This is a genomic window from Pseudomaricurvus sp. ABR4_320 (assembly GCF_056159445.1).
The window spans coordinates 1-93,665 of record NZ_JBSWVF010000017.1 but is presented as its reverse complement, the minus strand read 5'-3'; the positions used below and the strand labels follow the sequence as shown (position 1 = coordinate 93,665).

Below are 93,665 nucleotides of genomic sequence, written 5' to 3'. Positions count from 1 at the left end.
CATAGCAGCCTGCAACGTGGTATACTCTTCGGGCTCTCGAGTGCAAACAACATTTGTATATGAGGCATGCGCGTTTTGCTTTTTAAACCGAAAACACCCAATACCATTGATTTTCCTAGCATTTTCGCTGATGCAGAGATTTGCTGCGGAGGTAAAACGCGCATGCGCGAATATCTATAACTATAAGGCACTATATCCAATCAGCCAAATCGACAAATGACTGATTTTCCTAAGGATTTACTGCGCTTGCATGCTATGGTTACGCCGGTTTCTTCATCCTGATATATAGTGAAAAAACGCTGTTTTCCAATATACTGTACATAATTCCAAGTGTAGAAAATAACCAAGTCGCCGTCACCAAAGGGTTATCGACTTTCTTATCGGCGAAAAACGGTTTCGATAGTCACCGACGGATAAGTACTTGCCCGAACTTGTAAAAGTCTGATTTTTTTCAGTTCCATACCCTATGCACCGGCAAAGTCATCTGTGTTAGCACAAGCTGCCCATTTTTTTGTTGAACATCCAGATGTTTAAGGAAAGACATCCCCAGTAGTATTTCATCCCCCTCCATACCGGTAACAACGGAAGCGTCTACATTAGCCACGGAAATTCCACCGATGGCCAGCTGCTTTATAAACGATCCATAAGAAAGTGATTTTCCATTAGCGGTTTGTGAGTAGTAACTTTCACCGAAAGGCAGTTCGAGATAGTTGGCTACGCCTCGGGGAATGGCAACATGAGTTGCGCCCGTGTCGAGAAGAAATTTAACGGGCTTGCCGTTGATATAACCCAGAAATCGATAGTGGCCATAAGCCCCCTGCTGTGCCGTAACCTGCACCGCACCGTTAGTATCCTGCTGGGTTACTGGTTGCTGGGCATTCAACGCGGGCGTCGTTACCTGAGGACTATATTGATAGATCACTAATGCGAAGAGGCTTAAAAGTACAGTGACCGATAAGGCTTTTTTGCCTTTCTCCCACGACCGACCGCGCTCATCGGCTTGCAGCCGCATTCGAGCTACCGCCAAGTCGACAACCTTTTTTGAAGCCTCATCCATTTTTAACCAAACCTCTACCGTAAATCCAGTGTGCGGACAGCCGCTACCGGCTGCCCATTTGACATACACACTTTGACGGACACGATCGGTCTTAAACCACGAACCTCCTTTGACTCTTTTCAATACATTTGCTGAACATAAACGTCGTAGTACTCGATAGAAATTTATGCGCGATAAACGCCAGAAAGCTGATCAATGAGCGCCGCCTGAATCGGAGCTGTTGCACGATTGATTGCGGTCACCCCCATGTCATCGCCTACCTGAGTCCGCAACGGCCTGGGCACGGGTGACTCAATTAATGCAGCCACACAATCGGCAACGTTTTGTGCATTGTTCCCAGCCTGTTGCTGAGCGAACAGCTCCGTAAACATGCCGAGCAGCTTTTCACGTCCGTCAGCCATATCGCCATATTGCTGCACCACCTCCTGCCGATCGGGTGCCGGTGCCGTGGTAACCAAATCTGTGGCGTGACCACTGGGCTCAACCAAGATAGATTCAATATTGAACAGTTGCAGCTCGTAATGAAGGCTTTCAGCATAGGCTTCTAATGCCCACTTTGATGCGCAATACACCCCAAAATAGGGAATCGCCAAACGCCCCGCAGATGAACTCAAATGAATCAATAAGCCTTTGCGCCGCTGTCGCATTCCAGGCAGGACCGCCTGATTGAGCAATATCGGGCCGTGTAAATTCACTTCAAGACAAGCATTCAATGCCTCCATAGAATAGGCTTCTGTTAAACCAACCGGCATGACCCCTGCGTTATTGATGACCACATCGATGGCCGATTCCGCTTCAATTGTCGCCACAGCACGCTGGCAGTCCTCCGCAGAGGTGATGTCTAGCTCCAAGACTGAGAGATCAAGATGCTTGGCATCTGCCAACTCGGTGAGTTCGGCAGCAATAGCCGCGTTACCGGTATCAACATTGCGCATGGTTGCAAAGACCTTGTGTCCTTTCGCGGCCAAGGTTTTCGCCGTCAATAAGCCAATGCCACGACTTGCTCCGGTCATTAAGATCGTTTTGGGTACTGAGGTTTTCATTCGTACAACGCCTCGCGTCTGAATTGTTTATTCAGAAACAAGACCGCAATAACGCAGCAAAACTGCCAATCGTGCAGAATTAAAAAGTTGCTTCGCAAAGCCGGGAAAAAGAGAAGTGTTGAAGAGAGCTAGTCAGCCAGCCTGGGGGAACCCCACGAGCTGAGACGTACCGATGTAGGCATGAGGAAGGTTAGGGTCTTTTTGTAACAGTAAAAGACACGACAAAGACCACTTAGGCCCGAAACTTGAGCAACTACCTTTGAGCGACTACAAGGGGCGACCTAGAACAGACCGCCCCTCGCAGTGATCAACAAAAGGAATCAGATAGCAACGATGTTCTCTGCCTGAGGACCTTTTTGACCTTGGGTAATGGTAAATTCAACTTTCTGACCCTCAGCAAGAGTCTTGAAACCAGAACCTTGGATGGCACTGAAGTGAGCAAACACGTCTGGACCAGATTCTTGTTGAATAAATCCGAAACCTTTGGATTCGTTGAACCACTTGACGGTTCCTGTAGTTTTGTCTGACATAATAAAACCTGTTATAGAATGAAAGAGCTGCCTATTAATTGAGCAACGTAAGCCTGAAAACAGTCAAAATTTTAAAACTACAGGACGATGACTGAAGACGTGCAACGAAATGGAGAATGTAAAATGCGGCATATTTTCCAGCTCGCCAAACTGTATAACCCCTACCCCGTTAAGTCAAAACAATTCTCCCTATTTTTGGCCAATTTGACGTAAATAATTCGCGGTCAATTCGGCTACTCTATAAAGTAATGTTTTATATGCCAAACGAGGGGTTAAACCGTCCATTCAGGGCTACTGCGACGTAAATATTACCGCCTTTCCACGCGTTATCACACGGGTAGCCCCGAACATTTTTCCGTCTTTAAGCCGCATTGACCACAAACTTTGTGAAGGGGGAATCGACCGGGGTTTTGCCCAGATGATTGGCATAATTACTGATTACCTTCTGAGCTATTCCAAGCACAATCTCCATCAATTGTTGATCTTGATAGCCCGCGGCCCGAAAGGCGGCATCTTGCTCTTCCGATAACACCCCACGCTGATCGACCAGGGCTCTGGTTGTCGCCTGCAACGTATTTAATTTGGGGTCCGCGAGAGCCTCTCCTCTCTGTAATGCTTCAATGATGGTCGGATCAACTTTCAACATATGGGCGATACCGGTATGGGCTGGCAGGCAGTAGTGACACTGATGATAGAAATTGATCGTCTGCCAAACGACGGTCTGTTCGGTCGCGTCAAAGCTGGTGTTCTGAAACGCTTCGTGCAGATGCTTATAGGCCACCAGGGTCTCTGGGGACACGGCCAGCACTTTGTGCAAATTTGGAACAAATCCAAATGCATTTTTCGAGCGCTGGAATTCAGCAGCAACGTCTTCTGGGGCGTTTTCTGGATTAACGGGAACGATGGTCATGGTGTTTTCCTCTCTAGGTGATGTGAGGCTCCACTGTAATCGTTGCTCGCCGTACGATGAATGCTTTAAAATCCGCTTTTATTGACTCATCGTACACACATCCGATAAGGCACCCAAAGCATGGCTTCGCTTCTGGATCTCCTGGAATTGGTACGCCTGAAGGTACGCATCTACCACACCGCACGTGTCTGCGGAAACTGGCAAATCACCGAGCATGAGGTTGGCTCTACCTGCTTTCATATGCCGATACAGGGTCGCTGCCTAATGCGCGTTCCCGACCACGGCGAGTGGCGACTCAACGCCGGCGATGTGGTGATCTTTCCTCGTGAGCTGCCCCATACGCTGTATCCAGAAAACGCTCTCACGGGCCCACAAGAACACCTGCCCATCGCCAGCAGCCAAGAGATCGAGGGCACCAGCTTACTGTGCGGAGAAATTGCGTTTCAACATCGCGGCAGTTCAAACCTGCTTGGCACTTTACCTCCGGTGCTGGTCATTAGCGCCAGTGATGCCAAACCCTGGCTGGCGCCACTGGTCGACCTTATTGTCGCTGAAAGTTTACGGCCAGATTGCGACAGCCAGAGCCCGCTTTTAAACCGCCTATGTGAGCTCCTGGTAAGTTACACAATCCGTTGCTTCGCGGAAAACAGCCCGTTGAGCCATGGCATTCTCAAACTTTACAGCGACAGCCGACTGACAGCCGCCATCGATGCGATTCATGCCCAACCCGCACATACGTGGACGTTAGCAGAGCTCGCTCAAACCTCCGCCATGTCACGAACCCAATTTGCGAACTACTTTAAGGAGGTCTGTGGTTGGACGCCGATGCAATATCTAACCTGGTGGCGCCTGCAGCTCGCTTATGCCTATTTGCAGCAGGGCTGGTTGATCATCGATGCCGCAGAAGCCGTCGGCTACGGCAGCGAAGCCGCCTTTAGTCGCGCATTCAAACACCTGTTTAACGAGACGCCCGGCCAAGTTCGCAATAAGCATCGGTGATTAACCGTTGTCGTCCTCGAAAACCATGTCCTCCAGGGACCTATGCTCTGTCCCCTCTCCAGGCGTAATAAAGAGCAGTTTCGAAGATTCCCGTATCTTTGCGGTGTGCCAACAACCTTTGGGAACGACCACACACTGGCCGGTTTGATCGAGGCGAGTGAGCGTCTCTTCACCGTCAAAGCAAACAACTATGGTCGCCTCTCCTGAGAGCAAGACAACCGTTTCATCTCCTTTTGGATGCCTTTCCCAGCTCGACCAGTCCGCCCGGAATTCATAGTAGGAAATCATCGTATGGCCGGCGAACTGATTGTATGAGTCGTTTAGGCGCTGATAGAGATTGGCGTCATTCGCCTCGACATGGATATTTTGTTGATGATCTAATACTAAAAACTCACGGTCCAATTCGAATCGCTTCATCACCGACTCCACTTTTTAGAAAAGGATATGTTCGTTTTCGAGCGCGAAAGCTTCACTCTTTCAAAACCTCTTCTCGCTCTCGCTGATACTCCTGATAGGACTGCTCATATTCATTCATACATTCGTCATAGAGGGGCATGTCCAGCTTCTGGCATTCCTGCTGACGATTCTGCTGCACCGACTGATAAATCTGTTCGTTGGTGCAACCAGATATAACGATAATCAACAACCCGCAACAACATTTGAACATAGCGATTCCCCTTCTCAGAGTGCTCGGGCGCGATTGCTCGCAACCCGAGAATCTTCGTATTGTTCTGTTTCAGCTTGACTTCATTAAGGAACCTCTGATTAATGTCGGCGAGGCCGCCAGCGCAAGGCGAAAATGATCGAAAAAGCACAGTTTACGTGGTGTAAATGAGCATTTTGAGATCATTTTTAACGCAGCGATGGCAACGCAGGTAATTAATCAGAGGCTCCTTAAGCTGAGATAGCGTTCTCCATTCTGTGCTTTAAGGATTTTGCCCGATCAACGACGTGAAACTCTGGGTACAGCGTTGATACAAATGGGTGCATTTTCCCACCTGCCTTCGTGATAAATTAGCCGTTTTTCACCATTTAAACACTACCTGCTCTTGCACCCATCCGCCTAAGGATTTATTGATGGCCTCTACCGCATTCCACAGTTCTTTCCGTAAATACCATCGCTGGCTGGGATTTTTCCTGGCAGGTGTCATGGCGCTTTACGCCAGTAGTGGTGTTCTACTGATTTTTCGCACAACCGATGTTCTCAAATTCGAAGAGACCACCCAGCAGCAACTCCAGCCCGCGCTGAACGCCAAACAGCTGGAAGAGGAATTGCACATCCGCAACTTTAAAGTGACCGGAGAATCTGCAACGCAGATCAATTTTCCCCAGGGCAACTACGACAAAGCATCCGGAGTCGCAACCGTCACCAAAAAAGACTACCCCGCGCCCATCGCCAGCGTTGTTGGCATGCATAAGGCGACAGTTAACAGCCCCATCTTTTTTCTGAACATCTTTTTTGGGCTCGGCTTACTGTTCTTCGCGATTTCATCATTCCTGATGTTTATTCCCAAATTACCTCAGTTTCGCAACGGTCTGAAAATCGCCGGAGCCGGCTTTGTTCTAGCGCTTCTGGTGGTGGTATTTGGATAAGCAGACAGCTTATTTGTCCAACCCTATCATCCGCTGCATACACTCAATAAACACCGGCCGCAGGTCTTCAGGAATGGGCTTGAGAATGTCGTCCTGAACTTGCTCTGCCAGGGGAATCATCTGTTTGACCAGGTGCTTCCCCGGCTCGGTCAGCGCTACAGAATACGCGCGGGCATCCTGTTCTGATTTTTGTCGCACAACCAACTCACGAGTCACCAGGCGCTCGATCATTTCAGCCAGAGTATTGCGGTCAAAACCGCTCATTTCTGCCAGCACCACGTAGGTGAGACCTGGATTCTGAAAAATCGTCACCAAAACTGACAGCAATTGTCGGGAAATACCGAATTCCCCTAGGCGCTCATTAAAGACTTCTCTGGAGCGTTGATGACAGCGGCGCAACAAATGCCCAGGGGTTTCAGCCAGATTAAACGCCAGCACTTCGTGCTCTTCAGCCAGCTTTTGGTGAGACATATTCTGTATTCTCTTTGTGTCTTATGATTGTTGAAGCTAAGAGCGAAACCATGGCACATCATTCACCTTAGGCGTTGAAGTCTACTACGCCTGCGCGAGACTTGCATTTATCGAGCAGCTTTGTTGTCTCTCGTAGATAACATGGGGACAGCGGGTGAAAAAAACCCATCCCCCCCTATAATCTTCCATTCCAAAACCGAATCAAATTCGACCAGAGGTACACATGAAAACGGTGAAGTTAGGACGCAGTGGCTTAGACATCACGGACGTCTGCCTGGGCACCATGACCTGGGGCAATCAGAACGACCAGGCCGACGCCAACGAACAGATCGAATTCGCGTTGGATCAAGGGGTTAACTTTTTTGATACTGCGGAACTCTATGCAGTCCCGCCTACCCCCGACACTTACGGCAAGACTGAGGCGTTGATCGGCAATTGGCTGGCAGCAAACAGTGGTCGCCGCAAAGAGATGATCCTGGCCAGCAAAATCGTCGGGACAGGCATTCCCTGGGTGAGAGATGCCAGTGACATCAGCGGCGCAACGGTAGAACAGGCTGTCGACGCCTCGCTCGAACGCTTGCAGACAGATTACATCGATCTGTATCAATTGCATTGGCCAAACCGCACGTCACCGCATTTTGGTAAGCATTGGCCCAACCACTATCGCTTTAGCGATATTGATCGCGATGAACACACAGCGCAGATGCTGGATATCCTGCAAGGTATTGATCGTTGCATTAAAGCGGGAAAAATTCGTCATTTTGGACTGTCTGATGATACCACTTGGGGTATTAACACCTACCTGCGCCTTAGCGAACAACACGCTCTGCCGCGCCCCGTCTCAATTCAGAATGAGTTCAATCTGCTGCACACGAAAGATTGGCCCTACCTGATCGAAAATTGCCTGCATGAAGATGTGGCCTTTCTCCCCTGGTCACCCCTCGCAGCAGGCGCTCTCACCGGCAAGTATCTCGACGGCGCCAGACCCGAGGGCAGCCGCTGGAGTTTCGCGCAGCGCAACGGCTTGTTCCGAGATACCGAAAGCTCTAACGCCGCCGTGGGCGCCTATATCGATCTCGCCAAAAAAGTCGGCATTCCGCCCGCGCAATTAGCGCTGGCATGGGTTCGACAGGTTGATGGCGTGACATCAACCATCATTGGCGCAACTTCTCTGGCGCAGCTGAAGGAAAACCTCGGCGCTTTCGCGCTGAGTTTGGACGAAGAGGTCTTTCAGGATATCGCCACCATTTTGCGCCACTACCCGCAACCTTTTTAACCGACAGGGCGCCAAGGATGGCAATCCCACAGTCCGAACTAAACGCGCCCCTGAAGAATACTGGCTACCCACTGCCCCACCGTACTGTTGTCTACGCGACCGCCCCGCTCTTGAACCTTTTTTAAACCAAGATCAGCCACGTCTGCGGCCATGGCGTCTCCGCGGCAGGCATCTAACAATTCAATTTCAAAAGCAGAGCTAAACTCGGGATGCGCTTGAATCCCAAGGATTTTCCCCTCGCAAAAATCAACGACAGCATGAGCGCAAAATGCGGAATGCCCCAACACCTCAGCTCCAGCAGGAATGGCCACCACTTGATCCTGATGGATGGCATTAAGAATCAACGGTTGGTCACTTGAACGATGCAACGTCTCTGCCAGAGCGGGCGTTAATTGGTAGGTTTCGGTTCCTACCCCCCAACCGCCAGCATACTTTTCAACTCGACCACCCAATGCATGAGCCAGCATTTGGTGACCAAAACAGATACCGACCAACGGAGAACCACTCGCGGCAATGGCAACGACCCAGTTTTTCAACTGCGTTATCCAGGGCAAATCGTCGTACACACTGTGCTTACTGCCAGAAATAATCCAGGCATCGTGATCCTGAACAGATTCAGGAAAATGTCCCCGAAACACGTCATAGCTGACAAACGTCAGATCCTTCCCGTGAGGCGTCAAAAAGTCCACCAGCATGGTGCCATAACTGGGATATCGATCCACCAGAGAATCGGGCGGTAGACCAGCGGTCAACACACCGATAGATAGTGCCATACTCAAACTCTCTCTGTGACGCAGCGCCAATCAACCTGACTGCGACATTTATAGGTATCTGCTATTGGTATCTGCGAGCCACGCGCTCTTGTTAACGACCCGCAAAGTATACATCGCCACTTGAGAAGCCGTCATAAACCTCTCCCCAAAAAGCACCAGAATTGTACTGTTTGGTACGACCAACCTGTTTGCACAATTCTTAACTTCACGATAAAGTCCCTAAAAAGCAATAGTAAATGATAAACAGCCGCACTTTGGTCGGACCAATTGATCGAAAAATCGTCGAGCACGAACATTTTCTGCGGGGCAAAGTCCCGCAACCGTCGGGAATAATTCAAACAATGACCTTCGAGAACATGGCACATGCCCACTCTGCCTGAGCAAATCGAAAATCTGATTGCCGTCGGCAAACTCAAATCCGGTGATCGCCTTCCAGCGGAGCGGCAGCTCGCCATGGAACTGGGTGTATCACGCTCCCGCCTGAGAGAGGCCATTAAACAGCTCGTCAGTCGCGGCATTCTCATCAGTCACCGGGGAGGCGGCACCTACGTTACCTCCCCGGAAGAAGTCGAACCTGTACGCAGCGCGCTCTTGTCGCTCGCCCCGCTTGCTCAGAGTGAATCCGGTTATTGGCGAGACGTCCTGGAAATTCGCCGGTCATTGGAAGGCGATGCGGCCGCCCTCGCCGCCGAGAGAGCAGACGACACCGATAAAGCGCAGATTCAAACCTCCTATGACAACCTGGCAGAGGCAATGACATCAGGGCTTGCAGGGGTTGCCAAGCTGGATGCGAAATTTCACATTACCATCGGTCGCGCTGCCCACAATGTGGTGCTCTATCAAATATTGAGTGGACTGGAGGGGCTGTTGGAAGCCAGCATTTCTGACAGCCTTAACAAACTCTATCGCTTGAGCGGCGTACCGCTCGAACTCGATCAGCAACATCGCCGAATTCTAGATGCAGTCCTTGGGGGCGATGCGAACACCGCTCGCCGCGCCGCCATCGAACACATCGACTATGTCGAACGCCGACTGGAATCCATCGAACAGGAAAACGCGCGCCGCAAGCGTTCTGCGCTTGGGCTAAAACACATTACAACACAACAAGAACTCTCATCATGATCATTTCATCTACGACCGACTATCGCGAAGCGGCTCGCCGCCGCCTGCCTCCCTTTCTCTACCACTACATTGATGGCGGCGCCTACGCCGAGGAAACCCTGCGCCGCAATTGCGACGACCTCAATCAACTGGCACTGCGTCAGAGAATCTTAAAGGGGGTCGGTAAAATTGATCTCAGCGCTAAGGTGTTCGACGAATCCCTCGACTTGCCTGTCGTGCTTGCCCCCGTCGGCCTGACGGGCATGTACGCCCGGCGCGGTGAAGTTCAGGCAGCCAAAGCGGCCGATTCCCGAGGTGTGCCTTTCACCATGTCGTCCGTCTCAGTGTGTCCTATCGAAGAAGTGGCGCCGAAACTCAACCGCCCCATGTGGTTTCAACTCTACGTATTGAGAGATCGGGGCTTTATGGAAAATGTTCTCGAACGTGCCTGGGAAGCCGGTGTGCGAACGCTGGTCTTCACTGTGGATATGCCGGTGCCTGGCGCCCGCTATCGCGACGCTCACTCGGGGATGTCCGGACCCAACGCCGCTTTCCGCCGCGTACTGCAGGCAATCACTCACCCGCGCTGGGCTCTTGACGTAGGCTTATTGGGTAAGCCTCACGACCTGGGCAATGTCTCGACCTATCTCAACAAAAAAATTGCGCTGGAAGATTACGTCGGCTGGCTGGGCAACAATTTTGATCCGTCGATTGCCTGGCAGGATTTGCAGTGGATACGGGACTACTGGAAGGGCTCGATGATTTTAAAAGGCATTCTCGACCCTGACGATGCCCGCGATGCCGTGCGCTTTGGCGCCGACGGCATTGTGGTCTCCAACCACGGTGGGCGCCAGCTTGATGGCGTGTTATCCACCGCTCGTGCCATGCCTGCAATTGCCGATGCCGTGAAAGGCGATTTAACCCTGTTTGTCGATTCCGGCATTCGCTCAGGTCTTGATGTCGTACGTATGCTGGCGTTGGGTGCCGATGCGGTAATGCTGGGGCGCGCCTGGGTTTACGCCCTGGCCACCGCAGGGGAAAAAGGCGTTGCCAATCTGCTCGATCTGATGGCCAGTGAAATGCGCGTTGCGATGACGCTGACCGGCGCAAAGTCGATCAGCGAAATCTCAATCGACAGCCTGGTGTCCGCTGAGCTAGCCAGCAACAAAGAAGCCCCGTAATTGGGGCTTGTTTGAGGGCTCGTTTGCCGCAATCAGCGAGCAAACAAGGCCTCAATCCCATCCTTCATATTCCAGTCCACTCGCAGACCAATCGCAAAACCGTCTTCAAGATCCTGAGTTCTGCCCGGCTCACCAAGCTGGTCAGGATGGGCAATATACTGCAGATTCGGCTGTACGCGCAGACCCGGCGTCACCTGAATTCCATAGCTCAACTCCACCATGGTCTGAAAATCTTCAGGAGTCCCTGTGCCACCCGCCTGAGCTCTCGCATAGGTGAGGTCATCCATCGTCTCATCGCTGTAAAACTGGGTGGCGGCCACAAAACCTATGGTATCGCGCGGGCGCGATGCGAAGGTTCCGTACTTCACCAACCCCAATTGCAGGAAATTGTCTTCCACCAATTCGCCTTTAAGCCCGGTCAGCCAGGCACCAAACACCGTAAGCCCGCGTCCGGCAGCATCGGTTTCATAAACACCCTGTTCAAAGCGCGCAAAGAATCCGGCGCGACCATTATCTTCAGCATAATCATTGCCCGAGATAACTGCTGGGTCGCCATTCTCATCCCGTAGAGGATCATTGTAATCTGACGTGTCGTACCAGCCCCCCACTTCGTAAAACGCAGATCGAGCAGCTCCAGGTGCCGACTGATAACCAATCGCTACCGGCGTAATCACACCCGTCGCATCGGCAGTGCTCCAATCAAAACCGTGACGACCCTCTTCTGCCTGCGTGGGATTAACTTCATAAACACCAGCGTGGACGTAGACTTCGGGTGTTACCCAAACCTGAGTGTGCATGGCCCAACTGGACACAGGCCACCAGGTAAAATTGCTGGTCCGAAACACAAAGGTCGGATTGCCACAGGCGGCATTGACCTGAAAATAGGCACAGAGATCCGAGCCCAGAAAATGAATGTTGGCAACACTGCGCCCCCCCTCCCAAAGAATGCGCCCATCCTGCCATTCCTTTTGCAACGTCAGGTTTGCCAAACGCTGCCCCTGACCACCGTAGATTTCCTGAATCGACGTGGTGTTGCCAATTTCATCAACCGCCAGATTGTCGCCGTGGCGGCTGGCAACATCAATTTTGATGGTGGCATCCTGCCAACCCAACAGCTGCTCCAAATCAATACGGGCACCGCCGTAAAACTGACCGGCATAGGCGCTACCGGCATCTTTACCACCACTGACCAAAAACGCGGATTCGCCAGTGTACGAGGCATCAAAAGTCACAGGTGAGGATGCTTCGTCGGCGACCGCAGAAGCTGTCGCAGCCAGCAACATCGAACACGCCAGTGAACAGCGAACGTAGTGAGAAACATGAGTAACGGAGGAAAGTGACGTTTTCATGGACATAAGACTCCCGTCGGCAGGCCATAGCCTGCCAAATTATTGTTAGAAATTACGTATTTAAGCGATGAAGAAATCTATCGGCGGATTTGCCTCAGGCAGGTTTCGCCAGTTCACTGGCGACCGGCTTTTTTAACACCCGCAACATGACCGCCGTTACCAATGTGCCAGCGACCAGCGCCACCAAATAACCGCCCAAGTGGGTGACCGCGTTGGGGATAGGAAGAACAAACACACCGCCATGTGGCACTTTCAGTTCCGCCGCCACGGCCATAGAAATGGCTCCGGCCAAGGCAGACCCCACAACCAGCGAAGGGATAACTCGCAGAGGGTCGCGCGCGGCAAAAGGAATCGCGCCTTCTGTGACAAACGCCAATCCCAATACTGCTGCGGCACCACTGGCTTCCCGCTCTTCATGGGTAAAGCGATCACTAAACAGTCGCGTTGCTAAAGCCACGCCAAGAGGTGCTGTCATACCGCCGACCATAGCCGCCGCCATCGGGCTGTAAACCTGGCTGGCAATCAAGCCAGTCGAAAACGCATAGGCGGCCTTGTTGACCGGGCCACCCATATCAAAAGCCATCATCCCGCCAAGCAAAAGTCCCAACAAAACGGCGCTGGAACCCTGCATACTGCGCAACCACTGAGTGATTGCCGCGAGCGCTTCCGCAACAGGCACGCCGACAACAAATTCCATCGCCAGTCCAACCCAAAGGGTTCCCAACAGAGGCAGGATGAGCACCGGCTTTAAGCCTTCAAGATTGCGTGGCAGACGAATGACTTTATTCATCCAGGCAACGCCGTAACCGGCGAGGAAACCCGCCACAATTCCACCGAGAAATCCCGCGGCCAAATTCGCCGCCAGCATGCCGCCAATCATCCCTGGCGCAATGCCCGGACGGTCAGCAATGGAATAGGCAATATATCCGGCCAGCGCCGGGACGATTAATGCAAAGCCGCCATTGGCGCCAATCTGAAACAACGCATAGCCCAGAGTACCTGCATTGGCTTCGTCATTGACGTAGATGCCACCCAATGCAAACGCCAGAGCAATCAGCAAACCGCCCGCCGTAATAAACGGGAGCATAAAAGAGACACCGGTCATCAGGTGCTTGTAAGGTCCTGTGCGCTGAGCGCCCCCTCCTGCTTTTGGCTTGTTAGCGTCGTCTGCCTTGCCGAATACTTCAGCATCAGCAAGTGCTCGACGTATCAGGTTTTGACCATCATTAATGGCGGGTTTGGTGCTGGATTTTAATAAGCGCTTGCCGGCAAAACGACTGAGATCCACTTCTCGATCGGCTGCAATAATGACAACTTCTGCCGTCGCAATTTCTTCATCGGTCAGAGGTGTCTGGGCACCTACAGACCCTTGAGTTTCTACGCGAATGGTATACCCCAGAGTCGCGGCTGCCTGTTGCAAGCCTTCGGCGGCCATAAAGGTATGGGCAATACCTGTTGGGCATGACGTAATAGCGACGATCAACCCAGTGCTTGCCGTGCTGCAGCTATCAGTAGCGGTCGAAGTCTGACCCACAGCGTTTAAAAGCACGGCTTCCGCATCGCGTAAAACTTCGTCAAGGGCGACAGATTGCGGCTTGTCTCCCTGCCATCCAGCAGGAACCTCCGCGTCACCCACCAATAGCAACCTACGGCTCTTGTCAGACGAGTCCAGCGCACCCAGAGAACCATGCTCTGTTTTAATTTCGGCAAACACCGCCAAATTGTGATTTTGGGCAGCCTGACGCAAGGCTTCGGCGGCGAGGATTGCCTGGGTATCTGCGCCAGGCGCGGCAATGATCACATTGATAGGATTCATCACAATCTCCTTGTTTTTATAATGTTTCAATTCGAGTGGTCGCAATCAGCGTCTCAACGTGGGCACGCTCTGGTAAATGAGGCCCCAACTGGTTGAGCTTGGCTACCGCAAACCCCGTTGCCCTGTGCGCTAACGCCGCAAGCGGCAGATCATCCATAAGTCCACTGACCAAACCCGCCACCATCGCATCGCCGGCGCCAACACTGCTACCGCCTTCAAATTTGGGAGGCAAAGCCAACAACGCATCGCCATCGCGAACCAGCAAGGCGCCTTCACTTCCCATCGACACCACCACTAACTGTATACCTTGCGACAAAAGTCCCCGTGCGGCTTGCAAGACATCTTCACGAGTCGTGAGCGCACGCCCAGCCCATTCTGATAGCTCTTCACGATTCGGCTTGATCGCATAGGGCTGAGATTCAGCGCCCGACTTAAGAACATGAGCAAGTGGCACGCCACTGGTATCCAGCAATGCATTGGCGCCAAGGCGACGCACCAGCGCACACAGCTCCAACCAACTGTCATTAGCCATGCCCTGCGGCAAACTGCCAGCCAGAACCACCCAATCGCCAGGCTGACAGTGAGCTGTCAGTACTTCGCAAACCTGATCCAGATCTTGCCGCTCGGCAGAAAACCCTGGCAGGTTGATATCCGTCGTCGTCGAATTGTCCCGAGCCAAAAGCTTAATGTTCGTTCGTGTTTTACCCGCAACCCGGCGCATTTCATCGATGATTAAGGGATGTTCAAACAGTGCATCAAACACTGAAGCGTTTTCCCGCCCCAGTAACCCCGTGACCAAGGCTGAGGTTCCCCAATCGGCCAAAACCGATGCCACATTGATGCCCTTACCACCCGCGTTAAAAGCGGTACTCAGAGCCCGGTTGACCGCACCAGCAGACAAAGCAGTCAATTCAACGGTCTGATCAATCGCCGGATTCAGGGTAACGGCCAGTACCTGACTCATGCGGCCACCTCTTTTTCGACCGGCTCCAACGCCTTGACCTCATCAGCGGACTCACAGGCGAGCGCTCTTTCTGCCAGCGCTTGCAGATCGGCAAACTGAGACTTGCGCAATTGCGCCTTAACCGCAGGAATATCTCGTGGTGTCATCGATAATTCCTGCACACCCAATCCCGCCAGCAGACTGGCACCGAAAGGATCCCCCGCCAAACCACCACACACCCCAACCCAACGCTTGTGTTTACGGGCACCATCAATGGTGTGCTTGATCATGCGTAATACCGCCGGATGCAGACTGTCGGCCTCGGGCGCGAGATCCGGGTTTTGCCGATCCATTGCCAGGACATATTGGGTTAAGTCGTTGGTACCTATGCTGAAAAAATCTGCGTGCAGAGCGAGTAAGTCCGCCTGCACGGCTGCCGCTGGCACTTCGATCATAATCCCGAGAGGCACCGCCGGTGCCTGTAGTTCACGGCGAATGCCTTCGGCAATCTTGCGCAGTTCTTGCAATTCAGCAACGGAGGTAATCATCGGAAACATGATGGACAACTTGGCGCCATCACGGGCAGACCGATAGAGCGCTCGCAATTGAGGCTCTAACAAATCTGGACGACGCAACAGCAAGCGAGCGCCACGTACGCCCAAAAAGGGATTTTCCTCGTGGGGCAGCTCAAGGTGAGCCACTTGTTTGTCGCCGCCGATATCCAATGCCCGAACAATCAGCTCCCGCCCTTCCAGCGCCTTCGCCATGTTGGTGTAGGTTTCATATTGCTCGTCCTCAGACGGTGTCGAACCGCGCTCCAAGAACAGAAATTCGGTACGCATCAAGCCCACACCTTCAGCACCCAGATCAAGAGCGCCGGGCACCTGATCGGGCAGATTGATATTGGCTGCGATGTCGATTTCGACACCATCGAGGGTACGCGCTGGCTGCTGCCTTTCGGAAGCCTCCTGCTGGCGCCGCTGCTCCTCCGCGAGAATCCAGCGGTTGGCGCTATCGAGATCCACCTGAGTGGGATTGAGATACAGCGCCCCAGACAAACCATCGATGATGGCGGGCGTGCCATTGTCAAAGGTTGCCAACAAGTCGCCTCCGGCGACGAGCGCTGGTAGGCCCAGTGTTCGCGCGAGGATCGCAGTATGTGACGTTGGCCCACCAACGCAGGTCGCGAGCCCCGCCACTTTATCGGTATCGAGATTCGCGGTATCTGATGGTGCCAAATCATGGGCCAGGACAATGGCGTTTTGGGGAACGTCTTTCAAGCCCTCGCGCCGCAAGACGGGGTCGATGTTCCCAAGCACTCGCTGACCGGCGTCTCGCAGATCCGCGGCGCGCCCAGCCATTACGGGATTACCGGATTTCTCCAGCCGTGCAGCTGTGTGCTCAACGGCCTGGTGCCAGGACCATGCCACGCCATGGCCGGCCACCAAGTGCTGACACGCCAGAGTAATTAAATCGGTGTCGCCCAGCAGCTCCGACTGAGCTTCGAAAATGGCCGCATCGTCCGCGCCCAACTTACGACGTGTGGCATCGGTCAATGAGCGCAATTGAGCGCGAGTGGTCTCCAGCGCGACGTGTAACCGTTCGCCCCCTTCGGCCAATTCGATCGGCTCATCAAATATTTCGACAGCATCCTGCTGAAGCTGCCAAAGAGTACCAATGGCAAGGCCGGGGCTGGCGCCTATACCAATGACCGCCGCCTCCGCATCGGCAGACTGCCAACAGTTTTTCGGGCGGCGCGGTGGTTGCGCCTGCTTTCTGGCTGCCGCTTGCTCGGCGGCTGTCAGGGAATTCATGGTTCGCAGCAATTTTTGTAAGGCGTCGCGGGCTCCGGTTCCGGAAGCAGAAACGACCAGTTCATCGCCCTGACTTAACCCCAGCTCCAACAGAGCCACTAAATTTTTCGCATCGGCGCTGCGATCTCCCTGTCGCACCCTCACCGCGCCGGAATGAGATCGCGCCGTCTCAACCCAGCGCTTTGCCGGGCGAGCATGTAAACCTGCAGGATAGGTAATTTTCCAGGGCGCCGCCTCTTCCAGGTCAGTCGCGGGTTGTTCTGCCAGGGGTTCCTGGGCATCTTCCAACAGAGCCGTAACAATATCTTGAGGCACTTGCGTAGACCGCAGTGCAGACATTTGGGCGTCGTTTTGGATCAGTCGGGTCAGGCGACGTAATACGTCGATGTGCGCATCAGATTGTGCCGCAATGGCCACCACCAGATAGACCTGCTGGCCGTCGTTCCAAGAGAGGCCATCGGGAATCTGCAGCACGGCAATGCCATTGCGCCTTACTCGCAGCCGGTCTTCAACGAGACCATGGGGAATGGCGACGCCATAGCCGAGAAACGTATCGGCAACTTCTTCACGACGGAGCATGCTCTGCTCGTAATCGGCATCAATACAACCTGCAGCAATGAGAAGTTGCGCGGCCTGCGCGATGGCGTCGGCTTTGTCAGTAACGGTGGCACCGGTGCGAACCAGTTCCACAGAAGTCAATAACCCCGAACTTTGTGCCGTCATGAGCACCTCCAGTCTTATAGTTAGGGCTATAGTTGAAATCGTTTTCAGTCGAGAGTCAAGAGCCACACCCACAATTTTTCATTGAGCGGCCAGAACTCTTTGAATATACTGCAAAAATAACGAGAGAAAATTTACGAGAATCGCAAAAATTATGAAATCGATTCCAACTGACAGCCAGAAAAGCGAAAAAGCCAGCGGCAAAGATAAGGCCATCGGCATAAAAGACGTTGCCCGTCTTGCCGGGGTTTCACCCGCCACCGTCTCTCGGGCACTGGGCGGCGGCCCGGTGAGCGAAGCCCTGAAACAAAAGGTCGAAGATGCCGTTCGCGCCAGCGGTTACCGCCCCAACCTTGCCGCACGCCGCCTGCGCTCCCAACACAGCGGCACCATTGGTCTGATTGTCGCGGATATCTGCAATCCTTTTTTCACCGCCGTCAGCCGCGCCGTTGAAGAGACCGCTTATCGCTCTGGCCTGAGGGTCATTTTCTGCAACTCCGACGAAGATCCGGAGCGAGAAGCCATGTACCTAAAGTTTATGGTAGAGGAGCGAATTTCCGGTCTGATCCTCGCGCCCACCCGCAGTACCAATCCAGGCGCTAGTGCCGCCAATCTGGACTGCCCCGTAACACTGATCGATCGCGTTGGTCGAGCAGCGACCTTCGACTCAGTAGCCCTGGATAATCAAGCCGCGACTCATCAACTGGTTGACCATTTGGTCAGCAGAGGCTTTCGCCGTATCGGCGGCCTCTTCGGTAACACCAGCAGTACCGGTATTGCCAGACGCGATGGGTTTATAGACGCCATGGCAAGACATGGGCTGACCGCCGAGATCAGAGAACTGAGCCCTTCCGCCGCCGCCGGAGAAGCCGCAGCTCATGAATGGCTGGCACAAGAGCAGCACCCCCAAGCGCTGATTGCCTCCAACAGCTTACTGCTGATGGGTATTGTGAAAGCAGCCCGTCAATTAGGCAAAGCCATTCCTGAAGACCTGGCCGTCGCTGGCTTTGATAATGAAGCCTGGACCGACCTCGTCGAACCCGGCATCACCGTCATTGCACAACCCACTGACGAAATTGGCCGCAATGCTATGGCGCTCCTCAATAGCCGTATGGAAAGCCCACAACAAGCCGTTCGCAAAGTGGTGCTGAGCGGTGAACTTATCGCCAGAGGCTCTACAGAAAAACCGCGCTAGCACTCAAGGCAATCCATGAAGCTCACAAATCCGACGGAATAATGGAGTAGCAATTACCGAACCTGGGCTCGCCTTTGTGGTACAGCTTATTGCGAAAAGAGCCTTCGAAGGTCGCGACTTTCAACGCCACCGCATTGCTGGCTTTGTTGTCGGGTAAGACATGAATTTCCAGACGCTGTAGCGCCAATTCTTTAAATCCGAAATTTGCAGCGAGTAGCGCGCCACGCGTGCAAACGCCCTGACCAAGGGCAGACTTTCTAACCCAATACCCCAGGTTGCCACCCCTGTGCGGCCAGCAAATTTGATTGATTCCCACCGCGCCCAGAATACGATTCGTTTGCGGCTTGATGATTAAAAACCGATACTCACCGCCAGCCTCCCACAATCGAATGGATTCCGAAATCCACGCTTGAGTATCTGTTTTTGTGTACGCCTCAGTACACCAGGGTAACCAGGGAGAAACATGTTCAATTGATTCCGAGATTGCCTCGTAAAGCGGATCCACGTCCTCAGGACAGTAGGGCCTAATCGCAACATTCATACAAACAACTTCCGACAACAACGCTAACAATAAAGACCACGCAGCCTGGCGCTGCAGAAGCCTTATGAACTAGAAAAAAACCGGGAGATAGACAGCAACCAACGTTAGAATAACCCCCACCCCAGACAACCAAAAATTAATGCCCGCCACGGTGGTTAAAGCAGCTCTCGCAGAGAGCGACAACCACAGAAACACAATGCCAATACTGATAAGCGCTAAAACCAAATAACTATCGGCGAACGCAATCACTGACCGCGTCAACCATGGCAAGCGATCGCCATAGACTGAGTAGACCTCTGCAAAGCTTGCCACCGTTCGATACGACATCAGGTGTGCGATCGTGGCGACCAAACAGAGCAGCATTGTCGTTATGCAAGCGGTGAGAGAGGAAGCCTTAGGGCTTTTATCAACCTGCTGTTTCATAACGCCTCCGAAGGCATTATTCCTACACCAGACTGGTGGATGCCGCAGGCCTAGACATTCAAATCATCACCGACGATAAACGAATATCGATAGATATCCTGCCTTTTCTGCCAGCCTAATGACTCCCAGAATAATTGGGCGTTTTGATTATCGGACAACACCTCAATGTGTGACTTTAAAATACCGAGCGACGCCAGCTTGTTGACACAGCAACCGACCAACTCCCGTGCCACGCCCTGCCGACGACAACTCTCGCGCACCAGCAAATGCTGCAGATAACCACGACGACCGTCATGCCCACAAATAATGCAACCAGCCAGTTCGTCATTGATAAACGCGACAAAGCTCAACCCAGGATTACGCGCCAGATAACGGGCTGTCGCCTCTCTGGAGTCCGCGGCCCGCAGGCAAATACCCGGGGTATCCTGAAAGAGTGCGTACAGCAGATCATAGTCTTCGATGGCCATGCGTCGAATTTCAATCATAGGACGTCATTATCCTGCGGTGCTTTCCGACCGCTTTCTGCTGGAGCGAACACTGCGAAACAGGTTCTGCCAAAAAAACGCTTCAAACAGAAAACCAGCCAGGATAAAAATCACGCCACCTATCGGTGGGCCAAAAACGAAACAGCCAATCGCGGAAAAAAAACATACGAAGGCTAACAACACTCTTAAAAAACGATTTAACATTGAGACTCCGCTTCAATCGTTATTGAATATATTTCGCGCGTCAGACTACAAGTACACTTCGATAACCTTATATCCAACTCCAAAAACGCACCTTTTGAATTCTGGCCGAGCCAGACTTTTACTCGTCCAGCTCTTCATCTTCAGATCCCCAACATCAATGTTTTAGTTCTGCCTTCGCGATTTTTTTGGAGAATGGTTCAAGAGCCTATCACGTCATGAGACTGATAATATTCAAGAATATTGTAAATATTCGTCGAGCGCCTTATAGGGCATCAATTTCATCTATACTGTCACCCTAACCAACATAAATTTCGCAAACCGTGCACTTAATATTTAATTCATTAAAAGCGGAGCCTTCGATACCCTGCGACGATACCCGTAAAAGATAAGAACAACCCTCCAAAAGAAAAACCAATAACCAATATATCCCACAGTGGGCGCCGCTCCCACAGCCATAATATGTCCCAGGAATGTAGCCCATTGTAAAGCCAGCGATACAGGCGATTAACTCTTGTATTTTTTTCAAGAAGCTCACCGGTGCGCATGTCAATATGAAACCAAGTCTTGTCGTCATCGTTAAATTGAACTCTCGCAACAGGAAGCGGTTTCCCTCCCCGCTCTGGATGACGGCTGTAATAGTAATCGTCGTACTCTTTAAGAATGGTGAATTTCTCAGTACGAGACCCAGGGAGCAAACGGCTAGCCAAGGCTTCAATACGTTCGTCAGAGGGCCCTTCACGATGCGCTCCGTCTACACTAAGCAAGTGAAGCTTACCTTCTCGATCAAGCAACCGATAAAATGACTCACCATCGAAATGAGCGAGTTCAGCTTCGACAACATTATTCCCAAATGCAATCGACGTCATAGGAAATGCATCGACCAAAACGGATTCATTAACACCCGAGAACAACCGTTTCTGAATGTCGGATGGCGCTCGCGACGGATTTAACTTCCCAGGATTCATAGAGAGCAAGCCGCTGAAGATCCACAGACATGTCATAACGCCAAAGGCGACGCCGAGAAAATAATGCCAGCGTATCAGCCCCCTGTAAGGAACTGCCGATTTACCCGGCTTTGGGTTTTTCTTCCAACGTAGCCAACCGATCCACAAGCCAGTAATCGTTAGAACAACACCAATACCCGAAAGAATATCAACAACCCAAGCCCACAAGTCTGGAAACTTTCGTAGTATCGTTGGGTAAAGCCAATGGGTGACCGCTGAAAAGTAATTCAAAAACCGTTCTTTTCTGTTAGTATCGCGCACCACCTCACCGGTAGTAGAAGAGACATAAAGCTCCGTACCCAAACTATCGTTTATGGAAAAATGGAATAACGGCCGATGATCATTTAATGAGGATGATAGAGTCCATTGATCGGTTTGAATTGTCTCTAGATAACGAGCTTCAAATCGACGCCCTCCCCCAGAGAACCGATTATAAAAATCTTCAGCAATTTCTCTTGCAGCATTACTTTCTATCTTTAATATTTCCCCACTGTCGGCAAACACAGCTTTAGGTTGGACCGATTTTTCAGAGGTTATGAAATAGACGGGCCGCCCCAGAATCATACCCAACGTTACTGATGCTGCCGCAACGGTGGAACCTGGGACAACTTCGCTTGCGCATCGATTTTCCGAGGGAGCTCCAACACACATAAAATCATCGGGAGACAGCCTAGCAATCGCAGCTGATGGACTTAAGTTAGCAGCGCTGAAATCAAGTTTTGGCTTGCCGATCAAGCGTTCGGACTGTGTAAGCTGAGGATATTCTACATACATCATGAAGACGCCACTGATAAACCACGCGGCGAAAAACAAAGATAGAATAATGCCCATCCATCGATGCCATAAAAAGAGCTGGCGCTTCCACCATTTCCAAGAAATAATCTTGAACGCCATAATTATTCCCCGAAGGCGTAATGGGCACCGAATTCTACACTACGAGGATCGTCGAGGCGTAAAGCAAGCCCTCCCATTGACGCCCAACTGGAATAGGTCTCATCGGTGAGGTTACGACCTCTAAGCGTAAATGTGTAGTTCTGCCATTGGTATTTTATACTGGCGTCTAACGTCGTATAAGCATCCAGTTGAATTCCATTGTTAGTGTTCGCTTCTCGCTCATCAACATACCTAACACCCGCGCCGATTTGCCAATTACCAAACAGCTTGTTGATATTTATCGACGAAACGATTTCTGGAACATTAGCTGGTGTATTTCCTGATCTGGAAATGGTGCCGTCGCCAAGATTTTCATTAAAATCTTCATATTCTGCTTTCCAGTTCCAGGCAAAATTGACAGCCAGACTCCAGTAATCCGGCAACTGCAGCGTAGTGGCCAATTCAGCCCCTTGGGAAACTTGTGAACCAATTTGAGAACTCACCCTCTCGCCATCAATAATATCGAACGTCAAAATATCATTTTTCTCAATATCATAGAGAGCGAAAGTAACGCCTAAAACCTCATCAAATAAACTGGCTTTGGCTCCGACCTCAACCTGCTCCCCTTTTTGTAGGCTGAATTCATCGCGACTCGCATTAAGGCTGACAAGTTGAGATACTGGCTGCGCAGCCTTACTGTAACTTCCGTATACATTCCAACTTGGTGAAACGCGATATACAGCACCAAATCGACCAGTAAGCGGATAATAGGTTTTAGTATACTTCTCGATGCCAACATAAGACTTGCGCTCAACGTCTATCGCGTCATAGCGAAGCCCTAAAATAACGCTTAATTCGTCCGTAACCGTTAAATTGTTTTCGAAATAAAATGCTGTCGTTTGCGTAATGATTTTCGCCGTTCTCTGAGCGTGCTCATCCGGGCCGTAACCTCTCTCTGGGTCTTGTAGTGAGACACTCTCAGGAATCGGGGTATTTGAATAGTCCTGGCCACTATTGCGATTCTGGTTATTGCGATCAAATAAAGTACCAACAACAAGCTGATTAGGACGCCCCAATAACTCACCCTGCCAGTTCAAATCAAGACGGTTACCGACCTGAGTGTCATCCCGATAGATAAGATAGAAACTACCACGGTCAACTTGTTCTGTAACCGGATTCCAAACATTTCTCTCCGTATTTCGCCAATCCAGTTTTTGCGTGGCAACATAAAGTTCATTGCGAAGCTCCCAATTGTCGCTCAAGCGAATGTCACTGACCCATCTGCCAAAGCCGTTTTCTGCCCTGGCATAATTATCGAGAACATTATAATTGTTGCGCCGAGTACCAGACGCAATTCGAGCGCCAATAAGCTTATCGGTACTGGTGTCAGCAGGCCTGACTTCCACCTGCCCACCTATCCCAGAGACCGCGTCATAAACAACCGGTGTACCATAGTAACTTTTAACATCGTCTTCATAAAAACTGCCGCTTACCAAAAATCTGACATTCTCATTCGGCTCCCAACGTATACTGCCACCGTATGCGTCGTATGTTTCCTCACTGCCTTCAACATAGCCCCCCGTGTCATAATGAGAGATGTCCAAACGATAAGACAGACTTTCTATGCCAGTAGGGCCACCCACACCAACGGCAGCCCTGTAACTATCCCAAGAACCTGCCGTCAGTAACGTCTCACCTTTGAACGTATCGCTAGGCATTTTTGTTACGTAATTGACCGCACCTCCCACAGCACCTTCACCATGCAGCAGAGACGCTGGGCCTTTTAAAACCTCAACCCGTTCAAACATAAAACTGTCTAACGGGCGGGCTGATTGAGAATTTGTGTTCTGCCGCACCCCGTCGCGCATAATCGTAATATCATTACTACTAAAGCCTCGGGTCGAATAAGCCGGGATGGAGCCAACACCCGTTCCACCTGTCATCCCAACAGCCGACTCAACAGCCTCTAATGCGGTACGAGCACCTAACTGTTGAATCATGTCTTGATCAAGGACAGAGACACTGGCAGGGAGGTCACGCAATGATAGGTCTAGTAGCGAGCCAGTCTTCGCCGAATCATCGAGAAGAAGCTGTCCCGTCTGCTTAGATCCTGTCACCAAGACATGCTCTGTTATTTTCGAATCATTGGCTTCAGCTAAATCATCCGCAGTCGCGAACGTTAATTGCCCTGAAAGACAAACGGTAAGAGTAGTCAGAAAAGAATGTTTCAAGTGCGCTCCCTTTTTTATCCACTTCCTTAAAGACGACAAGCTATCGCCAGAAGGTAATCCATTGAGGTAGTTGAGAACCTAATCGTTCTCAAGGAGAGCAGACAGAAGGAAACCGCGACGTTCTTGTTGCACAACAGAACGAGTACAGAAACGAATCCCACGCAGCCACCTCCCGTAGTGCGAGTTATCAACGAAAGGCAGGTCTCCGGACTCATGATACTGACGCAAATCTGCCTTCCCATACCTGAGTACAGTGGCCTATTAGAGTTGCGTAAGGCTATTAAAAATAGCCCGATCATTTACCGTTGCGGGGGCAGTGTTGGGATTAGCTCAGACTCAGAAAAGATGCACCAACTTCCCTATTAATCTCAAACTCACGGAGTGTTGAGAGCCTATCATCAGGATGATGACGGTAGCATTAGCACAGATCACTGTCAAAGCTTCTCGGAGCAAGCTACTGCGACATATCGTCGCGCAATAATGAACGAACTGCCAAATGGGAAATTTAATCGCAAGACATGGCGATTATCTTATTGACGATGAAGACCAATGTTTGAAGGTGGCAAATGACGTTTGCTAAGCACGATACTATTAGATTGATAAGTTCAATCCTGGTGCCACGCGAAAGTCAATCAGCAACATCCAACTCAATCCTTTCCATCAAAAAATTCGTGAGATTGACTCCACAGATTGCCACTGCATTTTCTGCGACCAAATGAAAACCAGACCTCTCAAAAAAAGGCTTTGCGGTCACACTTACATAGGATATTAAACGGTATATCGATCGAGATTTGGCGTGCATAACAATATGATTCATCAACGCCTGACCAACGCCTGACCAACGCCTAGACCTTGAACGAGATGATGGCAAAAGAAATGATCGATTAGGCCGTCGTCTTGTAAATCCGCATAGCCCACAAGACGATCATCTTGCACTGCAACGAATGGCCTCAAGACATCCATTCGTTGCTGCCAGATATCAGAATCTATAGAACCCAACGCCCATGCGGCAACTTGAGCTGGCGTGTAATCACGGCAATTTATGTGATGTACCGTATCGTAAAACAGCTGCTGTAAAGCAGCCGCATCGGACGGTTTATAATCCCGAAGGGTGATCATGTACGAGTCGATCTGAAAAACAACATCTAGCGATCATCATTGCTGATTTCCAGACACATAAAAACACTGTTTGGATCCAACACATAATCACCGAAAGGGGGACAGCCACGAAAATGATGTTCGGCATAAAAGGCTCGAGCCGGCTCAAAGAATGCCATAGAACCGGTTTCCAGAAACAAACGACTAAGTCCAAGAGTTTTAGCTTGAGCAATAAGATGCTGAAGTATTGTAGACGCTACGCCCCTACGTAAATAATCAGACGCTGTGCGCATGGATTTGATCTCGCCGCTGGTTTTATCAAGGCATTTAAGCGCCCCAAACCCCGCGAGACGATCCTCATCCCACAGACACCAAAAGCTGATTTCAGGTGCTCGCAGCTCATCCAAATTAAGTGCATGGCGACTCTCTGGTGGAGCGGTTGATGCAAGCGAATCCAGATGCTCCTGCAACAGAGCGATCACAGCATCGTTGTGTAAATCGCCTCTAAGAAGATCCAATTCCTACCCTCCCCCATAACAATCCAGTCTTAAAAATCGACCGCCTACCAAACACCTGCGTCATGCTGTTCTTTCAAGGTCAACTCAATGGTCTTGCTGATAGCTTCTGGATTTTTCTCAAGAAGATCATCTATCTGTTCGGAAACATCGCCGGAAACCTGCTCTTGAACGCGCGTTAAATGCTGCTGAACGTCTGAGTGCTGTCGACTGTTCGACGCAAGAGACCACTTTGCCGAGGCCGAGGTCAGATACAATTGCATGTCTTCACGCTCATCATAGTATTGCAGGGTGTCGACAATATGATCGATATACTCGGTGTTACCGGTAATAAAATACGCCGCCCAATTCATGTCATTCGCGGCGGGAGAAAGCGGGACCTGCTTGATCAAGGTTTCAGGTGTTTTGATCATCGCCAAAGAAAAAACTTTTCTAGCAGGTTTTTTAAAATCCGCTATCGATGTTTTCCAAGCGGTTTTTCTTTCAGCATCGGCACTGACAAACAGGCAGCTGAAAGCCATCAAGAGTGGAAATTTTTTACTTTTTTCAGCGGCTAGCCCAGAGGAATCGATATAAGCCATCGCATCATCGACCAGATCCGGTCTGGGGTGATCGTGATATGACGTTAAAAATTCATCCAACTGCTGGGGGTTGGTGATCGAGACTAGAGGTTGAGCGGAAGGTTTCGGTGTGGATGAGCAAGCACTAACCAGTACAAACCCAAGGAGCAATATGTATCTCATCTGAAATATCCCTATTTGTCGTAGTGATGCATAAACCTGCTATGCAGCGTTTTCCCTAACGACAGGCTTTTTCTACAACTGTTGTAAACATTAGACATTCATCATGAATGTTCAAAAAAATGAAAAGCGCCGACACGGCCAAGGCACAAAGTCTGCTACCTCAATATTGTACACGAGTTCCAATTTCAAAGGACTCTTTTACCCCATGCGGGCAAAGCCCCTTTACATAAGCGTTTTCCGAAAACAGATTTTCAGTGTGTCAGAATTCACCGTCTTATTCGGATTCTCAATATCGACAATGGCGTAACCCGCGCCAATCAGCAGACGCAACATCTTCGGAAAGCGGTTCATCGATTTTACATCGAGATACTTATAGCCTTGCTGGGTAACCCTGCCTTCTTGCGCCTGCAACAGTTGCTGGGCAACCCCCTGCCCACGATAATCCGGTTTAACACCACCTAGCCAACTGTAAAACACCGTTTTGCTAACTGGGTAACCCAACTTAAACCCACACAGTTTTTCTTCGATATAAAACCCCAGAGCTAAACGGCCTTCACCACAGCGAATTTGCAGATCTGCCAGCGTTAGGGTTTGGTCGAACTCGGGGATTTCTTTAATGGCCGAAAAAACATCCTCTAACGGTATCTCTCGAATCACAGCCTGTCATCCTCGGCGAGACAGCGGGTTTCGCCAATAATAGGGCTGAATGGCCGTATCAACCAACCGCTGATCTAACTTCACCCGAATTCCTATAAACAAAATATGTTTGTCATAAATGACCGGAGGCGCGTTCCGGTCATTTCCTATTTTGTCAAAGATCCGTTCGATCAAAAAGGCGATCCTCGAGTCACGGCGTGGATTAAACCCAAGCCGGAGGTGCCTCCGAAACCACACCATCGGTCAGACTGTATTGCTTCAGCGAATTGGCTTTCACTTGGATGATAATGTACTCCAACGGCTGATCAGACGGATTGCGCCAGGTACGCTCAGCCTCTGGGGCGATACGGACAATACTGCCCTCTTTCACATCAACGACCTCATTGTCGATCAAAAGTTGGCCCTGGCCTTTAATAAAAATGTACACCTCTTCATTCTGCTGATGCGTGTGATTAAACGGAAGTTCGCCGCCAGGCGGCATGACGTTGATCGACACTTCGCACCCCGTCAATCCGAGCGTGTCTTTAACGAACAGCTTACCGGGTATATCCAGCCCTGGCAGAGAGACAGTGTAATCTGGCCAATGGGCGGTCGAACCCGTATCCATTTGGGCAAAATGCTTACCTTTACGACTCAAAAGTTGTTCCATGTGTATTCTCCTTTGGATAATCACGATATTACCTACTAGTAGGTAGGTTGCAGTTGCAAAAAAATGCCCAGCGATTGATGCTGGGCACCACAGTCCTGGGGAAGCAGGACTCTGTTCGTTACGGGCGCAAGCTGGCTAACAGCCCGTGCTCTGTTTGCTCAAAAAACCTGTGATCTTTTGCTGAGCGAGAGACGATAAGCGCCCCCTGCAGCGCAGCGATCATCATACTGGCAAAATCTCCAGCAGACTGACGAATCTGAAAATCTTTACTACCCGCCTCCAACTGTTCGACGATCCAATTTTTCTGCAGATCAAAAAAGGACTGCAGCCGCGGGTGGATAGACGCCTGCAGCGTCATGGCCTCAGCAGACAGCATGCCCCCCACACAAGCGCGATCACTGTCTAGAGAAGACCGATAGAGCTGTGTGTAAGCCTTGATTCGCTCATAAGGCTCAGCCTTATCGACGGAGATCGACACCAGATATCCTTGCAAGGATTCTGTGTAAATCGTCAACAGGCGATCCACCAATTCAGCCTTAGTGGCGAAATGATGGTGCAAGCTCGCCTTCGCAATCCCCAGCTCTTTGGCAATATCGGCATAGCTGAAGCCATTGACACCACGCTGTTGAATCAGTCGCTGGGCGACGCTTAAAATTTTCTCTTTCATACTCATGGGCAAATGCTAACCTACCAGTAGGTAGACTGCAACCCTCAATACAAGATTACGGGGGACTTTCTTAAGGAACGCTTTTGAGCGAACGTCTATCGACGGCTCGCCGCTTCTATCAGATCTCTCGCCATAACCAGGCTTCGTTTAAAGCCTCTTGCAGCAATGGCCAGGTCAAAAGCGTCTTCTGATAGCGCTCGGCCTCAGACGAGAGGACAACATTGTAGGTTTTGAGTCGTTGCGCCAGAACTGCGTAGAAGCCATCAACCGCTCCCGCATCACCAAACATAAACGGCCCTGTCGCTTGGCGAAAAATACAATTAACCCGCTCAATGTCACGACCTAAGGCGTCATTCATTGCCGGCGAGCCCTCTATTTGATCGAGGGTAAATGGACACTGTTCGCGCAAATGGAAAAAGCCACTGTGCAGCTCCGCACATAGGCTTCTCGCGAGCGCCCGCGCACCAGACTCTGCAGGGTAAAGCCGGCCAGCCGAGCGCTCGTTCAGATATTCAACAATCGACAGTGAGTCATGAATAACCAGCTCACCGTCCATTAATATTGGCACCAACCCCGCGGGCGAACTGGACTGAATGCGACTTTTATAGTCGGGTTTACGCAGGTCAATCACCTCAACGTGTATGCCCAGATTCGCTAAGCGCGCGGCAATGAGAGCTCTCAACGACCAGGTCGAGTCGGTTCCAACGATCAGTTTCACTTAACGGTCTTCCTTTCTAACGTGCCGCGTAACAGCGGCAATGCCCAATCCATAAACCCTCGCACCCGAAGTGACAACAATCGGCCGCTGGGAATCACAAATTGTACCTGGGTACTGCCCGTAACGTAATCTGCCAGAACCTCAATCAATTCTCCAGACTCGAGTAGAGGCGCCGCCTGGTATGACAGCACACTGACAACACCAAGTCCGCATCGCGCTGCATCTAACATTGGATCAATCTGGTTGCATGTAAGTACCGGAGATGTTTTTACTTTTTGCTCGCGAGCCCCCTTCGCAAACCGCCAAACATGACCATCCGGCGCAAAGGCAATCGTCGGCCACTGCGCGAGTTCACCGGGTTGCTCGGGCTCCCCTAAACGCTCGATCAACAAGGGACTCGCGCAACAGATCTTCGTCACCTGACCAATGGGCAATGCCACCATGGAAGAGTCGTCAAGATTACTGATACGCAGCGCCAGATCTATGCCTTCATCCAACAGGTCTACCGGGCGATCCAACAACAGCAACTCGGCACTCACCTGCTCGTTATCGGCCAACCAGCGATACAACAGCGGTCCCAAGTGCATACGACCAAACATGACCGGTGCCGTCACTCTAAGCTTTCCGGTTGGAATCACTTTACGATTGTCGAGCTGAGATTCCACCGCTTGGATCTCCGCCAGAATATGGCGGCAATGCTGCTGATACTCGCGCCCCTCTTCGGTGAGTCCGAGTCGCCGCGTTGACCGCTGCAACAAGCGGACGCCCAAATAGTCTTCCAACTCTGCAAGTGACCGTGTGATTGTCGCCACAGAGCACTGTAGAGTCTCAGCCGCGCCGGAAAGACTGCCCTGATCGACGATAGCCAGAAAGATCGACATGTTTTTCAGCTTATCCATAGAACGCCCGATTTTTACACGTTTTGCAAAAGTGATTTCCACCAACGCCGGTTTTTCCCCGCCCAATCAACGACTAGGCTAGTGAAGCTCCTATTCAGCGACAGGAAACCTCGCCATGACGACCGCACAACCGCCACTTACACAACCAATTTTGGCGTATGATCATGTGGGTATACGCGTTAGCGATCGCAACCGCTCGACGGCGTTTTACCAACGCTTGGGCTTTAAGGAGACCATGGTCTTTGCCGCTTTCGAAGCCAATGAAATGGTTGCTTCGAGCGGCGTGAGAATCAACCTAATTTACAATGCCGCGCGCCACCCCAACAATCCATTATTAGACGATGCCATCAAACTGCCAGGCATGACACACCCTGCATTTATCGTAGAGGATATCTACGCTTTGGAGACCTGGCTAAACCAAGAAAACATTCCGATTACTGAGGGAATTCATCCCATTGGCCCCCGTCGCATTGCCTTATTTATCCGGGATCCGGACGGGAATGTGCTCGAATTTAATCAACTTTTGCCCACTCAAACCACCAATAACAACGCGTGAGGACATCACATGCAACTCTATGATCTGGACGTCTCTGGCAACTGCTACAAAGTACGACTCTTCGCTGCTCTCGCGGGCATTGAACTCGAATTGATCGCGGTTGACTTTGTTGCCGGCGACCACAAAAAGTCACCGGTTATTGATTTAAATCCCTGGGGAGAACTGCCGGTACTTGTCGATGACGAGGTTGTGCTGCGCGATGCCCAAGCCATACTGGTGTATCTGGCGCGAGCCTACGGTGGCCATCAATGGTGGCCGGACGGCGCAGCTCAACAAGCTGAGGTCACCCAGTGGCTGGCCACTGCCGCAAATGAGATCCAACACGGCCCCAACGCCGCTCGTCTGGTGGATAAATTTAATTACCCGTTGGACAAAAGCCGAGCACTGGCCATCAGTGATCGAATCTTAACACTGCTCAATCAACACTTGAGCCAGCAGGACTGGCTGGCGTTGGGCAGACCGACCATTGCCGAATGCGCAGTATTTCCCTATCTGGCCGTTGCCTGGGAAGGTGGGATTACTCTCGGAGATTACCCGTCGGTCAACGCCTGGGCAGAAAGAGTCAAGGCGCTACCCAGCTTTATCCCTATGCCCGGCGTATAAACGGCAGTCTACTGAGAAAGGAAATACTGGCGCCCCCTTTTCATGGGATGGGGCGCTTGATCAGCAACATTTGATTCGTTGTGACATCGTTAAATCGTGACTGGCCGCCATCTGGCCAGTCGACAATGACCTCGTCGATGACGTCTGCAGTGCCCACCCCGAAATGGACATCTGGCGGCCCGCCGCTCAAATAACCTCCTCCCGCTTGAACCTCACGTATCAGCTGAGTTTCGCCCAATCGCAATGTAACTTTCGCCCCAATGGCAAAGTGATTATGACTGCCAGTGTGCTGCAACGAGACCTGAAGGAAGTGGTTTTGACCATTCTGGCGAGACAGATTCCGGTAAAGGGAGGGATTGCCACCGTGATTGGCAACCAGAATATCGATATCACCATCGCGATCATAATCGAAGCACACCACACCCCGCCCGGACGCTCTGTCACGAATACCTGCCGCCTGTGCCTGCTCGTCGAATCCGCCATCGCCATCCGCCCTAAACAAGACACTGGGTGTGTGCTCGAATTCACTCATGGTTCGTTTCAGCTGTCCGTAGGCAGCGGGGTGACGGAACTGTCGCGCGAGAGGCTGAGGTAAATCGAATCCAGTGACGTGGAAAAGATCCTGCCACTGATCATTATCGAAATCGGCGAAACAAGCTCCCCAACCCCAATATCCCTTTTTGATATTGAGCTGGCTGGCAACATCCTTAAAGGCGATATCCGTATTTTGGTAGAGTCGATTGCCACTGACACCCCAGTTACCTTCCGGACGACCGTTCGGATCCCAAATACTCGATACAAACCAGTCGAAATCACCATCATTATCGTAGTCTGCAACCGCGGCGCCCATGCCGTTTTCATCGTTGATGTAGCGAGTGTCTGTACGCCGTTGAAATTGCCCCCCAGTGTTGCGGTAAAACTGACTGCTTTCAAAATCGGCCGCCACCAGCAAGTCCGGAAATCCATTGCGGGTCACATCAGAAAAGATACCCGTAAACGTGAAATCCGTTTGACCGATCAACCCCGCCAGACCTGCGTCCTTATCCGCAGGAAAGAAACGCAACGCCCCCTGTTCAAGATCGTTGCGCCAGAGGTGGTTAGGATGACGACCGCCAACACCAGGCCCTCGCCAGTGGGTCGTGAAAACATCGAGATCGCCGTCGACATCATAGTCGCCAACACCAAAAGACCAGCTGGTTGCCTCTGCCGCAAAACCTGAAGTGGACAGCTCAACAAACTGGTCGTCGCGATTCAACAGCAGCCTTGGACGGGTCAGTGTTGCGGGCGCAGATTGATCCTCGCGCTCCGCTACATGGCTTGCGGTCGCCAGCTGGCTGACCAACAGATCCAATCGGCCATCACCATCCAGATCTGCCATGGCCGCGCCATTGGAAAGAGAAGATAGTGGCATCGTCAAATTCGACAGGCCCCACCCATGACTTTCATTGATGAATCCGTCTTCGCCATGATTGATGAATAACGCCTCGATACCTTGCACCCCGCCAGGGATAAAAATATCGACAAGGCAATCACCATTGACATCACCGGCGGCGATACCACCACTAAACAATAAGCGCTGAGCATTTTTGAGTGAGTACATGGACCAATCTGTAGGCGCGGGCATAACCAACCCCTCCTCGACCGAAACCTCCTCAAATTGCAAACCCTTCGCTACTTCAATTTTCTCTGTGGTTGCCGCTTCTGCTACAGGCCCAATACAATGATCGACAAAAATTTCCGCCGCCACAGGATGACTCTGTATTTTTTGAGAAACGAGTTTGTTGTTTTTATTCCAAGTTGAGGATGACGACGGCGGTTTGTTCTCCGATGAAAATGTCGCCCGCAACCGGTGAGAATCTGGCGCGGGGTCTTCCTCATTCGGGACCCACTGTGCAACACAGGTATCGTCTTTTATACATGGGTCGGTCAGGCTGTTTAAAAAAGCGACCAGGTCCGGCAGCCACTGCAAGGCACTCTCATCAAACACCGGTAACTTGCTCGCCTTGGTTTGCTGAGATTGCTGAAGTGTTTCGAGCGCCGCGAAACTCAGCGATCGCGCTTCCTGCAGATGATCGCTGTAAGCTGCTAACTGCAGGTTATCGGTAAATCGAAAGTCAAAATCGGCGAGAGACTCTGCCGGGCGTAGATGATGCGCAACCATATCGGACAAAGACAGGAAGCTGCCTGTGTGGCCGTAGGGCGCCGTCTCCGCAACGTTTAATAGCGATGGCGTACGGAACTTGTAGCGATCCTTCGGTCGACGGTTTACGGCATAACGTCCGTAATCGGAACCGTCCGCATTTTTCCCTCTCCCAAACTGAGGAACCGCGAGGACATGATAATCTTCGTCGCTGAAAAAAGGCGGAAGATGGCAACCAACACAGCCAGCGCCACCTTCTTCCGCTGGGGAGAAAAACAGTTTCGCACCGCGCAGCGCAGATACGGAAAGCGCCCTGGAATCGCCATCGAGATAGCGCTTCCACGGACTGTTAATGAGCACCTGACTCTGTTGGTAAGCACCGATGGCTTTCTGCAGGTTATCAAAGGTAATCAAGTGCGCGGCATCGGCTGGTGTAATCTCAGGAAATGCCTGACGAAACAAATACAACCAACTTCCCCGCCGACCATCACCGGCAAGAGACTGCAGGCGTACCGCTAGCCCCTGGCGAACACCGTGGTTGTCCAAGCCTTCACCGAAGGTATATCCCAACATTTCCTCAGTGGCGACGACGGGAAAACGCGTTTGCACATTCAACAGGGCGTCTTCCTGCACAGAATCGGGCCGCCATAAATTACTGTCTGGCGTTCGATAAGCCTGGGCATTAGGATCGCCATTCGGATCATCGGGCAACACGAAAACCCGCCCATCATCAAAGAGCGCCTTGCGATAAAACGCAGAGTTAAAGGTTGTTGGTGAATGTCGGCTCACATTCGGCAAGCCATCCGCTTTCGGATCTAAAGACGCTTGCCAGTCATGTTGTCTGCCGGGCCCCAGCAGATCCGGCACCACAGCTTCCACTCCTACGGGCAAACTGAGCCCATCACCGCCCGCCAGATGTGGATGGTGACAACTTGCGCAAGCAACATCGTAACTCCCACTGAGGCTTTTGGAGAAAAAAAGCTCGCGCCCAAGGTGCACCATCGCCGTGGATGCCTTCGGCAAGTGTGCGTCCGAAATTTGCAACTGTGAGAGACTGTATTGACCCAGCTGGTCCTGTAATTCTCTATGAGCGGCCTGCCATTCAACTTGACCTTCGTCACCAGCTTCCAGACCGGCGGACGCCAACAACGATACACAGAGCAGAGATACACCGATGCCGCCAAGGGGCAGCCTTAAAAAACGTGACATTGACGCGCCTCAACGACACTGTTCGTTCGGTGAGACGATCTGAAATAACTTCATTTTCCGATAGAGCGTACTGCGATTTATCCCGAGCGCCTTTGCCGCTTTTTGCACGTTCCAGCGATGCCGGTTTAACTGTTCCAATAATGCCTGCTTTTCTGAAAAGCCCTGTATTTGATCTTCAGCAATCTTGGAGAGCTGACTTCCAGCAACCGAATTTTGGATAACGTCCGGCAGGCATTCCGCGTCAATGTGATTCGAGTCTGCAAACGCGAGCGCCAATCGAGCGACGTGTTTTACTTCCCGAACGTTGCCCGGCCAGGGGTAATTCGCCAGCAAGCGCAACGACTCCTCATCAAACTCTACCGGCTGATTTTGATTTTCCAGAGTAAAAATTCGGTGTATCAACTCCACTTTATCACTGCGATCTCGAACCGGCGGCAGCTGCACGGTCATCCCGTTCAAACGATAATAGAGATCCTCTCGAAACGCTTTGGTACGTATTTTTTCCTGCAGATCCTGATGGGTCGCAGCGATGATCTGCAGATCCAATGGAACGGCCTGAGAAGCCCCCAGGGGAACAACCTCCCGCTCGGCTAAAACTCTCAGTAAACGGGTTTGTAATGGATACGGCATATCGCCGATTTCATCGAGAAACAAAGTACCCTGCTGGGCCAGCAATAGCTTGCCTTTCATGCCTCCGCGACGCGCACCGGTAAAGCTCCCCGATTCATACCCAAAGAGTTCACTTTCGATCAACGTCTCCGGAATCGCTGCGCAATTCATCGCGACAAACGGCGCATTGGCTCTCTGGCTCGCGCGATGGATTGCCTGCGCAAACGCTTCTTTGCCAGAACCGGTTTCTCCGGTGATCAACATCGGAATATCCCGGTCGATCACTCTCAGCAGTCGGCCCACGGTTTTCGTTAAAAACCCATCTCGCCCCTGTAACTCCTGTAGAGACGGAGACGAACTGGGTTCGCCCTGAGGGATGCTTGTCGACGCCTTTTCCTGACGCAGGTGTACACTGTGGCTACTACGCTTGAAATAGCTGGCCGGGCGGGAGACGCCAACATGGATTGAGTTGATGGCGGAATCTGATTGCGACTGGACGTGAAAATTGATCTCGTGGGTATCGAAAACATCACGAGATTCAATCAATCCAAGTTCGTTCAGATGTAAGCCCCGGCGATACCCGCTGCCACCGGGCCAGACAAATTCATTCATCGCTTTTTTATTCGCTGCAATAACAGCCCCCTGGTCATCTAACGCCAGCATACCGCTACAGGGATCATCAAAGTATGAGTGATCTGCACTCATACTAAGAATAAAGTTATCCCGATACTGAAAGCGGAAAAAAGAATTCTCGATCATCTGAGCGAACATTTTGACCAGCTGGAAGGTCATCAGCTCCCGCTCTTTATCGATCTTACTGTTAATACTGGTTACATTGAGACAAGCAATCAATTGGCCGTCGCTGTCGAAAATGGGGCAGGCAGAGCAGCTCAGTGGCTTCATCGACTCAAGAAAATGCTCGTTTCTATGGACGAGCACCGCTTTTTCATCAACGATTGACGTACCGACCCCGGTCGTTCCATTGTGGGCTTCGTCCCATCTTGCGCCAGGAACCAGCCCCATACGCCGACAGTCGTCAACGATGGTCGCACTCTGATGGACGCTCAACGCCGTACCACTGTGGTCCACGAGCATTGCGATGTAGCCCAGCCCCGACAAGCGTTGATGTAACGCTTTGACACCGCCACTGGCCACCCGCAAAAAGTCTTCCATACGCTGACGATACTCACGCAACTCGGTCGACGTAACAATGCGGATTCGAGATTGACTATCGCGATCAAGACTGTAGTCCGTAGCACAACGCTGCCAGGATTGATCAATTCGTAATTGCAAGCTGTGCAACACCTGGGCGGAATCGACGGCCCTGGACGCCGGATTTTGCTCAGTATTCCCGTACCTGGGTATTGATTGCATAAGAATCTACTCACTGTTTTTATAGTTATCGATCAAGTGTTTTCAGAGTCTGTTACCAATAACACACTTACACTGACGTGGTAAATTGGACATTGGCTCCAGTTTCCGATGAGGATCTCACGGTGCGGACACCCGCGCGCCCAGACTTCTCATGGACTCACAACTCTCGCCACGCCACTGAGACCCGTCTGCCAAGGTGGTAATCAGGGCTGTGTCATCTCTCTCAAAGCGGGTTATCGCAAGTTTGCCTTCATACAGCAAACGGGTCTCTCCAGCTTCAACGCCAATCGACCGACAGGTTGGACTGTAAAACGCCTGAAAGCCCCCTTCTGTCGGGCGTTGCCAGACACTGACTACGCCGTGATCACACTGCATCATGGCGTAGAGTTCGTTTTCTCCGCCGTAGACTTGCTCCCGTTGCTGGTTATCTATGTCGACCCAGTGAATGTGCTTATCCGGCGTGCGAATATAAAATCCGCCATCGCAAGACACACCCGTGATGGGTCGCGCCGCCGCCAGGGTGAACGCCGAAAAGGAGACGGCGACGACAAACAAGAAAAGCCGCAGCATACTAACCTCCTCGCGGTCCGAAATTTTTGCCAAAGCCGACTGCCTGATTAAAATCACCAGCGACAATCAGCTCATCATTTTCAACGCCGACGGGCAACCCGGGTAAGGACCGAGGGGCAGGGCCGGAGACGACGCCAGCAGAGTTCCGAGGATCATAAACACTCTGGTGGCAGGGACACATGTATGCCTGTTGTTTTCGATCCCAGCTGGATACCAAGCATCCGGTATGAGTGCAGATGGCGGAATAGGCCACGACACCATCCGCCGACCGGGCCAGGGTTGCTTCATCCAATTCGGTGGTGGCAAATTTTTGCAGCAGAATGGGGTTATAGCGCGATCCGTCGCGAACAACACCGGTTTCCTTATCCATTGGCAGCACGAGAATTTGCTTATCGGCCAGCGGAATATCATCTACCTTGAGAATCTTTCCTCGTTTACTTTTTGCATAGAAGGTCAACCTATCGCCCGCTTGAGGAGGCAAACTAACGGCGGCATTATCTTGTTCTGAAGACTCTTGCGCCGCAGCATAACGGCTGATGGCCAGCAGTGGTAAGACACTGCCCGCCTGTCGCAAAAAATCTCGCCGCTCGATGGAGGTCTCTCCACGACCAGCATGTGGACAGCGATTGCAACCCTGTGTCGTCTTGTTTGAATCTCGCTTGGTCATTGGTTCTACTCGTCAATCATTGGTTTAAACAGTGGCAGGCTGCCCGCTAGCGGGCAGCTCAAGTCACTAACCCGTTGCAATGAATGAATACACCTTTGGGGAAACCCTATCTGTTGCACCGTGTATTCATTGAAACTTACTTGATAGGTAGTGAGTTATTCTGGGAGAGCGAAAACCCAGATCACACCGCCCTCGGGCACATCGGCGTTCCATTGATCATCAAGTTCTGACAGCACACTGTTTGTCCATGCCGCATCAACACCATAGCCAGCGACGACGGCAAGATATTGTTTGCCATCGACGGTGTAGGTTGTCGGTGGCGCGATCGCTGTTGAATTTAGAGGGAACTCCCAAACAACATCGCCGGATTTGGCATCGAACGCGCGCAACATCCGATCGTTGGTTCCGGCACTAAAGACCAAACCACCCGCAGTGGTGAGAACACTGCCCCAGGTCATCGTCCGACCGTATTCATGACTCCATACCAGCTCTTTCTTTTCGATATCCCAAGCTTGCATCTTGCCCACAGACTTACCGGGCTCTCGGATATAAACATCGAGATCCGGTATATCGATTCCTGCCCAAAACTGACCGGAAGCAGGATCAATGTCCTCTTGAAACAAGCCGACAAAGGAATTACACAAATTGTCATTCGAGGGGATATAAACCAGCCCGGTATTGGGGTTATAGGCTTCGTAGGGATAATTTTTACCGCCCCAAAGACTTGGACAATAATCCACGCGTTTACCGGTGACAGGAACATGCTCTGGATCATAGGATGGGCGACCGGTCTTTTCATCCAGCTCAACAAAGGCGTTGTTGTACACATAAGGCATACCCTCAACGTAGGATATCTCGCCTTTTTTACCGCGCTCCAACCAATAGAGGTAACCATTTCTCTGAGGCGTCACCAATCCGGTTTTTTTCTTACCTTTTTTATTTTCAATGTCGATCAACATAGGCGCGTTCATCGCCGCCCAATCCCACGAATCGTTCCAGTGATATTGATAGTGGCCTTCGATCGCGCCATCGTCCGGGTCCATCGCAACTGTCGAGGCGACGTAGAGATTGTCACCGGGGCGCTGGTCGCCCAACCAGGGCGAACCATTCCCTACGCCCCAGTAGAGAATGTCATTTTTCGAATCGTAATTGCCAGGCATCCACATGCTGCCACCACCATACTTCCAGGCATCGGGCCGCTGCCCCTCTGCTTTCCAGGTCTCATGGCCCTTTTCACCCGGCCCAGGGACACTGTAGGTTTTCCACGCTGATTCACAGGTATCCACATCGGTCGCTTCTAAAAAGCCGCGCACACCGAATTCACCACCAGAAGGACCAACCATGGCTTTACCTTTGACAACCAAGGGTGCCGATGTAATGTAAGCTCCTGTGCTCCAGTCACCCACCTTATGCTGGCAGAGCCGCTCGCCGGTTTTTGCATCCAGCGTATTGATCGTACCATCGAGACCTGCGACAACGACTTTATTTTCCCATAAAGCAACACCGCGACTGGTGTTGTGCATTACGCTAAGATCATAAGGATTATCATGTTCGTAGCGCCAAAACAGCTGACCGGTTTTCGCATCAAGCGCTAACACATGATTGTAGGGAGTGGCCACAAACATCACACCGTCATTGACTAACGCCGGCGCCTGATGACCGGAATCCAAATTTGTGGAATAGCTCCATACCGGCTTTAGTTGATCGACATTCTTGACGTTTATTTCTTTTAACTTACTGTACATCCACCCCTCATAGTTACCTTTGGGCAACAACCAGTCTTTCGGATCTGCATCAACCAAACGCTTGTGCGTAACCGGGGTGTAGTCTTCAATTTTTTTGTGCAACTTAGTGAGAGTTTGAGCATCAACTAAGTAGGGAATCGCAAGAGAAATTCCGCAAGCCAGTGAAAGGGATTTCTTCAAAAAATGCATCCTATCGCACTCCTATCGTTTTAATTATCCTGAGGTTGCTTGGGTTTGGCCGTAACAGAACGTTGACGCAAACGCTATTCTCAACGAACTTCCTAAGAAGCGGTTACGAAAGCTCATTCGACGCCCGACACGACCGCGCCAATTGCTCCTTGGTTTCTTGGCAACATCCCCGATAAAGCCATTGATCTTTTTTTGTGTTTAACGTCACTATCGGTCGCCTAACGCCATCCAGCAGGACTTAATTAGCACTAGCTGTGCCATGACATTCAGAAAACTGGGGTGCCAGTTAGGATTTTTATGAATTTTCTGAAGTCTATTTTTATCTTTTAATTTCAACAAGTTAATAATGCTATGCCGTAATAATTTGGAGAAGAGCGTAGGTTCGCTGACTGAGTTAACGCGCGTCTGTCAAAAAGCGTTCACCTTCGTGCGACAGCTGTCGCGACACTATCCACATCCAGAGCAGAAAGGTCGCGACAAGTGGCTTCTCAACAAAGAAGCTGAGAATAAAGAAAGGTCGAAAAGAGAAGAAAACCGGAAAGGACTCGCTAAAAATTGCGAGAGGTGTGTCTTACAAGAAAAGAGAATGTCGCCTCTGCGGCGTTAAAAACAGGCTCAATTCGGTCATCTATCACACATAAACGCCCTTGTTTCGCCTGTTTTATGTCTTGCAGAACTTGCCTCGAAAATGCAAATCAAAGACCTGCTAAACGAGCACTCAATGGAGACTAGAAATCAATATAGGCAACGTGTGTTGTCGTATTTTCATAAAGCCCATGCTTACCGTCAGCGCCGCCAAGGCCGGATTTTCGACGCCCAGCATGAAAACCCTGAATCGCTTCAAAGTTCTCGCGATTCACGTAGGTTTCTCCGTAATCCAGGTCTCGACAGGCACGCATCGCAAGACTCAAATCCTTTGTGTAAATTGAGGATGTCAGTCCATAGACACTGTCATTCGCTTGCTCGATTGCCTCATCATAATTATCCACAATCTGCACAGGTAAGACTGGGCCAAATATTTCATTGCGCATGATCGGCATATCACTGGTACAACCGGCCAACAACGTTGGCTGATAATGGAACCCAGACTCCAGATCGGCTCGTGCGCCCCCCGTCAGGACCTGAGCGCCTTGTGCAACGGCCTCATTAACAATGGCCTCCACTTTTTCTAATCCAATCCGATTAATCAGCGGCCCCATTTCGACCTCTGCATCAAGAGACGGGTCGCCATAACGAGTGGACGCCATGGCTTGACTCATTTTATCCAAAAATTCATCGGCGATACTCGATTGCAAATACACTCGTTCGGCACAGTTACACACTTGGCCAGTATTAATGATTCGGGAATCGCGAATCGCCTTAACCGCCAGATCGATATCAGCATCGGCAAGGACAATCGCAGGGGCTTTACCGCCTAATTCTAAGTTGACCTTGGTTATGTGCTCAGAGGCAGCCGCCATGATTTTTGAGCCTGTCGCGACACTACCGGTAAAGCTGATCATATCGACTTGTGCAGAGCTCGCCAGGTGATGACCAACGGTGCCACCCGTACCTCCGACCAAATTAAACACGCCGGCTGGCAGCTCAGCCGCTGCAGCGACCTCAGCAAACAGGAAGGCATTGATCGGCGTTTCTTCGCTGGGCTTAATGACGACTGTATTACCAGTAATCAACGCTGACGCCATCTTGCGGGCAATAAGGAAGAAGGGAAAATTCCACGGCAATATACCCGCGACAACGCCGAGCGGCTTGCGGAACAGAAAAATATTTTCATCGCGCCGATCGCTTTCAACAATTTCCCCTTCGATACGCCGCCCCCACTCCGCCATATAGTCAAAATACCCTGCCGTCACGTCGACTTCGACTTCCGCCAATCCTCGTATCTTGCCCTGCTCTCGCAATATCGTTTCTGCAAATAAGGCTTTGCGAGCGCGAATACCATCGGCGACACGGTGTAGATACGCTGCGCGCTCAATAGCAGGAATTCTTGCCCATGACTTCTGGACGCGGCGTGCCGCCAATATCGCACGCTCGACCTCCGCGCCTTGAGTCTCAGGGATATATCCCAACAGAGCACCACTGGCAGGATTAAGCACCTCCAGCATCGAATCAGCCGATGCGCAAAAGGCCCCATCAATATAATTTTTATATTCTGATACAGAAGTATCCATAACCTATTTCCTATTGTGTGCTTCGGTTATCGGTAATGCTCAGTACACCAACTGTTACGGCGTTTAACAGACAGCCCGTAAATCGAAGGCGGTGTCATCGAGCAAAGAGAAGGTTGCCGACTTGTAAAAGAATGATGTAGCGAAAAGTCAGACGTGATTGCTAATGCAGGGTTTGTGCCTTTCTATTTCAAATTTTATGTTTGCATCAAGCCGCTAAATTAGCATTAAAAAGTCAGGACGTATGTGTGCCTCTGAGGCATTAACGATGCCTATGACCTTTGGGAAGGCGTCAGACAGTTTGATCTTTGTCGCCGATTTTACCGAACTTTCTTTCACTGATTGCAACAAGTGTCGCAGGACATCGCTGCGCAGCACCTAATTTTATATCTGTTCGGGAAAACTGATAAAAGCACCCGAAGTCAAAAAGTCTATCTCCATCAAACTATTGAAACATTTACTCATTGTTGCAAAACACTTTGGGGAATTTTTTCGACGTGGAGCAATGCTTGCTAAAGGAACCTTGAACAGCGCTGACATGCCGATGTTAGCGCGTTCAATAAAAACGCGAGCGACCAAGGTAACTTACGGACAAAATCCGGAGGCATCTGGGTAGGCAGAATAAAATCAATAAGGAGCCACCATGGAAAAGAACCAATACCGTTTGACAATCAAAACACTTCTTACTGCATCACCACTTATCTGTGCAGCAAATGTAGCCAACGCAGAAACCAAAGATTGGATGGATCGCATAGAGCTTGGGGGCTATCTTGCTCAGGGCTGGCAATCGGCCATTGAAGTTGACAAAAACAGCTCCATTGGAACAGATGAAGAAGCGCAATCTGGATTTCAGCGGATCCGGTTTTCACTAAACATCAACGCTCAAATCAATGATCGCGTCAGCATATTTGCAGAGCTGGCGGAAGAACCGAATGATTTCGCAGGGGTAACCCCCTTCGCAATCTCACAGGATTTGGCGTGGGTGGAAGTGACATTAAACGAGAACAACTCTGTCAGAATTGGCAACATCATAGCCTACCCGGGCGCCCTATCTTACTTTTACTATTCTGATGGGGCCTCTGTACAAGCCAACCCTCTCATCGGTAACACCCCTGTGGATATGGTCACCGCAGAAGAAGGCATTTGGCTCACCGGTAAACAGCCATTTAGCAACGGCAATCTGCTTTGGGACTTCACTGTATCGACGCCTTCATTTTCGTCGGACTTCAGCGACGGCGCGGGCTACAACTACAAGGCCAATCTCACCTACGCCTTGGACAGCGGCTTTGGCGTAGGTTTTGGCGTTTTCCAAACCACTGGCGATGCGGAGTGTCTCGGAGGCGTGTGTACTCTGGCGGACGGCGGTGCGGTGAATTCAGCCATTGGCATGGGCGACGGTGACAACTATGAGTTTTCGTTGGGAGGCCCCTCTACGCGTTCCACACACGTTGCCGTTATCCCAGCGATCGATGCCACCATCTGGCAGGCCGACCTTCACTATTCTAACGACAGCTTTCTGCTACAGGGCTTTTATGGTGTCGCTGAAGACAGCTACAGTTTCCTTGGTGGATTTGGATCCGCGGAATTTGAGGAAAGTGATGCAGAACTGAATTATCTGAGTATCACCACTAAGTGGACCCTATCAGAGTCCCTCTATGTTGCTGGTCGTTATTCCCTGTCTGAAAACGAATCTGACAACATTTCAGGTGATGACAATACACTGGAGCGATTTCAAGTCGGCATCGGCTATTGGTTTGATGAAGGCATTTTACTTAAAGGGGAATACGTCAACCAGAGCGAGGAGGCAAACTCAGGAGGGTTAAAAACCGACGGCACGGGTGACGCCGAATGGGATGGGCTTAGCTTAGAACTATCCCTCCATTTCTAAAGAACGGTTATTTAAGGCTCTGCGTTACCAACTCTATTCAGAGCCTTCTTGATCGACGGAACCGAGCAACGCTGACCAATTCGTCTTATCCATCTCGAGAAAAGGCGTCGAGTTTGACCAGGTTCAGACGAATAGTTTCGAAAGAATACGAAAATGACAGTTGTGGTAATAATGAAATAGACGAGAGGCCACAAGACCAAATCGTAGGGCGCTCCCAGCAGATACATTTTTTTTACAGTGATCAACCCGGAAATCGCACCCGTAGCCAAGGCGACAAAGAGCAGCGCATAACGACATCGTGCTGTTCTGTGTCGTAAAAATAGACACAAAGCTGCGAAAAATGACAAAGCCAGCAAAGTGCTTATCAACAGACCGACCAACAATGCCATTTGGATGTTATGAAAGCAGTCACTGTTGGCGCCACAATGCCCATTCGACCATTGCTGAAATCCGGAGTAGACGCCCCAGACAAACGCCTGCATACCGCCAGCCAACGCCGTGTATATGAGCAAGGTTTTCAGGCCAACATAGGATGGAGAATCCACCCGCAGCGCAATGTAGGTATCTGCATGCATGTGCGTAATCCTGCCTCTCTGAATTCAGGGCACCTCTAAAAACTGCCTTTTTCCACGATAGCTGTGTCAGTTCCGTACTCAAATCCTCATTTACTCTATGTAAACTGCGGATTTCCGTGCGGTACTTCCTTGCTCTCACTCAAAAATTCTCATTTTTAGAGGCGCCTTTCAATGAATGTTCATCCAGCGCGATACAGCAACAACGATAGCTCAGAGCCTTACAACGACTGTCGGCTATTCTCTATGGTTTACCCTCCTGCGTAAAGTTCATTAGTACAGCCAGCGGTTGAATCGATCAAATCCAACGACCCACATCATTTTTATAGCGCACATACTCGTCGCCAAACTTTGCCTCCATGACCGCCTCTTCTGGCACAATTTGAAACCTGTTGATGTAAGCGACAAAAGCTGCAACGCCAATCGATAAAAAAGGTGACGCCTTAGCGATAGTCAGCGCCAACAGCAGTAATGCCAGTCCGAGATACATCGGGTTTCGCGTTCGTGAGTACACCCCCGTGTTGACGACAGCAGAAGCTTTGGTGGGATGATGGGGATCAACACTGGTCTTAAAACGCCGAAATTCAACCACCGCCGCAATGCCCATTGCCACACTGATGACAGTGACAAGCCCTGCTAGCGTGCGCCGCAATAACTCTGGCAGAGATATCATCGGTAAAAATTCAGCACTCCAAAGCATAAGCCCACCAATCACAGCAAAAACAATCACAGGGGGAACGGTAAGATTCAGGCGATTCATAGGGTCATGACTCTCAACAGCAATATCGTAAAGGATCAAATGTAAAAAAATTACGGCTTTCCTACAACGCAAGACAGCAAATTTAACGACCTTGTAACCATTTTGCCGTGAGCCGCGAAACTGCATTCGATCGCATATCGCGTTCAATTTTTCAATTTCATTGTGGAGAGCTAAATGATTAAGAAATTTCTTATCGCTGGATTGATGATGACCACCAGCAGCCTGGGCTACACAGACGCAAATAATGGTGATGTAACCTACAAAGTCACCATAACCAACATTACCCCAGGCCAAAGCTTTACGCCCCAGCTGTTGGTTACTCACCCACGATCAGTGCGGCTATTCAAGCTAGGCGCCCCGGCAAGTACTGAATTGGAAATACTCGCGGAGGGTGGCGACACCGCACCGCTAACGCAATCCGTTGAAAACACCGCGTTTGATACCAAAACCATTCCCGGTTTGTTAGAGCCAGGAAAAACCATCAGCGCAACAATAACAAGTTCAAAACATGGTGGTTTTCTCAGTCTGGCAGCGATGATGATCCCAACCAATGATAATTTCGTGGCTATCAACGGGATTCGTCTACCGCACAAGGGCTCAAAAACACTGCTCGCGCCAGCGTACGATGCAGGCACAGAATTTAACGATCAAAACTGTGTGAACATTCCCGGTCCGATCTGCGGTGGCGAGGGCTATTCTCCAGAGCCATCAGATCACGACGAGGGCTTTGTTCACATTGGTAATGGTTTTCACAACCTGGGTGACTACGACAGCAACGGCCTACCACTGTTGCCCCCGGTCCCTTACGACTGGAGGAATCCTGTGGCCAAAATTACCATCAAGCGACTTTGATGCATTGAGATTTCTAGAAAAGCATCCGTTTCCATAATGCGATTACACCAAAGTTATTGCCAGTGAAATTAGGTTCATCCTCTCTTAAAAAAAGCGTTTATGAAGCCGATGACCAACGCTGGTCGGTGTTAATGTCGCGCGCCCAGCAAGGAGATGAAATCGCTTACAGACAGCTCCTTAGCGAGCTGTCTTCAGTGATCAAGCGCTACTTAATCAGTCGATTGGGTTCCCACGATTTTATCGAGGACTGTGTTCAAGATATTCTGATCGCGATTCACAAGGGACGGCACACCTACCACCCAAAGCGACCTTTTCGCCCCTGGCTGTTCGCCATCGTCAAAAACAAGACCATCGACTCTCTCCGCAGGCGAAAAAGTTATGAGGACGCCCTTCAACGACAAGGGGAATCTCAAAGCAATGTTATGGACCGAGAATCACTCTATACCCAGGATTTGGATTATCCCATTATTCAGGGGCGTTTGATCAAAGCCTTGGCACCGCCAATTCGGCAGGCGATTATTCTCACAAAATTCGTGGGATACTCTAACGCAGAAGCAGCAAACCAGTTACGGATATCAGAAACGGCGGTCAAAGTGAGAGTGCATCGAGGAATGGCAAAATTAAAACGTTTGTTCATAATGGATGAACTATGAAGCCTAGCACGCCCCTCATTCAAGAACTCAGTGCAGATCTCAAGCCTGTAAGAGTCGCGCCCAACCCCACCCTACTCGCGCTGATATGGTTCATCGCCAGTATGACACTGGTTGTCCTACTTATTACGATGACAGGTCCGATTCGTCCCGAAGCGGGTCAGCAACTGCTAACCGGACCGCGTTTCCTGATAGAAAACCTGCTCGGTCTGTCAGGCCTATCCCTGCTCGCTCTTGCGGGATTCCGCTCTGCCATTCCCGGAGAGAAGTCTGCGCATTTTTTATCATTTGGCAGCCTGCTGACGGCTCTTTGGCTATCTCAGTATATCCTCGGACTGTGGCACCCGACGCTGCCCCCCTTAATGCATGGTAAAAGAGATGCCTGTTGGCTAGAGACTCTGCTTTTCGCCCTCCCCACGATGTTGAGTGGTTTATGTTTAACCCGACGCCTCTTCCCGTTACAGCCGCTTATCTCGACATGCTCCTGTTGTCTTGTCGCAGGTCTGCTCCCCGCGCTTGCTATGCAGGTCGCTTGCATGTATCTCGCCCCCCATATCCTCAGTCACCATATCTTACCTGGCATAGCCGTCGCCGCCGTCGGAATCTTACTCAGTTTAACCGCTCAATGGATTGCCAAATCGAGAAATCACCCTTGAAGCCCGTTGAGATAGGCCGCTGTTAGCTCTTGTTGGGGGTTTTCAAAGAGGTCTTGGCAACGACCAAATTCGATCAGGCTGCTGCCTCTGACGGGCATCCAGAAAAACGCCACATAGTCAGCGACTCGACGCGCTTGCGCCAGATTGTGGGTAACCACGACAACGGTATAGCGATCGCGGAGTGAAACAATCAAACGTTCAATTCGAGCTGACGCCACGGGATCCAGTGCACTGCAAGGCTCATCCATCAACAAAACTTCCGGCTCCAACACCAGAGCACGCGCAATACACAGGCGCTGCTGCTGTCCACCGGATAACGTCAATGCAGACCCATTAAGACGGTCTTTGACCTCATCCCATAGGCCCACCGCCCGTAATGCCGTTGCAATTTTTTCCCCACGCAAGGCGACGTCTTTTTCACCGTGCTCCTTTAAGGGCAGCTCCAGATTTTTCCATATTGACAGCGGGAAGGGATTCGGCCGCTGAAAAATCATGCCGACTCGACGACGTAAATGTAAAAGATCTGTCTTACCATGCAGGATATCCGCGCCATCAAGGTGAATGCTACCATCAACACGGCTACCATGATCAATATCGATCATACGATTCAGCGTCGATAAAAAGCTGGTTTTACCGCAGCCAGAAGGGCCAATCAGAGCGGTGATCGAGCCTTTAAAAATATCCATTGAAACCTGTTCAAAGGCCGCTTGCCTTTGGTAAAAAGCACTTAGCCCCCGAACCTGAATCAGCGGCGCTTGTTTCGCGTCACGTTTACACGTTTTTGAGCGATCATCACCATACGGCGTGTTAAAACAAGGCTTCGCCGTCATGTCCATTGGATCCTCCTCCCAACCTGTGAGCGCCTGAGTTGTCGATCCACCACAGACTGCAGTATCAATGTCACAATAACGATCACCCCCAGTAAAACAATCGCGCTACCATAGGCTGCGCGATCTCCACCCGATACATTCATCGTCAGATCATAGATATGAACGGACAGCGCCCTGCCGGAATCAAACAAGGATTCTGGGCGACGATCAACATATCCGCTGGTAAACAATAAAGCCGCGGTTTCTGCAGATGCACGGGTAAACCCCAGCAATATACCGGCCGCTAACCCTGGCATCGCCGCAGGTAAGAGTAGATGCCGGATGACAGCCGCCCGTGTCATGCCTAGTGCCAGCCCGCCCAACCGCCAACCCGGATCTACCGATCGCAATGCAACGGCACACATACGGATAACGATTGGCAAAACCATACACGCGAGCGTCAAGCCGCCAGATAAAATTGAATACCCAAACCCCAGAAAGACACAAAAGACAGCATTGCCAAATAATCCGTAGACAATCGAGGGAATCCCAGCGAGAACATCCAAGATGATCGACAGACTATGTGCAGCTTTTACCCTCCATCGCCCCTGCTCCTGTGTGTATTCTTCTAACCAGATCGCAACCGCCACGCCAACAGGAATCGAGACCATCAAAGCAATAGCAAGGATCATTACGGATGAAATCAAAACGGAAGCTATGCCTCCTTGACGGCCGCCCTGTAAAGGATCTGTTGTGAAGAATTCCCAGGATAAAACCGTCGCCCCTTGACGCACAATGTCGACAAATAGCCAGGCAGCAATGACGAGAGGAATCGCCAGACACACGTAGGCGGCAAACTCGATGAACCGGTATTTCCAGCTAGTGTTCATTCGGCTCTCCGGAAAAGCGACGGGATCGCCCATGAACCCACCGGGAAACCCCGGCTGAAATGAGCCACACACACAGGGTAAGGAGAAGCCCGGAAAAGAACAGACCGGCGCGATGATCATCCAAGGCGTACGCCATCTCTAGTGCGATATTCGCTGTCAACGCACGAACGGGATCAAAAAGACTGGAAGGCAACTGCACCAGATTACCTGTCACCATTAACACCACCATGGTTTCGCCAAAGGCTCTCGCGAGCGCCAGAGCAACGCCGGTGTAAATCCCTTGTTTTGCGGCAGGCAAGGCAACATGGAGAAGCCAGGCGGTTCTTGGCAACCCAAGCGCAACAGCCCCCTTTAGAACATCCATGGGTACCGCAGACAATGCCGCCTTGGCAGCGATCGCCAAGGTTGGGAAGATCATCAACGCCAAGACCAAAATTCCCGCCAGCAAGCTGGCACCAGGTGGATGCCATACATTGATCAGCGGTACTATCTGACTTAAGCCCCACAACCCCAATATTACAGAAGGCATCCCGGCAAGAGCCGTGATGACCACGTGATAACACCGAGCCGCTGAACTTCCGCCCAGAAACGCCAGATAGATACCACTGACAACACCAAAGGGCATTGCAACCAGCACGGCACCCAAAGCCAGGAAGATAGAACCGACAAGCATTGGCAGTAAGCCAAATTGGCCTTCCAAGGGATACCAATTTCTTCCAACGAGAAAACTGCCCGCACGATTCAGAACAGGTAAGGACTCCCCCACCAAAAAAATCACGATAAAGAGTAGCAAGCAGGCAGTCGCTATCGACAGCGAGAACACACATCCATAGACGATACGATCGCCGACTCGCGCGCGTCTATTCATTGGACTTTATGGCACAACAAAGAAGTTGTCTTCGATCAATCCACTGACTTCAGACGATTGGGCAAACTCTAAAAATGCGATGGCGAGAGGCGAAACCTCGTCCCCAACCACAAGATTCAGTGGCCGCGACAAGGGAAAGCTGCCGTTGGCAACATGGGCTACCGTGGGCGATAAACCGTCCATCGGCAATCGTTTAATCGATGCTCCCAGCGACTCTTCATGTTCCGCAGAGCCGATGGATACATAGCCTATCGCTGCCGGATTGCCAGAAACGGTCTTTATCCCTTGCTGGTTATCACCGATAATGATTTGCGGACGGATTTGACTGTTCTTGAGAGAAAAAAACTGCAAAAAAAGCTCAAGGGTTGACCGCCCTTCTGCCTTGTTGACGACGACAATCCGACGATCCTCACCACCAACCTGCTGCCAGTTGGTTATTTTACCCGTAAAGATATCAATGACCTGTTCTCGAGATAACTCACCAACAGGGTTATCGCGATGCACAATTAAGCCAATGCCATCGCGAGCAATCAAATGGGGAATCAGGTCCTGCTCGGAAGTTTTTAACGCTCTCGACACCATACCAATATCTGCGAGGCCACTGCGGGCATCACTAACGCCCCTCGATGAGCCGCCGGTTTGTACATCAATACGAATCCCTTCATGACTGGATTCATAGCGCTTGGCCATTTCCAAGACCAACGGCGCTATCGTGCTGGAACCTGTCACAGTCAACCTCTGAGTCGAATCAGCAAAGGCACTGGCTGTAAAAATGATCATCAGTATACCCACGATGAATTTCATTCCTTGTTCCTTTTTTATGTCATAAGGGGATTAAATATCTTGCAACCATTCGGCGGGAACACAATGCAGGTCTTGTGGATGATCAACATCCTGTAAAGGCTCGAAAACCTTACAGGACCACCCAAGACTGGCGATTCTTTTCAGAGTTTCTTGTCCGACACTCTCTGTGCTCCAGTGAATGCCTGAGAAAAGACGGTCAGAAAATTCAGTCATTCCCAGTAGAACATAACCACCATCCTTAGCAGGTATTATGCAAGAATTGTATTCTTGCAAGGCTAAGGCAGCAGACTGCAGATGTTGCTGGGTCAGATGGGGACAGTCCGTCCCGATTAAAATCGGATGTTCGCCGGCGGCCACAGCTCGCTCTGTCGCCCGCGCCATACGCTGCCCCAAGTCACCTTCTCCCTGCTCACTCCATAGCAACTCAGCAGGCAATGACAGGGTACTCCATATTTTGTCCTCAACGGAGGGAGACACGCACAGCTCAACGCGCCCCACCTTACACTGAGTTGCCTGGTACGCAGTATTGACGATGAACCGCTTTGCTAGAGCAGCAGAACCGGATTCACCCAGGGCGGGGATGAGTCGGGTTTTGGCATAGCCTGACAAGGGAGCCTTCGCGAAAATAATCAGTCGAATACGATGATATGTCATTGCAAGTACTTAGGGGCTATCCGCCGATGAGATTTTATTCAGCCGCCAGTCATAGTCGAGAAAGTTGATTTTCAGCTTGCCCTTTTCAAGTTTTAGCGCGGCAGTCTCATCTAACGATAATGCTTCTTTATAGTCGATAAGAAAATCTTCCAAGCGCTCGTATCCTTGCCAACCTTTTTCAAAATCTTCGCGGTACCATTTGAATATTGAAGACAAATAAAGCTCACCAGATTTAAAGTGGTTTCGGCTTGAATCACTGAGGAATGCTTGAGTTTGCTCGGTCAGCTGCGTGTCGAGCTTATTACCTGTGTAGGCTTCAGATCTCAATGCCGGACAACCAATACTGGCACAGTTCACCGCGAAATGAATGCGAGGATCCTGATACCTTTCTGAACCTCGAATTAATTGATGCTCAACATCATCGAGCGTTAGAGTCTCTCCAAACAGTGACACAAAAGCTTTACTCCAGGGTGAGCTGAACAGATTGCCAATATCCCGAATCGATTCGATGTCTGGCCATTCCGTCAATATCAACTCAACCGTCCAAGCGTTATACGCGTTGATAAGAAATGCCAACTGAACGTCTGCAGGCCACTGATCAAAATCCGCCTTAGATACAGCCGCGAGACTTTTCAGATAAGATGTTAACGCCTCCCGATCCGAAAACATTCCTTGGTAATCTACGGCGGTCGCTTTGACATTGTTGATTTCTGTCACATGTTGATGGAGCAGTTCATTCCAAAGACTATGATCAAAGCCAGTGTTGATTTCCGCCCGAGTGGATTCCCCTGTAAAAACAACACAGAGTAAAACGACCGCCATAGATAAATGCTTGATGCTCACGAAGTTAACCTCGACGCCATGTATGATATTTTTTCAACCACTGCTGCACCCTCTCAGGCGCATGAGCCTGCTTCCACTGTCCCGCAGCGTACTTATTGGCTTCAGCCCACGTGGGATAAGTGTGAATCGTCCCGAGAATTTTATTCAGCCCTAAGCCGTGTTTCATGGCTAAAACGAACTCGGCGAGAAGATCGCCAGCATGCTCGCCTACAATGGTTACGCCAAGAATTCGATCCTTCTTGGGAACGGTGAGCACTTTGACAAACCCTCTGGCAGCACTATCAGCAATAGCGCGATCCAAATCCTCAAGGTTGTAGCGAGTAACTTCGTAGGCAATGCCCTTGGCACGCGCATCTTGCTCGTTAAGCCCAACCCTGGCGACTTCTGGGTCGATAAATGTTGTCCATGGAACCACCCGGTAATCCACTTTGAAACGCTTTAGCTGACCAAATAACGCATTGACAGAGGCATACCAGGCCATGTGTGCAGCCGTGTGCGTAAATTGGTAAGGCCCTGCGACATCGCCCGCCGCGTAGATATTGGGATATAGCGTTTCCAAGTAATCGTTGGTTACGATGGTTTTTTGGGTTTCGATACCCAAAGCTTCGAGCCCGTACCCCTCCAGACGAGCAACACGGCCAACGGCACAGATCAGTTCATCAAAGACGAGTTTTTTCTCGCCTCCGTCTGAGGATACGATTACGCATTTTTCACCATCGTCTATTTCACACCGCAGAGCACGATGGTTGGTCAGCACGCTGACACCTTCGCGTTCCATCGCTTGTTGGGCGAATTCTGACACCTCTTCGTCTTCGCGGATCATAACCCTGGGGGCCATTTCCACTTGCGTCACCTGAGACCCGAGTCTGGCGAAACTCTGTGCTAACTCGCAACCTATGGGGCCACCACCCAAGACCACCATGCGAGAAGGGATTGATTCCCGCTCAGATAAAACCTCCCAAAGCGTGTCACTGGTGAGATAACCCACAGAGTCGATACCGGGCAACGGTGGAACAAACGGACGAGCACCGGTGGCTAAGATAATCGCGCGGCTGGTCAACTTTTCCGTTGCCCCCGCTGCATCGGTGATTTCCACAGTCCATGGATCGAGCAAACGACCATACCCCTGCTTCACCTCAACCCCCATCTTGGTATAGCGCTCGACACTGTCATGGGGTTCGATGGCTTTTATTACCTGATGAATACGCGCCATGACGTTTCTGAATGAAAACTTAGGCTCAGAACTAGACAGGCCGTAGGCTTCAGCGTGCCTTTGTTGGTGGGCAATTTTGGCGCTCTTTATAAGCGCTTTACTCGGCACACAACCGTAGTTAAGGCAGTCCCCACCCATCTTATTCGCTTCTACGAGCGTCACCTTCGCACCAACGACTGCAGCGATGTAGGCAGACACCAGCCCGCCGGCACCGGCACCAATGACAATCAGATTACGATCGAAGGACGTCGGCTTCCGATAGTTTGCGTACACACGGCGAGCCTGTACGATGGCGATGATTTTTTTAGCCAACAAGGGAAAAATTCCCAGCAGTACGAAAGACAGTAGCAACGGTGGCGATACGATTCCGCTCAGGCTGTCGAGCTGAGCCAACTGTGTCCCAGCCAGCACATAGACCCCCGTACCCGCCAACATACCGATCTGACTCACTAAATAGAAGGTGATGGTAGGGATAGGTGTTAATCCCATCAAAAGGTTGATCAAAAAGAACGGGAAAATAGGAACCAATCGCAGGGTAAACAGGTAAAAGGCGCCCTCTTTTTCAACACCTTCGTTAATGGTTTTTAACCGCTCGCCGAATCGTCCCTGAACACTGTCTCTTAACAGATAGCGAGACACGAGGAAGGCCAAAGTAGCACCAATACTGCTGGCGAATGACGCAATCACCACACCCCAGAACAAACCAAACAGCGCTCCGGCTGCCAGGGTCATCACTGCAGCACCGGGCAGTGACAGAGCAGTTACCAGGATATAAACCACAAAAAATAGTGCGGCAATCAGCAGCGGTCGCTCGCTGCGCCAGGCATCAAATTGGCCTAATCCGTCCTTCAGGCCATCCAATGTCAGCCAGTACTGCACATCAAAATAGAAAAAGCCAGACACTAAAACGGCGAGGAACAGCGCCACTGCCAGTTTTTTCATCATAATCTCCCGTCGATAAACCAGTTTTCTCTATGCTCTGGTTACAGAGAGTAAAACCCTCTGAAACCGTGTTTTCTTACAGCGTTGAATCTGACGCATCTAAGAAAGCTGCCGCCCAGTAGACAAGCACTGTCTTCGCCATTCTCGCCAAATCAACCCCAACAGTACTAACAGCTGCAGTAAGGAAAGCATCCAGGGCACTTCAAATGCGGCCAATCCGAAACGGCTTTCCGACCAACCCAGCCCTCGCAAGACGGTGCCATTCCAATAGGATACCGGCGCAAAGGCCATACACAGCACGACTGCATCCCGCCGACAATAGACCGCGAGAGGTAACAGCCAAAGCCAATACCAGGGATTCACCACTGGAGACAGCAACAGCAATGCAATCATTAACAGAAGCGCTGCTGACGGATCCGATAGCCCGCCCCGAGACCGATACCCGCGCAATAGTAACAGCAGACAAAAAAGGATGAGCAACAAACCACAGGTAATACGCGCATACTGGTCAGGGAGGAGCGCCTGAACCACTCGAAACCCGATCGGATTAAACCGCCATTCAGATCCAAACACCCAGAGTGACTCCAACTCGGAGCGACCAATGCCCACCAATGGCAGATACAATGCGACTAACATCAAAAACGTGGTCAGGAGCAATACCAGCGACCAGCGCCATTGGTAATAAAGATTAAACGAGCCCGCAGAGTGATTTCGATACAACAGCAATGGAACCAAAAGCAAGGCCGAAACCTTCGTCGCCACAGCAATACCGAGTAGCAGACCACACGCAACCACACGCCGTCGTTGCCAAAAGACAAGGGTGACCAGCACCAAACCACCAACGATCGCATCCGGATGAGCGCTGGCAATGGCCTCCTGAAGCAGTAGAGGATGAATCGCGTAGGCCAGCAGACCGTCGTTTGATACAGCGAGCTTCCAAAGCGACACCAGAACGCACAGATCCACGGCAACCAGCAGGATTTTTAAACCAAACATACTGGCAGGGCTGATGATATAGGCCAGCGCAAACAGATACTGTTGCACCGGGCCATAGACGGTTTTTAAATCCGGGTTATTGATTCCCGTTAAAACCACTTGCCATTCTGAGGATAAGGATGCATCGCCAAAAAATTCTGCTGGCGCATGACGATATGGATCGCCATGAGTAAGAGTCTGATAACCGTCCCAAAGATAGCGGAAATGGTCATCTTCCAAGAGAGGCTCAGCAGATACCAGCATAAGTCGTAAAAGGATTGCCAGCAAAAAAATTGCAGGTACAGAAAATAGACGTCCCAGCCGCCGAGAAAAAAGTACAGCAAGCGCGACCGCTCCTAACAACATTGATATCTGTATGGCGAGCATCTGCTGGCCAACTGAGCTTCCTGGCAAACCGCCGATGACGAGCAACAAGCAGGAGCTAAACGCGCACAGTAAAAAAAAGACCACAGCTCCTGGGGAAGATACTGTGGTCAGACCAAGCGAGTTCAAAAGGCGTAGGTATAACTAATACCGAAAAAACTATCGTCGACGGTATTACGTCCATCAATCAGTTCGTTGTACATTAGAGCCACGCCCTGATTGCCAAAACCATATCCGACAGAGGCTTTTATTAGGGAACGCTCTTCCGCGACTTCCTGAAAACGCTGGGGAGAAAAGCCCTCCTCGCCAATATCCAAACTGGAATCGAAATCCTTTTCCAAATATCCCAAACTCATCGACCATCCAGGTGCCGGTGTGAAATGTGATGTCAACTCGAAAAAACTGGCGTTGGGAACACCGTTATCCCTATCTTGCCAGCCGACTTCCGCAGACAGCGCCATCCACGGTGTCAGAGATTTACCGACCACTGCAGCCAGCTCGATTCCATTAGCATCTTTTCCGATCGCCGCCAATCGAGCACCATCATAGTTGCCGCCAATAATCGCGGCAGCACGCAGCGTAACGGTCGGCATCCCTGTATCAAAAAATTCATCAACTACCCGCCAATTCAAGCCAACAACAGAATCTGCCAAGCCCCTGTCACTGTCCGCAGAGCCGACATCTACTTCGCTGTAAGCGAAGGTGGCATCCACGGATAGGTTGTCCGCGATACCATAATTCAATGAGAGCGTGGTTACCGTTTGCTCAAACTCATCAGCGGCGTTTCCCGTTATCGATTCGGCAGACAAATCCTGATCGCCGATATAGGCACTGTCTCCAGATTGATCAATATAGCCAATACTCGCGGAGAGTTGGCCCGGTATCGGCAGCCAGGGCGATGTACCTTCCGCGACCGCGAAAGTGGCCGTAGACATCAGCGCACAATAGAGAGCACTGTTTAAAAAGCGTGCGGATTTCATATCTATATCCTGTCAGAGTAAGAAAACTAAGATCGTTCGCTGGCGGCGATCACTGCAGCTTGAATCTTTTGGTTAAAAAGACTTTCAGAGCCATCGCCTCTTCGTCGCTTAGTTGAATACTGGGATTTCCCGACAGGATCTGTCTGGCCTGAGACTCATCGAGTTTTTGATCGTGCAGCGGGCACTCTTTACAGGCATAACGGCTGGCATAAAGTCGCTTTCCTTCTTGATAAGCCACTGCGTCACCGGTACGAGCCCCTCCCCCGGCGTCAGAGCCTGATGCCCAACCTAAATGGGGGAGCGCAACCAGTGCCAGAGTGATGAATGAAGCAGATAATTTAAAAACAGTCATGAAAGTACCCTCAGGTTGATAAACAAGATAAATTCACTCACTCGACCACTAATGGCAGCGAGTTGTCGACGTATCGATCGTTGACGGCGCTGGACTGCAGCCCGGTGAACACCGGACTTTTGCATAGAGACCGGCATCTGCGTGAAATGGATATTGACGCCTGAGCTTAAAGAGCATACCGAGAATGCCTCTCGCCGCCGCAAAAACACCTCTCACGGTTCCACCGATTTTGGAACAACCTCCCAGACGATTGCGCCAGCGAACCGGAACCTCCACCACCCGCTGATTCAGTAGAGCCGCTTTTACTTGCATCTCTACCGTCCAACCAAAACCTCTATCCTGCATCGTCATCGCCAAAAAAGAACGCCGCCGAACCGCTCGCAAGGGCCCCAAGTCAGAAGCCGGAATACCCCATAGCCGTCGCATGAGTGCGCAGGCAAGCCAATTGCCGAATCGCTGGGCCGTAGACATTGACCCAGCTTCAGGATGAACTCTTACGCCGATGGCGAGATCAATTCCCTGCATGGTCAGTCGTAACAACGGCAATGCATCTTCGATACAGACAGAGCCATCACCGTCCACAAATAACAAAATGCTACCCTGCGCCAACCGGCAGGCCTGCCAGCAGGCTGCCCCATAACCCGGTTCTTTCACGAAAATAACTTGAGCCCCCGCCTGCAACGCACAGAGCTTGGTTTGATCGCTGGAATTATTATCTGCAACCAATATCTCGAATTTCTGAGGGGGTAGCTCTTTGCGCAACAGCTGGAAAAGATCCGTGACGACCGAGCCAATATTTGCCTCTTCGTTTAAAGCAGGAACAATCACGCTGACCAGAAGCGCTGTATCATCGTTTGCGTCTAGTGAATTTGGAATCTTAGAACGTGTCCGCTCGTCCATGTCTTGCTCAGCCAATGAGTTTGATAGGGACAGTTAACCGCGAAACGTCGAGTAAGATCCTCCCGAAAAAAGCACATTTTTATAACAGAGTTCTGCTGGCTTAATTTGGGAGGAGATTAATGGAGAAACAAAAGGTTTTTTGAGGCGGTAAGTAACGGGCTAAAGCCCGGGTCCGTATTAGAGGAGCTTATGACTGCATTTTGAACGCTAGAAAATGCAGAAAAGAAATGATTGAAAATCGGTAGAACCAACCCTCTGGTCAACAGAAGGTACATTCGCTACTGACGTTCTATTAAACGACACGATGACAACACCGGTAAAGCGCTATCGCTTCCCGAGAGCCAATTTCTTTTAACAAAAGAGGACTCTATGACAGACGCACGAAACGAGCGCTCCGCTCTTTGCCTTGATCGACACCGAATACCGCCGTCATTTGCCGACGCCCTGACTGCTATGCCTACAAGCGACGACGCTCTTCAGCGCATTAAGCAAAACCTGAATACGCTTCTCGACAGTCAACAAATCGCTTTTATCAACATTTGCCTCAATGAGGGGAATTCTACCTCAGCAGATATGACGTGCTCCGCCACTTACTCGTTGCCGTTGCTGGTCGTTCAGGCAGAAAACAGTGCTCACACACCGATGAAGAAAGAGGTTCTAGAGTTGGCCGCACCTGCTACCCTACCCAAATCTCGTCCCCTAGCGGTCACTCTGCGCCATGGTGGGTTTATCATAAATCGGCTAGAGCGCAGAGCCTGGTTGCGAGACCAGCAGCTCTCATTGACGCCAAAAGAATTTGATCTGCTCTGGTGGTTCATCTGCCACCCTCAACATGCAATCTCACGAGAGGATCTGGTCAGTAACGTCTGGGGGCCTCAATATTGCGGCTACGAACACACCGTCAGCAATCATGTGAATCGCCTTCGGAAAAAGCTCGGCGCAGCCAGCGGTGGCAATCGCTATATTGATACCGTGTGGGGCCTGGGCTATCGATTTAATCAACCAGATGGGCATCTATAAAAAAGGTGCCTTTTAAAGACTGGTGGCGTCAGGGCTGTGCTTTCCAGGTTACATGCTTCAGGTATTTACCCCTTCGCTGCGTGTTGTACTGTCCGCGCTATAACGCCGAAATTATTATTTTTAGAGACGCCCTGAAGTCAGAAATTTATCAGCTTCCGTTCGAAGTCGACAAACAACGAAAATCAAAAAATGTCATTCACTAACGTAACACCGGTCGCTTTTGCGTCTTCATATGATGCACAATTGGTACACCTGCACCATTTTGAAACCGTTTCTTGCAGCTTACCCGCATCGCTTGGCGGAGCAACGCCCAACGCCGGAGGCCAAACTAATCGGGAATATTCCCCGTTTTCAGCATGTGAATCGACATATCGTAGGCCATGGCAATCACCGCTTCACAGGCGTGATTGTGTGTCTTATTGTGCCCGATAAACATGGTGTGACCTTCCAACGAAGATGACAAAAAAACCGAGAAGTTTAACGCCTGAGTTTCATTCAACTGTGGATTGATTTCTTGCGCAAGCTGCTGATAGATCAATCGGTAGCGGTGGTACATGTCTTCAACCAGGGTATCGATTTCTGCCTCGTGGTTGGCTAGAGACCAGATTTCCGGGAAAAACACCGTCGTTTCAGGGGTTGTCAAATCCCTCGTAACATGTTGAATTATCGCGAAAAGTTTCTCTTCAGGGGCTTCGATCCCATCAAGCATGCGATCAAATTCTGAAAAGTAATTGGCAATCACCGAATCGAGCATCGCCGACAGTAATTCCAATCGGCTGCCGAAATAATGCTGTACATTGCCGGCAGACAAACCGACCCGCCTGGCGACTTTTCGTATAGAAAAATTGTGGTACCCCTCTTCCATCAGTTGCTGGCGTGCAGCATCGACAATCTGCTTCTGTCTTTCTATACCGCTTTTATATGGGCCCCTTTTACCGGGCGTCTCTCTATTTGTTGTAGGCAATCGTATGCAACCTGTGTCGGATAAATAACTCAATGTCTATTTTATAGGACGCCTATAGAAAAAGCATAGCCTCACGAATCTGGAACGGGTGACCCAAATTGGCCTGCATGTTGCACTTCCCATTTTGCCCCTGTGGGTAGGATGTCATAGGAAGTCACTTTTGTGGGTATTTGGTCATGGACAAGAAACTCAAGGCGAGTATCGGACTCGCGTGCGCGGTGCAAGCCTCATTTTGTAGCTCCGCTGTTTTGGAAGAAGTTACCGTTGTTGCACAAAAACGTGAACAGAGCGTACAAGATGTCGGCATTGCCGTCACGGCAATGACAGGAGATCAACTAGAAGCGCTGGGCTTTGACAATGCTCAGCAAGTTACCGCGATGGCGCCGGGCGTGCAGACGGTTCAACCCAATGGTGAAGCCAACTATTCGATTGGCATACGCGGCGTCACCAATTCGGATTTCACCACCAACGTTGAAAGCCCGGTCGCTATCTACGTTGACGAAGTCTATGTCAGCCAAATGTCAGGAGCGGGATTTTCTCTCTACGATCTGGAGCGCGTAGAAATTTTGCGAGGCCCGCAAGGCACCCTGTTTGGACGCAACGCAACCGGTGGACTCGTGCATTTTCTAACCGTTAAACCGAGTCAGGAATTTGATGCCTACGGCAAGTTTACCGCAGGGGACTACCACCAAACGAAGTTTGAGGGTGCTATTGGCGGAGGACTTACGGATACCTTGGCAGCGCGCTTGTCTCTGAATATGAATAAAGCCGATGGCTACATTAAAAATCGCTATACAGGGAAAGATCTCAATAATTCAGACGATCAGTCTGCGCGACTGCAGATTCTCTACACACCAACAGATTCTCTCGACGTATTATTTAACTTTCGCTACGGCAGCCAAGATATCGATACCGGCTTTTTCGAGAATGTCAGCTCGATTAGAACCGGCCAACTGACACCGACTGAAATGAATCCAGTGCTGGGCTACATGGACAATGACGGCGATGTCTTTGCCGGTGACTACGATGACCCAGGTTTTAACGAGCTGGATACCCGTGGCGCCACAGCAACGATTAACTGGCAAATCAACGATATTCTAAAACTGGTTTCGATTACGGACACCTCCACAGTGGAGAGAACCTATATCGAGGACAGTGATGCCTCCCCCGTCTCGTTTTTTAATTTTTTCCTGACGACAGATGCCGATCAATTTTCCCAGGAGCTACGACTGGAAGGTGAGCTCGGGGATAGCCGTTGGGTCGCAGGCGCCTATCTCATGGAGCTAGACATCAACGACAGTAACGGTGCCATCACCGGTCCGTTTATTGGTGGCGGCGGCACCACTGTTGCCGGCAGCGAAGGCGGACTCTACAACCCTTATACATCAAACCTTTCATCGCGCTCCCTGTTTACTCAATGGGAATTTCCACTACTGGACAACGTCAACTTTATCGCCGGCTTGCGAGTGATAGAAGACAAAAAGGAATTTGATTTTACCGTTAACGCGGTGGAATTCTTAAACCCGACCTCTTCGCCCGGTTTCGACAGCAGTCGCAATCAAGTTGTACAAGCCGTTCTCGGCGACTACCGAAGCGATCGCAAAGATACTGAAGTCGCTGGCCGACTGCAGCTCGATTGGTTCGTAAATGACGGCATGCTGGCCTACGCCAGTTGGAATCGGGGCGTCAAAGGTGGCGGCTACAATGCACCTATTTTTCCGTTGTCTGCACCCAACACCTACGACGATGCCACCATGGCCTACGACCCGGAGCAGCTAGACGCCTATGAAATAGGCCTAAAAATGGATATAGGCAATATCGGTCGCCTCAACCTCGCCGCCTACTATTACGATTATAAGGATTATCAAATCTTCAACATTATCGGCCTGGACACCTTCACCATTAACAGTCCAGAAGCTGAGTCACAGGGTTTTGAAGCAGAGCTTCAGCTCAGTCCCTGGAATCAGGTCGATATTCTTCTCGGCGCTGCCTACAACGACGCACAAGCCACACTGGAAGACGGCTCTCAACAAACTCCCGTGCAGTCACCGAAATGGAATTTCAACGGTCTCTTACGCTATGAAATTCCAACCTCAATCGGCACCTTCGCCCTACAAGGGGATTTCGTCTACCGCGACCAAGTCTACTTTGCCCTGACCGGAGCAGAAACCGTCTATCAGGATGCCTATACAGTATCCAATGCCAGCGTCACCTACGACTCTCCTGACAGCCACTGGCAACTGAGTGCGTTCGTCGACAATCTGACCGACGAGGAATATCTGGTGCAGACCTTTGATCTTTCCGGCACCGATGTCTTTGGCCTTACCGAACAGTATTACGGCAAACCCCGCATGTGGGGCCTGTCCGCCAAGTACACCTGGTAGCGCATCACTATTTCCGCTTAACGAAACAAGAGGCCCTTAATGTTGAAATCACTTTCCCGCGCTGGATTTTTGCTCGGCGCCCTGACCAGCGGCATCGCCGGCACGTCGAATGTCGCCGTCGCAGAGCTGCCAACGGATCCCATGCTGAGCGTTGCAACGCTTCCCAAAACCTATCCTGACACCTGGCTGTTTGCTCACGATGCGAACTTTCACAGTCTGATTGCCGGCAAAGTGGTCATTGTCGACGTCGCCGCCGACACTCAGGAAGTCAAAGGTATGGTTGATGCGGCACAAATGGCGAGTTTTATCGAAGGTAATGTCGAGCCCAAGCTCTATGTCGGGGAGTCTTTTTACGCACGCAATACTCGCGGCAAACGCACCGATGTTGTCACCATCTACGACAAAGCCACACTCAAAGTCATCGACGAAATTATTTTGCCAGACAACAATCGAGCGCAAATTGTTCTCAACAAAAATTCCATGCAATTGATCGACAACGATCGATTTTTACTGGTGTATGGTTTTACCCCCGCCCAATCGATTCTGGTCATCGATCTGAAAAAACGAGAGGTCGTCAGCGATATCAGCATCGCGGGTTGTGCAATGGCTTACCCTGTTGGGGACCGCGGATTTATGTCCCTGTGCGGTAATGGCTCCTTGCTGTCGATACAGCTCGATGAAGACGGACAAGAATCAAAACGCCTGCATCACGATGCATTTTTCGATGTCGATTCAGACCCGCTGTTTGACAAGGCCGTGTATAGCGATGGAATCGCCTATTTCGTCAGCTACCTCGGCAAGGTGCAGCCCATCGATGTTTCAGGCTCAAGTCCTGACATTTTACCTGCGTGGTCCCTGGTTACCGAAGAAGAGAAGCAGGCGAATTGGCGCCCTGGCGGATGGCAAATTTCAGCCATGGACTCTGACCAAAAATTGTATGTGGTGATGCATCCGGATGGGTATAACGGCAGCCATAAATTTGGTGGCGAAGCCATCTGGGTTTTTGACACTAAGTCGCAGTCAAAAACGGCAGAAATTGATACAAAGACGAACGCCTTCTCTATCGAAGTGACTCATTCAGAAACGCCGTATCTCGCGGTCACCAATACTGACATGGGTTTGGATGTCTATTCCACCGCGGGGGAATTCCTACGGAATATCAACGTCAGTGATACAGCTATGCCTCTCATGTTGCATGCGGGGAAAGGCCAATGAACATCGCAGCCTCCCTACTAGCTTCCCTGAGCTTCGCCGGTGCGGTACTCGGTATCACGATATTAGGCATCAGCACCTATCACAAACGGAACATGGGGGAAAAACTCACAGACCTGATTGCATCATACCAGCTGATTCCTTTTTCGATAGCGAGACGTCTTGCACCCCTGTTATTACTCGCCGAAGCCGCTGTATTTGGTTTTGCACTGGTCATGCTGGCATTAGGGAGACTCGGGTTGGTGTCATCATTCCTGGCGGTCACTTATCTCGCCTACACGCTCCTGCTAATCACAACGCGTCTACGCGGAATTTCCCTAGAGGATTGTGGCTGTCATCTAAGTGGTGAAGCCTCCACACACAGCACAGCAAGTATCGCCACACGCAATGGAATCATCCTTTGCCTACTGCTTCCCGGCGTACTTCTAGACACCTCTGTAGACAGCATGTCACTTCTGTCTGTCATGATTAGCTTAGTGTTTTCCGCCTTACTGTTGATCGCATTTACTGGCGCCGAACGTCTCATCGCCAATTCAATCAAACTTAATACTCTTAGGAATTATCATGGCTAGTTGGATTATCGTTTCAAATATTCTCTTATGGATCAGCGTTATTGTTTTATCACTGATGGTCTACGCTCTGGTGCGCCAGATTGGAATTCTCTATGAGCGTGTAGCACCTGCCGGCGCATTGGCCATCAACAAAAGCCTTGAAGTAGGCGCCAAAGCACCTGAGTTAAACGTAATGGAAACCAACACAAACAGCCTGCTGGCAATTGGTTCAAAAACAGCGAAACGCAGCCAAATGCTTTTCTTTGTTTCTCCCTCCTGCCCGGTCTGTAAAACGCTTTTGCCCGTCGCGAAATCTGTCGCGAAAGCGGAACGCGACTGGCTCGATGTTATCTTCGCTTCCGATGGGAACGAAAAAGATATACAGAACTTTATTGACGACCAGAAACTTACAGGATTCCAGTTCGTCAATTCTGAGTTGCTCGGTAAATCTTATGGTGTTTCCAAGCTGCCCTACGGCGTACTAATCGATGAACAGGGTACGGTGAAATCGATGGGACTCATCAACTCTCGGGAACATTTTGAAAGCCTATTCAATGCCAAAGAGCTGGGTTACACCTCGCTCCAGGAATACATGCACAAGAACTACGCCTAGGAGCCGCCATGAAAATACTCGATTCACTGATGGAAAGAACATCTCGCAAGGTTGCCCAGGGCAGTTCCCGTCGTCATCTGCTTAGCCAGTTTTCCAAAGTATTGGTGGGTGCTGCCACCGTTCCCCTGCTGCCAGTCGCGAGAGCAAACGAAGCCAGCGGTGGCTATCCGGGTGTGGGCGCGCAAACCAGCGGCACAGAAGGCGATCCTGGTGATCCCAGCAGCTGCGACTATTGGCGCTACTGCGCTATTGATGGCTTCCTCTGCAGTTGCTGCGGCGGTAGCGCTCACAGCTGCCCGCCAGGAACAGAAATGTCGCCGGTGACATGGATTGGTACCTGTCTCAATCCCGCCGACAACAAACACTACATCATTTCCTATAACGACTGCTGTGGCACCACCAGCTGCGGTCGCTGCCTATGCAATCGCAATGAGAGAGATAAACCCGTCTACCGCCCCCAATCCAACAACGACATCAATTGGTGCCTTGGAACCAGCTCCAACATCTACAACTGCTCCACCGCTGTGATTCTTGGTGTGGCAACAGACCCATCGTAGCGACCGTTCAACGCCACCCAAGTCGGGTGGCCCACCTCACCCTCTGATAGGCTTAGGGAAAGATTACACAATGATGAACAACAAAAGGTGGTATTTAGTCCTTTTAGCACTCGGCCTAACGACCACCGTCAACGCGGATCAAAAACCGTTGTCGCCCGCGAAAGTCAATTACATGCTGCAGTGTCAAGGATGCCATTTGGCCGATGGTCGTGGCAGCGCCCAAGGCGTGCCCGATATTACCGAATACGGAGAGCGGCTCCTTGGCACAGAAACCGGACGACGTTTTTTTATTCAGGTTCCCGGCTCGTCTAACTCGCCATTAACAAATTCTCAGCTGGTTGATGTGTTAAATTACATCGTTGCTGATATTCTGCATACAGCAAACGTCCCCCAATTTACTCTTGAGGAGATTGAAGCTTTCAGGGGCAAGCCCATCGATGACGTGGTCGCCTACAGAGCAGAGCTGATACAGCAGCTTTTGCATTCCAGCGAAGCTCCCCCTGCTATAGATTGATTACCTTAAACGGTGGCTCTTGTAAGGTTTTGATAACCCCGGTGATCAACGCCAACTGTTATAGAGCGTTAAGTGCTGGGTAATCTGGTCGTAGTACTTTTTATTCCAGAAAGGCAGACACTCTTCAGCATGACCGTCACCCCTGAACACATCCAATAAAACTGAATATTTTTGCGCCATAATTTCTGAGGGATGGTTCCACCCGTGCGCAAAAACCTCCAGCCCCCGAACCGAATATAGACAGCTACTTTCCATTGTGGTCCTCCTCCGCTTTGGACTCATCATGTCAACATGCGGAACTGCAAAAATTTGTCAGTTGCTAGCAAACTCTGGCGCCGAATATCACATCAATTAGGCATACAATGAATTCGTTTGGTATTTGTCGGGCAGAATGAAATAAAACTGTCGTCAAAACATTGACCAATGTGCCGTCAACACTGCAAAAACAAGCGCGAGATGTCGCAAAAACACATGGTTTATATCGATAAAAAACAAATAAATCTGCTGTTTTCTGGGGGCAACTGTGACCCATGCCACAAAAATGACTTAGTCCTGCGCTGGTTTTGGATGCATCACATAATCTCGACTAGACTCTGCTTAAAGTGTGGCCAATCCCCGATTGATTACGATTCGGAACCGTCAGGGATAGGTCGGCGAATCTCTTGAATGCAATAGCGATCAGGCCTATCGATTCTATTAACTTATTGAGTTCTACTTCATGGCAGAGGTTTTATCACTTGGGTGTTATGGATTATCCAAGCCCGAGACAGATCTGATCAATACAATTTTGAGGACGAGCAGCTTTTTAAGCAGTTCTTGGGTCTTCGTTTCCGAAGGTCATTGTGACGCCTTGATTACCAGTGAGGTCGACGCTGACCCTTCTCCCTTATCAAAGTCAGAGAAAACTCAGATCATTCCGGTGATGCGACGAGGCGACAGCTCTGCGGACCTCGCTTTCCTAAAACCGATTCGAGCAGACGAATTTATCGAGCTGCTGAACACAGTGAAAGCCAACGTCAGAGCTCAATCCGCCCCGAAACCAGCTCCTGCGGCCAGGGTGGCGCCCTCACCGGCAGCCTCCCCGAAGACCAGCACACAGCCCCCACCGGCTTCTAAGAAAGCATCGCCAGCTCCTGCAAGCCCTGCAGCGCCAGTAGCGAGCGGCGGCAAAGCCATAACCGATGCAGAGAGCTATCGCTTAAAACGCTGGCCTCCCGCAAATGTTTTACAGGGGGATAAGCGCTACATCAAGCTGGCATCTTATCTGGTTCGTACACCGAGAACCCGCAACGATCTGGCAAATCTCTCTGGCTTCAGCCGGGATGTCTGCGAGTCATTTCTACAGTTACTCCTATCGAACGACCTGGTCACGGTCGAAACAATATCTTTAGGCAACAGAGCACCACAACAAGATTCCCAGCAAAACGCCAACAAAAAGGGATTCTTCAAAATGCTACGTACGAAACTGGGCTTGGGCGCCTAAAAGGGTTTGAATTCAAATGAAAGAATATAAACTGGTTTTCTCCGGCACCACAGGTGCGGGCAAATCAACGGCGATTAATGCCATCAGCGATTCCGAAACAGTACAAACCGATGTTGTAAATACGGACGCAACCTTTGATAAGGCTTCAACCACCGTCGGCTTGGACTTCGGTCAGCTTTCACTCCCCAATGGAGACCGGGTACGTTTATTCGGTACCCCTGGACAAACTCGCTTTGACTTCATGTGGAAGATTCTCGTTCGCGATGCATTTGGCCTGATTATTCTGATCGATAACTCTCGGCCAGATCCCCTCGCCGATCTCAAACTCTACCTCGAAGGCTTTAAAGAGGAATTGATGAATACGCCTTGCGTGATCGGCGTAGGTCGCATAGAAACTCATCCAACACCTGATCTCGATGCCTTCTCTGAAACGCTGGCAGCCTACGACTTGGCGCTGCCGGTACTGACCGTCGACGTCAGAGAATCCGAACAGGTTGCCATGCTGATCGACATCGTGATGTCACAAGCTGAAATCGCCGAAACCGAATACTAGTCCACAAATCAGATTTACCTATGAAACTTTCAGATTACAATCAACATCTCGCCTCACAAGAATGTCAACGTCTCGTAGATGAGCAAAACGGTGTTCTCGGCGTCGTTCTTGCCAGCATAGATGGCTTTGACCTTGCCAGCGCAGTGACCCGCTCTTTAGACCCTGTGCGCATTGCCGCCATGGCCAGTTCAATATCCGCCATTGGCTCTGTGGTATCCCAAGAGTCAACGATCGGAGCCAGTGAAAGCATTACGGTAAAAACCGCCAATGGTTTTGTCGTGATCACTACTGTCAAAATCGAAAACGCCGACTGTATACTCAATGTCGTTGCCAGTGATTCAGCGATACTGGCGCAAATATCCTATCATTGTAACGACATGAGGAAGAGACTGGAGTCAATGTGAAATACGAATCGATCGAGGAAGAGCTTGCTGTCGTTGCTGCAACGCCAGGAATCAGAGCCTGTGCTCTGGTCTCAATAGATGATGGAATGGTGAATCTCTCCACAGAAAACTCACCACAGTTTCATATTATTGCAGAAGCATCACGTGACTATTGGGCGCTGCAGAATCGCAACGGACGTATTTTTGAAAAGCTGGGTGGTGTACAGGGAATTTTTGTCCAACATCAAAATGGAATTGTCAGCGTGCAACCCTGCGGCAGTGTCATGCTACTGGTTACTCTGGCGGAAAGAAAGAACGTTAACTGGGGTAATTGGCACGAAATAACGGGCAAATTACGCAAATTGACAGATGACTTATTTAAAAATCGTTCGTAGTTGAGAATTGCAACTACACTGTAAATGTAAGTGATGTTTTAACTATAGATAGGAAGAGTAACAATGGCTTCAATCAAAGATAGCTTAGAGGAACTGCTGGAACTGGACGGCGCAATTTGTTGCGCGGTTGTCGATTCAGCCAGCGGTATGATGTTAGGTTCTGCTGGTTCCGGTGTTGACCTGGAGATTGCTGCTGCCGGTAATACTGAAGTGGTTCGCGCCAAATTGAAAACCATGAAGAGTCTGAAGCTCAACGATGTGATCGAGGATATTCTCATCACTCTTGGCAAGCACTACCACCTGATTCGCCCAATGGTTGTTAAAGAAGGCGTCTTCCTCTACTACGTTTTGGACAAGAACAAAGCGAACCTGGCTCTTGGCCGTCGCAAGCTTCAAGACGTTGAAAAAGATCTGAACTTCTAAGCGAGTAATAGAACGAAAGATCTGGTCTGGCAGTTGTTGACTTCTGCAAAGTGGTAACTGCCAGACTTTTTTACCCGACTGCCCCTACCCTCCATTAGTGTCTCTCTCACCACCCCCATGTCAATAAGATCACCTCGCTGATCACAGTGTTCTGAACCAACGCTCCCTTCTTGGGAAATAGTAGCGATCATAATTCAATGACAGCACGACGTGCCGGGATCGTCCAACAATCTCCTCGCGTGGAACCATGCCAATAACGCGGGAATCTGAACTGTTATCCCGATTGTCACCCAAAACCAGATAGTGGTCTTCAGGAACGATAACATCAGCAAAACTGGACATCCATGAAGGGCTTCTCTGGATGCGAATCACATGCTGACCGGATGCAAGTGTCTCCCGAAGATCGACGGTATTCTCCGATACGCCCATCTGCGTGTAAGCCACTGCACTGCCATTAATGTGTAACTCATTGTTACGCAGAGACACAAGATCACCCGGCACCCCAATAACACGTTTGACCAGACGCTTGCCTGCTGCTTCCGAATCAAAAATAACAATGTCACCGGATTCTGGATCTGCCCTACGAAATAACGACACATGGGTAAATGGAATCCGAACATCATAGGCTAATTTATTTACCAAAATGCGATCACCCTCAACGATGGTCGGCTTCATCGATCCCGTTGGCACCTCATTCCAGTCTGCCACGGCACTGCGAAAAACAAACATAAAAAATAAGAACAACAGGAATGTTCGATTCTCTTTTAAAAAGTGTTCTACCCAACTTCCCATAGACGTCTTCCTTAATCAGTGAAATTACCGCAGGTACATCGCCATCGTTATAGGATTTGCTCAACACATATCATCCCGGCGAGTCATCCAGGTTTGGCGCCTTAAGTACGATCACTCAACGCGAGCTTAATGCCCAGGATAGCGAAGCTGCCAGCAAACAGTTTTTGAATGGCGGTGGTTATCGACTGGGATCCAGTCGCATAGGAGCTTATTGCACTCGCTGCAAAACCGTAGGCTATAAAAACAATTAATGTCATCAGCATAAAGATCACGCCGAGCCCAAGCATTTCAGTGAGTGGGTGCTGCGCGCCAGGAGCAACAAATTGAGGCAGAAACGCCAGAAAAAAGATGGACAGTTTGGGGTTAAGAATGTTCAGCAGAAACCCCTTTAATACGATGGAGAAATGATTGGTTTCCGTTGGTCGATCACCCAAGGATAAGGGCGAAGCCGAACGCCACATCATCCAGGCCAAGTACAGCAAATATGCAGCACCCGCGTATTTTACCAACTGAAATGCCAGTGCACTGGTATGAAAGAGCGCAGAGAGGCCTAACACACAGGCCAACAACGCCGGGGTAATGCCCAGCGTACAGCCAACTGCAGCGCTCAAGCTTGCCCGACGACCAGCAAACAGCCCTGTCGCCACGGTATACAACACACCCGTTCCCGGAATTAACACGACAACCAGAGAGGTTAATAGAAACTCTATCGACATTATATATTCCCTTAAGTCCTTCGTTATGAGCAGATCTTTGCTATCGCCCCAATAAACCTTTGACAGATTATCTGCATCACCTGACGCACATAATTCAATCAGAATTTACCCGTAAAAGAGAGACTACGCGCTTCTTTGCGGAATACCAAATACGAGACATTGAAGGACATCCCTGAACGCGTCCAATGGGTTGGCTTTTTAAATGAATTATGCGCCAAAATGCACAGGATAAATCTGATTTTTCAACGAATCAAACAGGGCTCCCATGATGTCGAGTTTTTTGGAATCTAGAAGGTTTATAGACGCCCCCTTAAAACAAATGTTTCAGCGGTTTTTAGGCATGACAATCACTGCTTTTTCCGACTTGGGCAGCGTGCATCGATAATGTACCAAGTCCCCATTTGGCAGTGAAATTGTGAAGACATAGTGCCCGGCTTCTCCAGAGCCAAACGAAAACCGCCCGCTCTCACCCGTAATTTGAGCAATATCGGAATGCTGAGACGGTGATTCAGAGATCATAACAACAGCGTTAGGCACAGGCAGGCCTGCTTGATCCTGGATAACCCCTTCTAATGAAAAATCATCCATTGCGATAGCCGCACCGGTTCGTTTTGACGGGTTAGAACAGGGGGAATCTCTTCCCCCGACAGTGAACGTCACGCCCCCTTCAAAGCCGCGACACGCAGCGGCGTTTTCGTTTCGACGGCAGCCACTTCAACTTGATCTTTCCACGCTTTGATATTGTCAAAGACAGGCTTTGTTATACGCGTTGCAGAATTCCCGCTGGAACTGCCGTTGGTATGAATCCCTACCGCGTAACGGTTGCCGTTGGTCAAACGCCACACCGGCGAACCACTTTGCCCACCGGCTGTATCGATAGAATAGGTAATAACGCGGGAGCTGACACTGGACGTTGTTCTCGCCATAAACCACTGAGTGCCTGAGGGCTTATCACCAGGGTATCCCGACAAGTTTACAGTGATATTTCGCAAGGTACTTGCGCTATAGTTTGCGTAGCCAAACCAGCCGACGGTCGATCCGAGCGCTTGGTTAGACGCCAACTGAATGCAGCCATAGTCATAATTTCGACCTTTACTGTTCGTCCAGCCTTTTACGCTGCGCAAGCTGCTCGATGTCACACTGCCGAAAGGTTCTGCCGTACCGTTGCGACCGGGAATGACTTCAATGGATTTCGCCCAACCACCGTGATCATGCATGTAGACACAATGGCCTGCCGTCATGACCGTTCTGGGGCCAACAAACCACCCGGTTCCGATCCAGCGTGTTCCATCTTTTGCTTCGATTCTCAAAGAGCAGATCGCCCGCCACGGGTAACTGGATGTTCCTGTTATCCGGATTCTGTCATCGGCACCGATGACGACTTCTTCCGACGCTCCGAGCTCCAAAGACTTTTTTAAGCGTTGTTGAGTCGCTTCGTCACTGAAGGATGCGTGCCAGGCATCCAACCATAATTTTTCATCGGAATTCTCTGCGCTGATTTTTTCATACCCCGGAATTGACGGCAATTCGTATCCCGGCACAGCTTCCAACTCATCATTTCCGGCTTCAGCACCTTCCCCCAACTTGCCGAAGCTGGGGTTATCACTTTGTAATGCAGTCTCTGAACCACTTCCCTCGCTACTTACAGCACTGTGGACGTCGGTGCCCTCGGCTTCGTAGTCTACGTCTTCTATCTCATCAATTGGCATATCGTGAACTCCATTCTGGTGTGTAAACATTCTTGTTAAACGACGCAAGTGACTGCGCACACCACTACGATAAAGTTCGAACGAATTTCACACATCCCCCGTTTGAAGGAAATCAACATTCGTCGATTCAAAAACAGGTTGAAGAGTTTTTTATTGGCCCGCGCCGACGTCAATCGCTTGGATCTGTTCACGCCGATCCTGCAGAATATTAATTCCAATGCTCTTTGATGTCGGTGTATTACTGCCTTCACCCACACTGTCCAAGGGCACCAGTGGATTGGTTTCCGGATAATAGGCCGCGACATTGCCACGAGGAATATCATAGGGAATCAGCGCGAAGCCCTGCACCTGACGAACACGTCCGTCATCCCAACACGACTGCAAGGTCACTGTATCATTGGGCTGAAAGCCGAGACGCGCGATGTCTTCCGGATTGATGAGCAATACACGGCGTTGATTTTTAATGCCTCGATAGCGGTCATCATTACTGTAAACGGTGGTGTTGTATTGATCGTGCGACCGCAGAGTCTGCAAAATGAGCGAATTCTCATTGATGTGAGATTGTGCCTGAATCGGCAAGATATGGTCGGGCAAGCCATGGGCAAAGATCTGCACTTTGTTGGATGCCGTATTCCATTTTCTTTCCCGCGCCGCATTTCCCAGGTAAAAACCACCAGGGTTTTGAATACGGTCATTGAAGTTATCAAATCCCTTTATAACCGCAGCAATATGCTGGCGTACGACGTCATAATCGGCCACAGTCTGCTGCCAGTTAATGGGAAAATCGCCCAAGGTCGCCTCGGCAATGCCGGCAATAATGTCCGGTTCAGATTTCATCGCGTCCGACAAAGGCTCTAAGACACCACCCGAGGCGTGAACCATACTGAAGGAATCTTCAACAGTTACCCGCTGCTCTCCCCCAGCTTGCCGATCGATATCGGTGCGTCCCAGGCAGGGCAAAATCAATGCGTCCTCTCCTACCACCAGATGAGACCGATTCAATTTCGTACTGATCTGTACGGTCAACCGACAGCGCTCCAACGCGGACTCTGTCACCTCAGTATCTGGCGTTGCAGCGGCAAAATTACCACCAAGCCCAATAAACACCCTGGAGCGACCATCGCGCATTGCTCGTATGGCCTCGACCGCATTGTGGCCGGGTGCACGTGGAGGCTCAAAGCCAAAATGCTCGCCCAAACGGTCGAGAAACGCCGTCGACGGGCGCTCATCAATCCCCATCGTGCGATCGCCCTGAACATTGCTGTGGCCACGCACCGGACACAACCCCGCCCCCGGCTTGCCGATATTGCCCCGCAGTGACAGCAGATTGACCATTTCTTGAATGGTAGCAACTGAGTGTCGATGCTGGGTAATGCCCATCGCCCAGGTGAAGATTACCCGTCCGGACTGCACATACACGTCAGCAATCACGTTGAGATTTTGCTGAGACAATCCTGATTGCTCTTCAATCTTCGACCAGGATGTTGCTTTAACCTGCGCGATCCACTCTTCCAACCCCGTCGTATGCGCGGTAATAAAGTCCTGATCAAAGAGCGTGTGCCCTTTTGCCCTGGCGTTATCTTCCATAGCCAGAAGCGCTTTCGAGACGCCACGCAAAACGGCCATATCGCCGCCCAGGTTGGGCCGATAATAATCGTCACTGATTCGCTCAGAGCCATCGGTTAACATTTCGATGGCGTTTTGCGGATCTTGAAAGCGCTCAAGACCACGCTCTTTCAGGGAATTGAAACTCAAAATTCGACAGCCACGTTTGTGAGCCTCACGCAAGGTTGCCAACATGCGAGGGTGATTGGTGCCTGGGTTCTGGCCAAACACAAAGATGGCATCGGCTTCGGCAAAATCATCCATGGTCACCGTGCCTTTTCCGACACCGATGCTGGCGGTCAGCGCACGACCACTGGCTTCATGACAGAGGTTGGAGCAATCGGGGAAATTGTTGGTGCCAAAAGCGCGCACAAACAACTGATACATAAATGCGGCTTCGTTGCTGGCGCGACCGGAGGTGTAGAACTCCGCCTGATCCGGAGATTCCAGATCCCTCAAGTGCTGCCCAATCAGCGCAAACGCCTCTTCCCAAGACACCGCCTCGTAATGATCTGTCGAACGGTTGTAGCGCATGGGCTCGGTTAAGCGCCCCTGATATTCGAGAAAGAAATCACTTTGTTTTCTGAGCCAGGCGACCGAATTCTGCTTGAAAAAATCGGCATCCACACGCCGCCCCGTCGCCTCCCAGTTCACCGCTTTGGCGCCGTTTTCACAAAATCGGAAGCGCTCAGGATGTTGCTTGTCACCCCAGGCACAACCGGGACAGTCAAACCCGTTGGGTTGATTGGTTTTCAGCAGACTGCGAATATTTTTTAAACGATTGTCGCTGTCCATCCAGGCGCGCGCAGTGCTCTTCAAAGCGCCCCAGCCTCCGGCCGGCCGCTGATAGGCATTGGGCGGAGTCTGAGATTTCGCGTTACGAGCCATGATAAGCACCTGATAGATTGCTGGATATTGGCAACAGATTAGGCGCCAGTGCCAGCAGCGTCCAATCACCAGTACTGATCTCTTAATAGGTGCTATCTATCAAAGGTGCAACTTCAGGCGTGTATTAATCTCCAACAACGCCACCCTGCAGAAACTGCAAAAACGTCTGAGCCAACCCTCCGTCGGTCGAATTCCCCGGACAAACCAAAGCCAGCGCAGACTGCAATCCCTGATCGGGAAGACGCCGCACACTCAACCCCTGCGGGACCTGCGGCTCGCCTTCTGGCGCCAGTGGAACCAGCGTACAGCACAAGCCGCAACGTGCCGCATCCAGCAGCTGATCTAACGTATCCGCCTCCAGCAATGGCTGCAGGCTGACGCCTTGCGCCTGAGCCTCCAGATCCAAGCCATGACGAAAGCGCATAGACTGATTCAGCAAGCCCAGCGGCAACCCGGCAACGTGATGCCAATTGAGCTCAGCATTCGCCAATTCGGGAAAGTTCTCGGCGTTAAACAACAAGCCAATATGCGGCGCCCCTAACGAGCATACCGCGTAATCACCGGATTCAATTTGCGACAGGTAGGTGAGACCGATATCCAGCTGGTTGCTGGCCAGATGATCGAGAATGTCGGAGGAACTTAGAGAATGTATCTGAAAGCGAATCTGCGGAGAAAATCCATACAACTGCTGAAGCAGCGGCACCAGTCGCACATGACTGAGAGGCACTACGCCGATACGCAAGGTTCCCGACAGAGTCCCTTGCAAACGACGCGCCTCGGTACGCACACCATCGAAGGCGCGCACCGCTTGATGCGCCCAGCTCAACAGCCGTTCCCCAGCGTCGGTAAAACCTTCAAATCGCTGCCGCCGCCGAATCAGCAGCACCCCCAGCTCATCTTCCAGTTGTCGCAGGCGCATCGATAGGGTCGGCTGCGTCACATGACAGGCCTCAGCGGCCCGGGCGAAGTGCCGATGGTGGTCTAGCGCGCAAAGAAATTGTAACTGACGGATGTCCATACTCGATTCATCAATAGACGTTATTTATCAATGATAGAGTATGGACACAGGTGCCGGATAGCCGTTGTGCCAATGTTGATTGACTAACTATCAAGCCTCAAACCTATCTCGAAGACGAACATCAACGGCCCGCTAGTGAAAGACAATCAGCATGGTGACGATTAATGCGATGACGATGCCCGCCCCCACTTTCACGTCGAGTGTCGCTTTCTCCAAACCATGACGTGCGAAAAACGCGATGCGGGCATCGTCGGCTGTCGGCGTGTCCTCGGGCAGAAGCTTCGCCCAAACAAAGGTGGCGATCAGGGTCAACAGGAACAACACGCCACCGATGATGGTGAAATGTATCGGAATCCAGCCATTAAGGAAGGGCAAAAACAGTATCGCACTGACAAGGTGCCCGGTCACAAGGCCGCGGAATGCCGCCTTTGGTCCCAGCTGCGTTGACAACAGACCATAGAGGAACACGGCAACCAGGGGCGAAGCGACAAACGCAAAGATCTGCTGTAAATAGGCCCAGAGCCCAGAGAAATGCTGAATCATCGGCGCCCAGGTTGCGGCGATCAAGGCAATGATGATGGTGGTCACGCGACCACACCAGGCCAGTTTTTCAGTCGACCACTCTGGTTTGCGCGGTTGCACAAAGTCCAAGGTGATCAGTGTCGCCGACGAATTTAGCGTGGATGAGCAGGTCGACATAAGCGCGGCGATAATACCCGCCACAATTAACCCCGTCAGCCCTGTCGGCGTAAACTGCGCCACCATCATTGGAAAGACCTGATCGGCATGCTCAAGATCCGGCAAGAGGGAAATCGCCATGGCACCGGGAATCACCATAAAAAACAGCGGCAGCAATTTCAGGCTGGCGGCAATCAGTGCGGCGCGACCGGCTGTCTGTACATCCCTCGCACCCAACACCCGCTGAATCACGTATTGATTCATGGTCCAGTAGTAAAAGCCCACAATCGGTAGACCGGTAATTAACCCCAACCACGGGACGCCGGGATCATCAATAGGACGTATGAGAGACATTTTCTCCGGCGGCACGGCCTCTTTCACCGCCGCCCAGGAAAAATCGAACTTACCAAAGACGATATACGCGAGACATGCGGAGCCAAACAACAGCACGATGGCTTGCATAAAGTCTGTGTAGACCACCGCCTTTAAGCCGCCTGCTGCGGTATAAATGGCCGCAAAAATGGCGATTCCGTAGCAGACCTCAACCATATTTAGCTGCGGCATAAATGTGGTAACGATCAAACTGCCCGCATATAGCGTTGCCGCCGTGTCCAACACGATCGAAAGGAACAGCGTGATGGCAGACAAATAACCACGCATACGACTGTCGAAACGCCGCTCCATCATTTCCGGCATGGTTTGAATATTGCCGCGTAAGAGTGCTGGCACAACCAGAAAGGTCGCGAAAATCAAGACCAGACCGGCCATCCATTCATAGTTCGCCACCGAGATACCCGTCTCGTATGCCGCCCCGGGAAGGCCAACCAAGGTATCGGAGGAAATGTTCGAGGCAAAAAGGGAAAACCCAACCGCCGCAGGCCCCAGAGAGCGACCGGCGAGAAACAGATCTTCAGACGTGGTTTTGCGATGACTGACGCGATAGCCGATGTAGGCCGTGATCAAAAAATAAATACCAATGACCAAGAGGTCCGGCCAATCGAGATGCGCCATAATTGTGTCCCTGGGAGCTGAGCCGCTCGCTTATCGTATGGTTTTCACTGCGTATTCGTGTGCCTGCTGACGTTCGACACACATCCAATCAAAGCCGCAGGCCGTCTCAACCTGCAGCAAGCAAACACAAAAATCCCCCGCTTCTTAAGAGCGAAGGATTATGCAAAAAGACGATGAAAGAATCGGAAGCCGCTCAAAAAGCTCGCGGCAATCATCCCTGCCTGTATCAACTACGCGGAGACCGATGCTAGGGAAGCTCTGATTAATTACCTGCGTTGCCATCGCCAACATTAATCAGAGCTTCCCTGGGCTCAATGAGCCAGCATCCAGCCCCCCATAGCGACCATCATAACGTTCTCAGTCAATGAAATAAAACCGAGGGGAACATTGCTATTACCACCTACGCATGCACATTTTAACGCTCGCTTGTCGATATAAACCGCTTTAACGACCGATGCGGCGCCGATAACACCAATCACAATCGCCGGCGTAGCGACAATTAACCCAGGCAAGGACGCCAACATACCGATACCGGCAAAAGCTTCCAGATACGCATACGCCCGGGCATAAGGCACATACCGCATGGCCAGTAGGTCATAGGTTATAAATTGCAGTGAGAAAGCGCTTAAGTCTCGCAACTTCTGCATCGCAAGTGCACACATACTCAAGGCGACAAAAATTTCTACAAAACCCACAATCGAACCCGGCATTCCTCCCCGAAACAGCAATGCCCCGGCCATTAATGCCGTCATTCCAAAAATCGCGATGATGGGCGTATAACTGGTTTCGTCGTTATCTGCGCCTTTTTTACCGAAGTAGGCTTTCAGATCATCGTAGCCGCCAATACGCTGGTGATTAATGAAAGTCTGCGGAGTCGTTTTGACATGATGCTCTTGCTTAAACGCATCAATTTCGTCACGACTTGTCAGCTCATGATCTTCAATGGTGAAGCCTTGCTTGCGCAGGAGGTTGCGAGATTTTAGACCGTATGGGCACAAATGCTGATCCGTGCGCATGCGATAAAGAACGGCAGTTTTACTCATTGAAATCTCCTCTCTACGTTAATTCGCGAAAACAGAGAGGATGCTTACACGTTTTATGCCGAACGACTTAATCGGTTCAAAAGGTCGTTTGCGCGGAGTTCAAGCGACGCCTTTGCAGAATCGTCCGTAATATTTTCAAAAAGCCTCACCATATTATGCAAACGCCAGTGCGTTATCGAAAAACGGCAGCACAACCTTAATCATGCGCTCGGGCACGCGATTGCCGTGATCACCTGCGTAAATTTCGAAGGTATTGGCGATGCCATACCCATCAAGAATCTCATGAAACTGTCGTGTAGCGTCTTCAATGCCCTGCATGTCGTCATTCCCAGCGTCCAAACCAATCGCCGTGAACGAACGCATCGCCGGCAAATATTGGTGAACCAGAGATAGTGGTGAACTGGCATTCCAGGCGGCGATAACATCAGGACGCAGGCTGCCATCGGGATCCACCGGCAGTCGATAATATCCCGGCCCCGCTTGCGGATCCGGTGACCAGGCGACACTTAAGGTGACCATCGCCTTTATGCCAAAGGGTGCATCGGCAAAGCTCTCCGCAGAATTGATGTCATAAGCCGCTTTGGCGGCGTCCGCTTCGGAGGGATCAAACGGTGGCAAACAGCAGGGATTTAGCGCGTAGATCGCACTAAAAACATCGGGGAATTTCATCCCGATGCGCAATGTCCCGTAACCGCCCATGGAATGTCCGGCAAGACCGCGACTCTCTCGCTGAGCCAGAGTGCGGTAGTGGCTGTCGATGTAACTGACCAGATCCTCTGCAACAAAGGTTTCCCAGTCTCCCACGGTGGCGGAACTGGAATACATGCTCCCCCAATAACGGGTAAACGCATTGGGCATAACAACGATCATCTCTTTCACACCCGCCTTATCGGCGGCATCGACCATGGCCTGCAACGTCATGGTTTTACCCTCTTCTACCCCAAACCAACGGGCATCTGAATCCGTGTAACCGTGCAACAAGTAGAGTACGGGATAGCGTTTTTCCGGATGCGTCTCATAATCGGCAGGCAGATAGATCGACACATCCCGCTCAGGATTATTGCCCCCTAAATTTCCTTCCAGAGCCTTACCATACACCTTGATACGTTGATAAGTACCTGCACCCGAGGTATCGGCGACGGCAGAGAATGCCAACAGTGAGCTTAGCCAGAGCAGACAGATTGCAAGAGACTTACGAGAGATCATTATGGGCTTCCTAGCGAAAAATCGATCGATGGCGAACATTGCCGACGACAGGGTTCGAGAACACCATCAAAAAGAATTGGCGTGGCGGAGACAAGCCGGGCAAATGAAACCCGGCGTTCCACGAGCAGGCTGTTGATTTCCTATCTACGCGGCCTCATCGACAAAAATGAACGGCCTGTCTTGGACATCACCAAGCTGCCTATACACCCACCAAGCTTCGCATAGAAAACTAATGTTCGCAATCAATCGAAGCCGTCAATGAGACTCGGATTTAGTGCCACGATGCTGCACGATCAAGCCTGCGACGATCAGCCCCAAACCCGCGAACGTCAGGCCGTAGAGAGGCTCTCCGAGAAAAATATGGATCAACAGCAAACTGATAAAGGGTGATAAAAAGATCAGCGTGCTGATGCGAGCCACATGTTGTGTTCGATGCAACGCCTGCTGCCAGAGTACAAAGGTGATGCCCATTTCGAACAAGCCCACATAAAGCACACCCAGCCAGGGGCGTAGGTCTGCCGTCGACGGCAGCCCTTCTTGCCACAGAACCCAAACCAGCAAGATCGGCAGACTCACCAAAAAGTTTTGGAACAATCCGGTCAGCGGATCCCTCTGATCGCGGGTGTTTAATAACCAATAGCCCGCCCATAAAAATGTGGAAACTAGCGCAAGCGATAAGCCAAGAGCATCCAGACTGCCCGTGACCCGATTGCCAGAGACACACACCAGCACCACGCCACCATAGGCAGCCGCCATGCCGGCAAAATCACGAAGACTGGGTTTTTGCCCCAACACCGGTATCGACAGCAGACTTAACGCAATCGCCCAGGTGTAATTGACCGGCTGCGCCACCTGAGCCGGTAATCGATCGTAGGCCGCAAACAAAACCGGATAATAAATCAGCGGATTAATGGCACCGAGCAATACCGCTTGCCGCCAGTGCTTTCGCAAGCTGATAACGGCCTGAGCCAATCGCTTTTGACAGGCCAGCAGGCTGGCCAACACCAAGGTTGAAACAACACTGGCCCCAGCGACCAGCTGCATTACGCTCAAATAGGAGAGACTGATTTTAAACGCTGTTGCCACGGTCGACCAAAGCAACACCGCCAGCAAGGCGCAAATGAGAGCAGACGTTTCAGGAGAGCGGGACAAGGGCAACCACGGCAGTCAGAGAGAACACACGATACTGACGGCATTCTCCGTATCCGAAACCAGGATGACAAGCCCTAACAGCGCTTGCGATACGCCATCGGCGTCATACCAAAATGCTTGCGGAAACACCGGGTAAAATAACTGCACTCATTAAAACCCAGCTCCATGGCAATGTCGGTGATACTCATATGTGGAGACGACATCAAATACTCCGCCGCCAACAACATACGCCGCTCTATAATATACGCCGAGGGAGTGGTGTGCAGAGCGCTGAACGCAAGCTGGACAGACCGTGACGATACGCCCAGTTCATCGGCAATCGACGCGGTACGCAATGTTGGGTCATGCAGACGGGATTCTATCAGCTGTTTTAATCGCGCCAGCAGGCTGTTATCTTCCTGTCGACTTTCAGCCGCGCCCGTGATCGCCAGTGACAACAGGTCCATGTAAATGACCTGCACCCCCTGCGCCCAGCTCTGCCCCATATTGTCAGACAGAGATCGCTCTACTTCGCTGCCGTTTTTTAAGTCGGCTTCCAGACGCCACAATGACAGCAGGAAATCCCGCAACATACGCGCTCCGGGGGTAGTACCGGAGATTGAGCGAGACATCGCCAAATCAAAATTCGGTGCGTGCTTTTCGATCAACGGTAGCGGCGCCTCTACCGCCAACACTTCGTGGCGGCCGGGAAAGGTGTTAAGGAAGTACTCCGCGCAACTGGCCATGGAGAAATCCCCCGGCGCCAGCTCACAGGTGCGCAACCCCTGGTATTGGCGACTGACACCAAAGCTTTGCAAGTGCAAAATAACCCGATCAGCCTGTCGCACATCGACGGGTTCCCGCGCAACTCTGGATGAAGAGGCCCGCGCCCGGGTCAGCAACAAGTCTCCTATGCGCCACCGCATTAACTCGCCGCCAAAGTCCGCCACCGTGGCTTCAACTTCAAGCCCGATGAACGTTTCCTGAGCGATGCGCTTCCAATAATCCAGCCGCCCAGCTGGAGAAACATCAGCCGTGGAAAATCGTTCCAGATGACTGATGCGGTTTAGTTGACACCCCACGATCCTGCCCCTCGTTTATTTTATAGATTTAAGGCTTTCTGTATGGACGTTGACTACGTCTGCGCAGCTAGATTAGCACGAAGAATCCCGACGCGGCCAGCGCGCACTTTTCACTTGACGAAATTCTTCACAATCAACGACAAAAGCCGACACTTGCGCAATAATAGCGTCACGATAGAGACATGTTCACGCCTGAGAGTGCACTCACTGCAGGCTGAAAGTGCACTCGACCTTGCCCACCAAAACAGAAGAAACTGCGAATTCCACCTAGATGCCGGATGGATGGCTGAAAACCGCGGCTGGCACACACTTCCATTGCTGTTTAACATGCGCCCCGCACTTTAGAAGATCTAATCCCAAATAACATGTCTGATCCACTTGTCGACGCTTTAAACGCCTTTCTTCACCAACTCAAGAATACCTCGACGCGGGAAATGTCCCAGAGCCGCCGGATATTTCACGGCCGCGGCCGCTGCTTTCCTGGCTATGAACAAACCACGATAGACTGGTTCTCACCGGTATTGCTGGTCACTTTTTATCGGGATGACCAAGCCGTGTCGGAGCAGGCCTGCCTGCAGCAGATCAATCTGATGGACTGGCCAGAGTCGGTGACGGCCATTGCGATTCAACGCAGATATTTGCCCCGGTCATCGGTAGAGATTATTGCCGGCGATATTCCGGAGCATCTCGTTGCTCAGCGAGGTGAGCTCGCCTTTCACATCGATATTGGGTCTCACCAGAACATCGGCTATTTTTTGGACATGGAACCGGGACGCACCTGGGTTGAAGCGCGGGCAAAGGGCAAGCGTCTGCTCAACCTCTTCTCGTACACCTGTGCATTTTCCGTGGTAGCCTCGGCGGCAGGAGCCGCTACCATCGTAAACGTCGACATGAGCCGCTCGGCGTTGAGCCGAGGGCGAGACAACCACCGGCTAAACCAGCAGTCGCTCTCCCCCATCACGTTTCTCGGTGAAAATATTCTGAAATCCTGGGGACGCATCCGTCGTCCAGGGCCTTACGATCTCGCGATTATCGACCCACCCTCATATCAACCGGGCAGTTTTATCGCCAGCCGTGATTACCCCAAACTGCTGAAGCGTATTCCTGAATTTATGCAACCGGGTGGTGAACTGTTACTCTGCCTAAACGCGCCGGAACTCGACGAAACCTTCCTACGAACGACGGCGATGGACGTTTGTCCGGCGCTAACCATCGACAGCAGACTTTCTCCCCACCCCGACTTTCCGGATATCAATCCAGACCAAAGCCTGAAACTGTTCAGCGCTCGCCACCTACCCTGAACGCGCGTAACGACCAACCTGCGTGCCTTCTTAAACATTCCTCTACGCGAAGGGATTTATCATCACCTTACATTGATGCGTGCGTTTTTTTAAGGATTCAAACACTTCTGGTGTTTGTTGTAGAGAGACCGTTTGCGTAATCATCTGCTGAGGCTCTGTCGCGCCGGCATTCAACATATCTAGCGTGGCGTTGAATTCCTGGGTACGAAAGAATGCCGCCGTCAGCAGCCGAATCTCTTTCGATAACAACGTAAAAGGCACAAAACTGTCTGAGTGAGTACACAGGCCAAGCAATACAATCGTGCCTTTCACCCGCACCTGCTCGATACTCTGGGTAATCAACCCCGGCACGCCGACACATTCAAAAACGATATCGGCTTTCCCGCCCAGCGCTTTTTCGGCGGCCGCCACAGGGTTTTCAAGATCAACCACAAAATCCGTACTGCCCATAATCATGGCGCGCTCTTGCTGATAGGCATTGATATCCTGCACCACGACCTGGGTTGCCCCCATTCGTCGAGCCCAGAAAGCCACCCCCAAACCAATCGGCCCCGCGCCCAACACCAGCACCTTGTCGTTTGGCTTTATTCCTGAAAGATTGACACCATGCAGTGCAACCGCAAGCGGCTCCACCAGAGCCCCGTCAGCGAGACTGGCAGATTCAGGCAGTCGAATACATTGATGCGCCTTTACGCAGGCCAACTCGCCATACCCGCCCCCCTGCAAGGTCATTTCACTGCACCAGGCGGGCTCGCCCATTTGACAACTCAGACACTCACCGCAACCTCGCAGGGGAATCACGGACACCAAATCACCCACGCTCAACTGACGCACACCCGCCCCCAGCTCCAAGACTTCTCCGGCGAATTCATGACCGAGAATATCGCCACACTGAGCCCCAAAAGCAGCCTCTTCTGTCATATGCAGATCAGAACCACAAATGCCACAACGGCTCACTTTCACCAGGACCTCACCGGCTTGTGGACGAGGATCAGCGAGAGTTTCCAGTGCGAGAGGCTGATGCAACCCCTGATGTACGACGGCTTTCATAATCTTTTCCTTACTGCATGGGTTAAGACGATAACAAAAAAGCCCTGCCGCCGACCTCTGCCGGACAGAGGGGGCTCAGGGCGAAACCTATTCCGCAAGGGAAATGTTGGGCGACCTTACATTTTCATACCGACACGCAAGTAATATTCTTCAGGCCGACTGTAAGTGCCGTAAAACATGCCACCTGCAATTTGTGCCTGCCCGGTTACAGGGTAGCGTTCATCGGTAAGATTGGTGCCGCCCAACATGATGTACCAGTTGTCGTCAGGTTCACGATAGGTGATGCTCATATTGACCACATCGGTCGCCTCTCTCTCCAACAAATACGTACGCTCGGTGTCGTTCCACATTTCCGCCGTGTGGGTGTAGTCTGCCAGCACAACCAGTGAGCCCTTGTCACCCAGCGTCCATTCATAACGAGGGCTGATATTAAATTTGAAATCCGGCGTCTTCGGCAGATCGCCACCAACCACCACACCACCCTGATCAGCGTTACCGGGAACCACGGCACCGTCATCAATGCGCGTGTATTCCGAATCCAAATACCCGGCGCCAACATTTAACGTGAAACTGTTCGTCGGTGCCCACATGGCCTCGACTTCCAAGCCTTTGATTTCTGCATCGCCAGCATTCTGTAATACCGGTGACACCCCCTGCTGGAAGTTCAATTGAATACCTTCATAATCGGTCTGGAAAACAGCCATATTCAATTGAAGCGTGTTATCCAACAAGGTGCTCTTTAGACCCACCTCAAAGGTCTTGGCGACTTCTTCATCAAAGTCCGGCGCGTAAGGCAGCGGATTACTAAGGCGCGTGGTCCAGCCACCGGTTTTATAACCCTCGGAATAGGTCGTGTAGATCATGATGTCATCAAGCAACTCATAACTCAGACCAATTTTTGGGGAAAACTCCTCGAAGGATTTTGTCTGCTTGCCGTCGACATAATAACGCAGGGGCTCATCGGCATTGGGAAACCCCAACGAGGCCCGACAGGCGTCGCTAATGGGGTCGAGACTGGCACAGTTGGGATCCCCAAAGACATTGGCCAATTTATAATTTAAACCGTTGTTGTCCCCCTGCGCGCCTTCAAATTCCTTGTCTTCACTGGTAAAACGTCCGCCCAATGTCAGCGTCATTCGATCGGTGATTCGATAATCAAACTGGGAGAAAAACGCGTAGTTTTCTGTGCGCAGTAAATTCAAACCATCTACCTGTAAAAGCCCTTCAGCAAAGGTGACGTAGTCGTGTAGCGAGCCATCTTCGACAAAGTAATAGGCGCCCAGGACATACTCCAACTTGTCGTTAAGAGCGGTGCCGGTCAACTGGAATTCCTGACTGTATTGCTCCTGATCGGTCGTAAAACTGGTGTGAAGAAAATTCAACGGTGATCCATCAAGGTCCATACCGACGACCCAGTTGATCTTGCGATAAGAAGAAATTGATTTAAGAGCCATGTTGTCAGATAACTGATAGTCCAGAGTTAAACCGACGCCCCAGTTTTCCAAGTTGGTAAAATTATTGCCGTTTGCATAGCTTTCATCCACGTCGCCAGTAAGAAAGCGATCATCGTAGGGAAGTCGATCGTTGGTCGGGTCATCATCCACATTTACGCCAAACAAGGCGGGCATATCAAAGAGCCCGTTATAGCCGCCAATGCCATTGATATAACCTTCCGGAGCCATACCCGCAGCGCATCCGGAGGAATCAATCCCCGCAATCGCACAGTTGTAGGCGCCGGCAAATACGGCGGGAGACGTTGCCATCACCGTATTGGCAAGCTGCATCTGATCGATGTTGGTGTAGTCCGCACTAAAGGCCGCGCGGAAGGATGAATCGTTATCAAAAACCAGCTTATAGCGTGCACTCCACATGTCATCACCACCTTCCTGGCCCTGACCTAAATCCCCGTAGCCCGCCGCTGGAAAGTTCTCTAGCGCCTCAGTATTCAGATCACCAACGCCCGGATAACGGCGCCGGGACAAATGACCTTCACGATCTTTTGATGAGAAACTGAGACTCGACTTCAGGCTGTCGGTCAGAGGAATATCCATAAACCCGCGGATCTGCATCAGCTCATAGGAACCCAGAGTGACATCCGCCTCAAAACTGAATTCGTCTCCCGGCTCACGGGTAACAATTGAAATCGCACCGCCAATGGTGTTGCGCCCGAACAAAGTGCCCTGAGGCCCTTTCAAGACTTCAATGCGTTCGACATCCATGAGGTCTTGATTCGCACCGATGGTTCTCGCCAGATAAACACCATCGATATAGACCCCGACCCCCGGATCGATGTTGAACGCAAAATCGTTGGAACCAATGCCGCGTATAAACGCCGACAGCACAGACGAACTGCCTGAAAATGGCGTCCCGCCATCGAGAGTTACATTAGGTGTCAAATTGGATAAACCATCGACATTCGTCACGGCTCGCTCGGCGAGATTTTCCCCAGTAAAGGCAGAGATGGCGATAGGCACATCCTGCACATTTTCTTCACGCTTCTGGGCGGTAACAACAATCTCCTCTAATTGTGCCATCGCTGGGACAGCCAGCGATGATGCCAGACAGAAGGACGTGAAAGACAGATATTTTTTATTATACATAGGAACTCCATTTATTATTTTTGTGAAGCTAACCGCACACGATGTCTCTACGGACTCGCCCACGTTATCCCTAGCCTACGCGTCGAAACGCCTGAAGACTTGCACTTGAGCGAAACAAATCTGAAGAAAAACGAAACCGACGATGTCCAGCTTCAATTGATCGTATACCCTGCATCGACGGGCACTACGGCACCGGTGATGTAGCCAGCGGCCGGTGAACACAGAAAGGCAATGGCTTTCGCAACCTCACGGGCCTTGCCCCAGCGCTGCGCTGGGATCCGCGTAGTGATGGCGGCTTCCAGCTCCGGCTGGGCTTCAATGGCTGCCGCCAATGGCGTTCGAATCCAGCCCGGCGCCACCGCATTCACACGAATCTCTGATGCCGCCCAGGCAATCGCCAGAGACTTGGTCAATTGGTTAATTCCCCCCTTACTGGCGCTGTACGCAGGATAATCTCCGTTGCCAAACACGCCAAGTACCGAAGAAATATTCACTATGGTGCCATGACTTTTTTCCAGCAGTATTCGCGCGCACTCACACAGGTGCATGGTCGCCGTTAAATTCACCGCCAGCACGCGATCAAAACCAGCCATCCCATGCTCCTCATCCGGCAGGGATATTCCGGCGCAATTGATCAGCATATCCAGACGGGGAATAGACTCAAACAAATCGATAACAGCCTGGCGCTGGGTCACATCGACTTCTCGAATCACCACTGTCTCGGAAGATCGCAAGTGGCAGGCTTCAGCGTCTAAACCAATCGCGATGATACGGGCACCCAGCTCGGACAGATACCCTGCCGTCGCTTCGCCGATACCCGATGTGCCACCGGTAACCAAGGCGACCTTGCCCGCAAAGAGATCCTGACGAAAACAGGAGTCGTTCTGCATCATCTTAGCCTCCTAGTGTTCGGTTAGCGGATTAACGTATCCACATAGTCGGCGCCGATCCCCACTTCATCATAGTGGGCGCGGGCCGCCGCAATATAATCAAACACATCAAAGTGGCCGGTGGTCTTGCCCTCCTCGTCCAGCCACATCAACGGGCCGCTCACGAGAAAAAACACCTTCATCGGTTCTTCGTGCTCATAAGCGACGAGGGTATGGCTTTCGCCAGGCGTTTCGTAAATGAAGTCACCAGCCGTCGCTGTCCAGCTGTGCTCCAAATAGCCCCATTTGCCGGAAATGGTATACGCCCAGATCGGGCGAGGATGGTAGTGAACGTTGACCAGCCCTGCCGACTTCGCCATCAGCACATCGGCCCACATATTCATGGTGGGGCTGATAAAGACTGGCTTGGAACTGACGGTTTCGCCAATAGGTACCCAGTATCGCTCATCACCCTCAGCGATTTTTGCCTGATACATTTCCGGCATTGCGCCTTCACGAAAAACCGTCTTGATGGGTTTAAGATCTTTCCAGAATTCCCCTTTCGCGGATTCGGCCATGGGTGTTAGTCTCCCGTTGCTAACGTTATTTTTATGGTGGCTTGAGGTACTGAACGTATTATTCGGTTGCAGTGGCTGCAGTGCCTTGCGATTGTTGATCGACGGACGTGTGCTGGCGAAACGGCGCCGTCTCCTTCAGCCCCAGTGCCGTTAATGTTGCCAGTATGGCGAGAACCACCAACATCCACAGGGGCGCGGTCAAGCCATAGATATCGGCTAATATGCCGGCAATAAACGGCGCAGCGACACCTCCGATAACCTCGCCAATGCCCATGACCAGCCCTAACGCCGTTGCGACATGACGCGCATCCACGGTTTCTGAAGGAATCGTGGACATAAACAACGGAAAGCATCCGTTGAGGCCCCAACCCATCAGAAAAACCATGGCCAACAACCAGGCGGAACCACCGAGATAAATCGCCCCGAGCGGCAACAATAAACCAATAATCGGCATAAGAATCATGATGGGTTTGCGCCCCACACGATCGGATATTCCCGGCACAATAAAACTGCTTAAGGTCGCAGAAAGTCCCAAAACACCCATCAACCAACCCATGGTTTCTTTTTCGAAGCCTTTCTGTTCGGTTAAAAACAACGGCATAAAGGCCCAGGTAATCACCAAAAATGACACCAAAAGGATGGCAATAATGGCGCACAACAAAATATTGCGTTGCCCAAGCGCCTGCCCCCAACTCAGGTGAGTCGACGTTGTCGCAGGCGTATCGGACGAACCTTGCGCCGCGCGTGGTGGATCATCATCGAGCACGCGCCAGATAAAGAACGCGGTGATCAGGCCGGGAATGCCCGCCACAAAGAAGGCGTAGCGCCAACCAATCCAACTGGCCAACGCCACTAAGGCCACCGGCGCCACAAAAGACCCGAGCAGATTCGAACCAAAATTCTGGGTGATGCCCATGGCAACACCGCGGCGGTGGGCTGGCACCACACTGGCGATAATCGACTGGGAAATGGGCAGAATGGCACCCTCTGCAGCCCCCATCAGTAATCTAGCGCCGAGCAACAACAAAAAGCTCGGTGCAATACCGGTTAAAAATGAACAGAGAGAAAAGCAAACCGTGGCCAACACCAGAAACGTTTTGCGACGCCCGGAACGATCCGACGCGGAGCTGATAAATATTCCGGAAAGCGCCCAGGTCAGCGACAGTGCCGACGCCAGCATCCCGATTTGGGTGTTGGAGAGAACAATATCCTCACGCACGAACGGCATAAGAAAGTTAAGAGCATTACGATCAAAAAAGACGATGCCGAAATTCAGACTCAATAAACCTACCAGCATCACACTGTAGGCGGGCGTGACCTTCTTCACTGCGGTTTCCCATTGTTATTATGGTTATCATCCAGCTTGTGAGGCTGGACATTGTGGAAACCATCATGCCCGTGGCGGGCAAAAGACACTTGCACGTGAGCGAAACGGTGCCGAGACAATTGCGAAGTCAACCTCGCAGGCACACAAACCAACAGGTTATTGCTTTTCTACCAACGCGGCTTGTGCAACATTAAAAACAAGTCGACTTTGGCTATTTAACACGCACAGAGGCTACATGGATACCTTGGCGACGTGTTGGTCAGCCCGTGTATTTATGCATTTAAGCGGGCTCGTTGGTGCGTCTGCAAAGTTATTTGTTGCAGATAAGATCAATCAAAATCAACCACAGATTCAGTGTCTTCTTCGATCAAAACGTCCGCGATATCCGTGAAAACAACCTCGTCACTGTTGTCTTCGATATTGCTGTCGATCAAGGCATCACACGTGAAGACAGCGGAATAATCCCCGGCCGGTAACCAGCCAAATTGATAGGAATATTCTTCGCTGGTACTGTCGTAGTCCACCGATGCGGTCGCATAGGGATCGCCAGTAATTCCCTGAATATCCTGAATGCTGGCGTCACTTCCCTGAAACAGATAAACCGCATTGCCCGACGTGTTGTTACTGCTGTTATTGCAGGCAGAATCCAGCACCAACAGATCACTGATGGTGCCTGTTAATGTGCCCGCCGTCTCTGTATCTGCAATTCGCAGGCTGGGCTCCAGTTGGTAGCTGTCACTGTCCAGTTCAACCACAGATTTCCGCAAATCAAAATCCAGGGTCAAATCCACATCCACGTCTTCATCAATGGTGAAATCATGGTTGACCCGCAAACCGGTTTCAGAGCTGCTGGGGATAGATAAGGTATATTGAAGACCATTGATTTCGATGTATGACTGGCCTTCGTCGATCAGCAGCCGCACGTAGTCGTAATCGTCGGACTCAACGCCCTCTCCGTCCAGCAGCAGGAACCGCTCATCCCCCTGATAATCCAGCAGATCGATATATTCTTCGGTATCAAATTCAAAGGTGACGGTTCCAACTTCCGAACCGTGAATTTCCACTCCGGTAACCGCGATAACCACCGCGTCCGCGGCGTCGACGGGACCGTCGGTAATGCCAAGGGTCAGATCCCCATCGCCGGAACCAAAGGCATCGCCGGTGTTCCATTCAAACCCGCAGGCCGTTAGTAAATTCGCCGTAAGCAACAAGCAGGCGGGCCGCAGCAACCCTCCCATAGGTAATCCTCATTCGTCATTGGAGTCGATCCCCAGAATGGTCTGGCGCACAACTTCCGCACAGTTCAAAAATGCAGCCTTCTCGTCGTCATTTAACGACGGATGGAGGATGCGATGCACGCCATTTTCGCCTATAACTGCTGGTAGACTCAAACACACATCGTCAACGCCCAAAAATCCATCTACTTTCAGGCTAACCGGCATGGTCCGCCGGGAATCCAGAGCGATGCTGGCGATGATCTCAGCCGCCGCCAGCGCCACCGCATAATTGGTGTAGCCCTTGTAGCCAAAGACCTCATACCCCGCCCGCGAGGCGCGCTGCGCCAATTCCCGTCGTGCCGGAGTGATATCCAGCGGTTCTCCACCAGCGTCAGCACAACTCATGGCGGCGAATTGACTGTCGCCATGCTCGCCCAGCACATAGGCGCGAATGTCTTCCATATGGATATTGACCTCGTCAGAGATCAACTGGCGGAAACGTGCCGAATCGACAAGTGTTCCCGTACCCAAAATACGCGACGGATCGACACCCGTAATCTGGATTGCGAAATGCACCATCACATCAACGGGGTTGGATACCACGACAATCTTGCAATCCGGTGACAGCCGCATAATATCCGGCAACAACCCCTGCAGCAGCGCCACATTGGCCGGCGCCAGCTCCAGACGGCTGTTCATATTCGGAGCCGTAGGCGCAGACGCACAGATCGCAACCACATCTGAGCCTCGTGTTTTCTCGATACTGCCGCCATCGATATGGGCAGGCGCATCCACAAACAACTGGCCATGGCGCAGATCCAGCACATCCCCCATCACCGACTCGGGACGCCTTCCCACCAACACCAACTCATCAACAAAATTGCGTATCGAAAGAATGAACGCCAGACAAGACCCAACCTTGCCCAAACCCACAACAGACACTTTCATAGCAAATCTCCGTATATCAGCGAACTAACCAATACTATGACGAACAGTGCCGTAGAAAACACACGCATTCGCCATAAGGTGACGCAGAAGACAACAGAGTTGATGGAATTTGAGATGTGTTAAAGACTGAATTGCCGCAGTAACCGAGTAGCTTTGCTTGTGCGGGCAAAACCGACCTCATAGGGGCGCCCCACCGCAGACTCGTTTGGCATACGGCGTTTGGTACGCCGAATAAAATCCGGTCGATCCGCCGCAAAACGTTCGACCATACGCCGTTTAAAGCCGAGATCACGATTGATCTCAAGAAGCGTCTTGGGGCCATCGAGATACGTCAACAACGCGAGACGCGACAGTGTTAAATCCGTTTGTAGCGCTTTCAACAAGGCTTGTAAATTAGGCATGACTCTCCCTCACTAATAAGCCATTTGGGAACCTTTGATCAATGTTGACGACGCAGTTAGCACAAGACAAAAATGACGAAAAGCGCAGTGTTTACGCGTCGTATATGTATACTTAGAGCCATTTTCGACGCTGCGATGACAACGCAACGTATTGATCAGAGATCTCCTAACCAATCGTTAGACGCTCAATTGCAAGATAAGTGCAAAGAATTTGCTGGGATTTTTAAAAAAAAGAAAATGGCGTTCTTTTCATTGCTCTAAACAGCGGCGTACCGACAGAGAATGACATTTCGATACATTTTTTTATTACATCCACTCGCATCAAATTACAAGAGTTTAATAGAAAGTGTGAATATTTCACAAAATCGATACGTTAACGAATATATTTTTATGCTTAAGGAAACTCCTATAAATAAACAACAACCTTTAAGTCCAAAATCTATACGCTCTACACCAAAATACGCGCACGGCACACACCGAAAGTTACATCAATAGAACGGCATAGCGTCAAGATCATTTTTTAATCAAGACTCTGCCATGTGTTGGCGTTTTGCGGTATTAAGAATCGAAATCAAATATACGGGTATCCTATTTTTATTTTTAGTATTTATACGCTTAAGCGACACATTGGATGGAACCATTTTCACCTATAAAATAATATCCATCTAACTGGCCTGAAATTGAAGCAAACCCATAGATCTCATCCGATTTGAATTTTATCGGAAATACTTCTTTGGAGGGTTTCATTTCAGAACCATAGTCGTCGATTGATGGCCTTTCCATTCCATACCAAAAAGTGGCACACCGCTGCCTGAGGAAGATGGCTGGCTTCAAGTTTTCTACGACAGCTGGAACACCCCTTCATCATATTTCCAGGCCGAACCGCCCAGCAGACTCACAATAAATACCACCTAAAAGAAAAGCTCGGTTAAACACGTGATCACTGCAGCCTTTGACCTCGGCCCGATCTACATGCAAGACCACATGGTAATGATTACTCATCAACGTACACACCGCTTATAACCGTGATAAAACGGCGTCACATCAATATCGATTTGTTCAGATCGGGCTGTGATCATGTTTTGGGGACTTATCAGGTTAAAGGAAAGACGTCAAGTTTATGGATGCGTGAATTCAACTTGT

Annotated in this window: 91 protein-coding genes and 1 riboswitch; of the genes, 25 read left to right on the top strand and 66 right to left on the bottom strand. The window is 50.9% G+C overall.

The genetic code is table 11. The annotated features are described in order from the left end of the window. Window positions 1-451: 451 nt before the first annotated feature. The 4 genes from ACXAFR_RS23040 to ACXAFR_RS23025 all read right to left on the bottom strand — a co-directional run bounded on the left by ACXAFR_RS23040 (window position 452) and on the right by ACXAFR_RS23025 (window position 3,540). Window positions 452-1,180: a retropepsin-like aspartic protease family protein gene (locus ACXAFR_RS23040; RefSeq protein WP_475181472.1), complete on the bottom strand. Its 729-nt coding sequence runs from the start codon at window positions 1,178-1,180 to the stop codon at window positions 452-454. A 41-nt stretch (window positions 1,181-1,221) separates the two neighbouring features. Then, window positions 1,222-2,100, bottom strand: a complete 879-nt coding sequence (locus ACXAFR_RS23035) for an SDR family oxidoreductase (protein ID WP_475181469.1) — start codon at window positions 2,098-2,100, stop codon at window positions 1,222-1,224. 320 nt (window positions 2,101-2,420) lie between these two features. Further along, window positions 2,421-2,630: a cold-shock protein gene (locus ACXAFR_RS23030; protein ID WP_475181466.1), complete on the bottom strand. Its 210-nt coding sequence runs from the start codon at window positions 2,628-2,630 to the stop codon at window positions 2,421-2,423. A 361-nt stretch (window positions 2,631-2,991) separates the two neighbouring features. After that, window positions 2,992-3,540: a carboxymuconolactone decarboxylase family protein gene (locus tag ACXAFR_RS23025; RefSeq protein ID WP_475181463.1), complete on the bottom strand. Its 549-nt coding sequence runs from the start codon at window positions 3,538-3,540 to the stop codon at window positions 2,992-2,994. A 120-nt stretch (window positions 3,541-3,660) separates the two neighbouring features. Here ACXAFR_RS23025 and ACXAFR_RS23020 point away from each other — a divergent pair, with 120 nt between their 5' ends. Further along, complete coding sequence (locus tag ACXAFR_RS23020; protein ID WP_475181461.1) at window positions 3,661-4,539, top strand: AraC family transcriptional regulator; 879 nt, start codon at window positions 3,661-3,663, stop codon at window positions 4,537-4,539. Here ACXAFR_RS23020 and ACXAFR_RS23015 read toward each other — a convergent pair whose 3' ends face one another. Together ACXAFR_RS23015 and ACXAFR_RS23010 are read right to left on the bottom strand one after the other, a co-directional pair. Continuing rightward, the gene (locus ACXAFR_RS23015; protein WP_475181457.1) at window positions 4,540-4,956 is read right to left on the bottom strand and encodes a cupin domain-containing protein; all 417 of its coding nucleotides are present in this window, start codon (window positions 4,954-4,956) and stop codon (window positions 4,540-4,542) included. A 52-nt stretch (window positions 4,957-5,008) separates the two neighbouring features. Further along, complete coding sequence (locus tag ACXAFR_RS23010; protein WP_475181455.1) at window positions 5,009-5,206, bottom strand: hypothetical protein; 198 nt, start codon at window positions 5,204-5,206, stop codon at window positions 5,009-5,011. Between the two features lie 410 nt (window positions 5,207-5,616). Here ACXAFR_RS23010 and ACXAFR_RS23005 point away from each other — a divergent pair, with 410 nt between their 5' ends. Continuing rightward, window positions 5,617-6,132, top strand: a complete 516-nt coding sequence (locus ACXAFR_RS23005) for a PepSY domain-containing protein (RefSeq protein WP_475181452.1) — start codon at window positions 5,617-5,619, stop codon at window positions 6,130-6,132. A 9-nt stretch (window positions 6,133-6,141) separates the two neighbouring features. On the opposite strand, the gene ACXAFR_RS23000 is transcribed toward ACXAFR_RS23005, so the two are convergent. After that, complete coding sequence (locus tag ACXAFR_RS23000; protein WP_475181449.1) at window positions 6,142-6,603, bottom strand: MarR family winged helix-turn-helix transcriptional regulator; 462 nt, start codon at window positions 6,601-6,603, stop codon at window positions 6,142-6,144. A 223-nt stretch (window positions 6,604-6,826) separates the two neighbouring features. Here ACXAFR_RS23000 and ACXAFR_RS22995 point away from each other — a divergent pair, with 223 nt between their 5' ends. Next, window positions 6,827-7,879: an aldo/keto reductase gene (locus ACXAFR_RS22995; RefSeq protein WP_475181447.1), complete on the top strand. Its 1,053-nt coding sequence runs from the start codon at window positions 6,827-6,829 to the stop codon at window positions 7,877-7,879. 38 nt (window positions 7,880-7,917) lie between these two features. On the opposite strand, the gene ACXAFR_RS22990 is transcribed toward ACXAFR_RS22995, so the two are convergent. Continuing rightward, the gene (locus ACXAFR_RS22990; RefSeq protein WP_475181445.1) at window positions 7,918-8,652 is read right to left on the bottom strand and encodes a type 1 glutamine amidotransferase; all 735 of its coding nucleotides are present in this window, start codon (window positions 8,650-8,652) and stop codon (window positions 7,918-7,920) included. A gap of 363 nt (window positions 8,653-9,015) precedes the next feature. Between ACXAFR_RS22990 and ACXAFR_RS22985 the strand changes: the two genes are divergently transcribed. Further along, window positions 9,016-9,774 (top strand): FCD domain-containing protein, encoded by a 759-nt coding sequence (locus ACXAFR_RS22985; RefSeq protein ID WP_475181441.1) that lies wholly within the window; start codon window positions 9,016-9,018, stop codon window positions 9,772-9,774. Beyond that, window positions 9,771-10,934, top strand: coding sequence for an FMN-dependent L-lactate dehydrogenase LldD (gene lldD / locus ACXAFR_RS22980; RefSeq protein WP_475181439.1), 1,164 nt, complete (start codon window positions 9,771-9,773; stop codon window positions 10,932-10,934). The genes ACXAFR_RS22985 and lldD overlap by 4 nt, the downstream gene beginning before the upstream one ends. A gap of 32 nt (window positions 10,935-10,966) precedes the next feature. Here the strand turns inward: lldD and ACXAFR_RS22975 are convergent, their stop codons facing one another. From ACXAFR_RS22975 to ptsP, 4 genes are all read right to left on the bottom strand, one after another. After that, the gene (locus ACXAFR_RS22975) at window positions 10,967-12,283 is read right to left on the bottom strand and encodes a carbohydrate porin (protein ID WP_475181436.1); all 1,317 of its coding nucleotides are present in this window, start codon (window positions 12,281-12,283) and stop codon (window positions 10,967-10,969) included. 94 nt (window positions 12,284-12,377) lie between these two features. Further along, window positions 12,378-14,099 (bottom strand): PTS fructose transporter subunit IIC, encoded by a 1,722-nt coding sequence (locus ACXAFR_RS22970; protein WP_475181435.1) that lies wholly within the window; start codon window positions 14,097-14,099, stop codon window positions 12,378-12,380. A gap of 16 nt (window positions 14,100-14,115) precedes the next feature. After that, window positions 14,116-15,063 carry a 1-phosphofructokinase gene (gene pfkB / locus ACXAFR_RS22965; RefSeq protein ID WP_475181432.1) on the bottom strand — a complete coding sequence of 316 codons (948 nt, stop codon included), beginning with the start codon at window positions 15,061-15,063 and terminating at the stop codon, window positions 14,116-14,118. Further along, window positions 15,060-17,579, bottom strand: a complete 2,520-nt coding sequence (ptsP, locus tag ACXAFR_RS22960; protein WP_475181430.1) for a phosphoenolpyruvate--protein phosphotransferase — start codon at window positions 17,577-17,579, stop codon at window positions 15,060-15,062. The genes pfkB and ptsP overlap by 4 nt, the downstream gene beginning before the upstream one ends. A 151-nt stretch (window positions 17,580-17,730) precedes the next feature. Here ptsP and ACXAFR_RS22955 point away from each other — a divergent pair, with 151 nt between their 5' ends. After that, entirely contained in the window at window positions 17,731-18,771 is a 1,041-nt protein-coding gene (locus ACXAFR_RS22955) for a LacI family DNA-binding transcriptional regulator (RefSeq protein WP_475181429.1), read from the top strand. A gap of 22 nt (window positions 18,772-18,793) precedes the next feature. Here ACXAFR_RS22955 and ACXAFR_RS22950 read toward each other — a convergent pair whose 3' ends face one another. From ACXAFR_RS22950 to ACXAFR_RS22885, 14 genes are all read right to left on the bottom strand, one after another. After that, window positions 18,794-19,312, bottom strand: a complete 519-nt coding sequence (locus ACXAFR_RS22950) for a GNAT family N-acetyltransferase (protein ID WP_475181426.1) — start codon at window positions 19,310-19,312, stop codon at window positions 18,794-18,796. A 69-nt stretch (window positions 19,313-19,381) separates the two neighbouring features. Continuing rightward, window positions 19,382-19,735, bottom strand: coding sequence for a hypothetical protein (locus ACXAFR_RS22945; protein ID WP_475181424.1), 354 nt, complete (start codon window positions 19,733-19,735; stop codon window positions 19,382-19,384). 50 nt (window positions 19,736-19,785) lie between these two features. Further along, window positions 19,786-20,220, bottom strand: a complete 435-nt coding sequence (locus ACXAFR_RS22940) for a GNAT family N-acetyltransferase (protein WP_475181420.1) — start codon at window positions 20,218-20,220, stop codon at window positions 19,786-19,788. 545 nt (window positions 20,221-20,765) lie between these two features. Beyond that, window positions 20,766-22,322: a PepSY domain-containing protein gene (locus ACXAFR_RS22935; RefSeq protein WP_475181418.1), complete on the bottom strand. Its 1,557-nt coding sequence runs from the start codon at window positions 22,320-22,322 to the stop codon at window positions 20,766-20,768. A 2-nt stretch (window positions 22,323-22,324) separates the two neighbouring features. Next, entirely contained in the window at window positions 22,325-24,532 is a 2,208-nt protein-coding gene (locus tag ACXAFR_RS22930) for a TonB-dependent receptor (protein WP_475181416.1), read from the bottom strand. A 179-nt stretch (window positions 24,533-24,711) separates the two neighbouring features. Beyond that, a riboswitch (cobalamin riboswitch) is annotated at window positions 24,712-24,943 on the bottom strand. Window positions 24,944-25,160: 217 nt separating this feature from the next. Further along, window positions 25,161-25,334: a hypothetical protein gene (locus ACXAFR_RS22925; RefSeq protein ID WP_475181473.1), complete on the bottom strand. Its 174-nt coding sequence runs from the start codon at window positions 25,332-25,334 to the stop codon at window positions 25,161-25,163. Between the two features lie 14 nt (window positions 25,335-25,348). Next, window positions 25,349-25,651 carry a GNAT family N-acetyltransferase gene (locus tag ACXAFR_RS22920; protein ID WP_475181414.1) on the bottom strand — a complete coding sequence of 101 codons (303 nt, stop codon included), beginning with the start codon at window positions 25,649-25,651 and terminating at the stop codon, window positions 25,349-25,351. Window positions 25,652-25,677: 26 nt separating this feature from the next. Beyond that, a complete protein-coding gene (locus ACXAFR_RS22915) occupies window positions 25,678-26,148 on the bottom strand; it encodes a GNAT family N-acetyltransferase (RefSeq protein ID WP_475181412.1) in 471 nt (156 codons plus the stop codon). A gap of 44 nt (window positions 26,149-26,192) precedes the next feature. Continuing rightward, window positions 26,193-26,888, bottom strand: coding sequence for a hypothetical protein (locus ACXAFR_RS22910; protein WP_475181409.1), 696 nt, complete (start codon window positions 26,886-26,888; stop codon window positions 26,193-26,195). 222 nt (window positions 26,889-27,110) lie between these two features. Then, on the bottom strand, window positions 27,111-27,545 hold the full coding sequence (locus ACXAFR_RS22905) for a GNAT family N-acetyltransferase (protein ID WP_475181408.1): 435 nt from the start codon (window positions 27,543-27,545) through the stop codon (window positions 27,111-27,113). Window positions 27,546-27,747: 202 nt separating this feature from the next. Next, entirely contained in the window at window positions 27,748-28,194 is a 447-nt protein-coding gene (locus tag ACXAFR_RS22900; RefSeq protein ID WP_475181405.1) for a cupin domain-containing protein, read from the bottom strand. Between the two features lie 118 nt (window positions 28,195-28,312). Continuing rightward, the gene (locus ACXAFR_RS22895; protein WP_475181402.1) at window positions 28,313-28,867 is read right to left on the bottom strand and encodes a TetR/AcrR family transcriptional regulator; all 555 of its coding nucleotides are present in this window, start codon (window positions 28,865-28,867) and stop codon (window positions 28,313-28,315) included. A gap of 112 nt (window positions 28,868-28,979) precedes the next feature. Then, complete coding sequence (locus ACXAFR_RS22890; protein WP_475181401.1) at window positions 28,980-29,579, bottom strand: glutathione S-transferase N-terminal domain-containing protein; 600 nt, start codon at window positions 29,577-29,579, stop codon at window positions 28,980-28,982. Beyond that, window positions 29,576-30,478: a LysR family transcriptional regulator gene (locus ACXAFR_RS22885; RefSeq protein ID WP_475181399.1), complete on the bottom strand. Its 903-nt coding sequence runs from the start codon at window positions 30,476-30,478 to the stop codon at window positions 29,576-29,578. The genes ACXAFR_RS22890 and ACXAFR_RS22885 overlap by 4 nt, the downstream gene beginning before the upstream one ends. Window positions 30,479-30,593: 115 nt before the next feature. On the opposite strand from ACXAFR_RS22885, the gene ACXAFR_RS22880 reads away from it, so the two are divergent. Beyond that, entirely contained in the window at window positions 30,594-31,034 is a 441-nt protein-coding gene (locus tag ACXAFR_RS22880; protein ID WP_475181397.1) for a VOC family protein, read from the top strand. 9 nt (window positions 31,035-31,043) lie between these two features. Then, entirely contained in the window at window positions 31,044-31,637 is a 594-nt protein-coding gene (locus ACXAFR_RS22875; protein WP_475181396.1) for a glutathione S-transferase family protein, read from the top strand. A 40-nt stretch (window positions 31,638-31,677) separates the two neighbouring features. Here the strand turns inward: ACXAFR_RS22875 and ACXAFR_RS22870 are convergent, their stop codons facing one another. The 6 genes from ACXAFR_RS22870 to aldA form a co-directional block, all read right to left on the bottom strand. After that, window positions 31,678-34,986 (bottom strand): FG-GAP-like repeat-containing protein, encoded by a 3,309-nt coding sequence (locus tag ACXAFR_RS22870; protein ID WP_475181393.1) that lies wholly within the window; start codon window positions 34,984-34,986, stop codon window positions 31,678-31,680. Window positions 34,987-34,995: 9 nt separating this feature from the next. Further along, the gene (locus ACXAFR_RS22865) at window positions 34,996-36,969 is read right to left on the bottom strand and encodes a sigma-54-dependent Fis family transcriptional regulator (RefSeq protein ID WP_475181391.1); all 1,974 of its coding nucleotides are present in this window, start codon (window positions 36,967-36,969) and stop codon (window positions 34,996-34,998) included. Window positions 36,970-37,086: 117 nt separating this feature from the next. Beyond that, the gene (locus ACXAFR_RS22860) at window positions 37,087-37,539 is read right to left on the bottom strand and encodes a hypothetical protein (protein ID WP_475181389.1); all 453 of its coding nucleotides are present in this window, start codon (window positions 37,537-37,539) and stop codon (window positions 37,087-37,089) included. Window position 37,540: 1 nt separating this feature from the next. Further along, a complete protein-coding gene (locus ACXAFR_RS22855; protein WP_475181386.1) occupies window positions 37,541-38,206 on the bottom strand; it encodes a QcrA and Rieske domain-containing protein in 666 nt (221 codons plus the stop codon). A gap of 155 nt (window positions 38,207-38,361) precedes the next feature. Beyond that, a complete protein-coding gene (locus tag ACXAFR_RS22850) occupies window positions 38,362-40,131 on the bottom strand; it encodes a PQQ-dependent dehydrogenase, methanol/ethanol family (RefSeq protein WP_475181383.1) in 1,770 nt (589 codons plus the stop codon). A 737-nt stretch (window positions 40,132-40,868) separates the two neighbouring features. Next, a complete protein-coding gene (gene aldA / locus ACXAFR_RS22845) occupies window positions 40,869-42,311 on the bottom strand; it encodes an aldehyde dehydrogenase (protein WP_475181381.1) in 1,443 nt (480 codons plus the stop codon). Between the two features lie 640 nt (window positions 42,312-42,951). Between aldA and ACXAFR_RS22840 the strand changes: the two genes are divergently transcribed. Next, window positions 42,952-44,196 (top strand): hypothetical protein, encoded by a 1,245-nt coding sequence (locus ACXAFR_RS22840; RefSeq protein WP_475181379.1) that lies wholly within the window; start codon window positions 42,952-42,954, stop codon window positions 44,194-44,196. Window positions 44,197-44,207: 11 nt separating this feature from the next. On the opposite strand, the gene ACXAFR_RS22835 is transcribed toward ACXAFR_RS22840, so the two are convergent. Continuing rightward, a complete protein-coding gene (locus tag ACXAFR_RS22835) occupies window positions 44,208-44,771 on the bottom strand; it encodes a hypothetical protein (protein ID WP_475181376.1) in 564 nt (187 codons plus the stop codon). A 295-nt stretch (window positions 44,772-45,066) separates the two neighbouring features. Then, window positions 45,067-45,528, bottom strand: coding sequence for a methyltransferase family protein (locus tag ACXAFR_RS22830; protein WP_475181375.1), 462 nt, complete (start codon window positions 45,526-45,528; stop codon window positions 45,067-45,069). Between the two features lie 174 nt (window positions 45,529-45,702). Between ACXAFR_RS22830 and ACXAFR_RS22825 the strand changes: the two genes are divergently transcribed. The 3 genes from ACXAFR_RS22825 to ACXAFR_RS22815 all read left to right on the top strand — a co-directional run bounded on the left by ACXAFR_RS22825 (window position 45,703) and on the right by ACXAFR_RS22815 (window position 47,686). Next, the gene (locus ACXAFR_RS22825) at window positions 45,703-46,380 is read left to right on the top strand and encodes a spondin domain-containing protein (RefSeq protein ID WP_475181373.1); all 678 of its coding nucleotides are present in this window, start codon (window positions 45,703-45,705) and stop codon (window positions 46,378-46,380) included. A gap of 62 nt (window positions 46,381-46,442) precedes the next feature. Continuing rightward, a complete protein-coding gene (locus tag ACXAFR_RS22820; RefSeq protein WP_475181371.1) occupies window positions 46,443-47,033 on the top strand; it encodes a sigma-70 family RNA polymerase sigma factor in 591 nt (196 codons plus the stop codon). After that, window positions 47,030-47,686 carry an NrsF family protein gene (locus ACXAFR_RS22815; RefSeq protein WP_475181368.1) on the top strand — a complete coding sequence of 219 codons (657 nt, stop codon included), beginning with the start codon at window positions 47,030-47,032 and terminating at the stop codon, window positions 47,684-47,686. Before ACXAFR_RS22820 ends, ACXAFR_RS22815 begins: the two co-directional genes overlap by 4 nt. On the opposite strand, the gene ACXAFR_RS22810 is transcribed toward ACXAFR_RS22815, so the two are convergent. The 11 genes from ACXAFR_RS22810 to ACXAFR_RS22760 form a co-directional block, all read right to left on the bottom strand. Further along, window positions 47,677-48,522 carry a phosphate ABC transporter ATP-binding protein gene (locus ACXAFR_RS22810; protein WP_475181367.1) on the bottom strand — a complete coding sequence of 282 codons (846 nt, stop codon included), beginning with the start codon at window positions 48,520-48,522 and terminating at the stop codon, window positions 47,677-47,679. The two genes, ACXAFR_RS22815 and ACXAFR_RS22810, sit on opposite strands and share 10 nt — an antisense overlap. Next, a complete protein-coding gene (gene pstA / locus ACXAFR_RS22805; protein WP_475181366.1) occupies window positions 48,513-49,385 on the bottom strand; it encodes a phosphate ABC transporter permease PstA in 873 nt (290 codons plus the stop codon). Before pstA ends, ACXAFR_RS22810 begins: the two co-directional genes overlap by 10 nt. Beyond that, entirely contained in the window at window positions 49,375-50,253 is an 879-nt protein-coding gene (locus tag ACXAFR_RS22800; protein WP_475181363.1) for a PstC family ABC transporter permease, read from the bottom strand. Before ACXAFR_RS22800 ends, pstA begins: the two co-directional genes overlap by 11 nt. A gap of 6 nt (window positions 50,254-50,259) precedes the next feature. Further along, window positions 50,260-51,057: a phosphate ABC transporter substrate-binding protein gene (locus ACXAFR_RS22795; RefSeq protein WP_475181360.1), complete on the bottom strand. Its 798-nt coding sequence runs from the start codon at window positions 51,055-51,057 to the stop codon at window positions 50,260-50,262. A 30-nt stretch (window positions 51,058-51,087) separates the two neighbouring features. Next, window positions 51,088-51,711: a TIGR04282 family arsenosugar biosynthesis glycosyltransferase gene (locus ACXAFR_RS22790; RefSeq protein WP_475181359.1), complete on the bottom strand. Its 624-nt coding sequence runs from the start codon at window positions 51,709-51,711 to the stop codon at window positions 51,088-51,090. 9 nt (window positions 51,712-51,720) lie between these two features. After that, window positions 51,721-52,554, bottom strand: a complete 834-nt coding sequence (locus tag ACXAFR_RS22785; RefSeq protein ID WP_475181356.1) for a DUF547 domain-containing protein — start codon at window positions 52,552-52,554, stop codon at window positions 51,721-51,723. A gap of 4 nt (window positions 52,555-52,558) precedes the next feature. After that, on the bottom strand, window positions 52,559-54,709 hold the full coding sequence (locus ACXAFR_RS22780; protein ID WP_475181355.1) for an FAD-dependent oxidoreductase: 2,151 nt from the start codon (window positions 54,707-54,709) through the stop codon (window positions 52,559-52,561). Between the two features lie 99 nt (window positions 54,710-54,808). Then, window positions 54,809-56,071 carry an MptA/MptB family glycosyltransferase gene (locus ACXAFR_RS22775; RefSeq protein ID WP_475181353.1) on the bottom strand — a complete coding sequence of 421 codons (1,263 nt, stop codon included), beginning with the start codon at window positions 56,069-56,071 and terminating at the stop codon, window positions 54,809-54,811. A 122-nt stretch (window positions 56,072-56,193) separates the two neighbouring features. After that, window positions 56,194-57,048 carry a hypothetical protein gene (locus ACXAFR_RS22770; RefSeq protein ID WP_475181351.1) on the bottom strand — a complete coding sequence of 285 codons (855 nt, stop codon included), beginning with the start codon at window positions 57,046-57,048 and terminating at the stop codon, window positions 56,194-56,196. A gap of 49 nt (window positions 57,049-57,097) precedes the next feature. Then, window positions 57,098-57,400 (bottom strand): hypothetical protein, encoded by a 303-nt coding sequence (locus ACXAFR_RS22765; protein ID WP_475181350.1) that lies wholly within the window; start codon window positions 57,398-57,400, stop codon window positions 57,098-57,100. Window positions 57,401-57,448: 48 nt separating this feature from the next. Beyond that, window positions 57,449-58,300, bottom strand: a complete 852-nt coding sequence (locus ACXAFR_RS22760; RefSeq protein ID WP_475181348.1) for a glycosyltransferase family 2 protein — start codon at window positions 58,298-58,300, stop codon at window positions 57,449-57,451. 369 nt (window positions 58,301-58,669) lie between these two features. Here ACXAFR_RS22760 and ACXAFR_RS22755 point away from each other — a divergent pair, with 369 nt between their 5' ends. Next, window positions 58,670-59,320 (top strand): winged helix-turn-helix domain-containing protein, encoded by a 651-nt coding sequence (locus ACXAFR_RS22755; protein ID WP_475181346.1) that lies wholly within the window; start codon window positions 58,670-58,672, stop codon window positions 59,318-59,320. 328 nt (window positions 59,321-59,648) lie between these two features. On the opposite strand, the gene ACXAFR_RS22750 is transcribed toward ACXAFR_RS22755, so the two are convergent. Next, window positions 59,649-60,284 carry a TetR/AcrR family transcriptional regulator gene (locus ACXAFR_RS22750; protein WP_475181344.1) on the bottom strand — a complete coding sequence of 212 codons (636 nt, stop codon included), beginning with the start codon at window positions 60,282-60,284 and terminating at the stop codon, window positions 59,649-59,651. Between the two features lie 176 nt (window positions 60,285-60,460). Here ACXAFR_RS22750 and ACXAFR_RS22745 point away from each other — a divergent pair, with 176 nt between their 5' ends. The 6 genes from ACXAFR_RS22745 (at window position 60,461) to ACXAFR_RS22720 (ending at window position 66,115) form a co-directional block, all read left to right on the top strand. Next, complete coding sequence (locus tag ACXAFR_RS22745; RefSeq protein ID WP_475181341.1) at window positions 60,461-62,668, top strand: TonB-dependent receptor; 2,208 nt, start codon at window positions 60,461-60,463, stop codon at window positions 62,666-62,668. Between the two features lie 39 nt (window positions 62,669-62,707). Next, window positions 62,708-63,883 (top strand): amine dehydrogenase large subunit, encoded by a 1,176-nt coding sequence (locus ACXAFR_RS22740; RefSeq protein WP_475181337.1) that lies wholly within the window; start codon window positions 62,708-62,710, stop codon window positions 63,881-63,883. Next, window positions 63,880-64,452, top strand: coding sequence for a MauE/DoxX family redox-associated membrane protein (locus ACXAFR_RS22735; protein ID WP_475181334.1), 573 nt, complete (start codon window positions 63,880-63,882; stop codon window positions 64,450-64,452). The genes ACXAFR_RS22740 and ACXAFR_RS22735 overlap by 4 nt, the downstream gene beginning before the upstream one ends. Further along, entirely contained in the window at window positions 64,445-65,044 is a 600-nt protein-coding gene (gene mauD / locus ACXAFR_RS22730) for a methylamine dehydrogenase accessory protein MauD (RefSeq protein WP_475181332.1), read from the top strand. Before ACXAFR_RS22735 ends, mauD begins: the two co-directional genes overlap by 8 nt. Window positions 65,045-65,052: 8 nt before the next feature. Then, a complete protein-coding gene (locus ACXAFR_RS22725) occupies window positions 65,053-65,601 on the top strand; it encodes a methylamine dehydrogenase light chain (protein ID WP_475181328.1) in 549 nt (182 codons plus the stop codon). Between the two features lie 70 nt (window positions 65,602-65,671). Next, the gene (locus ACXAFR_RS22720) at window positions 65,672-66,115 is read left to right on the top strand and encodes a hypothetical protein (protein WP_475181325.1); all 444 of its coding nucleotides are present in this window, start codon (window positions 65,672-65,674) and stop codon (window positions 66,113-66,115) included. A 45-nt stretch (window positions 66,116-66,160) separates the two neighbouring features. On the opposite strand, the gene ACXAFR_RS22715 is transcribed toward ACXAFR_RS22720, so the two are convergent. Further along, window positions 66,161-66,370: a hypothetical protein gene (locus ACXAFR_RS22715; protein WP_475181323.1), complete on the bottom strand. Its 210-nt coding sequence runs from the start codon at window positions 66,368-66,370 to the stop codon at window positions 66,161-66,163. Window positions 66,371-66,833: 463 nt separating this feature from the next. On the opposite strand from ACXAFR_RS22715, the gene ACXAFR_RS22710 reads away from it, so the two are divergent. The 5 genes from ACXAFR_RS22710 (at window position 66,834) to ACXAFR_RS22690 (ending at window position 69,352) form a co-directional block, all read left to right on the top strand. Further along, window positions 66,834-67,598: a hypothetical protein gene (locus tag ACXAFR_RS22710; protein ID WP_475181322.1), complete on the top strand. Its 765-nt coding sequence runs from the start codon at window positions 66,834-66,836 to the stop codon at window positions 67,596-67,598. Between the two features lie 16 nt (window positions 67,599-67,614). Continuing rightward, the gene (locus ACXAFR_RS22705; RefSeq protein WP_475181320.1) at window positions 67,615-68,151 is read left to right on the top strand and encodes a GTP-binding protein; all 537 of its coding nucleotides are present in this window, start codon (window positions 67,615-67,617) and stop codon (window positions 68,149-68,151) included. Between the two features lie 20 nt (window positions 68,152-68,171). Continuing rightward, on the top strand, window positions 68,172-68,555 hold the full coding sequence (locus tag ACXAFR_RS22700) for a roadblock/LC7 domain-containing protein (protein ID WP_475181317.1): 384 nt from the start codon (window positions 68,172-68,174) through the stop codon (window positions 68,553-68,555). Then, the gene (locus tag ACXAFR_RS22695) at window positions 68,552-68,929 is read left to right on the top strand and encodes a roadblock/LC7 domain-containing protein (RefSeq protein ID WP_475181314.1); all 378 of its coding nucleotides are present in this window, start codon (window positions 68,552-68,554) and stop codon (window positions 68,927-68,929) included. The genes ACXAFR_RS22700 and ACXAFR_RS22695 overlap by 4 nt, the downstream gene beginning before the upstream one ends. A 63-nt stretch (window positions 68,930-68,992) precedes the next feature. Continuing rightward, window positions 68,993-69,352, top strand: a complete 360-nt coding sequence (locus tag ACXAFR_RS22690; protein WP_475181311.1) for a hypothetical protein — start codon at window positions 68,993-68,995, stop codon at window positions 69,350-69,352. A gap of 141 nt (window positions 69,353-69,493) precedes the next feature. Here ACXAFR_RS22690 and lepB read toward each other — a convergent pair whose 3' ends face one another. From lepB to ACXAFR_RS22635, 11 genes are all read right to left on the bottom strand, one after another. Next, window positions 69,494-70,144: a signal peptidase I gene (gene lepB / locus ACXAFR_RS22685; protein WP_475181308.1), complete on the bottom strand. Its 651-nt coding sequence runs from the start codon at window positions 70,142-70,144 to the stop codon at window positions 69,494-69,496. A gap of 101 nt (window positions 70,145-70,245) precedes the next feature. Further along, complete coding sequence (locus ACXAFR_RS22680) at window positions 70,246-70,860, bottom strand: LysE family translocator (RefSeq protein WP_475181305.1); 615 nt, start codon at window positions 70,858-70,860, stop codon at window positions 70,246-70,248. Window positions 70,861-71,184: 324 nt separating this feature from the next. Next, window positions 71,185-71,448 (bottom strand): carboxypeptidase-like regulatory domain-containing protein, encoded by a 264-nt coding sequence (locus tag ACXAFR_RS22675; protein WP_475181303.1) that lies wholly within the window; start codon window positions 71,446-71,448, stop codon window positions 71,185-71,187. Window positions 71,449-71,516: 68 nt separating this feature from the next. Beyond that, complete coding sequence (locus tag ACXAFR_RS22670; protein WP_475181301.1) at window positions 71,517-72,569, bottom strand: trypsin-like serine peptidase; 1,053 nt, start codon at window positions 72,567-72,569, stop codon at window positions 71,517-71,519. Between the two features lie 150 nt (window positions 72,570-72,719). Further along, the gene (locus tag ACXAFR_RS22665; protein WP_475181299.1) at window positions 72,720-75,062 is read right to left on the bottom strand and encodes an FdhF/YdeP family oxidoreductase; all 2,343 of its coding nucleotides are present in this window, start codon (window positions 75,060-75,062) and stop codon (window positions 72,720-72,722) included. A gap of 124 nt (window positions 75,063-75,186) precedes the next feature. Next, entirely contained in the window at window positions 75,187-76,080 is an 894-nt protein-coding gene (locus ACXAFR_RS22660; RefSeq protein WP_475181297.1) for a LysR family transcriptional regulator, read from the bottom strand. 132 nt (window positions 76,081-76,212) lie between these two features. After that, window positions 76,213-77,769 (bottom strand): sodium:solute symporter family transporter, encoded by a 1,557-nt coding sequence (locus tag ACXAFR_RS22655; protein ID WP_475181294.1) that lies wholly within the window; start codon window positions 77,767-77,769, stop codon window positions 76,213-76,215. A 311-nt stretch (window positions 77,770-78,080) separates the two neighbouring features. Further along, entirely contained in the window at window positions 78,081-78,812 is a 732-nt protein-coding gene (locus ACXAFR_RS22650) for a MauE/DoxX family redox-associated membrane protein (RefSeq protein WP_475181292.1), read from the bottom strand. A 153-nt stretch (window positions 78,813-78,965) separates the two neighbouring features. Next, window positions 78,966-80,018: an alpha/beta hydrolase gene (locus ACXAFR_RS22645; RefSeq protein ID WP_475181290.1), complete on the bottom strand. Its 1,053-nt coding sequence runs from the start codon at window positions 80,016-80,018 to the stop codon at window positions 78,966-78,968. A 255-nt stretch (window positions 80,019-80,273) separates the two neighbouring features. Beyond that, window positions 80,274-81,170 carry a DMT family transporter gene (locus ACXAFR_RS22640; RefSeq protein ID WP_475181288.1) on the bottom strand — a complete coding sequence of 299 codons (897 nt, stop codon included), beginning with the start codon at window positions 81,168-81,170 and terminating at the stop codon, window positions 80,274-80,276. Between the two features lie 74 nt (window positions 81,171-81,244). After that, a complete protein-coding gene (locus tag ACXAFR_RS22635; RefSeq protein WP_475181286.1) occupies window positions 81,245-82,231 on the bottom strand; it encodes a helix-turn-helix domain-containing protein in 987 nt (328 codons plus the stop codon). 365 nt (window positions 82,232-82,596) lie between these two features. Here ACXAFR_RS22635 and ACXAFR_RS22630 point away from each other — a divergent pair, with 365 nt between their 5' ends. Beyond that, a complete protein-coding gene (locus ACXAFR_RS22630) occupies window positions 82,597-83,532 on the top strand; it encodes a class I SAM-dependent methyltransferase (protein WP_475181281.1) in 936 nt (311 codons plus the stop codon). A 42-nt stretch (window positions 83,533-83,574) separates the two neighbouring features. Here ACXAFR_RS22630 and ACXAFR_RS22625 read toward each other — a convergent pair whose 3' ends face one another. From ACXAFR_RS22625 to ACXAFR_RS22590, 8 genes are all read right to left on the bottom strand, one after another. Then, entirely contained in the window at window positions 83,575-84,582 is a 1,008-nt protein-coding gene (locus tag ACXAFR_RS22625) for an alcohol dehydrogenase catalytic domain-containing protein (RefSeq protein WP_475181279.1), read from the bottom strand. A gap of 116 nt (window positions 84,583-84,698) precedes the next feature. Next, on the bottom strand, window positions 84,699-87,182 hold the full coding sequence (locus ACXAFR_RS22620) for a TonB-dependent receptor (protein WP_475181276.1): 2,484 nt from the start codon (window positions 87,180-87,182) through the stop codon (window positions 84,699-84,701). Window positions 87,183-87,334: 152 nt separating this feature from the next. Continuing rightward, window positions 87,335-88,075 carry an SDR family NAD(P)-dependent oxidoreductase gene (locus tag ACXAFR_RS22615; RefSeq protein ID WP_475181274.1) on the bottom strand — a complete coding sequence of 247 codons (741 nt, stop codon included), beginning with the start codon at window positions 88,073-88,075 and terminating at the stop codon, window positions 87,335-87,337. Window positions 88,076-88,095: 20 nt separating this feature from the next. Further along, window positions 88,096-88,629, bottom strand: coding sequence for a 2,4'-dihydroxyacetophenone dioxygenase family protein (locus tag ACXAFR_RS22610; RefSeq protein ID WP_475181272.1), 534 nt, complete (start codon window positions 88,627-88,629; stop codon window positions 88,096-88,098). Window positions 88,630-88,687: 58 nt separating this feature from the next. Continuing rightward, complete coding sequence (locus ACXAFR_RS22605; protein WP_475181269.1) at window positions 88,688-89,956, bottom strand: MFS transporter; 1,269 nt, start codon at window positions 89,954-89,956, stop codon at window positions 88,688-88,690. Window positions 89,957-90,285: 329 nt separating this feature from the next. After that, a complete protein-coding gene (locus ACXAFR_RS22600) occupies window positions 90,286-91,194 on the bottom strand; it encodes a DUF4382 domain-containing protein (protein ID WP_475181266.1) in 909 nt (302 codons plus the stop codon). Between the two features lie 9 nt (window positions 91,195-91,203). Next, a complete protein-coding gene (locus ACXAFR_RS22595; RefSeq protein ID WP_475181264.1) occupies window positions 91,204-92,121 on the bottom strand; it encodes a malate dehydrogenase in 918 nt (305 codons plus the stop codon). Between the two features lie 119 nt (window positions 92,122-92,240). Continuing rightward, entirely contained in the window at window positions 92,241-92,522 is a 282-nt protein-coding gene (locus ACXAFR_RS22590; protein ID WP_475181262.1) for a hypothetical protein, read from the bottom strand. Window positions 92,523-93,665 lie beyond the last annotated feature (1,143 nt).

Coding starts and splice junctions, on each gene's coding strand:
- ACXAFR_RS23035 (WP_475181469.1), bottom strand. CDS start 2,100: ATGAAAACCTCAGTACCCAAAACGATCTTAATGACCGGAGCAAGTCGT.
- ACXAFR_RS23030 (WP_475181466.1), bottom strand. CDS start 2,630: ATGTCAGACAAAACTACAGGAACCGTCAAGTGGTTCAACGAATCCAAA.
- ACXAFR_RS23025 (WP_475181463.1), bottom strand. CDS start 3,540: ATGACCATCGTTCCCGTTAATCCAGAAAACGCCCCAGAAGACGTTGCT.
- ACXAFR_RS23020 (WP_475181461.1), top strand. CDS start 3,661: ATGGCTTCGCTTCTGGATCTCCTGGAATTGGTACGCCTGAAGGTACGC.
- ACXAFR_RS23015 (WP_475181457.1), bottom strand. CDS start 4,956: ATGAAGCGATTCGAATTGGACCGTGAGTTTTTAGTATTAGATCATCAA.
- ACXAFR_RS23010 (WP_475181455.1), bottom strand. CDS start 5,206: ATGTTCAAATGTTGTTGCGGGTTGTTGATTATCGTTATATCTGGTTGC.
- ACXAFR_RS23005 (WP_475181452.1), top strand. CDS start 5,617: ATGGCCTCTACCGCATTCCACAGTTCTTTCCGTAAATACCATCGCTGG.
- ACXAFR_RS23000 (WP_475181449.1), bottom strand. CDS start 6,603: ATGTCTCACCAAAAGCTGGCTGAAGAGCACGAAGTGCTGGCGTTTAAT.
- ACXAFR_RS22995 (WP_475181447.1), top strand. CDS start 6,827: ATGAAAACGGTGAAGTTAGGACGCAGTGGCTTAGACATCACGGACGTC.
- ACXAFR_RS22990 (WP_475181445.1), bottom strand. CDS start 8,652: ATGGCACTATCTATCGGTGTGTTGACCGCTGGTCTACCGCCCGATTCT.
- ACXAFR_RS22985 (WP_475181441.1), top strand. CDS start 9,016: ATGCCCACTCTGCCTGAGCAAATCGAAAATCTGATTGCCGTCGGCAAA.
- lldD (WP_475181439.1), top strand. CDS start 9,771: ATGATCATTTCATCTACGACCGACTATCGCGAAGCGGCTCGCCGCCGC.
- ACXAFR_RS22975 (WP_475181436.1), bottom strand. CDS start 12,283: ATGAAAACGTCACTTTCCTCCGTTACTCATGTTTCTCACTACGTTCGC.
- ACXAFR_RS22970 (WP_475181435.1), bottom strand. CDS start 14,099: ATGAATCCTATCAATGTGATCATTGCCGCGCCTGGCGCAGATACCCAG.
- pfkB (WP_475181432.1), bottom strand. CDS start 15,063: ATGAGTCAGGTACTGGCCGTTACCCTGAATCCGGCGATTGATCAGACC.
- ptsP (WP_475181430.1), bottom strand. CDS start 17,579: ATGACGGCACAAAGTTCGGGGTTATTGACTTCTGTGGAACTGGTTCGC.
- ACXAFR_RS22955 (WP_475181429.1), top strand. CDS start 17,731: ATGAAATCGATTCCAACTGACAGCCAGAAAAGCGAAAAAGCCAGCGGC.
- ACXAFR_RS22950 (WP_475181426.1), bottom strand. CDS start 19,312: ATGAATGTTGCGATTAGGCCCTACTGTCCTGAGGACGTGGATCCGCTT.
- ACXAFR_RS22945 (WP_475181424.1), bottom strand. CDS start 19,735: ATGAAACAGCAGGTTGATAAAAGCCCTAAGGCTTCCTCTCTCACCGCT.
- ACXAFR_RS22940 (WP_475181420.1), bottom strand. CDS start 20,220: ATGATTGAAATTCGACGCATGGCCATCGAAGACTATGATCTGCTGTAC.
- ACXAFR_RS22935 (WP_475181418.1), bottom strand. CDS start 22,322: ATGGCGTTCAAGATTATTTCTTGGAAATGGTGGAAGCGCCAGCTCTTT.
- ACXAFR_RS22925 (WP_475181473.1), bottom strand. CDS start 25,334: ATGCACGCCAAATCTCGATCGATATACCGTTTAATATCCTATGTAAGT.
- ACXAFR_RS22920 (WP_475181414.1), bottom strand. CDS start 25,651: ATGATCACCCTTCGGGATTATAAACCGTCCGATGCGGCTGCTTTACAG.
- ACXAFR_RS22910 (WP_475181409.1), bottom strand. CDS start 26,888: ATGAGATACATATTGCTCCTTGGGTTTGTACTGGTTAGTGCTTGCTCA.
- ACXAFR_RS22900 (WP_475181405.1), bottom strand. CDS start 28,194: ATGGAACAACTTTTGAGTCGTAAAGGTAAGCATTTTGCCCAAATGGAT.
- ACXAFR_RS22895 (WP_475181402.1), bottom strand. CDS start 28,867: ATGAGTATGAAAGAGAAAATTTTAAGCGTCGCCCAGCGACTGATTCAA.
- ACXAFR_RS22885 (WP_475181399.1), bottom strand. CDS start 30,478: ATGGATAAGCTGAAAAACATGTCGATCTTTCTGGCTATCGTCGATCAG.
- ACXAFR_RS22880 (WP_475181397.1), top strand. CDS start 30,594: ATGACGACCGCACAACCGCCACTTACACAACCAATTTTGGCGTATGAT.
- ACXAFR_RS22875 (WP_475181396.1), top strand. CDS start 31,044: ATGCAACTCTATGATCTGGACGTCTCTGGCAACTGCTACAAAGTACGA.
- ACXAFR_RS22870 (WP_475181393.1), bottom strand. CDS start 34,986: ATGTCACGTTTTTTAAGGCTGCCCCTTGGCGGCATCGGTGTATCTCTG.
- ACXAFR_RS22865 (WP_475181391.1), bottom strand. CDS start 36,969: ATGCAATCAATACCCAGGTACGGGAATACTGAGCAAAATCCGGCGTCC.
- ACXAFR_RS22860 (WP_475181389.1), bottom strand. CDS start 37,539: ATGCTGCGGCTTTTCTTGTTTGTCGTCGCCGTCTCCTTTTCGGCGTTC.
- ACXAFR_RS22855 (WP_475181386.1), bottom strand. CDS start 38,206: ATGACCAAGCGAGATTCAAACAAGACGACACAGGGTTGCAATCGCTGT.
- aldA (WP_475181381.1), bottom strand. CDS start 42,311: ATGGATACTTCTGTATCAGAATATAAAAATTATATTGATGGGGCCTTT.
- ACXAFR_RS22840 (WP_475181379.1), top strand. CDS start 42,952: ATGGAAAAGAACCAATACCGTTTGACAATCAAAACACTTCTTACTGCA.
- ACXAFR_RS22835 (WP_475181376.1), bottom strand. CDS start 44,771: ATGCATGCAGATACCTACATTGCGCTGCGGGTGGATTCTCCATCCTAT.
- ACXAFR_RS22830 (WP_475181375.1), bottom strand. CDS start 45,528: ATGAATCGCCTGAATCTTACCGTTCCCCCTGTGATTGTTTTTGCTGTG.
- ACXAFR_RS22825 (WP_475181373.1), top strand. CDS start 45,703: ATGATTAAGAAATTTCTTATCGCTGGATTGATGATGACCACCAGCAGC.
- ACXAFR_RS22815 (WP_475181368.1), top strand. CDS start 47,030: ATGAAGCCTAGCACGCCCCTCATTCAAGAACTCAGTGCAGATCTCAAG.
- ACXAFR_RS22810 (WP_475181367.1), bottom strand. CDS start 48,522: ATGGACATGACGGCGAAGCCTTGTTTTAACACGCCGTATGGTGATGAT.
- pstA (WP_475181366.1), bottom strand. CDS start 49,385: ATGAACACTAGCTGGAAATACCGGTTCATCGAGTTTGCCGCCTACGTG.
- ACXAFR_RS22800 (WP_475181363.1), bottom strand. CDS start 50,253: ATGAATAGACGCGCGCGAGTCGGCGATCGTATCGTCTATGGATGTGTG.
- ACXAFR_RS22795 (WP_475181360.1), bottom strand. CDS start 51,057: ATGAAATTCATCGTGGGTATACTGATGATCATTTTTACAGCCAGTGCC.
- ACXAFR_RS22790 (WP_475181359.1), bottom strand. CDS start 51,711: ATGACATATCATCGTATTCGACTGATTATTTTCGCGAAGGCTCCCTTG.
- ACXAFR_RS22780 (WP_475181355.1), bottom strand. CDS start 54,709: ATGAAAAAACTGGCAGTGGCGCTGTTCCTCGCCGTTTTAGTGTCTGGC.
- ACXAFR_RS22775 (WP_475181353.1), bottom strand. CDS start 56,071: ATGCTCGCCATACAGATATCAATGTTGTTAGGAGCGGTCGCGCTTGCT.
- ACXAFR_RS22770 (WP_475181351.1), bottom strand. CDS start 57,048: ATGAAATCCGCACGCTTTTTAAACAGTGCTCTCTATTGTGCGCTGATG.
- ACXAFR_RS22765 (WP_475181350.1), bottom strand. CDS start 57,400: ATGACTGTTTTTAAATTATCTGCTTCATTCATCACTCTGGCACTGGTT.
- ACXAFR_RS22760 (WP_475181348.1), bottom strand. CDS start 58,300: ATGGACGAGCGGACACGTTCTAAGATTCCAAATTCACTAGACGCAAAC.
- ACXAFR_RS22755 (WP_475181346.1), top strand. CDS start 58,670: ATGACAGACGCACGAAACGAGCGCTCCGCTCTTTGCCTTGATCGACAC.
- ACXAFR_RS22745 (WP_475181341.1), top strand. CDS start 60,461: ATGGACAAGAAACTCAAGGCGAGTATCGGACTCGCGTGCGCGGTGCAA.
- ACXAFR_RS22740 (WP_475181337.1), top strand. CDS start 62,708: ATGTTGAAATCACTTTCCCGCGCTGGATTTTTGCTCGGCGCCCTGACC.
- ACXAFR_RS22735 (WP_475181334.1), top strand. CDS start 63,880: ATGAACATCGCAGCCTCCCTACTAGCTTCCCTGAGCTTCGCCGGTGCG.
- mauD (WP_475181332.1), top strand. CDS start 64,445: ATGGCTAGTTGGATTATCGTTTCAAATATTCTCTTATGGATCAGCGTT.
- ACXAFR_RS22725 (WP_475181328.1), top strand. CDS start 65,053: ATGAAAATACTCGATTCACTGATGGAAAGAACATCTCGCAAGGTTGCC.
- ACXAFR_RS22720 (WP_475181325.1), top strand. CDS start 65,672: ATGATGAACAACAAAAGGTGGTATTTAGTCCTTTTAGCACTCGGCCTA.
- ACXAFR_RS22715 (WP_475181323.1), bottom strand. CDS start 66,370: ATGGAAAGTAGCTGTCTATATTCGGTTCGGGGGCTGGAGGTTTTTGCG.
- ACXAFR_RS22710 (WP_475181322.1), top strand. CDS start 66,834: ATGGCAGAGGTTTTATCACTTGGGTGTTATGGATTATCCAAGCCCGAG.
- ACXAFR_RS22705 (WP_475181320.1), top strand. CDS start 67,615: ATGAAAGAATATAAACTGGTTTTCTCCGGCACCACAGGTGCGGGCAAA.
- ACXAFR_RS22700 (WP_475181317.1), top strand. CDS start 68,172: ATGAAACTTTCAGATTACAATCAACATCTCGCCTCACAAGAATGTCAA.
- ACXAFR_RS22690 (WP_475181311.1), top strand. CDS start 68,993: ATGGCTTCAATCAAAGATAGCTTAGAGGAACTGCTGGAACTGGACGGC.
- lepB (WP_475181308.1), bottom strand. CDS start 70,144: ATGGGAAGTTGGGTAGAACACTTTTTAAAAGAGAATCGAACATTCCTG.
- ACXAFR_RS22680 (WP_475181305.1), bottom strand. CDS start 70,860: ATGTCGATAGAGTTTCTATTAACCTCTCTGGTTGTCGTGTTAATTCCG.
- ACXAFR_RS22675 (WP_475181303.1), bottom strand. CDS start 71,448: ATGGATGATTTTTCATTAGAAGGGGTTATCCAGGATCAAGCAGGCCTG.
- ACXAFR_RS22670 (WP_475181301.1), bottom strand. CDS start 72,569: ATGCCAATTGATGAGATAGAAGACGTAGACTACGAAGCCGAGGGCACC.
- ACXAFR_RS22665 (WP_475181299.1), bottom strand. CDS start 75,062: ATGGCTCGTAACGCGAAATCTCAGACTCCGCCCAATGCCTATCAGCGG.
- ACXAFR_RS22660 (WP_475181297.1), bottom strand. CDS start 76,080: ATGGACATCCGTCAGTTACAATTTCTTTGCGCGCTAGACCACCATCGG.
- ACXAFR_RS22655 (WP_475181294.1), bottom strand. CDS start 77,769: ATGGCGCATCTCGATTGGCCGGACCTCTTGGTCATTGGTATTTATTTT.
- ACXAFR_RS22650 (WP_475181292.1), bottom strand. CDS start 78,812: ATGAGTAAAACTGCCGTTCTTTATCGCATGCGCACGGATCAGCATTTG.
- ACXAFR_RS22645 (WP_475181290.1), bottom strand. CDS start 80,018: ATGATCTCTCGTAAGTCTCTTGCAATCTGTCTGCTCTGGCTAAGCTCA.
- ACXAFR_RS22630 (WP_475181281.1), top strand. CDS start 82,597: ATGTCTGATCCACTTGTCGACGCTTTAAACGCCTTTCTTCACCAACTC.
- ACXAFR_RS22625 (WP_475181279.1), bottom strand. CDS start 84,582: ATGAAAGCCGTCGTACATCAGGGGTTGCATCAGCCTCTCGCACTGGAA.
- ACXAFR_RS22620 (WP_475181276.1), bottom strand. CDS start 87,182: ATGTATAATAAAAAATATCTGTCTTTCACGTCCTTCTGTCTGGCATCA.
- ACXAFR_RS22615 (WP_475181274.1), bottom strand. CDS start 88,075: ATGATGCAGAACGACTCCTGTTTTCGTCAGGATCTCTTTGCGGGCAAG.
- ACXAFR_RS22610 (WP_475181272.1), bottom strand. CDS start 88,629: ATGGCCGAATCCGCGAAAGGGGAATTCTGGAAAGATCTTAAACCCATC.
- ACXAFR_RS22600 (WP_475181266.1), bottom strand. CDS start 91,194: ATGGGAGGGTTGCTGCGGCCCGCCTGCTTGTTGCTTACGGCGAATTTA.
- ACXAFR_RS22595 (WP_475181264.1), bottom strand. CDS start 92,121: ATGAAAGTGTCTGTTGTGGGTTTGGGCAAGGTTGGGTCTTGTCTGGCG.
- ACXAFR_RS22590 (WP_475181262.1), bottom strand. CDS start 92,522: ATGCCTAATTTACAAGCCTTGTTGAAAGCGCTACAAACGGATTTAACA.